The sequence below is a fragment of the Streptomyces sp. NPDC102490 genome, assembly GCF_044765285.1.
Classification (GTDB): domain Bacteria; phylum Actinomycetota; class Actinomycetes; order Streptomycetales; family Streptomycetaceae; genus Streptomyces.
Map to the genome: position 1 here is coordinate 213,357 of NZ_JBIWJU010000007.1, position 114,950 is coordinate 328,306.

95 protein-coding genes, 1 tRNA gene and 1 pseudogene (2 of these 97 cut by a window edge) are annotated in these 114,950 nt (G+C 73.8%); 52 read left to right on the plus strand and 45 right to left on the minus strand.

Going from position 1 to position 114,950, the window contains the following annotated elements; genetic code table 11:
- Positions 1 to 282, plus strand: partial view of a hypothetical protein gene (locus ACIRGB_RS17870; protein WP_403865330.1) — the end only. The gene continues 792 nt to the left of window position 1, outside the view; only the last 282 of its 1,074 coding nucleotides appear in the window; the start codon falls outside the window, past its left edge; it ends in the stop codon at positions 280 to 282.
- A 22-nt stretch (positions 283 to 304) separates the two neighbouring features.
- Here ACIRGB_RS17870 and ACIRGB_RS17875 read toward each other — a convergent pair whose 3' ends face one another.
- A complete protein-coding gene (locus tag ACIRGB_RS17875; protein ID WP_403865333.1) occupies positions 305 to 1,444 on the minus strand; it encodes a serine hydrolase domain-containing protein in 1,140 nt (379 codons plus the stop codon).
- 334 nt (positions 1,445 to 1,778) lie between these two features.
- On the opposite strand from ACIRGB_RS17875, the gene ACIRGB_RS17880 reads away from it, so the two are divergent.
- The gene (locus tag ACIRGB_RS17880; protein ID WP_403865336.1) at positions 1,779 to 5,072 is read left to right on the plus strand and encodes a S8 family serine peptidase; all 3,294 of its coding nucleotides are present in this window, start codon (positions 1,779 to 1,781) and stop codon (positions 5,070 to 5,072) included.
- A 69-nt stretch (positions 5,073 to 5,141) separates the two neighbouring features.
- Here ACIRGB_RS17880 and ACIRGB_RS17885 read toward each other — a convergent pair whose 3' ends face one another.
- Together ACIRGB_RS17885 and ACIRGB_RS17890 are read right to left on the minus strand one after the other, a co-directional pair.
- Positions 5,142 to 5,879 (minus strand): hypothetical protein, encoded by a 738-nt coding sequence (locus ACIRGB_RS17885; protein ID WP_403865339.1) that lies wholly within the window; start codon positions 5,877 to 5,879, stop codon positions 5,142 to 5,144.
- A gap of 1 nt (position 5,880) precedes the next feature.
- Positions 5,881 to 6,411, minus strand: coding sequence for an RNA polymerase sigma factor (locus tag ACIRGB_RS17890; protein WP_403865342.1), 531 nt, complete (start codon positions 6,409 to 6,411; stop codon positions 5,881 to 5,883).
- A gap of 272 nt (positions 6,412 to 6,683) precedes the next feature.
- On the opposite strand from ACIRGB_RS17890, the gene ACIRGB_RS17895 reads away from it, so the two are divergent.
- A complete protein-coding gene (locus ACIRGB_RS17895) occupies positions 6,684 to 7,703 on the plus strand; it encodes an aspartate-semialdehyde dehydrogenase (protein WP_403865345.1) in 1,020 nt (339 codons plus the stop codon).
- A 124-nt stretch (positions 7,704 to 7,827) separates the two neighbouring features.
- On the plus strand, positions 7,828 to 9,075 hold the full coding sequence (locus ACIRGB_RS17900) for a TerD family protein (RefSeq protein ID WP_403865348.1): 1,248 nt from the start codon (positions 7,828 to 7,830) through the stop codon (positions 9,073 to 9,075).
- Between the two features lie 12 nt (positions 9,076 to 9,087).
- On the opposite strand, the gene ACIRGB_RS17905 is transcribed toward ACIRGB_RS17900, so the two are convergent.
- Positions 9,088 to 9,564, minus strand: coding sequence for a DUF1203 domain-containing protein (locus ACIRGB_RS17905; protein WP_403865351.1), 477 nt, complete (start codon positions 9,562 to 9,564; stop codon positions 9,088 to 9,090).
- Positions 9,565 to 9,676: 112 nt separating this feature from the next.
- On the opposite strand from ACIRGB_RS17905, the gene pepN reads away from it, so the two are divergent.
- Positions 9,677 to 12,256, plus strand: a complete 2,580-nt coding sequence (pepN, locus tag ACIRGB_RS17910; RefSeq protein ID WP_403865354.1) for an aminopeptidase N — start codon at positions 9,677 to 9,679, stop codon at positions 12,254 to 12,256.
- Between the two features lie 237 nt (positions 12,257 to 12,493).
- Here the strand turns inward: pepN and ACIRGB_RS17915 are convergent, their stop codons facing one another.
- Genes ACIRGB_RS17915 through ACIRGB_RS17925 form a run of 3 tightly spaced genes read right to left on the minus strand, consistent with a single transcriptional unit; the run spans position 12,494 to position 15,345 of the window.
- A complete protein-coding gene (locus tag ACIRGB_RS17915; RefSeq protein ID WP_403865357.1) occupies positions 12,494 to 13,396 on the minus strand; it encodes a LysR family transcriptional regulator in 903 nt (300 codons plus the stop codon).
- 9 nt (positions 13,397 to 13,405) lie between these two features.
- Positions 13,406 to 14,350, minus strand: coding sequence for a DMT family transporter (locus ACIRGB_RS17920; RefSeq protein ID WP_403865360.1), 945 nt, complete (start codon positions 14,348 to 14,350; stop codon positions 13,406 to 13,408).
- A 32-nt stretch (positions 14,351 to 14,382) separates the two neighbouring features.
- Entirely contained in the window at positions 14,383 to 15,345 is a 963-nt protein-coding gene (locus ACIRGB_RS17925) for an EamA family transporter (protein WP_403865363.1), read from the minus strand.
- Between the two features lie 131 nt (positions 15,346 to 15,476).
- Here ACIRGB_RS17925 and ACIRGB_RS17930 point away from each other — a divergent pair, with 131 nt between their 5' ends.
- Positions 15,477 to 15,998, plus strand: coding sequence for a MarR family winged helix-turn-helix transcriptional regulator (locus tag ACIRGB_RS17930; protein WP_403865366.1), 522 nt, complete (start codon positions 15,477 to 15,479; stop codon positions 15,996 to 15,998).
- An 89-nt stretch (positions 15,999 to 16,087) separates the two neighbouring features.
- Here ACIRGB_RS17930 and ACIRGB_RS17935 read toward each other — a convergent pair whose 3' ends face one another.
- From ACIRGB_RS17935 to ACIRGB_RS17945, 3 genes are all read right to left on the minus strand, one after another.
- Complete coding sequence (locus ACIRGB_RS17935; protein WP_403865369.1) at positions 16,088 to 16,381, minus strand: hypothetical protein; 294 nt, start codon at positions 16,379 to 16,381, stop codon at positions 16,088 to 16,090.
- An 85-nt stretch (positions 16,382 to 16,466) separates the two neighbouring features.
- Positions 16,467 to 18,578 carry a 4-alpha-glucanotransferase gene (gene malQ, locus ACIRGB_RS17940; protein WP_403865372.1) on the minus strand — a complete coding sequence of 704 codons (2,112 nt, stop codon included), beginning with the start codon at positions 18,576 to 18,578 and terminating at the stop codon, positions 16,467 to 16,469.
- A 9-nt stretch (positions 18,579 to 18,587) separates the two neighbouring features.
- Positions 18,588 to 18,899 carry a hypothetical protein gene (locus tag ACIRGB_RS17945; RefSeq protein ID WP_403865375.1) on the minus strand — a complete coding sequence of 104 codons (312 nt, stop codon included), beginning with the start codon at positions 18,897 to 18,899 and terminating at the stop codon, positions 18,588 to 18,590.
- A gap of 399 nt (positions 18,900 to 19,298) precedes the next feature.
- On the opposite strand from ACIRGB_RS17945, the pseudogene ACIRGB_RS17950 reads away from it, so the two are divergent.
- Positions 19,299 to 19,499: pseudogene (locus tag ACIRGB_RS17950) on the plus strand (SAM-dependent methyltransferase); the annotation flags it as partial.
- Positions 19,500 to 19,556: 57 nt separating this feature from the next.
- Positions 19,557 to 20,141, plus strand: a complete 585-nt coding sequence (locus ACIRGB_RS17955; protein WP_403865378.1) for a Uma2 family endonuclease — start codon at positions 19,557 to 19,559, stop codon at positions 20,139 to 20,141.
- 27 nt (positions 20,142 to 20,168) lie between these two features.
- On the opposite strand, the gene ACIRGB_RS17960 is transcribed toward ACIRGB_RS17955, so the two are convergent.
- Positions 20,169 to 20,705: an HNH endonuclease gene (locus ACIRGB_RS17960; protein ID WP_403865382.1), complete on the minus strand. Its 537-nt coding sequence runs from the start codon at positions 20,703 to 20,705 to the stop codon at positions 20,169 to 20,171.
- A 316-nt stretch (positions 20,706 to 21,021) separates the two neighbouring features.
- On the opposite strand from ACIRGB_RS17960, the gene ACIRGB_RS17965 reads away from it, so the two are divergent.
- From ACIRGB_RS17965 to ACIRGB_RS18030, 14 genes are all read left to right on the plus strand, one after another.
- Positions 21,022 to 22,143: a mechanosensitive ion channel family protein gene (locus ACIRGB_RS17965; protein ID WP_403865385.1), complete on the plus strand. Its 1,122-nt coding sequence runs from the start codon at positions 21,022 to 21,024 to the stop codon at positions 22,141 to 22,143.
- Positions 22,144 to 22,366: 223 nt separating this feature from the next.
- Positions 22,367 to 23,584 carry an ROK family protein gene (locus ACIRGB_RS17970; protein ID WP_403865388.1) on the plus strand — a complete coding sequence of 406 codons (1,218 nt, stop codon included), beginning with the start codon at positions 22,367 to 22,369 and terminating at the stop codon, positions 23,582 to 23,584.
- A 70-nt stretch (positions 23,585 to 23,654) separates the two neighbouring features.
- Positions 23,655 to 24,992, plus strand: a complete 1,338-nt coding sequence (locus ACIRGB_RS17975; protein ID WP_403865391.1) for an ABC transporter substrate-binding protein — start codon at positions 23,655 to 23,657, stop codon at positions 24,990 to 24,992.
- A gap of 6 nt (positions 24,993 to 24,998) precedes the next feature.
- Positions 24,999 to 25,943 (plus strand): carbohydrate ABC transporter permease, encoded by a 945-nt coding sequence (locus ACIRGB_RS17980; protein WP_403865394.1) that lies wholly within the window; start codon positions 24,999 to 25,001, stop codon positions 25,941 to 25,943.
- Entirely contained in the window at positions 25,940 to 26,851 is a 912-nt protein-coding gene (locus ACIRGB_RS17985; protein WP_403865397.1) for a carbohydrate ABC transporter permease, read from the plus strand. Before ACIRGB_RS17980 ends, ACIRGB_RS17985 begins: the two co-directional genes overlap by 4 nt.
- 7 nt (positions 26,852 to 26,858) lie before the next feature.
- Entirely contained in the window at positions 26,859 to 28,124 is a 1,266-nt protein-coding gene (locus tag ACIRGB_RS17990) for a 6-phospho-beta-glucosidase (RefSeq protein ID WP_403865400.1), read from the plus strand.
- On the plus strand, positions 28,115 to 29,086 hold the full coding sequence (locus ACIRGB_RS17995) for an N-acetylglucosamine kinase (protein ID WP_403865404.1): 972 nt from the start codon (positions 28,115 to 28,117) through the stop codon (positions 29,084 to 29,086). The genes ACIRGB_RS17990 and ACIRGB_RS17995 overlap by 10 nt, the downstream gene beginning before the upstream one ends.
- Positions 29,087 to 29,240: 154 nt before the next feature.
- On the plus strand, positions 29,241 to 30,605 hold the full coding sequence (locus tag ACIRGB_RS18000) for a hypothetical protein (RefSeq protein WP_403865406.1): 1,365 nt from the start codon (positions 29,241 to 29,243) through the stop codon (positions 30,603 to 30,605).
- An 83-nt stretch (positions 30,606 to 30,688) separates the two neighbouring features.
- Positions 30,689 to 31,738: a glutamate ABC transporter substrate-binding protein gene (locus ACIRGB_RS18005; RefSeq protein ID WP_403865409.1), complete on the plus strand. Its 1,050-nt coding sequence runs from the start codon at positions 30,689 to 30,691 to the stop codon at positions 31,736 to 31,738.
- A gap of 71 nt (positions 31,739 to 31,809) precedes the next feature.
- The gene (locus ACIRGB_RS18010) at positions 31,810 to 33,144 is read left to right on the plus strand and encodes a hypothetical protein (protein WP_403865412.1); all 1,335 of its coding nucleotides are present in this window, start codon (positions 31,810 to 31,812) and stop codon (positions 33,142 to 33,144) included.
- Positions 33,145 to 33,202: 58 nt separating this feature from the next.
- Complete coding sequence (locus ACIRGB_RS18015) at positions 33,203 to 35,896, plus strand: tetratricopeptide repeat protein (RefSeq protein ID WP_403865415.1); 2,694 nt, start codon at positions 33,203 to 33,205, stop codon at positions 35,894 to 35,896.
- 3 nt (positions 35,897 to 35,899) lie between these two features.
- Complete coding sequence (locus tag ACIRGB_RS18020; RefSeq protein WP_403865418.1) at positions 35,900 to 37,306, plus strand: PP2C family serine/threonine-protein phosphatase; 1,407 nt, start codon at positions 35,900 to 35,902, stop codon at positions 37,304 to 37,306.
- 113 nt (positions 37,307 to 37,419) lie between these two features.
- Positions 37,420 to 38,766 carry a VWA domain-containing protein gene (locus ACIRGB_RS18025; RefSeq protein ID WP_403865421.1) on the plus strand — a complete coding sequence of 449 codons (1,347 nt, stop codon included), beginning with the start codon at positions 37,420 to 37,422 and terminating at the stop codon, positions 38,764 to 38,766.
- Between the two features lie 46 nt (positions 38,767 to 38,812).
- The gene (locus ACIRGB_RS18030; RefSeq protein ID WP_403865424.1) at positions 38,813 to 40,447 is read left to right on the plus strand and encodes an FHA domain-containing protein; all 1,635 of its coding nucleotides are present in this window, start codon (positions 38,813 to 38,815) and stop codon (positions 40,445 to 40,447) included.
- Between the two features lie 18 nt (positions 40,448 to 40,465).
- On the opposite strand, the gene ACIRGB_RS18035 is transcribed toward ACIRGB_RS18030, so the two are convergent.
- The gene (locus ACIRGB_RS18035; RefSeq protein WP_403865427.1) at positions 40,466 to 41,440 is read right to left on the minus strand and encodes a methyltransferase domain-containing protein; all 975 of its coding nucleotides are present in this window, start codon (positions 41,438 to 41,440) and stop codon (positions 40,466 to 40,468) included.
- Positions 41,441 to 41,526: 86 nt separating this feature from the next.
- Here ACIRGB_RS18035 and ACIRGB_RS18040 point away from each other — a divergent pair, with 86 nt between their 5' ends.
- From ACIRGB_RS18040 to ACIRGB_RS18055, 4 genes are all read left to right on the plus strand, one after another.
- Positions 41,527 to 41,940 (plus strand): globin, encoded by a 414-nt coding sequence (locus ACIRGB_RS18040; protein ID WP_011028501.1) that lies wholly within the window; start codon positions 41,527 to 41,529, stop codon positions 41,938 to 41,940.
- A 133-nt stretch (positions 41,941 to 42,073) separates the two neighbouring features.
- The gene (locus ACIRGB_RS18045; RefSeq protein ID WP_403865430.1) at positions 42,074 to 45,376 is read left to right on the plus strand and encodes an FtsX-like permease family protein; all 3,303 of its coding nucleotides are present in this window, start codon (positions 42,074 to 42,076) and stop codon (positions 45,374 to 45,376) included.
- 709 nt (positions 45,377 to 46,085) lie between these two features.
- Complete coding sequence (locus ACIRGB_RS18050) at positions 46,086 to 48,821, plus strand: FtsX-like permease family protein (RefSeq protein WP_403865433.1); 2,736 nt, start codon at positions 46,086 to 46,088, stop codon at positions 48,819 to 48,821.
- Positions 48,822 to 48,879: 58 nt separating this feature from the next.
- Positions 48,880 to 49,839 carry an ABC transporter ATP-binding protein gene (locus tag ACIRGB_RS18055; RefSeq protein ID WP_403865436.1) on the plus strand — a complete coding sequence of 320 codons (960 nt, stop codon included), beginning with the start codon at positions 48,880 to 48,882 and terminating at the stop codon, positions 49,837 to 49,839.
- Positions 49,840 to 49,849: 10 nt separating this feature from the next.
- Here ACIRGB_RS18055 and ACIRGB_RS18060 read toward each other — a convergent pair whose 3' ends face one another.
- The 7 genes from ACIRGB_RS18060 to ACIRGB_RS18090 form a co-directional block, all read right to left on the minus strand.
- On the minus strand, positions 49,850 to 50,551 hold the full coding sequence (locus tag ACIRGB_RS18060) for a hypothetical protein (RefSeq protein WP_403865439.1): 702 nt from the start codon (positions 50,549 to 50,551) through the stop codon (positions 49,850 to 49,852).
- A complete protein-coding gene (locus tag ACIRGB_RS18065; protein WP_403865443.1) occupies positions 50,548 to 50,958 on the minus strand; it encodes an acyl-CoA thioesterase in 411 nt (136 codons plus the stop codon). The genes ACIRGB_RS18060 and ACIRGB_RS18065 overlap by 4 nt, the downstream gene beginning before the upstream one ends.
- A gap of 2 nt (positions 50,959 to 50,960) precedes the next feature.
- On the minus strand, positions 50,961 to 52,625 hold the full coding sequence (ettA, locus tag ACIRGB_RS18070) for an energy-dependent translational throttle protein EttA (protein ID WP_403865446.1): 1,665 nt from the start codon (positions 52,623 to 52,625) through the stop codon (positions 50,961 to 50,963).
- Positions 52,626 to 52,767: 142 nt separating this feature from the next.
- Complete coding sequence (locus ACIRGB_RS18075) at positions 52,768 to 54,177, minus strand: Cys-Gln thioester bond-forming surface protein (RefSeq protein ID WP_403865449.1); 1,410 nt, start codon at positions 54,175 to 54,177, stop codon at positions 52,768 to 52,770.
- A 301-nt stretch (positions 54,178 to 54,478) separates the two neighbouring features.
- Positions 54,479 to 54,982 carry a single-stranded DNA-binding protein gene (locus ACIRGB_RS18080; RefSeq protein WP_403865452.1) on the minus strand — a complete coding sequence of 168 codons (504 nt, stop codon included), beginning with the start codon at positions 54,980 to 54,982 and terminating at the stop codon, positions 54,479 to 54,481.
- 181 nt (positions 54,983 to 55,163) lie between these two features.
- On the minus strand, positions 55,164 to 57,422 hold the full coding sequence (locus ACIRGB_RS18085; RefSeq protein ID WP_403865455.1) for a YfjP family GTPase: 2,259 nt from the start codon (positions 57,420 to 57,422) through the stop codon (positions 55,164 to 55,166).
- 3 nt (positions 57,423 to 57,425) lie between these two features.
- Positions 57,426 to 59,033: a dynamin family protein gene (locus ACIRGB_RS18090; RefSeq protein ID WP_403865458.1), complete on the minus strand. Its 1,608-nt coding sequence runs from the start codon at positions 59,031 to 59,033 to the stop codon at positions 57,426 to 57,428.
- 330 nt (positions 59,034 to 59,363) lie between these two features.
- On the opposite strand from ACIRGB_RS18090, the gene ACIRGB_RS18095 reads away from it, so the two are divergent.
- A tRNA-Arg gene (locus ACIRGB_RS18095) sits at positions 59,364 to 59,436 on the plus strand.
- A 76-nt stretch (positions 59,437 to 59,512) separates the two neighbouring features.
- Positions 59,513 to 60,502, plus strand: coding sequence for a D-2-hydroxyacid dehydrogenase family protein (locus ACIRGB_RS18100; protein ID WP_403865461.1), 990 nt, complete (start codon positions 59,513 to 59,515; stop codon positions 60,500 to 60,502).
- Between the two features lie 32 nt (positions 60,503 to 60,534).
- Here the strand turns inward: ACIRGB_RS18100 and ACIRGB_RS18105 are convergent, their stop codons facing one another.
- Positions 60,535 to 61,113 carry a DUF2087 domain-containing protein gene (locus ACIRGB_RS18105; RefSeq protein ID WP_403866034.1) on the minus strand — a complete coding sequence of 193 codons (579 nt, stop codon included), beginning with the start codon at positions 61,111 to 61,113 and terminating at the stop codon, positions 60,535 to 60,537.
- 307 nt (positions 61,114 to 61,420) lie between these two features.
- Here ACIRGB_RS18105 and chpF point away from each other — a divergent pair, with 307 nt between their 5' ends.
- Entirely contained in the window at positions 61,421 to 61,693 is a 273-nt protein-coding gene (gene chpF / locus ACIRGB_RS18110; protein ID WP_104635758.1) for a chaplin ChpF, read from the plus strand.
- Positions 61,694 to 61,766: 73 nt separating this feature from the next.
- Here the strand turns inward: chpF and ACIRGB_RS18115 are convergent, their stop codons facing one another.
- From ACIRGB_RS18115 to chpG, 6 genes are all read right to left on the minus strand, one after another.
- Positions 61,767 to 62,633: a tyrosinase family protein gene (locus ACIRGB_RS18115; protein WP_403865464.1), complete on the minus strand. Its 867-nt coding sequence runs from the start codon at positions 62,631 to 62,633 to the stop codon at positions 61,767 to 61,769.
- Positions 62,617 to 63,216, minus strand: a complete 600-nt coding sequence (locus ACIRGB_RS18120; RefSeq protein ID WP_403865467.1) for a tyrosinase family oxidase copper chaperone — start codon at positions 63,214 to 63,216, stop codon at positions 62,617 to 62,619. Before ACIRGB_RS18120 ends, ACIRGB_RS18115 begins: the two co-directional genes overlap by 17 nt.
- 130 nt (positions 63,217 to 63,346) lie before the next feature.
- The gene (locus tag ACIRGB_RS18125; protein ID WP_403865470.1) at positions 63,347 to 63,862 is read right to left on the minus strand and encodes a hypothetical protein; all 516 of its coding nucleotides are present in this window, start codon (positions 63,860 to 63,862) and stop codon (positions 63,347 to 63,349) included.
- 119 nt (positions 63,863 to 63,981) lie between these two features.
- Positions 63,982 to 64,284 (minus strand): hypothetical protein, encoded by a 303-nt coding sequence (locus tag ACIRGB_RS18130; protein ID WP_403865473.1) that lies wholly within the window; start codon positions 64,282 to 64,284, stop codon positions 63,982 to 63,984.
- Positions 64,285 to 64,489: 205 nt separating this feature from the next.
- Positions 64,490 to 65,224 (minus strand): hypothetical protein, encoded by a 735-nt coding sequence (locus tag ACIRGB_RS18135; protein ID WP_403865476.1) that lies wholly within the window; start codon positions 65,222 to 65,224, stop codon positions 64,490 to 64,492.
- A 275-nt stretch (positions 65,225 to 65,499) separates the two neighbouring features.
- Complete coding sequence (gene chpG, locus ACIRGB_RS18140) at positions 65,500 to 65,739, minus strand: chaplin ChpG (protein WP_030179666.1); 240 nt, start codon at positions 65,737 to 65,739, stop codon at positions 65,500 to 65,502.
- Between the two features lie 276 nt (positions 65,740 to 66,015).
- Between chpG and ACIRGB_RS18145 the strand changes: the two genes are divergently transcribed.
- From ACIRGB_RS18145 to ACIRGB_RS18180, 8 genes are read left to right on the plus strand one after another with little or no spacing between them, the layout of a single operon-like run.
- A complete protein-coding gene (locus ACIRGB_RS18145; RefSeq protein ID WP_403865479.1) occupies positions 66,016 to 67,305 on the plus strand; it encodes a glycosyltransferase in 1,290 nt (429 codons plus the stop codon).
- Positions 67,302 to 68,777, plus strand: coding sequence for an exopolysaccharide biosynthesis polyprenyl glycosylphosphotransferase (locus ACIRGB_RS18150; RefSeq protein WP_403865482.1), 1,476 nt, complete (start codon positions 67,302 to 67,304; stop codon positions 68,775 to 68,777). Before ACIRGB_RS18145 ends, ACIRGB_RS18150 begins: the two co-directional genes overlap by 4 nt.
- Positions 68,778 to 68,782: 5 nt before the next feature.
- Positions 68,783 to 70,099, plus strand: coding sequence for an O-antigen ligase family protein (locus ACIRGB_RS18155; protein WP_403865485.1), 1,317 nt, complete (start codon positions 68,783 to 68,785; stop codon positions 70,097 to 70,099).
- The gene (gene murJ, locus ACIRGB_RS18160; RefSeq protein WP_403865488.1) at positions 70,096 to 72,054 is read left to right on the plus strand and encodes a murein biosynthesis integral membrane protein MurJ; all 1,959 of its coding nucleotides are present in this window, start codon (positions 70,096 to 70,098) and stop codon (positions 72,052 to 72,054) included. Before ACIRGB_RS18155 ends, murJ begins: the two co-directional genes overlap by 4 nt.
- Before the next feature lie 31 nt (positions 72,055 to 72,085).
- Positions 72,086 to 72,775, plus strand: coding sequence for a polysaccharide deacetylase family protein (locus ACIRGB_RS18165; RefSeq protein ID WP_403865491.1), 690 nt, complete (start codon positions 72,086 to 72,088; stop codon positions 72,773 to 72,775).
- Between the two features lie 10 nt (positions 72,776 to 72,785).
- Positions 72,786 to 73,964, plus strand: coding sequence for a glycosyltransferase (locus tag ACIRGB_RS18170; RefSeq protein WP_403866037.1), 1,179 nt, complete (start codon positions 72,786 to 72,788; stop codon positions 73,962 to 73,964).
- Positions 73,961 to 74,677: a lipopolysaccharide biosynthesis protein gene (locus ACIRGB_RS18175; protein ID WP_403865494.1), complete on the plus strand. Its 717-nt coding sequence runs from the start codon at positions 73,961 to 73,963 to the stop codon at positions 74,675 to 74,677. The genes ACIRGB_RS18170 and ACIRGB_RS18175 overlap by 4 nt, the downstream gene beginning before the upstream one ends.
- Positions 74,674 to 75,816: a GNAT family N-acetyltransferase gene (locus ACIRGB_RS18180; RefSeq protein ID WP_403865497.1), complete on the plus strand. Its 1,143-nt coding sequence runs from the start codon at positions 74,674 to 74,676 to the stop codon at positions 75,814 to 75,816. The genes ACIRGB_RS18175 and ACIRGB_RS18180 overlap by 4 nt, the downstream gene beginning before the upstream one ends.
- A gap of 37 nt (positions 75,817 to 75,853) precedes the next feature.
- On the opposite strand, the gene ACIRGB_RS18185 is transcribed toward ACIRGB_RS18180, so the two are convergent.
- A complete protein-coding gene (locus ACIRGB_RS18185; RefSeq protein WP_403865500.1) occupies positions 75,854 to 77,041 on the minus strand; it encodes a glycoside hydrolase family 26 protein in 1,188 nt (395 codons plus the stop codon).
- Positions 77,042 to 77,172: 131 nt separating this feature from the next.
- On the opposite strand from ACIRGB_RS18185, the gene ACIRGB_RS18190 reads away from it, so the two are divergent.
- Positions 77,173 to 78,483, plus strand: coding sequence for an ATP-grasp domain-containing protein (locus ACIRGB_RS18190; RefSeq protein ID WP_403865503.1), 1,311 nt, complete (start codon positions 77,173 to 77,175; stop codon positions 78,481 to 78,483).
- 87 nt (positions 78,484 to 78,570) lie between these two features.
- Here the strand turns inward: ACIRGB_RS18190 and chpA are convergent, their stop codons facing one another.
- The 3 genes from chpA to rdlA form a co-directional block, all read right to left on the minus strand.
- Positions 78,571 to 79,359, minus strand: a complete 789-nt coding sequence (gene chpA / locus ACIRGB_RS18195; RefSeq protein ID WP_403865506.1) for an LAXTG-anchored chaplin ChpA — start codon at positions 79,357 to 79,359, stop codon at positions 78,571 to 78,573.
- Between the two features lie 151 nt (positions 79,360 to 79,510).
- Positions 79,511 to 79,738 carry a chaplin ChpD gene (chpD, locus tag ACIRGB_RS18200; protein WP_059300460.1) on the minus strand — a complete coding sequence of 76 codons (228 nt, stop codon included), beginning with the start codon at positions 79,736 to 79,738 and terminating at the stop codon, positions 79,511 to 79,513.
- Between the two features lie 287 nt (positions 79,739 to 80,025).
- On the minus strand, positions 80,026 to 80,418 hold the full coding sequence (rdlA, locus tag ACIRGB_RS18205) for a rodlin RdlA (RefSeq protein WP_031014367.1): 393 nt from the start codon (positions 80,416 to 80,418) through the stop codon (positions 80,026 to 80,028).
- A gap of 262 nt (positions 80,419 to 80,680) precedes the next feature.
- Between rdlA and rdlB the strand changes: the two genes are divergently transcribed.
- Positions 80,681 to 81,082, plus strand: coding sequence for a rodlin RdlB (gene rdlB / locus ACIRGB_RS18210; RefSeq protein ID WP_352147819.1), 402 nt, complete (start codon positions 80,681 to 80,683; stop codon positions 81,080 to 81,082).
- Positions 81,083 to 81,157: 75 nt separating this feature from the next.
- Here rdlB and ACIRGB_RS18215 read toward each other — a convergent pair whose 3' ends face one another.
- From ACIRGB_RS18215 to mmsA, 6 genes are all read right to left on the minus strand, one after another.
- Positions 81,158 to 83,089, minus strand: a complete 1,932-nt coding sequence (locus tag ACIRGB_RS18215) for an AMP-dependent synthetase/ligase (protein WP_403865510.1) — start codon at positions 83,087 to 83,089, stop codon at positions 81,158 to 81,160.
- A 145-nt stretch (positions 83,090 to 83,234) separates the two neighbouring features.
- On the minus strand, positions 83,235 to 84,824 hold the full coding sequence (locus ACIRGB_RS18220) for a von Willebrand factor type A domain-containing protein (protein WP_403865512.1): 1,590 nt from the start codon (positions 84,822 to 84,824) through the stop codon (positions 83,235 to 83,237).
- A 147-nt stretch (positions 84,825 to 84,971) separates the two neighbouring features.
- Complete coding sequence (locus tag ACIRGB_RS18225) at positions 84,972 to 85,871, minus strand: ABC transporter permease (RefSeq protein WP_403865515.1); 900 nt, start codon at positions 85,869 to 85,871, stop codon at positions 84,972 to 84,974.
- Positions 85,868 to 88,519: an alpha/beta fold hydrolase gene (locus ACIRGB_RS18230; protein WP_403865518.1), complete on the minus strand. Its 2,652-nt coding sequence runs from the start codon at positions 88,517 to 88,519 to the stop codon at positions 85,868 to 85,870. Before ACIRGB_RS18230 ends, ACIRGB_RS18225 begins: the two co-directional genes overlap by 4 nt.
- 147 nt (positions 88,520 to 88,666) lie before the next feature.
- Entirely contained in the window at positions 88,667 to 90,088 is a 1,422-nt protein-coding gene (locus ACIRGB_RS18235) for an APC family permease (RefSeq protein ID WP_403865521.1), read from the minus strand.
- 312 nt (positions 90,089 to 90,400) lie between these two features.
- Complete coding sequence (mmsA, locus tag ACIRGB_RS18240; protein ID WP_403865524.1) at positions 90,401 to 91,903, minus strand: CoA-acylating methylmalonate-semialdehyde dehydrogenase; 1,503 nt, start codon at positions 91,901 to 91,903, stop codon at positions 90,401 to 90,403.
- Between the two features lie 784 nt (positions 91,904 to 92,687).
- Between mmsA and ACIRGB_RS18245 the strand changes: the two genes are divergently transcribed.
- From ACIRGB_RS18245 to ACIRGB_RS18260, 4 genes are all read left to right on the plus strand, one after another.
- Complete coding sequence (locus ACIRGB_RS18245) at positions 92,688 to 92,879, plus strand: helix-turn-helix transcriptional regulator (RefSeq protein ID WP_403865527.1); 192 nt, start codon at positions 92,688 to 92,690, stop codon at positions 92,877 to 92,879.
- Positions 92,880 to 92,937: 58 nt separating this feature from the next.
- Positions 92,938 to 93,522: a GNAT family N-acetyltransferase gene (locus ACIRGB_RS18250; protein ID WP_403865530.1), complete on the plus strand. Its 585-nt coding sequence runs from the start codon at positions 92,938 to 92,940 to the stop codon at positions 93,520 to 93,522.
- 105 nt (positions 93,523 to 93,627) lie between these two features.
- Positions 93,628 to 93,870: a heavy-metal-associated domain-containing protein gene (locus ACIRGB_RS18255; protein WP_403865532.1), complete on the plus strand. Its 243-nt coding sequence runs from the start codon at positions 93,628 to 93,630 to the stop codon at positions 93,868 to 93,870.
- Between the two features lie 34 nt (positions 93,871 to 93,904).
- Positions 93,905 to 96,184, plus strand: coding sequence for a heavy metal translocating P-type ATPase (locus ACIRGB_RS18260; RefSeq protein WP_403865535.1), 2,280 nt, complete (start codon positions 93,905 to 93,907; stop codon positions 96,182 to 96,184).
- 647 nt (positions 96,185 to 96,831) lie between these two features.
- Here ACIRGB_RS18260 and ACIRGB_RS18265 read toward each other — a convergent pair.
- Entirely contained in the window at positions 96,832 to 98,142 is a 1,311-nt protein-coding gene (locus tag ACIRGB_RS18265) for a citrate synthase (RefSeq protein ID WP_403865538.1), read from the minus strand.
- A 225-nt stretch (positions 98,143 to 98,367) separates the two neighbouring features.
- On the minus strand, positions 98,368 to 100,629 hold the full coding sequence (locus ACIRGB_RS18270; RefSeq protein ID WP_403865541.1) for an ATP-dependent RecD-like DNA helicase: 2,262 nt from the start codon (positions 100,627 to 100,629) through the stop codon (positions 98,368 to 98,370).
- Between the two features lie 59 nt (positions 100,630 to 100,688).
- On the opposite strand from ACIRGB_RS18270, the gene ACIRGB_RS18275 reads away from it, so the two are divergent.
- Complete coding sequence (locus ACIRGB_RS18275) at positions 100,689 to 101,252, plus strand: hypothetical protein (RefSeq protein ID WP_403865544.1); 564 nt, start codon at positions 100,689 to 100,691, stop codon at positions 101,250 to 101,252.
- Here the strand turns inward: ACIRGB_RS18275 and ACIRGB_RS18280 are convergent.
- A complete protein-coding gene (locus tag ACIRGB_RS18280; RefSeq protein ID WP_403865547.1) occupies positions 101,197 to 101,394 on the minus strand; it encodes a DUF397 domain-containing protein in 198 nt (65 codons plus the stop codon). The two genes, ACIRGB_RS18275 and ACIRGB_RS18280, sit on opposite strands and share 56 nt — an antisense overlap.
- 6 nt (positions 101,395 to 101,400) lie before the next feature.
- On the minus strand, positions 101,401 to 102,237 hold the full coding sequence (locus tag ACIRGB_RS18285) for a helix-turn-helix domain-containing protein (protein ID WP_403866040.1): 837 nt from the start codon (positions 102,235 to 102,237) through the stop codon (positions 101,401 to 101,403).
- A 208-nt stretch (positions 102,238 to 102,445) separates the two neighbouring features.
- On the opposite strand from ACIRGB_RS18285, the gene ACIRGB_RS18290 reads away from it, so the two are divergent.
- On the plus strand, positions 102,446 to 102,856 hold the full coding sequence (locus tag ACIRGB_RS18290) for an ATP-binding protein (protein WP_403865549.1): 411 nt from the start codon (positions 102,446 to 102,448) through the stop codon (positions 102,854 to 102,856).
- 239 nt (positions 102,857 to 103,095) lie between these two features.
- Here ACIRGB_RS18290 and ACIRGB_RS18295 read toward each other — a convergent pair whose 3' ends face one another.
- Positions 103,096 to 104,043 (minus strand): RNA polymerase sigma-70 factor, encoded by a 948-nt coding sequence (locus ACIRGB_RS18295; RefSeq protein ID WP_403865552.1) that lies wholly within the window; start codon positions 104,041 to 104,043, stop codon positions 103,096 to 103,098.
- Positions 104,044 to 104,173: 130 nt separating this feature from the next.
- Between ACIRGB_RS18295 and ACIRGB_RS18300 the strand changes: the two genes are divergently transcribed.
- Positions 104,174 to 104,659, plus strand: a complete 486-nt coding sequence (locus tag ACIRGB_RS18300; RefSeq protein ID WP_403865555.1) for a carboxymuconolactone decarboxylase family protein — start codon at positions 104,174 to 104,176, stop codon at positions 104,657 to 104,659.
- Positions 104,660 to 104,687: 28 nt separating this feature from the next.
- On the opposite strand, the gene ACIRGB_RS18305 is transcribed toward ACIRGB_RS18300, so the two are convergent.
- Positions 104,688 to 105,038 carry a hypothetical protein gene (locus tag ACIRGB_RS18305; RefSeq protein ID WP_403865559.1) on the minus strand — a complete coding sequence of 117 codons (351 nt, stop codon included), beginning with the start codon at positions 105,036 to 105,038 and terminating at the stop codon, positions 104,688 to 104,690.
- A 336-nt stretch (positions 105,039 to 105,374) separates the two neighbouring features.
- On the opposite strand from ACIRGB_RS18305, the gene ACIRGB_RS18310 reads away from it, so the two are divergent.
- From ACIRGB_RS18310 to rbsD, 5 genes are read left to right on the plus strand one after another with little or no spacing between them, the layout of a single operon-like run.
- Positions 105,375 to 106,418, plus strand: a complete 1,044-nt coding sequence (locus tag ACIRGB_RS18310) for a LacI family DNA-binding transcriptional regulator (protein WP_403865562.1) — start codon at positions 105,375 to 105,377, stop codon at positions 106,416 to 106,418.
- Positions 106,415 to 107,959 (plus strand): sugar ABC transporter ATP-binding protein, encoded by a 1,545-nt coding sequence (locus tag ACIRGB_RS18315; RefSeq protein ID WP_403865565.1) that lies wholly within the window; start codon positions 106,415 to 106,417, stop codon positions 107,957 to 107,959. Before ACIRGB_RS18310 ends, ACIRGB_RS18315 begins: the two co-directional genes overlap by 4 nt.
- A complete protein-coding gene (locus ACIRGB_RS18320) occupies positions 107,949 to 109,904 on the plus strand; it encodes a substrate-binding domain-containing protein (RefSeq protein ID WP_403865568.1) in 1,956 nt (651 codons plus the stop codon). The genes ACIRGB_RS18315 and ACIRGB_RS18320 overlap by 11 nt, the downstream gene beginning before the upstream one ends.
- Before the next feature lie 59 nt (positions 109,905 to 109,963).
- Positions 109,964 to 110,884, plus strand: coding sequence for a ribokinase (locus ACIRGB_RS18325; RefSeq protein WP_403865571.1), 921 nt, complete (start codon positions 109,964 to 109,966; stop codon positions 110,882 to 110,884).
- Positions 110,881 to 111,270, plus strand: a complete 390-nt coding sequence (gene rbsD, locus ACIRGB_RS18330) for a D-ribose pyranase (RefSeq protein WP_403865574.1) — start codon at positions 110,881 to 110,883, stop codon at positions 111,268 to 111,270. The genes ACIRGB_RS18325 and rbsD overlap by 4 nt, the downstream gene beginning before the upstream one ends.
- Positions 111,271 to 111,460: 190 nt before the next feature.
- On the opposite strand, the gene ACIRGB_RS18335 is transcribed toward rbsD, so the two are convergent.
- The 3 genes from ACIRGB_RS18335 to ACIRGB_RS18345 are packed head-to-tail and all read right to left on the minus strand — an operon-like array spanning position 111,461 to position 114,641.
- Positions 111,461 to 112,285 carry a sugar phosphate isomerase/epimerase family protein gene (locus ACIRGB_RS18335; RefSeq protein WP_403866043.1) on the minus strand — a complete coding sequence of 275 codons (825 nt, stop codon included), beginning with the start codon at positions 112,283 to 112,285 and terminating at the stop codon, positions 111,461 to 111,463.
- A gap of 38 nt (positions 112,286 to 112,323) precedes the next feature.
- A complete protein-coding gene (locus ACIRGB_RS18340; protein ID WP_403865577.1) occupies positions 112,324 to 113,493 on the minus strand; it encodes a dihydrodipicolinate synthase family protein in 1,170 nt (389 codons plus the stop codon).
- Positions 113,490 to 114,641 carry a Gfo/Idh/MocA family protein gene (locus ACIRGB_RS18345; RefSeq protein WP_403865580.1) on the minus strand — a complete coding sequence of 384 codons (1,152 nt, stop codon included), beginning with the start codon at positions 114,639 to 114,641 and terminating at the stop codon, positions 113,490 to 113,492. Before ACIRGB_RS18345 ends, ACIRGB_RS18340 begins: the two co-directional genes overlap by 4 nt.
- Before the next feature lie 217 nt (positions 114,642 to 114,858).
- Between ACIRGB_RS18345 and ACIRGB_RS18350 the strand changes: the two genes are divergently transcribed.
- Positions 114,859 to 114,950, plus strand: partial view of a LacI family DNA-binding transcriptional regulator gene (locus ACIRGB_RS18350; RefSeq protein ID WP_403865583.1) — the start only. The gene runs 955 nt beyond the window's last position; 92 of the gene's 1,047 nt are visible here — the first part of the coding sequence; its start codon is at positions 114,859 to 114,861; its stop codon lies off the right edge, out of view.

The window sequence follows — 114,950 nt, forward strand, 5'->3', positions numbered from 1 at the left end:
CCGGGCGGCCCCCACCTGGGCGCTGTGGACGCCTTCTGGCCCGAGCACGCGGTGGCGCTGGAGCTGGACACCCGGGCGCACCGGCAGCGGGAGGACGACGCCGCCTGGGCGGAGCACGCCCGCAAGCGCGAGCACCTGGAGCGGCTCGGGATCACGGTCGTGCACCTCACCCCGCGCAAGCTGCGGGACTGCCCGGAGCACCAGGCGGCCGTCGTGCGTACGGCCCTGATGGCGGCCGGGGACCGGGAGCCCGCGGCGTACGTCGTGGTGCTGCCCCGCTAGGGAGTGCCGGACGGGGCCCGGGTCACCCGGCGCAGAACTCCGCCTCGATCACCGCCTCGCTGTCGCCGGACCAGTCGCCGTTGAAGTTGAAGGCGAGCGCGTGCCGGCCGTCCCGGGTCGTGACCGCCTCCGAGGAGGAGCCGTGGATGCCGCCGGCGTGCCCCCAGACCGTCACCCCGCAGTCGAGTCGCCGCTTGATCAGACCCAGGCCGTAGTCGGCGCCGTCCCGTGCGGGGACCGTGGCCGTCATCTCGGCCAGCTGCTTCGCGGGCAGCAGCCTGCCGCGGAACAGGGCGGTGTAGAAGCGGTTCAGATCGGCCGAGCTGGAGACCGCCTCGCCCGACGCCCCGGCGAGGGACGGGTTGAGCCGGGTGACGTCGTACGTCGGGCCGGTCGCCGTCGGCGCCAGCTTGGAGTAGGCCCGGCTGCTGGGCCGGGGCAGACCGGTGCGGGTGCCCGGGAAGGAGGTGGCGCGCAGCCCGAGCGGCTCGATGATCCGGCGGCGCACCTCCTCGCCGTACGGGCGGCCGGTGGCCTCCTCGATCACCAGGCCGGCCAGGACGTAGTTGGTGTTGGAGTAGTTCCAGGAGGTGCCGGGGGCGAAGTCCGGTTCGTGGGCCATGGCGACGGCGACCAGCTCGCGCGGTGTCACCGTGTCGTAGCGGTGCTCGAAGAAGCCGTCCTTGGTGAAGTAGGCGCGGGCGAATCCCTCGTCGGACGTGTAGTCGTGGACGCCGCTGGTGTGGTTGAGGAGTTGGCGCAGGGTGATCCGGCCGCCGTCGTGGCCGTGGCCCGCGACCAGGCCCGGCAGCCACTGCTCCACCGTGTCGTCGAGCGAGAGCCGGCCCTCGGCCTCCAGTTGGAGCAGCACGGTGGCGACGAAGGTCTTGGTGATGCTGCCGACCCGGTAGCGGTCCCGTTCGGAGCGCGGCTCGCCGGTGCGCAGATCGCCCACTCCGGCGGTCCCCGACCAGGTGCCGTGGCCGTCGCGGGCGGTCGCCGTGACGCCGGGCACTCCGTCCTCGACGGCGGCCTGGAGAGCCCGTTGGGTCGCGTCGTGGCCGCCGGTGGTGGCGGGCGCGGCCACGGCGGGTCCCGCGACGGCCGCCGACAGGGCCAGGGCGGTGGCCGCGAGCAGGGCGGTCCGTGCGCGTACGGTCATGTCTTCCCCCATGTCTCGGTACTGCTCGGTCCCGGGAGAGACCGCACCGACCGCATGAGGGTTGCCATGGTCCGCGAGGGTTGAACATGATTCGGTCCCTTTTCACCCGTGTCGGTGCGGTCCGGGCCGCGGGATTGTCACGGGCCGTCCCCTGTGTCCCCGATGGCGTATGGCGGAATTACGCCATGCCTTCGTCCCGTCCCGGACAACTCTCCCCAATCGGCGATCCCTTGAGTAAAGCTGAGCGGTCGTCCGGGATCGGATTCCGGACTGTCTCGGCCAGGGCCGATCGGCCTTGGTCGTGCCGCTCGTTCCTTCACCTCAAGGGATGCCGATGACCCACAGCCCCCAGCGCGAACCGATACCGGGCGCGAGACGCACGGCCCGCCTGGCCGTCGCCACGGGCCTCGTCGCCGCGCTCGCCGCGGTCGGGCCCGTGCCCGTGGCCCTCGCCGCCGACGGCCCGGCGACGACCGCGCCTCCCGCCGACACCTCCGTCAAGTCCGCCCACGACAAGCTCGGTTCCCACGACGCCGACCTGCTCGCCGAGGCGAAGGCCGACGGCCGGAAGAACGTCACGATGATGGTCGCCACCGCGCCGGGCCGGACCGAGCAGGTGGCGAAGGAGCTGGACGCGGTCGAAGGCGGCACCGTCGGCCGCACCTACGACAAGCTGGGTTACGTACGCGCCACGGTGCCCACCGCCAAGGCGGACTCGGCCATCGCCGCCGCCGCGAAGCTCTCCTCCGTCAACGGCATCGACCTGCGCGACGAGATCCCGCTGGACGACCCGACGCCGAGCGCGGACACGGCCGAGGGCGCCGCGCACCGGGGCCGTTCCTACCCGGCGCCGAACCGCTGGACCCCGGCCGAGAACCCCTACAACCCGTCCTTCGAGACGGGCGCCGTCGACTTCGTGAAGAAGAACCCGACGTCGGACGGCCGCGGCGTCACCATCGGCATCCTCGACTCGGGCGTCGACCTCGGCCACCCGGCGCTGCGGAAGACCACCACCGGCGAGCGCAAGATCGTCGACTGGGTCACCGCGACCGACCCGGTCGTCGACGGCGACCGCACCTGGCGCCCGATGACCACCTCCGTCTCCGGGCCCACCTTCACCTACGGCGGGCAGACCTGGACGGCGCCCGCGGGCTCGTACCGGGTCAGCACCTTCCTGGAGTCGTACACCACCGGCGGTGACGCCGCGGGCGACGCCAACCGGGACGGCGACACCACCGACTCCTGGGGCGTCCTGTACGACGCGCAGGCCGGCACGGTCCGCGTCGACCTGGACAACAACCACGACTTCTCCGACGACACCCCGATGAAGCCCTACAAGGACGGCTTCCAGGTCGGGTACTTCGGCACCGACGACCCGAAGACGGACGTGGCCGAGCGCCAGCCCTTCGTGGTCGAGATCCGCAAGGACGTCGTCGGCTCCGCCGGCACCAGGACCGACTTCGTCAACATCGGCGTCATCGAGTCCGAGCACGGCACGCACGTCGCCGGACTCGCCGCCGCCAACGGGCTGTTCGGCGGCCGGATGGACGGCGCCGCCCCCGGCGCGCAGATCGTCTCCTCCCGGGCCTGCACCTGGAGCGGCGGCTGCACCAACATCGCGCTGACCGAGGGCATGATCGACCTCGTCGTCAACCGCGGCGTCGACATCGTCAACATGTCGATCGGCGGCCTGCCCGCCCTCAACGACGGCAACAACGCCCGCGCCGAGCTGTACACCCGCCTCATCGACACCTACGGCGTGCAGCTGGTCATCTCCGCGGGCAACTCGGGCCCCGGCGCCAACACCATCGGCGACCCCGGCCTGGCCGACAAGGTGATCTCGGTCGGCGCCTCCATCTCCCGCGAGACCTGGGCCGCCAACTACGGCTCCGCGGTGCAGACCAAGTACCAGATGATGCCGTTCTCCTCGCGCGGCCCGCGTGAGGACGGCGGCTTCACGCCGACGCTGACCGCGCCCGGCGCCGCGGTCAACTCCATCCAGACCTGGATGCCCGGCGCCCCGGTCCCGGAGGCGGGCTACGACCTGCCCGCCGGCTACGGCATGCTCCAGGGCACCTCGATGGCGTCCCCGCAGGCCGCCGGCGCCTCGGCGCTGCTCCTGTCGGCGGCGAAGCAGGCCCGCATCGACCTCACCCCGGCGAAGCTGCGCACGGCGCTGACCTCCACGGCCGACCACATCAAGGGCGTGCAGGCGTACGAGGAGGGCGCGGGTCTGATCGACATCCCCGACGCCTGGAAGTCGATCCGGCGCGGCGCCGACGCCCACGAGTACACGGTCAAGGCGCCGGTCGACACCGCGATCGACGAGGCCCTGGCGACCCCGGGACACGGCACCGGCCTCTACGACCGCGAGGGCGGCCTGAAGGCCGGGCAGAAGAAGACGTACGCGATCACGCTCACGCGTACCTCGGGACCGGACCGGGCGATCCGGCACGAGCTGGAGTTCGAGAACAACGCGGGGCACACCTTCCGCGTCGTCGGCCGGGACGAAGTGCGGCTGCCGCTGAACGAGCCGGTCACCGTCCACGTCGAGGCGCGGCCCGGCTCCGCCGGTCTCAAGAGCGCGATCCTGGAGGTGGACGACCCGCGCACCGAAGGGGTCGACCAGCAGGTCCTGACCACGGTCGTGGTCGCCGCACCGCTGAAGTACACCTTCTCCGCGAAGAGCTCGGTACAGCGCAACGCCACCACGTCGTACTTCGTGACCGTCCCCGAGGGCGCGAAGGCACTGGAGGTGGCGATCGGCGGGCTCAAGGAGAAGAGCCAGACCCGGTTCATCTCCCTGCACCCGTACGGCGTCCCCGTGGACAACACCTCCACGCCGTACTGCTACAACAACTACCTCGACGGCAACGGCTGCCGCCCCGACGTGCGCGCGTACGCCGACCCGCAGCCCGGCGTCTGGGAGGTCGAGGTCGAGGCCCGGCGGACCTCGCCGCTCCTCGACAACCCCTACACGCTGGACGTCACCGTGCTCGGCGCGGACTTCGCACCGGAGGTCGTCACGGTGCCCGAGGCCAAGGCCGGCACCCCGGCCGACGCCTCCTGGACGGTGACCAACCGGTACGCCCCGCTCGACGGCAAGCTGGTCGGCGGCCCGCTCGGCTCCTCCGAGACGTCCCGCCCGACGATCAAGCAGGGTGAGACGGCCACCTCCACGGTCGAGGTGCCCGCGGGCGCCGAGTCGCTGGACGTCGCCATCGGGGGCGTCTCCGACGCGGCCGCCGACCTGGACCTGACGGTCTACGACAAGAACGGCGCCGTCGTCGCCCAGTCCGCCGACGGCGACTCGGAGGAGTCGGTCTCCCTCGCCAAGCCGGCCGCCGGTACGTACACCGTCAAGGTCGCGGGCTACTCGGTGCCCTCGGGCAGCACGGAGTACGACTACCGGGACGTGTACTTCGCCGACACCCTCGGCTCGGTCACGGTGGACGGCTCGGCGCCGGTGAAGCTCGGCACGGACGACTCGGCGACCGTCTCCGGCAGCGTCACGGCCCTGGCCGCCGCCCCCGAGGGCCGCGAGTTCTTCGGCCGGGTCCAGTTGGTCAACGCCCACGGCACGGTCGCGGGCCTCGGCAGCGTGCGGATCGGGAAGGTCGTGCCGTAGTCCGGTGCGGTACGGGGAGGGGCGGGCACGCCGGGTCGGGCGCCCGCCCTTCCGTGTGGTCCGGCGTGGTCAGTCGCAGGTGAGGGTGCGGGACTCGGACAGGGAGGCGGTGACCCGGGAGCGGGCGGTGGCGATGTTCCGGTCGCCGGTGATCACCGTGTCCGCGGTGGGCCGGTCCCGGAGGACACCGGCGAGGACCCGGTCGCCGGGGCGGAGGGTGGCCAGGGCGTCGTCCAGGACGAACGCCGTCGGCCCGGTGCTCCCCTCCGGCACGTAGGCGCGGGTCACCCGGAGCGTGACCCGGTGCTGTGGCGCCCCCGTCACGGCTTCGACGCCGGTCACCGTGCCCTCGGCGACCAGCCGGGCGCAGGCGAGGTAGCGGGGGGTGCCGAAGACCGCGTCGGCCTCCTGGCCCGCGGACAGGCTGTCCGGCCGCGCCGCGGACTTGTCGGCCGCGCTGCCGCCCGCCGCGTCCTCGGAGGCACCGCTGCCGCTCTGCACGACCAGCCAGCCCAGGCCCGTGACGACGACCCCCGCGCAGGCCGCCGCGAGGACGCCCAGGGCGAGGCGGAAGGGACGGCGGCGCGGTGCCGGGGCCCGGACCGGTGCCGGAGCCGGGCGCTCTTCCGGAACGGCGTCGGCCAGGGCGTCGCCGAGCAGGTTCAGCTGCTCCCGCAGCAGCGCCACGTCGGCCGTCGCCGACCGGTACGCGCCGTGGGCGTCCGCGCCCGCGTCCGGCGGCAGCGGTTCGCCCGTGATCGCGGCCATCAGCGCGTCGTATCCACCGGGGTGCTGTTCGGCGGCCATCTCACACCACCTCGTCCTCGTGCAGGCGGGCGCGCAGGGCCCGTACCGCCGTGTGCAGCCTGCTCTTGACCGTGCCCTCGGGGATGCCCAGCTCCTCGGCGATGCCGCGCACCGGCAGATCGGCGTAGAAGCGCAGGACGAGGACCTGGCGCTGGGCGTCCGGCAGCTCGTCCAGGCCCTGTGCGACGGCGAGGGACAGGACGCTGCTGTCCTCGTCGCCGGGGTGCTCCGTCGGGCGCAACGCGGCCAGGCGTTCCCCGAGCCGGTCCTGGCGGCGCCGGGCCCGGTGCCAGTCCATGGCCAGGTTGGAGGCGACGACCGCCGCCCAGGCGGACACGTCACGCGGCGCCTCGCGGCCACTGGCCGTCTGCTCGAGCAGCCGCAGCCGGACCTGCTGCACCCCGTCCGGCAGGTCCGTCTGCGGCACCCCGCCCAGGGCGAGCACCGCCCGCACCCGGCGTTCCTGTGCCGCGTCCAGGGGGTCGTCGCGTACCTCGTCCCCCTGGCCGCGGCGGGCCTTCCTGCGCAGCAAAGCCACCCCTCCCCCGGGCCACGTTTCCCCTAGGACGCGCGAGGCGGCCGAAACGTTCGCCCGCGCGGCCGCCTTTCGGCGCGAGGCGTACGTCACATCGTCGTGTGGGGCGCGAAGGGATGGGCAGGGGCGGACCGAGCCTTGGCGTCCCAAGGCGCGGGCACACCGCGCAAAGGATTGGACAGGCGGGCCGGGCTTCGCCCCATGATGGAAAAGTCTCGGCCGAGCACAGCGCGCGTGAGGACACGCGCACGAACGGAGAAGGAGTCACCGTGAGGGTCGGAATCGTCGGAGCCACCGGTCAGGTGGGCACGGTCATGCGCAGGATCCTCACGGAGCGCGACTTTCCGGTCACCGAGCTGCGCCTGTTCGCCTCCGCGCGCAGCGCCGGCAAGGAGCTGGACGGGGTGACGGTGGAGGACGCGGCCACCGCCGACTACTCCGGGCTGGACATCGTGCTGTTCTCCGCGGGCGGTGCCACCTCCAAGGCGCTGGCCGAAAAGGTCGCCTCCCAGGGCGCCGTCGTGATCGACAACTCCTCCGCGTGGCGCCGCGACCCCGAGGTGCCGCTGGTGGTGTCCGAGGTGAACCCGCACGCGATCGCCGACCGCCCCAAGGGCATCATCGCCAACCCGAACTGCACCACGATGGCCGCGATGCCGGTGCTGCGTCCGCTGCACGCGGAGGCGGGGCTCGAAGCCCTCGTCGTCGCCACCTATCAGGCCGTGTCGGGTTCCGGCCTGGCCGGGGTGGACGAGCTGTTCGAGCAGGTCCAGAAGGTGGGCGCGGACGCCCCCAAGCTGACCCACGACGGTTCGGCGGTGGAGTTCCCGAAGCCGGACAAGTACGTGGCGCCGATCGCGTACAACGTGCTGCCGCTGGCCGGGTCCATCGTGGACGACGGCCTGCACGAGACGGACGAGGAGCAGAAGCTCCGCAACGAGTCCCGCAAGATCCTGGAGATCCCGGAGCTGAAGGTGTCCGGCACCTGTGTGCGCGTGCCCGTCTTCAGCGGCCACTCCCTCCAGATCAACGCCCGCTTCGCCCGCCCGATCAGCGTGGAGCGCGCCAAGGAGCTGCTGGCCGGTGCCCCCGGCGTGGCGCTGACCGAGGTGCCGACCCCGCTGGAGGCGGCCGGCCAGGACCCGTCGTACGTGGGCCGTATCCGCCGGGACGAGACCGTGGACAACGGCCTCGCCCTGTTCGTCTCCAACGACAACCTGCGCAAGGGCGCGGCCCTGAACGCGGTGCAGATCGCGGAGCTGGTGGCGGCGGAGCTGTCCGCCAAGTAGTCCACCGCTTCCCAGGGGGCGGTCACCCGGTACGGGGTGGCCGCCCCCTCCCGTGTGACGCCCGCTCGATGCGGAGTGTGGCAATCCGCCCCGCCCGTCGTGCCGATCATGTGAAGATCACGCCATGACGGTGATGACGAAGGGCGGCAATCTGCCCGTTCCCGCGGCCACCCTCCAGGTGGCGGTGACCTGGCGGCAGGGCGCCCAGGTGCCGGACGTGGACGTTTCGGCCCTGCTGCTCGACGCGACGGGCCGGGTCCGCTCGGACGCCGACCTCGTCTTCTACAACCAGCCGGCGCACCCGTCGGGCGCCGTGCGCCACCTGGGCAAGGGCCAGGGGGCCGACGGCACGGGCGCCGACTGGCTGTGGCTGGACCTCGCGGCCGTCGAACTCGGCATGGACCGGGTCGTGGTGGCCGCGTCCACCGACGCGGGAACGTTCGGGCAGGTGCCCTTCCTGGATGTCCGGGTCGCTCTGCCGGACGGGCAGCAGGTCGCGTCCTTCACGATCGGGGACGCCTCGACGGAGACCGCGTTCGTCTTCGGCGAGTTCTACCGCAGGAACGGCGGCTGGAAGTTCCGCGCGGTGGGGCAGGGGTACGCCTCGGGTCTCGCCGGGCTCGCCACGGACTTCGGCATCTCGGTCGCCGAGGACCCGCAGCCGGTGCCCATGGCCCCGGCCCCCGCGCCCCCTCCTCCCCTGCCACCGGCCCCTTTGGCCTCTTACGCCCCTCCGGCGGCGCCCCCGCACGCGGCACCGGTCGCCGCGTCCTTCCCGGCCCCGCCCGCCGACCGCCTGGCCTCCGAGCTGGCGCTCTCCTTCCCGCCGTTCACGCACCACGCCTCGGGCAAGGAGCGCGTCACCTGCCCGCCGAACCTGCCGCCCGGCGCCCGCGTGGTCGTCGAGATCGAGTGCAGGGACAGCATCTCGGTGCACATCGACTCCTGTGACGCGTACGGACGCGCCGACCAGGATCTGCTGTCGACGTACGAGGACGAGGTCCACGCCCGCACGTTCGCCACCGTCCCCGAGGACCGCCCGCTGTCCCTGGTGGTGCGCGCCGACACGCCCTGGACGCTGCGGGTGCTGCCGCTCGCCCATGCCCGGCGCCTGGTGCACAGTCTCAACGGCAGGGGTCCGGACCTGCTGGTGTACGAGGGTGCCGCGGGCGTGCTGTCCTTCGTCCACCAGGGACAGAGCAACTTCGTCGTCTGGCACTACTTCACCTCGGACGACCCCGAGTGGCAGGACGACGAGGAGGACCTCCTCGTCAACGAGGTCGGCCGCCTCGACGTACTGGCTCCCGTCCGGGCCCCCGGTCTCCTGCGCGTCGAGGCCGACGGCCCCTGGCGGATCGGGGTGGGCGGCTGAGGCGGCCGGGACTCAGCCGCGGCGCACCTCGTACAGGAAGCAGCCGTACTCGACGGCCCGGACGTGGACGAACGCCACGGCCGGGTCGTCGAACGCTTCCCGGAGGGCGGGTGCGAAGGCGCCGGGGTCCTCGACCAGCCGCCCGCCCAGGATGTTCCCGTGCGCGGAGTAGCGGCGCAGGACGCGGTGCGAGTGGGTGAAGGGGAGCGCGTCCGTCTCCGGTCCCGCGCAGTCCTCGGCGTGGACGAAGACGGGGCCCTGCTCGTCGTACGGGCCCGGGTCGGCGCCCGTCTCCGCCGCCCAGCGGCGCAGCGGGGCGTAGGAGACGAGCGCGATCCGCTCACCCGCGCGACTGTGGCGCAGGCAGCAGCGCAGGGGCGCGCCGCCCTCGTCGTCGGTGAAGGGTGCGGGGACGCGGCCCGCGTCGTCGGTGGCGCGCAGTTCCTTGAGGACGCCCGGCGGGATGGGGTGTGCGGTGTGGCCGTTCATGGGTCCAGGCTCGCGCGCGCCCGGCCCGTGCACCGGCGGGAAACGGACATCGCGTTGGGCGCGGGTCCCGTGGAAGGATGGCGCAACCCACACATAACGAGGAGATGACCGCGTGCCTGGCACAAACCTGACTCGCGAAGAGGCGCGGCAGCGGGCGACGCTGCTGACCGTTGACTCGTACGAGATCGATCTCGACCTCACCGGCGCGCAGGAGGGCGGGACCTACCGGTCCGTGACCACGGTGCGCTTCGACGTCGCCGAGGGCGGCGGCGAGTCCTTCATCGACCTGGTCGCGCCGACGGTCCACGAGGTGACGCTGAACGGCGACGCCCTCGACCCCGCCGAGGTGTTCCAGGACTCCCGCATCGCCCTGCCGGGCCTGCTGCCGGGGCGCAACATCCTGCGCGTGGCCGCGGACTGCGCGTACACCAACACCGGCGAGGGCCTGCACCGGTTCGTCGACCCGGTGGACGACCAGGCGTACCTGTACACGCAGTTCGAGGTGCCGGACGCGCGCCGCGTCTTCGCGAGCTTCGAGCAGCCGGACCTGAAGGCGACGTTCCAGTTCACCGTGAAGGCCCCGGAGGGCTGGACGGTCATCTCCAACTCGCCCACGCCCGAGCCGAAGGACAACGTCTGGGAGTTCGAGCCGACCCCGCGCATCTCGTCGTACATCACGGCGCTGATCGTCGGCCCGTACCACTCGGTGCACAGCGTGTACGAGAAGGACGGCCAGTCCGTGCCGCTCGGCATCTACTGCCGTCCCTCGCTGGCCGAGCACCTCGACGCGGACGCCATCTTCGAGGTGACCCGGCAGGGGTTCGACTGGTTCCAGGAGAAGTTCGACTACCCGTACCCCTTCAAGAAGTACGACCAGCTCTTCGTGCCGGAGTTCAACGCGGGCGCGATGGAGAACGCGGGCGCGGTCACCATCCGGGACCAGTACGTGTTCCGCTCGAAGGTGACGGACGCCGCGTACGAGGTGCGGGCGGCGACGATCCTGCACGAGCTGGCGCACATGTGGTTCGGCGACCTGGTCACCATGGAGTGGTGGAACGACCTGTGGCTGAACGAGTCGTTCGCCACCTACGCCGAGGCCGCCTGCCAGGCCGCCGCGCCGGGCTCGAAGTGGCCGCACTCGTGGACGACGTTCGCCAACCAGATGAAGACCTGGGCGTACCGGCAGGACCAGCTGCCGTCCACGCACCCGATCATGGCGGACATCAGCGACCTGGACGACGTGCTCGTCAACTTCGACGGCATCACGTACGCCAAGGGCGCGAGCGTGCTCAAGCAGCTCGTGGCGTACGTCGGTGAGGAGGCGTTCTTCCAGGGCGTGCAGGCGTACTTCAAGCGGCACGCGTTCGGCAACACCCGTCTGTCCGACCTGCTGGGCGCGCTGGAGGAGACCTCGGGCCGCGACCTGAAGACCTGGTCGAAGGCGTGGCTGGAGACGGCCGGCATCAATGTGCTGCGCCCGGAGATCGAGACGGACGCGAACGGTGTCATCACCTCCTTCGCCGTCCGCCAGGAGGCCCCGGCGCTCCCCGCCGGCGCCAAGGGCGAGCCCACCCTCCGTCCCCACCGCATCGCGATCGGCGCCTACGACCTCGACGGCGACGGCAAGCTGGTGCGCGGGGACCGCGTCGAGCTGGACGTGGACGGCGAGCTGACGGACGTACCGCAGCTGGTGGGCAAGGCCCGTCCGGCGGTGCTGCTCCTGAACGACGACGACCTGTCGTACGCCAAGGTCCGCCTGGACGAGCAGTCGCTGGCCGTCGTCACCGAGCACCTGGGCGACTTCACGGAGTCCCTCCCCCGCGCCCTGTGCTGGGCGTCGGCGTGGGACATGACCCGGGACGCGGAGCTGGCGACCCGGGACTACCTGTCGCTGGTGCTGTCCGGCATCGGCAAGGAGTCCGACATCGGTGTCGTGCAGTCGCTGCACCGCCAGGTGAAGCTGGCCATCGACCAGTACGCCGCCCCGGCCGCCCGCGAGACGCTGCTCGCCCGCTGGACCGAGGCCACGCTGGCCCACCTGCGCGCCGCCGAGGCGGGCAGCGACCACCAGCTGGCGTGGGCGCGGGCGTTCGCGGCGACGGCCAGGACGCCGGAGCAGCTGGACCTCCTGGACGCGCTGCTCGACGGCACGCAGACCATCGAGGGCCTGGCCGTCGACACGGAGCTGCGCTGGGCGTTCGTGCAGCGGCTCGCGGCCGTGGGCCGGTTCGGCGGCTCCGAGATCGCGGCCGAGTACGAGCGGGACAAGACCGCGGCCGGTGAGCGCCACGCGGCCACCGCGCGGGCGGCCCGTCCGACCGAGGCGGCCAAGGCGGAGGCCTGGGAGTCGGTCGTGGAGTCCGACAAGCTGCCGAACGCCGTCCAGGAGGCGGTCATCGCCGGCTTCGTCCAGACCGACCAGCGCGAGCTGCTGGCGTCGTACACGGAGCGGTACTTCGAGGCGCTGAAGGGCGTCTGGGAGTCCCGCTCGCACGAGATGGCACAGCAGATCGCGGTCGGCCTGTACCCGGCGGTGCAGGTGTCCCAGGAGACCCTGGACCGCACGGACGCCTGGCTGGCCTCCGCCGAGCCGAACGCGGCCCTGCGCCGCCTGGTCTCGGAGTCCCGCTCCGGCATCGAACGCGCCCTGCGCGCCCAGGCGGCGGACGCGGCGGCAGCGGCGGCCGAGTAACCGGTCAGTACGCACGAGGGGGCGCCCGGTGCCCGCACCACGCCGGACGCCCCCTCACGTGCGCTCGGGCGGGCGGCGTTCAGTCGCGGGCGTCCGCCGCCGCACGCAGGGCCGTGAGGGCGGTGGCGACGGCGGGGGCCTCCTCCGCCTCCCCGGCGTACCGCCGTCGGTACGCAGGAGGGGGCGCCCGGTGCGCGTGAAGCGCCGGACGCCCCTCGCGTGCGCTCGGGCGGGCGTTCAGGCGCGGGTGTCCGCCGCCGCACGCAGCGCCGCGAGGAGGGTGGCGACCGCGGGGGCCTCCTCCGCCCCCTTGCGTACGGCGGCGACGACGTGGCGGACGGGGCGGTCCGCGTGCAGTTCGCGCATCGCCACTCCGTCCCGGGGCACGGCCGCCATGCGCGGTACCAGGGCGACGCCCATGCCCGCCTCGACCATGGCGAGGATCGCCGGCCAGCCGGCCGCCGCGTGGCCCTGGTGGGGCCGGAACCCGGCGGCCTCGCAGGCTCCGCGGGTGATGTCGGACCAGGGCCCGCTGCCGCCGAAGATCCACGGTTCGGCGGCGAGGTCGGCCAGCCGCAGCCGCTCCGCGCGGGCCAGCGGGTGGTCGCCGGGCAGGGCGACGTCCAGCGGGTCGGCGAGCAGCGGGACGCGGGTGAAGCGCGGGTCGACGACGCTCGGCGCCTGCGCGGCCAGCGACAGCGCGAGGTCCACCTCCCCGGCGGCCAGCAGCTCGTACGCCTCCTGCGCCTCGGCCTCCCGCACCCGCACCGCGATCCCCGGGCGGGTGGCGCGCAGGGCGGTGACGGCCGGTACGACCAGGGCGGGTACGGCGGTGGAGAAGGCGCCGACCCGGACCTCGCCCGCCTCCCCGCGGATATGGGCCGCCAACTCCGCGTCGGCGCGTTCCAGTTGCTCGAACACCGCCTCGGCGTGCCGCAGCACCAGCCGGGCCGCGTCCGTCAGCCGGACCCTTCTGCCGTGGGCCTGGAGCAGCTCCACCCCGAGCTGTCTGGAGAGGTTCGTCAGCTGCTGGGAGACGGCGGACGGCGTCATGTGCAGCGCCTCGGCCGTCGCGGTCACCGTGCCCCTCTCGCGCAGCGTCCGCAGGATCTTCAGCTTGCGGATGTCCCAGTCGGCCATGGCGGCAACCTACCGGCGGGCCCCCGCGCCGAGGACGACGCCGCCGAGGATCAGCGCCATGCAGCCCGCCTGCGTCCAGCCGGTCGGTTCGGCGAGCAGCGCCCAGGACAGCAGGGCGACGCACACCGGCTGGAGGTAGTAGACGACCCCGGCGCGGGACGGTCCGATCAGGGAGATCGCCTTGTTCCAGGCGAAGAAGGCGACGGCGGAGGAGGCGACGCCGACGTACAGCAGCGGCCAGACGGTGTCCGCCGTCGGCCGGAAGCCGCCCTGGACGGCGAGGCTGACGCCCTGTGCGGGCAGCAGCAGGACCGTGCCGAACAGGAACGTGGTGAACAGGAACCCCGCCCCGTCCAGCCCTTCGGGCCTGCGGCGCAGCAGCGCGCTGTAGGACCCGAAGCAGCAGGCGGCGGCGATCATCCACAGGTCGCCGGCCGAGAAGGACGCCCCGTCCCCGCCGACGAGCAGCAGGACGCCCGCGCAGGCGACGACCAGCCCGGCGATCCGGCGGCCGCCGAGCCGCACGCCGCCCGCCCGTTCGTACAGGGCCATGAGCACCGGGGACGCCGCCATGATCATTCCCATGTTGGCGGCGGGGGTGGTGACGCCGGCCTGGTTGACGAGGGTGTTGTAGACGGTCACGCCGAGCAGGGAGGCGAGGACCACGAAGCCGAGGTGGCGCCGGATCAGGGCGCGCTGCCGCCAGGCCCGCCGGGCGCCGAAGGGGGCGACGACGGCGAGGGCCACCACCCAGCGCCAGAACGCGTGCTGGACGGGCGGCACGCTGTCGCCGAGGGCCCGCGAGGTGACGAAGCTGCCGGACCAGACGAGGGTGGCGAGGACGGCGAGCGCGAGCCCGAGGGCGACGGGCGCCGTCGGGCTCGCCCCGGTGGTCCGCCGGGGAGTGGTCCTGGGGGTGTTCCGGGTGGTGTCGGGGCGGGCGGCTGCGGCCACGAAGGTCCTTTCCTGGTCGGGGGCTGGTGCGGCTACCGTCGCAGGGCCGGACCCGTCAGGTCCATCGAAACTTTCCGACCGTTCTGTGAAGCAGAACTGAAAGGTGGAGCGCTGACGACGGCCACCCGCGTGCGCGCCGCCCGCTGCCCCGCGAGGGCCGCTCCGAACGCCAGCGCCATGCCGGCCAGTTGCACCGGCCCGAGGGCCTCGCCGAGCGCCGCCCAGCCGATCACGGCGGCGGTGAGCGGGGAGAGCGGGCCGAGGAAGGTGACCTGGGTGGCGGAGAGCCGGCCGATGCCGCGGAACCAGAGCCAGTACGCCAGTGCCGTGTTGGCCAGCGCCAGGTAGAGGTAGCCGCCGATCGCCGGGCCGTCCAGGGCGGGCGGGGCGCCCTCGACCAGCAGCGCGAGCGGCGCGATGAGCAGGCCGCCCGCGGTCAGCTGCCAGCCGGTGAGCGCGAGCGGTCCGACGCCGTCGGGGCGGCCCCAGCGCCCCGCGAGCACGGTGCCGGTGGACATGGCGGCGGTGGAGGCGACGGCCGCCAGCACACCGAGCGGGTCCAGCCCCCCGGCCGCCTCCAGCACCACCAGGCTGACGCCGAACGCGGCGACGACACCGGTGAGCACGGACCGGGTGGTGGGGCGCTGCCCGAGCAGCAGGGCCGAGAGCCCGACGACGAGCAGCGGGCCGACCGAGCCGACGACGGCGGCCATCCCGCCCGGCATCCGGTAGGCGGCGAGGAACAGCAGCGGGAAGAAGGCCCCGATGTTCAGCGCGCCGAGCACCGCCGCCTTCACCCACCAGACACCGCGCGGCAGCACCCGGGCGAGGGCGAGCAGCAGCAGACCGGCAGGCAGGGCGCGCATCAGCCCGGTGAACAGGGGCCGGTCGGGCGGCAGGAACTCGGTGGTCACGGCGTAGGTGCTGCCCCAGGAGACGGGGGCGAGGGCGGTGAGCGCGATGACGGCGGTGCGGGCGGTGCGGGCGGCGGCCATGAGGGCACCCTTCGGAGGGCGAGAAAGAAGCTCGGCAGGCAGTAGCTTAGCTCGTAAGTAGCTTACTTCTAAGCTAGTTTCCGTCAAGCCACTTTCTTGCGGCCGAGTGGAATCGCCTCGATACTCGTGCCATGACTGAACGCCCCGAGCCGCGGTCCGAGCCGCGCAAGGACCCCGTGGACGTGATCATCGACCAGTGGGCGGCGGTGCGGCCCGACCTGGACACGGCCGGCATGGAGGTGTTCGGCCGGATCTTCCGGCTGGCGCGCGCGATGGGCGACCGGATGGAGCAGGCGTACGCGCGCTTCGGCATCTCGCGCGGCGAGTTCGACGCCCTGGCCACCCTGCGCCGCTCCGGCGAGCCGTACACGCTCTCCCCGCGGCAGCTCTCGGCCACGCTGATGCTCACCACCGGCGGCATGACCGGCCGGCTGGACAAGCTGGAGCGGGCGGGGCTGCTGCGCCGCTCCCCCGACCCGCACGACCGCCGGGGGCTGCACGTCACGCTCACGGAACGGGGGCTCCGGCTGATCGACGAGGCGGTCGGCGCGGGCCTCGACGCCCAGTCAGAGGCGCTGGCCTCCCTCGACGCGGAACGGGCGGGTCAGCTGGCCGGCCTGCTGCGGGACCTGCTCGCCGCCACGGAGAAGTAGGGCCCGTCCTCGTAGAACGCCGAAGGGCGCCGTCCCCGTCCGCATACGCGCGGTGGGGGCGGCGCCCTCGGTGAAGCGGGAGCGGGAGGTCAGGCCTTCGCGCCGACCTTGGCCTTGGTCTTCGCCTTGGTCTTCGTGCCGGGAGTCGACACCCGGTGGTCCGGGTGGGACCGGTCCAGGACCATGACCAGGCCCGCGATGACCGCGAACAGCGCGAGCGGGGCCAGGACGTAGAGGCCCAGCGTCTCGACGACGCTCAGGCCGGTGCCGGGGTCGTCGCCGTCGTCGCGCGTCAGCGCGAGCGCGGGGGACGACATGAGCAGCATCATCAGCGTCGTACCGGCTGCCAGGGCGCCGGCGCGCAGGGCGTTCTTCTTGTCCACGGTGCAAAGTTAGCGAACGGTCCCGGCGGCCGCGCGCCCGGGGTGCCGTACGGGGCCCGCGGACGCCCCGGCGCGGCCGCCCCGTTCACCCCTCCCGGTCGCCGTCCCCTTCCCGTACGACGTCGATCAGGGCGCGCAGGCGGGGCGAGGCGGCCAGGTCCTCCAGCGTCACCGGCCGGCCCTCGGCGTCGGCGACGGGCAGCCGCCAGTTCGGGTACTGGTCCCAGGTGCCGGGCAGGTTCTGCGGGCGGCGGTCGCCGACGGCGTCCGGGAGCCAGATGCCGACCATGCGGGCGGGGGTGCGCAGCAGGAAGCGGTGCACGGCCTGGATCTCCGCCTCCTCGGCGGGCGTTCCGGTGTCGCCGCCGGTGCCGTGCAGCAGGCCGAGCCGGGCCAGGACGTCGAGCCACTCCGCGGTGTCCGCGGCGGCCTCGGCGCGCTCCTCCTCCAGCGGGCGGGTGAGCAGGCCGAGCCGGGCGCGGAGTTCGACGTGTTCTCCGGTGAGGCGGGCGGCGGTGGACGGCAGGTCGTGGGTGGTGGCGGTGGCCAGGCAGTCGGCGCGCCACCGCTCGGGGGGCAGGGGGCGGCCGTCGCCGGTCCAGTCCCGTTCGAACCACAGCACCGAGGTGCCCAGCACTCCGCGCTCGCGCAGCGCCTCGCGGACACCGGGCTCCACGGTGCCCAGGTCCTCGCCGATGACGACGCCGGCGGCCCGGGCCGCCTCCAGGACGAGGACGGCGAGCATGGCCTCGGCGTCGTAGTGGACGTAGGTGCCCTCGGTGGGCGGCCGGCCCTCGGGCACCCACCAGAGCCGGAACAGGCCCATGACGTGGTCGACGCGCAGGGCTCCGGCGTACCGGAAGAGACCGCGCAGCAGCCCCCGGAAGGGCGCGTACCCGGACGCGGCGAGGCGGTCCGGACGCCAGGGCGGCAGACCCCAGTCCTGGCCGCGGGAGTTGAAGGCGTCCGGCGGCGCGCCCACCGACATCCCGGCGGCGAAGTACTCCTGCTGCGCCCAGGAGTCGGCGCCGCGCGGGTGCACGCCGACGGCGAGGTCGTGGACGATCCCGACCGGCATGCCCGCCTCGCGGGCGGTGCGCTGGGCGGCGGTCAGCTGGGTGTCGGCGAGCCAGGTGAGCCGGGAGTGGAAGTCGACCCGGTCCATCAGCTCGCGGCGGGCGCGGTCGGTCTCGGCCGAGCGGGGGTCGCGCAGCCCCTCGGGCCACCGGTGCCAGTCGGCGCCGTGGACCTCGGCGAGCGCGCACCAGGTGGCGTGGTCCTCCAGGGCGGTGCCCTGTTCGGCGAGGTAGTCGCAGTAGGCGGCGCGGCGGCCGGGGCCGAGGGGGACCTCGTGGAGCAGTGCGAGGGCGTCGCGCTTCAGCTCCCAGACGGCGTCCCGGTCGATGAGGGCGCCCTTGTCCAGGACGCCCTCGCGCAGCCGCGCGGCCCGTTCCCGCAGGGACCGGGCGCGCTCGTGGTCGGTGACGTACGCGAACTCGGGCACGTCCTCGATCCGCAGGTGCACCGGGTCGGGGAAGCGGCGCGAGGACGGCCGGTAGGGGGAGGGGTCGGTGGGGGCACCGGGCACGGCCGCGTGCAGCGGGTTGACCTGGACGAATCCGGCGCCCAGGGAGCGTCCGGCCCAGGCGGCCAGCTCGCCGAGGTCGCCGAGGTCGCCCATGCCCCAGGAGCGGCGGGACAAGAGGGAGTAGAGCTGGACGAGGAGCCCGTGGGAGCGGACGGCGGGGGTGGGCAGCCGCGCGGGCGCGACGATCAGGTGGGCCTCGGCGGTGCGCCCGTCGGGCGCGGTGGCGGTCAGCCGGTGCACCCCGTGCGGAAGCCGCTCGGCGCCGTCGTGGCGCTCGCCCTGCTCGGTGTCGACGCGCAGCCGGGTGCCCGCGGGCAGGGCGGACAGGGCGGCCGGGGTGGCGCCGCCGTCCCAGCGGACGACGGTGGGCGGCAGCAGCCGTTCGCGCAGCTCGCTCTCGCGGGCGGCGAGCGCGGCCCGTACGGCTCCGGGACTGCTCGCGTCCACGCCGAGGGCGGCCAGCGCGAGGGTCACGGCGGTGGCCGAGGCGGGGACGGTGCGGTCCGGGGAGGGGCGGTAGGAGGTGGCGACGCCGTGCAGGGCGGCGAGCCTGGTCAGATCCTCGGGAAGGTCTTCGGCGGGGGGCTCGGCCGACTGGGCTGCGGGCATCTGCTTCCTCTACGACCGCGTGGATTCCGGGACGGGGACGGCGAAGGAGGGGCCGCCCTGCTCCGGCACGTCGGCCGTGAGTTCGGGCGAGGACTCGCTGGTCAGCGGTACGGCGTCGGCGAACGGCGACTCGCTGGTGAGGGGCTCGGCGTCGGGCAGCGGCGGTTCGCTGGTCAGCGGGGCCTCGGCGCAGCTGCCGGTGGCGCCGAAGACGCAGTAGTGCGGGGTCGCGGAGGCGGCGGAGGGCTCCGCCCAGGGGGTGGACGGCTCCGCCACGGGTTTGGAGGGGGCCGGCAGCAGAAGGGGCGCCAGTGCAGCCACGGGGGTCTCCTTTGGATCAGACTCTGGTTCGGACGCGGGATCAAGCTCGGGATCAAGCTCTGGTTCGGACTCTGGGTCGGGCGTGGTGTCGAGCACGCTTGCGGCGAGTTACGCCAGCCCCTACCCAGTCCACGCGAGGACAGACGCCCCAATACCGCCAACGTGGCCCTGGTCACACCCGCCCTCTCCTGAATGCATACGGATCCGGCCAAAAAATCACCTAACCCGCGCACGGTTCGCCCAAACCGGTCAGGATGACCCGCCGCGCACGCGGTCAGGTCTCGACTCCGCTCAGGACGAACGGTCGAAGGAAGCACATGACGTCACTGCCCCATCGACTCGTCCAGGCCCTCAACCGGTTCAACGCCACGCACCCCTGGGACCACAACGCCCACTACCGCGGTCCTCCCCAACGCCGCCATCGGGTGGCTCAGGAACAGGGGCCGGAACGCCGTCCCGCCCACCTCGGTGACCGCCCGGACTCGACCGGCCGACATGGCGTTCTCCGACATCGCCGCAGCGGCACGCGCGGTTCTGCCCGGAGCCCGACCGCACCGCCGCCTCTTCTGGCGTTACTCCCTCACCTGGCGCCGCCCCTGACCGGCGGGATCTCCCCTACGCTGAGTGTGTGGACCCCCGCAGATACGGAGGAGCCTTGTGACCGTGACCGCCGACAGGCCGCAGATGCTCATCACCGAGTTCGAGGAACTCGCCCGCCACGCCGACCGGAGCATAGAAGGCGCGCGGCTCGAGTTCATCAACGGACATCTTGGGGGGAAGGCCGTGCCCGACGGCGACCACGGACGTGTCATCCAGTGGCTGACACGCATCTGCATGCAGCAGCGCCCCGACCTGTGGCTGGATCCGACGCAGGGGCTGGTGGTCGAGGCATACCGAGGCGGCCGCGCCCGGCCGGACGGCTCACTGGCCCCGGCGGAAGCCTTCGTCGGCCAGGGCGAATGGGCCGACCCCGCCCCCGTCCTCATGGTCGTCGAGGTCACCTCGTACGACTCGGACACCGACCGGCGCGGCCGGGTCGACAAGCCCCGGGCCTATGCGGAGACGGGCATCCCGGTGTACCTGCTCATCGACCGGGACACCTGCGAGGTCAAGGTGCACAGCCGCCCGGACGGGGGACGGTACGAGACCGTGCAGACGCTGCCCTTCGGCAAGGAGGTCGCGCTGCCCGAGCCGGCCGGGATCGTCCTGGACACCGAGCCGCTGAAGAACTGGGTGCGCTGACCCGGAGCAAGCGGGAGGCCCGGAGCGTCAGGCGGAGATGCCGTCGATCCGGGCCATGGCGTCGTCCGCGCCGTACGGCTGCAAGTACGGCAGCCAGCGCGGGTCCCGGTGCCCGGTGCCGATGATGCGCCAGGCCAGGCCGGTGGGCGGGGCCGGTTTGTGGCGCAGGCGCCAGCCCAGTTCGACCAGGTGGCGGTCGGCCTTGACGTGGTTGCAGCGGCGGCAGGACGCCACCACGTTGTCCCACGCGTGCAGGCCCCCGCGGCTGCGCGGGACGACGTGGTCGACGCTGGTGGCGACGGCGCCGCAGTACATGCAGCGGCCTCCGTCGCGGGCGAACAGGGCACGGCGGGTGAGCGGGACGGGGCCGCGGTAGGGCACCCGCACGAATCGCTTGAGCCGGACCACGCTGGGTGCGGGCACGGTGACGGTCGCGCTGTGCAGATAGGCGCCGGACTCCTCGAGGCACACGGCCTTGTTCTCCAGGACGAGGACGAGCGCGCGGCGGAGCGGTACGACGCCGAGTGGCTCGTACGACGCGTTGAGGACCAGGACATGCGGCACGGGTGCCTCCTTGGGCGTCGGCGGCGCGTGGCTCGCGCCGGGACGATCTGGTTCAGTCTCCCCTCATGCCTGGTCGTAGCGCCACCATGTCCCGGTAACGGGCTGGGAGTGTTTTCGACCACACGGAACCCGCGGTCCTGGGCGTGACCAGTTCGGGCGCGGGTGAGCAGTGTCTCCCCCGCCCGTTTCGGGCCGAACCGCGCCCGGTGCCCCGTTAGTGTGGTGCATCTGCCCGTCCGGTGACCTTTCCGTGACCTTGGACCGGACCTCGGACCGGACCGCGCAGGACGGGCCGCCGCATCTGGAGGTTTCCGCCGTGTCCCTGTCCGCCGCCGTCCCGCCCCTGCTGGCCGCCGGTTCGTCGTCCTCGCCTTCGTCGTCGCCCTCGCCGTCGCCGTCACCGACGACCCCGACCGTGCCCTCGCTGAAGGAGGCCCACGAGAGCGCGACGAACGCCGCGGGCTGGGTCGAGGAGAACTGGTCGACGTGGCTCGCGATCGGGCTGCGGGTGCTGCTGATCGTGGTGATCGCGGTGGTGCTGCGCGCGATGGTGCGGCGGGCGATCACCAAGCTGATAGACCGGATGAACCGCAGGAGCGGGGCGTCCGGCGGCACCGCGCTGAGCGGCCTGCTGGTCAACGCCGAGCGGCGCCGGCAGCGCTCCGAGGCGATCGGGTCCGTCCTGCGCTCGGTGGCCAGCTTCCTCATCCTCGGCACCGCCGCCCTGATGGTGCTCGGCACCTTCCAGATCAACCTGGCCCCGCTGCTCGCCTCCGCCGGTGTCGCCGGTGTCGCGATCGGCTTCGGCGCCCGCAACCTGGTCACCGACTTCCTGTCCGGCGTGTTCATGATCCTGGAGGACCAGTACGGCGTCGGCGACAGCATCGACGCGGGCGTGGCCTCCGGCGAGGTCATCGAGGTCGGGCTGCGGGTGACCAAGCTGCGCGGCGTCGACGGCGAGATCTGGTACGTCCGCAACGGCGAGGTCAAGCGCATCGGCAACCTCTCCCAGGGCTGGTCCACGGCCGGGGTCGACGTGACCGTCCGCTCCGACCAGGACCTGGACCGGGTGAAGGAGACCCTCACCGCGGTCGGCGAGCGGATGAGCAAGGAGGAGCCCTGGAACGAGATGCTCTGGGGGCCGATCGAGACGCTCGGCCTGGACTCCGTACTGCTCGACTCCATGGTGGTGCGGGTCTCCGCGAAGACCATGCCCGGCAAGGCCCTCACCGTCGAGCGTGAGCTGCGCTGGCGCATCAAGCGGGCCTTCGACGCGGCCGGTATCGCGATCGTCGGCGGCGCCACCGTCCCGCTGGAGGGCGCCCCGGCCGCCGCCGACCCGACGGCGGGCGTCGCGGCCCCCTCGGCGTACGCGAGCACCGCGTCGCCGCAGTCCATGGCGGCGTCCCCCATTCCGCCGCCCAGCACCAGCAAGTAGCCGCGCCCCGCGCGCTTCCCGCCCCCGAGGTGACGACCGCGTCGCCTCGGGGGCGGACTCTTGACGGCTCCCCGCGGCGGGCCTACGTTCTCCAGCCAACAGGAAACTTTCCTAACAGACGCTCGCCAGGCGTACCGCCGGAACGTTTCCGGTGGTCCGCGCGGTGGACTTCCCCCACCGCCCCCTGAAAAGCTGAGCGGTCGAGAGGCAGGTGTGGACACGCATGGCAGGAACCGCCGGTACGCCGGGCACCCCGCGCGTCCTGCGCGCCATGAACGACCGGGCCGCACTCGACCTCCTGCTGGAGCACGGGCCGCTGTCCCGGACCCGGATCGGCAAGCTGACCGGCCTGTCGAAGCCGACCGCCTCGCAGCTGCTGGCCCGCCTGGAGGCGGCGGGGCTGGTCCTGGCGGGGGGCACGACCGAGGGCCGCCCGGGGCCCGGCGCCCAGCTCTACGAGGTCAACCCGGCCGCCGCCTACGCCGCCGGGCTCGACGTCGCCCCGGGCCGCATCCTGGCCGCGGTCGCCGACGTCACCGGGCGTACGGTCGGCCGGTACGAGCTGCCCACCCCGGGCCGCCGCCCCGCCGTCCCCGTCGTCCAGCAGGTCACCGATGCCCTCGACGGCGCGGTGAAGGCCGCCGGACTCGCCCGCGCCGACGTCCACCGCCTCGTCATCGGCACGCCGGGCGCCTTCGACCCCGGCACCGGGCGGCTGCGGTACGCCTCCCACCTGCCCGGCTGGCACTCCCCCACGCTCCTGGAGGAACTCGCCGCCGCCCTGCCGATGCCGGTGGAGTACGAGAACGACGTGAACCTCGCCGCCGTGGCCGAGCAGCGCCTCGGCGCGGCCCGGGGGCACGAGGACTTCGTCCTGCTGTGGAACCAGGAGGGCCTGGGCGCCGCCCTGGTCCTGGGCGGCCGGCTGCACCGCGGCTGGACCGGCGGCGCCGGGGAGGTCGGATTCCTGCCGGTGCCGGGCGCCCCGCTGGTGCGCAAGGTCAGCCGCACCGGCAGCGGCGGCTTCCAGGAGCTGGCCGGTTCCCAGGCCCTGCCGGGACTGGCCCGGGAGCTGGGCGTCGCGGACGTGCCCTCGGGCCCGCACACCGAGGTCGCCGCCGCCCTGGTGGCCCGCGCGGCGCGGGCCGGCTCCGGCGAGGACCCGCACCGCCGCCTGCTCCAGACCTACGCCACCCGCCTGGCCACCGGCCTCGCCTCCCTCGTCTCGGTACTGGACCCCGAGCTGGTGGTCCTCAGCGGCACCTCCCTCACCGCGGGCGGTGAGGCGCTGCGCGACCTGGTCCGGGACGAGCTGGAGGACCTGGCCGCCTCCCGGCCCCGGCTCGCCGTCGGCGCCGTGACCGAGGACCCCGTCCTGCGCGGCGCACTGGAGAGCGCGCTCGCGGCCACCCGCGACGAGGTCTTCGACACCTCGCGCTGACCCCGCCCCACCCCGCCGGCTCCACCCCGCCCCACCCACCTGTCCCCACCCTGCCCCTGGGAGCTTCGCCATGCCCGGAATATCCAGGAAAGCGGCCCTCGCGATCGCCGCCTCCGCCTCCCTCGCCCTGCTCGCCACCGCCTGTACCGGCCAGTCCGAATCCGGCGCCTCCGACGACCCCGACGCCGAGACGACCCTCACCTTCTGGCACGGCTGGAGCGCGCCCGCCGAGGTGAAGGCCGTCCAGGCCAACGTGGACCGCTTCGAGAAGGCGCACCCCCACATCAAGGTGAAGGTCGTCGGCAACATCAACGACGACAAGCTCAACCAGGCCCTGCGCGCGGGCGGTTCGAACGGCCCCGACGTGGTGTCCTCGTTCACCACCTCCAACATCGGCAAGTTCTGCTCCTCGGGCGCCTTCCTCGACCTCAAGCCGTTCATCGAGAAGTCCAAGCTCGATCTCGACGCGCTGATCCCGAAGCCGATGCTGGAGTACACCCAGTTCGAGGGGACGCGCTGCGCCCTGCCGCTGCTCGGCGACGCCTACGGCCTCTACTACAACAAGGACGCCTTCGAGGCGGCCGGGATCAAGGCACCGCCCAGGACCTGGTCGGAGTTCGCCCGGGTGGCGAAGAAGCTGACGAAGACCAAGGGCGACGGGTACCAGCAGCTCGGTTTCATGCCGAACTACCACGGCTACGAGAGCGTCGTCGACCACTACATGTCCCAGTGGGACCACGCGTACTTCGACGAGGACGGCAGGTCGAACGTCGCCGAGGACCCGGCGTTCGCCGAGATGTTCAGGTACCAGAAGAAGCTCGTCGACGACCTCGGCGGCTTCGAGAAGCTGGAGCGGTACCGCAACACCTTCGGCGACGAGTGGGGCGCCAAGCACCCCTTCCAGACCGGCCAGGTCGCCATGCAGCTGGACGGCGAGTGGCGGCTCGGCATGGCGAAGGACGCGGGCGTCGGCTTCGAGATCGGCACCGCGCCGATGCCCGTCGCCGACGACGAAGTGGCCGAGTACGGCAAGGGCTTCCTGTCCGGCACCGTCATGGGCATCGCCCCGCAGAGCAAGAAGCAGAACGCCGCCTGGGAGCTGGTGAAGTACATGACGACCGACACCGGGGCCGTCGTCGCCTTCGCCAACGCCATCCGCAACGTGCCCTCCACCTTCCCGGCCCTCAAGTCGCCGGACCTGAAGACCGACCCGGCGTTCCAGACCTTCCTGGACATCGCCCAGCACCCCGAGTCGAACTCCCCGCCCGCCTCCGTCAACGGCGCCACCTACCAGCTGACCCTCCAGGACTTCGGCTACCGGTACGAGTCGGGCAAGGTGAAGGATCTCGAGGCCGGTCTGGAGAAGACCGCCGCGCAGATCGACCGCGACATCGCGCAGGCGAAGTAGCGATCCATGGCCACCCACACGCTCCGCGCGAAGCGCCGGTCCGCGGCGCTTCGGACGGCGGCCTTCATGTCACCGTGGCTCGTCGGGTTCGGCGTCTTCTTCGCCTATCCCCTGGTGTCCACCGTGTACTTCTCGCTGATGAAGTACGACGGCTTCGGCGTCCCGGAGTTCCGGGGCCTGGAGAACTGGGCGTACGTCTTCCAGGACTACCCGCTGTTCTGGCCCGCGCTGCGCAACACCCTCTGGCTGGTCCTGGTGATGGTGACCTGCCGGGTGGCGTTCGGGCTCGGGGTGGGACTGCTCATCACGAAGATCAAGTCGGGCGCCGGTGTCTTCCGCACCCTCTTCTACCTGCCCTACCTCGCCCCGCCCGTCGCCGCGACCCTCGCCTTCGTCTTCCTCCTCAACCCCGGTACGGGGCCGGTCAACTCGGTCCTGGAGGGCCTCGGCGTGCCGGCGCCCGGCTGGTTCACGGACGCCGCCTGGTCCAAACCGGCGCTGACCGCGCTCGCGGTGTGGGGCGTGGGCGACCTGATGGTGATCTTCATGGCCGCGCTGCTCGACGTGCCGAGGGAGCAGTACGAGGCGGCCGAGCTGGACGGGGCGTCGGCCTGGCAGCGGTTCCGGTTCGTGACGCTGCCGAACATCTCCCCGATCGTGCTGTTCGCCGTGGTCACGGGCGTGATCCAGACCATGCAGTACTACACGCAGCCGCTGGTCGCCGGGAAGGTCGCCTCCGGGATCATCGGCGGCTCCGGCCAGTCCTTCGAGCCCGGCTATCCCGACCAGTCGACCCTCACCCTCCCCCAGCTCGTCTACAACCTCGGCTTCCAGCGCTTCGACTACGGCGCCGCCTGTGTGGTCGCGCTGGTGCTGTTCGCGCTGGCGATGGCGTTCACGGCGCTGCTGATGCGCCGCCGGGGCGGTCTGATCCAGGCAGGTGACCGATGACCACCCAAGTACCGACGGCCCAGGTGCCGACCCGGCCCGCCGCGGCCGGCAGCCCGCCGCCCTCCGAGGAGCGCACCGCCCGCCGGCGCGTGCTGCTGCACTGGATCGCCGTCCACTCCCTGGGCGTGGCCGCCGCCCTCTTCTTCACGCTGCCGTTCGTCTTCGTGGTGCTCACCTCGCTGATGAGCGACCAGCAGGCGCTCACCCGCGACCTGTGGCCGCACACCTGGCAGTGGGGCAACTACCGCACGGTCCTGGACACGCCCGGCTTCCTCACCTGGTGGAAGAACACGCTGCTGTACGCGGGGCTCGGCACCGTGCTGACCGTGGCGTCGTCGATCCCGGTGGCGTACGCGCTGGCCAAGTTCCGCTTCCGGGGCCGGCACCTGTCCCTGATGCTGGTGATCTCGATGATGATGCTGCCCCCGCAGGTGATCGTCATCCCGATGTACCTGTTCTGGGCCAAGCAGCTGGACCTGTCCGGCACGCTGTGGCCACTGATCGTCCCGATGGCCTTCGGCGACGCCTTCTCGATCTTCCTGCTGCGCCAGTTCCTGCTGACCGTCCCGGACGAATACCTGGACGCGGCGAAGGTCGACGGCTGCGGGGAGCTGCGCACCCTGCTGAAGGTCGTCCTGCCGATGGCGAAACCGGGCATCGCGGCGGTGGCCCTCTTCCAGTTCTTCTACGCCTGGAACGACTACTTCGGCCCCCAGATCTACGCCTCCGAGAACCCCGGCGCCTGGACGCTCTCCTACGGCCTGGAGTCCTTCAAGGGCGCCCACCACACCGACTGGAACCTCACCATGGCCGCGACCGTGCTGGTCATGGCCCCCGTGATCCTCGTGTTCTTCTTCGCGCAGAAGGCGTTCGTCGAGGGTGTCACGCTCACTGGAGTAAAGGGTTGATGTCTGTATGAAACTCACCGTGGTCGGCGGCGGTTCGACCTACACGCCCGAACTGATCGACGGCTTCGCCCGGTTGCGGGACACGCTGCCCGTCGAGGAGCTGGTCCTCGTCGACCCGGCGGCGGACCGCCTTGAGCTGGTCGGCGGCCTCGCCCGGCGCATCCTCGCCAAACAGGGGCACCCCGGCCGCGTGGTCACCACCTCGGACCTGGACGCGGCCGTCGACGGCGCCGACGCGGTCCTGCTCCAGCTACGGGTCGGCGGCCAGGCGGCCAGGCAGCGGGACGAGACCTGGCCGCTGGAGTGCGGCTGCGTCGGCCAGGAGACGACCGGCGCCGGCGGCCTCGCCAAGGCGCTGCGCACCGTGCCGGTGGTGCTGGACATCGCCGAGCGGGTGCGCCGGGCCAACCCGGACGCCTGGATCATCGACTTCACCAACCCGGTCGGCATCGTCACCCGTGCCCTGCTGCGGGCCGGGCACCGCGCGGTCGGGCTGTGCAACGTGGCGATCGGGCTGCAACGCAAGTTCGCCGCGCTGCTCGGGGTGGCGCCCGCCGACGTCCACCTGGACCACGTGGGCCTCAACCACCTCACCTGGGAGACCGGCGTACGCCTCGGCGGCCCCGAGGGCGAGGACGTGCTGCCCCGGCTGCTCGCCGAGCACGGGGACACGGTCGCCGCCGACCTGCGTCTGCCCCGGCCGCTCCTGGACCGGCTCGGCGTCGTCCCGTCGTACTACCTGCGCTACTACTACGCCCACGACGAGGTCGTCGACGAGCTGCGCACCAAGCCGTCCCGGGCCGCCGAGGTGGCGGAGATGGAACGGCAACTGCTGGCGATGTACGGCGACCCGGCCCTGGACGAGAAGCCCGCGCTGCTCGCCAAGCGCGGCGGCGCCTACTACTCCGAGGCCGCCGTCGACCTCGCCGCCGCCCTGCTCGGCGGCGCCGGCTCCCCGTACCAGGTGGTGAACACCTCAAACCGGGGCACGCTGCCCTTCCTCCCCGACGACGCGGTGATCGAGGTCCCGGCGGCGGTGGGCGGCAAGGGTGCCTCCCCGCTGCCGGTGGCGGACGTGGACCCGCTGTACGCGGGGCTCATGGCGAGCGTGACCGCGTACGAGGACCTGGCCCTGGACGCGGCCCTGCGCGGCGGCCGGGACCGGGTCTTCCGGGCACTGCTCGCCCACCCGCTGGTGGGCCAGTACGCGTACGCCGAGCGGCTCACCGACCGGCTGATCGCGCACAACCGGGAGCACCTCGCGTGGGCCTGAGCGCGAGCGTCCTCGCCGTCGACGCGGGCAACAGCAAGACCGACGTGGCCGTGGTGGCGGCCGACGGCGAGGTCCTCGGCACGGCGCGCGGCGGGGCCTTCCGGCCGCCCGCCGTGGGGGTCGAACGGGCGGTGGACGCCCTGGCGGACGCGGTGGCCCGGGCCTTCGCGGCGGCCGGGGTCACCTCCGTCGACCACGTGTCGGCGTGTCTGGCCAACGCCGACCTGCCGGTGGAGGAGGAGCGGCTGGCCGCCGCGCTGCACGCGCGCGCGTGGGGCACGAGCGTCGCGGTCCGCAACGACACGTTCGCGATCCTGCGGGCGGGCGTCGCCGAGCCGCTGGGGGTCGCCGTCGTGTGCGGGGCCGGTGTCAACTGCGTCGGCATGCGCCCCGACGGCCGCACCGCCCGCTTCCCGGCCATCGGCCGCATCTCCGGCGACTGGGGCGGCGGCTGGGGGCTGGCCGAGGAGGCGCTGTGGCACGCCGCGCGCGCGGAGGACGGCCGGGGCGGGCGCACGGAACTGGCCCGCGCCCTGCCGGCCCACTTCGGCCTCGGCTCGATGTACGCCCTCATCGAGGCCCTGCACCTGCGGCGGATCGAGCCGGCACGGCGGCACGAACTGACCCCCGTGCTGTTCGCCACGGCGGCCGACGGCGACCCGCTCGCCCGGTCGATCGTGGACCGGCAGGCCGACGAGGTGGTCGCCATGGCCACGGTCGCGCTGACCCGCCTCGACCTGCTGGCCGAACCCGCGCCGGTCCTGCTCGGCGGCAGCGTGCTGGCGGCCCGGCATCCGCAGCTGGACGAGCGGATACGGGAACGGCTGGCGGCCCGTGCCCCCAAGGCCGTGCCCCGGGTGGTGACGGCCCGGCCCGTGCTGGGCGCGGTGCTGCTGGGCCTCGACCACGTGGGTGCGGCGCCCGGGGCCCGGGAGCGGGCCCGGGAGTACTTCGCCGCCTGAGCCGCCACGGGAACCGAACCGGTTCCCGTGGCGTATTCATGGGCAGGGGTGGTGCGTTGCACCGGGATCACATCAAGATCGGGCCAAGGCCGGTGCGCATGTCGGTGCGGGCAGCGATACTTGCGGCGACGGATGACCATGGGGGAGGTCAGCAGTGACACAACCGCCGAAGAGCGGCGCGGCACCGCCGCCGGACACGGCGCCGCGGCGTACCGCCTTCGCCGAGGGCGTGGACCGGCTGCGCGCCGCGGCGGTCACCGAGCCGGGGCGGCTGCGCATCATCGGCGCGGTGCTCGCCGTGCTCGTCGTCGCCTTCGGCACCGTCACCGCCTGGCAGATGAACGAGCGGGCCGCGGCGGCCGACGACGTGCTCACCCGCAGCCAGCCGCTCAGCTCCGCCGCGGCCGACATCTACCGCTCCCTGGCCGAGGCCAACACGGCGGCCTCCAGCGGCTTCCTGGCCGGCGGCCAGGAGACCGAGGACTCCCGCACGCGCTACGACAACGGCATCCGTACGGCCGCCGACGGGCTCGTGACGGCCGCCGCCAACTCCGAGCCGAAGTCCCCGGCGGCGACGACCATCGCCGAGCTGAACCGCCTGCTGCCCGAGTACAAGGGCCTGGTCGAGCGCGCCCGCACCTACAACCGGCAGGGCTTCCCGGTCGGCGGCGCCTATCTGCGCTACGCCAACGAGAAGATGCAGAAGGAGATGCTCCCGGCGGCGGAGGACCTCTACAAGAAGGAGAACCAGCGGCTGGGCGCCGACTACGGCGACGCCAAGCCCTACCCCTGGGCGGCGATCGCCCTCGGCGTCGTCCTGCTCGCCGCGCTGGCCTGGGCCCAGCACCGGAACTACCGGCGCACCAACCGCGTCCTGAACCACGGCCTGGTCGCGGCGACCGCCGCCTCCGCGGTGGTGCTGCTCTGGCTGGTCGTCGGCCACAGCGTCGCCCGGTCGAACCTGACCGACTCCTACGAGCACGGCGTGCGCTCCCTCAACGCGCTGAACGAGGCCCGTATCGCCTCCCTCAAGGCGCGGGGCAACGAAAACCTGACCCTGGTCTCCCGCGGCGCGGAGACGACCAAGGTGGGCGACACGACGTACGACTCCTACGACCTGGCCTTCGGCAAGAATTTGGACAGCCTCGGCGCGGCACTGGCCGAGGCGGGGCGGCTCGCCGACGACAAGGCGGGCGAACAGCCGGTCGACACGGCGAACGGCACCATGGCGGAGTGGAAGAAGCGCCACGCCTCGGCCCGTACCCAGGACGAGAACGGCAACTACCAGCGGGCGCTGAACCTGGTGATCGGCGGCGACGGCGCCACGGTGGAGTGCTTCGACGGCGTCGACACCGCGCTCGCCACCGCGCTGAAGCACGAGAAGGCGGAGTTCGAGCAGGCGGCGGGCGACGGCCTGGACGCGATGGGCTATCTGCCGCAGGGCGCGGGCGTGCTCGCCGCGCTGGGGGCGGCCGGAGCGCTGATCGGCATCGGCCGCAGGCTGTCGGAGTACCGGTGAGCCGGGGTGCGGGCCCGGCGGGCCGGTGGGAAGGGGTGCCCGTGAAGGCCGTGGAGGCAGGACCCGGGAAAGGGGGCGTGAGGATGCGTGCCGGACGGTGGCGGGCCGGCCTGAGGGGCTGGGGCGGCGTGGGGGCGATGGCCTTCGCCTGCGGCCTCGCGGTGCTGGCGGCCCTGCTCCTGCCGCTGGGCCCCTGGCACGGCACGGGCGGCGGTGGCGGTGCGGACGACGACGGTCACGGCGCCGCCCGCGGCAGCCAGGCGCGGGCCGCGCAGGAGTGCGCGGACCCGGAGAAGCAGACCCTCGCCCCGTCCGGGGACGGCGGCCCCACCATCGACGAGATCCGCGCCCGCGAGGGCGAGAAGCGCAAGCTGGTCGTCGGCGTCGACCAGAACAGCTACCGCTGGGGCTACCGCGACCCGAACAGCGGCGGCGACGCCGAACTGGAGGGCTTCGACATCGACCTGGCGCACCGGATCGCGAAGGACGTCCTCGGCGACGAGAACGCCGTGCAGTTCAAGGCGATCCCCACCGACCAGCGCATCCCCGCGATCCAGGACGGCCGGGTCGACATGGTGGTCCGCACGATGACCATCAACTGCGACCGGCTGGAGGACGTCGCGTTCTCCGCCCCCTACTTCAGGACCGGTCAGCAGGTGCTGGCCCCCAAGTCCTCGAAGATCACCGGGTACGACGGCACGCTGGCCGGCAAGGAGATCTGCACGGCGGCGGGTTCGACGGCGCTGAGCACGCTGGAGCAGGACCGGAAGGACGGCAGGCTCGCCGAGGGCGTCGACCTGCGCACCACCGTGCCCAACCAACTCGACTGCCTGGTGCGGCTCCAGCTCGGCGAGGTGGACGCGGTCGTCACCGACGGCGCCCTCGCCGCGAGCCAGGCCGCGCAGGACCCGACGGTCGAGCTGAAGGGCGACGCCTTCACCACCGAGTACTACGGCGTGGCGATGAAGAAGGACGCCGACGATCTGGTACGCCGGGTCAACCGGGTCCTCGAGGAGTGGCGCGCGGACCGGACGGGCGGGTGGCAGCACTCGTACGAGAAGTGGCTGTCGCAGACCATGGACGGCGCGGCCAAGTCGCTGCCGCCGACCCCGCAGTACGTGCGCAGGAGCTGACCGGCGGCGGCGCAGGCGAGGACAGAGCACACGCACGGCACACGCAAGTCCGCTACGGCGAGAGGTGATCGATGGGCGACACGGGACCCACCGGGCCGGTGATGGACCGGGACGAGGTGGACCGTGCGCTGGCGCGGCTCGGCGCGGAGCACGAGGCGATCGAGACCTCGCTCCTGGCCCTCCAGGACCACGCGGGCCGCAGACTCCTCGAGGGCGCCGAGCTGACCGGTGTCACCGCCGAGCGCTGGAGTGCCGCGGAGGCGTCGATCACGCTGCTGTGGGCCTACTTCGACGCGTACACGGGCGCGTTGCGCACCGCCCGGGAGATCCGCTCCCGGCGCCGCTGGTCCAGCCGCGAGGACCTGGCGGAGCTGACGGAGCTGCTGCGCGGCGAGGCCGTCACGGTGTCCGGCGCGGCCGCCGCCACCGCGAACGCGCCCGCCCCGCACGGCGGTCCGGGCCGGCTCAGCGAGCGGTACTCGCTGGTGACGCTGGTGGAACGGATGAACCAGCTCTACGCGACCTCCCTGGACATGGTGGTCGCCGCCGACGCGGTGTGGTCGGCGCTGCCCGCCCGGATCGATCTGCTCGCCGCCGAGCTGCGCCGCACCCGCGAGCTGGCCCACTCCGTGGGGGTGCGCCCCGGCGAGCACCCGGCCGGCGACGACCTGGAGCGGATCACCCGCACCCTGACCCGGCTGCGGGAACAGGTGATCTCCGACCCGCTGGCCTTCTGGGCGCCCGCCCAGGGCAGTTCGGCACCGGGCGGCGGCCGTCCGGACACCACGGTGTACGACCGGGAGGCGCGCGCCCTGGAGGAGGTGCGCCGCGAGATCGACGCGGTGCTGGCCGTGCGCCAGGACGCCGAGCAGCGGATCGTGCGGCTGCGGGACGTGCTCTCGCGCGCCGACCGCACGCTGGCCGAGGCCCGTACCGCGCGCGGCGAGGTGCTGGCGAAGATCGCCGCGACGGAGGTGCCGGTGGTCGGCGGGCCGCCGATCGTGCTCCAGGAGCAGCTCGCGGCGGCCGCCGAGTACCGCAGGCACGCCCAGTGGCACCGGCTGTCGCCGCTCCTGGAGTCCCTGGAGGAGAAGGCGGAGGACGAACTGCTGCGGGCCCGGGAGTCGTTGACGGCGGTCACCGCGCCGCTCGCGGTCCGCGCCGAGCTGCGCGGCCGGCTCGACGCGTACAAGGCGAAGATGGCCCGGCTGGGCCACGCCGAGGACCCCGAGCTGGCCGAGAAGTACGAGAAGGCCCGCCGCATGCTGTGGAGCGCGCCCTGCGACCTGCGCGTCGCCGAGCAGGCCGTGCTGCGCTACCAGCACGCGGCGGCCGAACTGCTCGGCACCGCACGGCGCGTGCCCGGCCAGGGCGGCCCGGTGGACCGGACGGGACCCGGCGCATGAGGGGCGACCGGCGCACGAAGGGCGGCCCGCGCACGCGCGAGCAGGGGGAGGCAGCGTCATGAGTGAGGCAGGGCGGACGTGTCAGCGTCCCGGTTGCGGCGGGACCTACGAGGACATGGGCGGCGGCGAGCTGTACTGCGACACGTGCGGTCTCGCGCCGGTCGTCGCCGCGGGCGGCACGCTGGGCTCGGCACCGACCGGCGTCACCGGGGGCCGGGGCTCGCGCGGATCGCGCGGTTCGTCGGGCGGTGGCGGTTCCCGCTCCAGCGCCCGCAGTTCCCGTACGTCCTCGCAGTCGTCGAAGTCCCGGCGCTCCGTGTCGGGGCGGCTCTCACGAGCCGTGTCGGGCCGCTCCACGGGGCGTTCGGTGTCGGTGCGCAGCTCCGGTTCGGGCGTGGGTTCCACCGCGCGCGGGCGCCTCGGCGCCGGGCTCGTCGAGGTGCCGGCGGTGCCGCGGCCCGACCCGCGCGAGATGGTGATGGACCGCCCGGAGGTGCCGGAGCGCAAGCGGTTCTGCTCGCGCTCGGACTGCGGGGCGCCGGTCGGGCGGGCGCGCGGCGAGCGGCCGGGCCGCACGGAGGGCTTCTGCACCAAGTGCGGCCACCCGTACTCGTTCGTGCCCAAGCTGAAGGCCGGGGACGTGGTGCACGGCCAGTACGAGGTGGTGGGCTGCCTCGCGCACGGCGGCCTCGGCTGGATCTACCTCGCCGTCGACAAGGCGGTCTCCGACCGCTGGGTGGTCCTCAAGGGCCTGCTGGACACCGGCGACCAGGACGCGATGGCGGCGGCGATCTCCGAGCGGCGCTTCCTCGCCGAGATCGAGCACGCCAACATCGTGCGGATCTACAACTTCGTCGAGCACCTCGACCAGCGCACCGGCTCCCTCGACGGCTACATCGTCATGGAGTACGTCGGCGGCAAGTCACTCAAGGAGATCGCCAACGCCCGGCGCTCCCCCGAGGGCCGCCGTGATCCGCTGCCGGTCGAGCAGGCCTGCGCGTACGGCATCGAGGCGCTGGAGGCGCTCGGCCACCTGCACAGCCGCAAGCTGCTGTACTGCGACTTCAAGGTCGACAACGCGATCCAGACCGAGGACCAGCTCAAGCTCATAGACATGGGCGCGGTGCGCCGCATGGACGACGACGAGTCGGCCATCTACGGCACGGTGGGCTACCAGGCCCCGGAGGTCGCCGACGTCGGCCCGTCGGTGGCGTCCGACCTGTACACGGTCGGGCGGACCCTCGCCGTGCTGTCGTTCGACTTCCAGGGCTACACCACCGTGTACGCGGACTCGCTGCCCGACCCGGACAGCATCGAGGTCTTCCGGCAGTACGAGTCGTTCTACCGGCTGCTGGTGCGGGCCACCGACCCCGATCCGGCCCGCAGGTTCGCCTCCGCGCAGGAGATGGCGGAGCAGCTGACGGGCGTGCTGCGCGAGGTGGTCTCGCTCCAGACGGGCCGCGCCAGGCCCGCCGTCTCCACGCTGTTCGGGCCCGAGATCCGGGTCACGGACACGGAGTTGTTCCCGCGCCTGGACGGCGAGGTGTCGCGGCTGGGGGCCAGGGTGCCGGGTCCGAGACGGCGCCGGGGCGGCTCCGGTGCGGCCCTGCCGGGCGGGGCGGGCCCCGCGCTGCCGGGCGGGTCCGGTCCCGCCGTGGGCGCGCCGGGCGGGACCGTCGCGCACGCCCCGCCGGTCGGCGCGGCCGCGGGGCCGGCCGGAGCGCCGGTGGCCGCGCCCGGGGGCGCGAGCGCCTCGCTGCCGGGCGCGGTCAGCACGGTCGGCGGTCTCGGCACCCCCGCCGCCGGCCTGGTCAAGGGGGCCGACGCGCCCACCGCCTCGCTCGCGCTGCCGGTCCCCCGGGTGGACGCCGGTGACCCCAACGCGGGTTTCCTGGCGGGCCTCATGGCGTCCGCGCCGGCCGAGCTGCTGACCGCGCTGGCCGCGGCCCCGGCGCCGTCGACCGAGACCCGGCTGCGGCAGATCAGGGCCCTGCTGGAGAACGGCGACGCGTCCGGCGCGCTGGCGGCGCTGGGCACCCTGGAGAGCGAGCACCCCGACGACTGGCGGGTGGTCTGGTACCGCGGTCTGTCCGCACTGGTGACCGGCGCCCACGAGGACGCCGCGCTGGCCTTCGACGCGGTCTACGACGCCTTCCCCGGCGAGATCGCGCCCAAGCTGGCGCTCGGCCTGTGCGCGGAGGTGCTGGGGCAGCTCGACAACGCCGCCGAGTACTACCGGCTGGTGTGGTCCTCCGACCCGAGCCATGTCAGCGCGGCGTTCGGGCTCGCCCGGGTGCAACTGGCCGCCGGTGACCGGGCCGCTGCCGTACGGACGTTGGAATCCGTGCCGGAGACGTCCGTCCACTGCACCGCGGCGCGCGTGGCGGCCGTACGGGCGCGGCTGCGGCAGCGCACCGCGGCGGCGGGCGACCTGGGGTTCCTGGACGATCTGGTCGCCGCCGCGCGGCAGGTCGAGGCGCTGGACGTGTACGGTCTGGACCCGGCGCGGCGCGAGCAGCTGTCGGCCGAGGTCCTCGGTTGCGCGCTGGACTGGGTACTCTCCGGAGGTCGGGGTTCCGTCCCGCCCGCCGCCGGGGGACGGACGCTGCTCGGCAGCGGCCTGGACGAACGCGGGCTGCGCTTCGGTCTGGAGCGTTCGTACCGCACGCTGGCCCGGCTGGCGCGGGGCGGCGAGGAGAGGATCGACCTGGTGGAACGTGCCAATCGTTACCGCCCCCGGACGTGGGTGTAGTTGATGTCGCAGATGCCCCAGCAGGCCGCTGTGCCGAAGTGCCCGAGCTGCGAGGAACCCCTCGAGTCGGGTGACCGTTTCTGCGGTGCGTGCGGATACGACCTGTCCGTCGTGCCCGCGCGGCCCACGGACAGCCCGACCCCGGCCGTCGACGGCGCGGTGCCCGCGCCGGACGGCGTGGACTGGCCCACGGTGCGGGACTCGGACGGCCACGGCCGGCCCGCCCCGGTGCACGCGGCGGCCGAACTGCCGGGCACCGACTCGGGTGGCTCCCCGCTGCCGCCGCCCCCGCCCGCCGCGCCGCCCTCGGCACCGGTGGTTCCGACACCGGCGGTTCCGGCACCGGCGGCCGGGTCGCCCGCGGCCGGTGTGCGGTTCGACCGGCCGGGCGAGCCCGAGGAGTACCCCTTGCAGGCGCCCGACCCGCGGCTGACCGCCGAACCGGCCACCACCGCCGAACCGGCGCCAGGCGGCGCACCGGCACCGGCCGCGGCCGAGAAGGTGTGCGTGGCCTGCCGCGCGGGCCGGGTCGACGACGACGGCTACTGCGAGAACTGCGGGCACGCCCAGCCCCGCGAACGCGACCACATGGAGCAGGAGTCGGGACCGATCGCCGCCGTCAGCGACCGCGGGCTGCGCCACCACCGCAACGAGGACGCGTTCTCGGTGGGCTGCACCGCGCTGCCCGACGGCGCCCCCGCCTCCGTGGCGATCGTCTGCGACGGCGTGTCCTCCGCGACCCGCCCCGACGACGCCTCGCTCGCCGCGTCCCGGGCGGCCGGCGCGTCGCTGCTCGGCGCCCTGCCGCGCGGCACCCACCCGCAGCAGGCCATGCACGACGCCATCCTCGCCGCCTCGCACGCCGTCAACGCGCTGGCCGACGAGCCCGCCACCGCCCGCGAGCAGGCCCCGCACCAGAACGCGCCCGCCTGCACCCTGGTCGGCGCCGTGGTCACCGCGGGTCTGCTGGTCGTCGGCTGGGTCGGCGACAGCCGGGTCTACTGGGTCCCGGCCGACCGCACCGCACCGCCCGCCCGGCTCACCGAGGACGACTCGTGGGCCGCGCAGATGGTCGCCGCCGGTCTGATGAGCGAGGCGGAGGCCTACGCCGACGAGCGCGCCCACGCGATCACCGGCTGGCTGGGCGCCGACGCCTACGAACTGGAGCCGCACACCGCGTCCTTCAAGCCGGACCGCCCCGGTGTGGTCGTGGTCTGCACGGACGGCCTGTGGAACTACGCGGAGTCCGCCGAGGAGATGGCCGAGGCCATGCCCCTGGACGCCGCCGTCCGCCCGCTGCACGGCGCCCGCGTTCTGGTCGGTCACGCCCTGGACGGCGGGGGCCACGACAACGTAACAGTGGCCCTCCTGCCGTTCCCGGCCCCTCCGCAGGGGGCAGGATCGGCCTGAGGCCCCCGCACGGACACGGGTGGAGCGGCGGCCTCGCGGACCGCAGGGGGCGGTCCGCACCAGTGAGCCAAGGCCCCACCGCTGTGGGGACGTAGAGGGGGATGCGATCCGGCATGGCCAATTTCTCGAAGTCGAACGTGCCGCAGTTCGCGGTGGACGTCTACCAGAACGAGTACCTGCCCGAGGGCGGCCGTGAGGTCAACGCCATCGTCACGGTCACCGCGACCGGCGGCGGCACGGTCGGGAGCGCGGTCGCCGCGCCCCACCTGTACTCGCCCGGGCAGGGGCCGTCCGCCGCCGTGGCACTGATGGTCGACTGCTCGGGCTCGATGGACTACCCGCCGACCAAGATGCGCAACGCCCGCGACGCCACGTCCGCGGCGATCGACACCCTGCGCGACGGCGTGCACTTCGCCGTGATCGGCGGCACGCACGTGGCCAAGGAGGTCTACCCGGGCGGAGGCCGGCTCGCGGTCGCCGACGCCACCACCCGGGCGCAGGCCAAGCAGGCGCTGCGCAGCCTCGGCGCGGGCGGCGGCACCGCGATCGGCACCTGGCTGCGGCTGGCCGACCGGCTGCTGTCCACCGCGGACGTCGCCATCCGGCACGGCATCCTGCTCACCGACGGCCGCAACGAGCACGAGTCGCCGGAGGACCTCAGGGCCGCGCTCGACGCCTGCGCCGGGCGTTTCACGTGTGACGCCCGTGGCGTGGGCACCGACTGGGAAGTGAAAGAGGTCACAGGGATCGCCTCCGCCCTGCTCGGCACCGCCGACATCGTCGCCGATCCGGCCGGTCTGGCCGCCGACTTCACGCGGATGATGGAGACGGCCATGGGCAAGGAGGTCGCGGACGTCGCGCTGCGCCTGTGGACCCCGGTCGGCACCACGGTGAAGTTCGTCAAGCAGGTCGCCCCGACGGTCGAGGAGCTGACCGGCCGCCGCACCGAGGCGGGACCGCGGGCCGGTGACTACCCCCTCGGTTCCTGGGGCGACGAGTCCCGGGACTACCACGTCTGCGTGGAGGTACCGGCCGCGGGCCTCGGCCAGGAGATGCTGGCCGCCCGCGTCTCCCTGGTCATCCCGGAGCCCGACGGCAGCGTGCAGAACCTCGGCGCGCAGGGTCTCGTACGGGCCGTGTGGACCGACGACATGACCGCTTCCACGTCGATCAACCCCCAAGTCGCCCACTACACCGGGCAGGCCGAACTGGCACAAGCCATCCAGCAAGGGCTCGATCTACGCAAAGCGGGAGACATCGACGGGGCAACGGCCAAACTGGGCCGCGCGGTTCAGCTCGCCGGTGCCTCCGGAAACGCCGATACGGCGAAACTGCTCGCGAAGGTGGTGGACGTGGTGGACGCGGCGGCAGGTACTGTGCGACTGAAAGCGAAGGTCGAGGAGGCCGACGAGATGACTCTCGAGACCCGGTCGACCAAGACGGTTCGTGTAAAGAAGTGACGCACAACAACCGCGCGACACGCCCGCAAGAGAGGGAAGCTCCGACATGCCGACCTGCCCGAACGGACACCAGTCGGGTTCCGACGACTGGTGCGAGGTCTGCGGTCACCGCATGGCCGGTGCCGTGCCGCCCCCTCCGCCGCCACCGCCGCCCGGCGGCGGCTACGGCTTCCCGCCGCCCGCCGGTCAGGGCGGTCCCGGCGGTCCCGGCGGCGAGCCGCAGTTGTGCCCGCAGTGCCGTACGCCGCGTGAGGGCGGTGCGCCGTTCTGCGAGGAGTGCCGGTGGAACTTCCTGACCAACACCGCCACCTCGTACACCCCGGCCGCCCCGCGCCCGCCGGCGTCCGGCGGCCCGGCGCCGGCCCCGCACTTCGGGCAGCCGCCCGCGCGTCCGTCGTACGGCGGCGGTGACGCGTACGACTACCAGGGCTCCCGCCCGTCCCAGATGAACCGTCCCGCAGAACCGATCCCCCCGGGCCCGCCGCCCTTCGGCGCCGACCCGTCGGGGCGCGGCGGTCCTGGTGGTCCCGGTGGCCCTGGTGGTCCCGGTGGCCCTGGAGGTCCCGCGGGCGGTCCCGGCGGCCCGAACGGTCCCTACAGCCCCGGCGGGCCCGGGGGCCCCGGCGGTCCTGGTAGCGGCCCCGGCGGCCCCGCGGGTGGCTTCGGCGGCCCGGGTGGGTCCGGTGGACCCAATGGGCCTGGTGGGCCTGGTGGGCCCGGACGACCTGGTGGCGGCTTCGGTGGCCCCGGCGGTCCCGGTGGCCCCGGTGGGCCCAACAGCGCCCATGCTCCCGGTGGTCCGAACGGTCCCGGTGGCCCTGGTGGTCCCGGGGGCCAGGGCGGTCCCTCCGGTCCCCCGGCGCCTCCCGGCTTCGGTGGCGATCCGTCGCGTCCGGTTCCGCCGCCGCCCGGCCCCGTTCCGCCCCCGCCCGGTGGCGCCGGTGGCCCTGGCGGCCCCGGTGGCGCCCCGCAGGGGTTCCAGTCCGGTCCGCCGGCCCCGCCCGCCTTCCCGCAGGAGACCAACCGCCCGCAGCAGGGCGGCCCGTCCTTCGGCGGCGGTGACGACGACTGGGTGCTCTCCCCGCCGTCGTCCACCGGTCCGGGCGGACCTGGCGGGCCTGGTGGACCCGGTGGACCGGCAGGCCCCGGCGGGCCGAACGGCCGTGGCCCGGGCCCGGCCCAGGGCAGCGGCTACGGCTACCCGCAGCCCGGCGCCACCCAGGCACCCCCGCCCGGCCAGGGCTTCCCGCAGCAGCCGCAGCGGCCCCAGCAGCCGACGACCTGGTCGGCGACGATCGGTCCCGACCGCGAGTACTTCATGGCGATGATGCAGCGCTCCGGCCCCGAGGCCGCGGGCCTGAACCTGCCCGCGTACTCGCCCGAGCAGCAGCGCACGCTCACCGGCAACCAGATCACCATCGGCCGCCGCAGGCACTCCACCGGCGACACCCCGGACATCGATCTGGCCGTGCCGCCGGAGGACCCGGGCGTCTCGCACCAGCACGCGGTGCTGGTGCAGCAGCCGGACGGCAGCTGGGCGGTCGTCGACCAGAACTCGACGAACGGCACGACGGTCAACGGCGGCGAGGAGCCGATCCAGCCCTTCGTGCCGGTGCCGCTCCAGGACGGCGACCGGGTGCACGTGGGCGCCTGGACGACGATCACGATCCGCCGGGGATAGCGCGACCGGCGCGCACCGTCAGGCGAACGGCCAGGCGTAGGGGCCCTCGGGGTCGTCCAGCCACGCCCAGGCCCGTTCGCCGCTGACGGTGATGCCGTAGCGCTCCCGGCGCGGGGCGTCCTCGCGGTCCCACAGCGCGTACGCCTCCTGCGGATCGAGCCCGCCCCGGCTCAGCGCCAGCAGGAAGCGGAACAGGTCGTCCTCCCGGGCCCGGCGCGGTACGCCGCCCAGGCCCGGCGTCTCGGGCTCGGCACGGTCCGCGCCGCGCAGCGGTACGAAGTACGCGGGCGTGTGCAGGAAGCGCCCCTCGGCGTGCCCGGCGTCGTGGACGGTGAGGACGACGAGGCCGGTGGCCAGCGGGGTCAGGATCCGGCCGCCGGGGCGGCACTGGGCCAGCCAGGCGCGCGGCACCCTGGGCAGCGTGCAGGTGGCGAGGATCCGGTCGTAGGGGGCGCGCTCGGGGACGCCCCGAGCGCCGTCGCCCGTGACGACGGCCGGGTGGTACCCGGCGGTGTCCAGGTGCCGGCGGGCCGACTCGGTGATCTCCGGCTCCAGATCGACGGTGGTGATCAGGTCGTCGTCGCCGAGGCGGTGCGCGAGCAGGGCCGCGTTGTAGCCGGTGCCGGCGCCGATCTCCAGGACCCGGTGACCGTCCCGCACGTCCAGCTCGACCAGCATCATCGCCATCAGCGAGGGCTGGCTGCTGGAGGAGAGCAGTTCGCCGTCGCGCAGCCGGGTCGCCAGCGGGGCGTCGGCGTACGCGCCGCGCACCCAGCGCTCGCGGGCGCCGGGATCGGGGTCCTCGCCCCACCGGCGTTCGTAGCCGCCCCGGACGCCGACGTAGTAGTACGGCACGAACAGGTGGCGCGGGACCTCCCGGAACGCCTCCCGCCACACCGGGTCAGCCGCCCAGGCGCCGCTCAGCTCGATCTCCCGCACCAGCTCCGCCCGCGCGGAGGCGGCGAGGCCGTCCAGATCCTCGTACCCGCCCATGTCTCCACAGTACGGGCCGGGCGCACGGCGGGCAGGGTCCCGGGGCGGTCCTAGGTCCTCGGTCCTATGTCCCCGTGTCTGAGACCATGGACGGCGTGAACGAGATTCGGCGCGGCACGCTTCAGGAGCAGACCTTCTACGAGCAGGTCGGCGGGGAGGAGACCTTCCGCCGCCTCGTCCACCGTTTCTACGAGGGGGTCGCCGAGGACCCGATCCTGCGGCCGATGTACCCGGAGGAGGACCTGGGCCCGGCCGAGGACCGGTTCGCGCTGTTCCTCATGCAGTACTGGGGCGGCCCGACGACGTACAGCGACAACCGCGGCCACCCGCGGCTGCGGATGCGGCACGCGCCCTTCGCCGTCGACCGGGCCGCGCACGACGCCTGGCTGAAGCACATGCGGGTGGCGCTCGACGAGCTGGGCCTGTCCGAGGAGCACGAGCAGACGCTGTGGAAGTACCTGACGTACGCGGCGGCCTCGATGATCAACACCCCGGGCTGACGGGCGCATTCCGGTCAGCTGACGCCGGATTCCGGTCACAATCCGGTCAAGTCCACGTCCCAGGCGCTTACTTCCGTACCTCCCCCTCTGCCACCATCCCGGAGAGGTCTGGACAACAGCGGCGGGGGGCCGGGTGGCGGGGTACGGGGGGCTCGCGGGGTTCGTGCTGCTGCGGGCGCGGGCGCACCGCCTGCTGCTGGCCGCGGCCCTGCTCACCGTCCTACTGACCACCACGGTGCTGGCCACCCTGACCGCCTACTCGGGCGCCATCGGCGACGCGGCCCTGCGGCACGCCCTCGCCGACCCGCGCACCGGGGCCGACGCCGCGCTGATCGTGAAGGCGGAGGTACCGGCCGAGCAGCGACAGGCCGCCGACGCCACCGTGCGGGAGGGCGCCGCGAAGACCTTCGAGGGGCTGCCGCGTACGGTACGGACCCTGGTGCGCTCGGGCCCGTACGCGCTGCCCGGCTCCCTGCGGCCGCCCACCGAGCGGTCCGGCGACCCCGACCTGACGTTCTTCGCGGCGCTCGACCCGGCGCAGGTCCGCGTCGACGAGGGCCGGATGCCCGCGCACGGGGGCCCGGACGCCGACGGAGCCGTCGAGGTGGCGGTGCCGGTGGCCGCCGCCGAGCGCATCGGTGTCCGTACGGGCGACCGCCTCACCCTCACCGACCGGCTCGACGGCCCCGCCGTCCGCATCGTGGTGAGCGGCCTGTACCGGCCGGTCGACGCCGGGTCACCGTACTGGCGCCTCGACGACCTGTCCGGGCGCGGCCTCCAGCAGGGTGGCTTCACGACGTACGGGCCGCTGCTCGCCCCGCCCGGTGCGCTCAGCGGTGGCCGGGTCAGCGCGGGTTCCTCCGGGTGGCTGGTGACGGCGGACTACGCGTCGCTGACGACCGGGCGGACGCAGGACCTCGGGGACGCGGCCCGGGGCGGTCTGGCGTGGCTGCGCGAGCAGCAGGTGCTCAGCGGCACCACCGCGGCGACCACCGACCTGCCCGCGATCCTGGAGCGTCTCGACCGTTCGCTGGAGGTCTCCCGTTCCACCCTCCTGGTCATCGCGGCGCAGCTGGTGCTGCTGGCGGGCGGCGCGCTGCTGCTGGTGGCGCGGCTGCTGAGCGTGGAGCGGGCGGGCGAGCTGCGGCTGCTGCGGGCACGCGGCGCCTCCCGGTCCCGGCTGGCGGCGGGGTCCGCGCTGGAGGCGCTGCTGCTGGCGGTGCCCGCGCTGGTCTGCGCGCCGCTGCTGGCCGGACCGCTGATCCGGCTGCTGGCCGGTCAGGGGGCGCCGGCCAGGATCGGGCTCGGCTGGGAGCCTGCGGCCGGCGGCAGCGGCACGGTGTGGCTGGTGGCGGCGGTCGCGGCCCTCGGGTGCACGCTGGCCGTGACGCTGCCCGCGCTGACCCTCGCGCCGGAGGCCGGCGGCGGCCGGTCGCGGGCGCTGCCGGGCTGGCTGCGGGCCGGGGCGGACGTGGGCCTGCTGGTGATCGCCGGTATCGCCTACTGGCAGCTGGACCAGCAGACCTCCGCCGCCGCCGGGACGGGCGAGGCCGAGGAGGCGGGCGGCCTGGGGGTCGATCCGCTGTTCGTGGCGACGCCCACGCTGGCGCTGCTGGCCGGGACGGTGCTGGCGCTGCGGCTGCTGCCGCTGGTGGCGCGGCTCGCGGAGCGCCGGGCGGCGAGCGGGCGCGGGCTCGCGGCGGCGCTGGCGGGCTGGCAGCTGAGCCGCCGTCCGATGCGCGGGGCGGGTCCCGTGCTGCTGCTGGTGCTGGCCGTGGCGCTGGGCACGATGGCGATCGGGCAGGGCGCCTCGTGGTCCCGTTCGCAGGACGACCAGGCCGACTTCCGCACGGGGGCGCCGCTCCGGGTGCAGGCCGCGGGCACGCCGGGCCCGGGCCGCACCGACCTGGTCGCGGGCGTCGCGGGTGTGGCGGAGGTCGCCCCCGCGGCGCGGTCCGAGGTCTCGCTGTCCGGCGACCGGACGGCGACGGTGCTCGCGCTGGACACCTCGCACGCGGCGGGCCTGATGCTGATGCGGCCGGACCTGGCCGACGAGTCGCCGCGGGCGCTGCTGTCCGGGATGGCGCCAGGCCGGCCGTCGAAGGACGCGAAGATCCCGGCGGGCACGGCCCGGCTCGCGCTGGCGGCGACGCTGGCCGTCCGGGGCGCCGACCCGGGCGCGGCCGACTCCGGGTCGGCGGACGTGACGGTCACCGTCGAGGACCGCTGGGGCACCCCGTACCGGCTGGCGGCCGGTCCGCTGGCCGCCGACGGCCGGGAGCACACCCTCCGCCTGGACGTCTCCGCCGGTCCGCTCACCCTGACCGGCGTCGAGTCCACGGTGGTCCAGCCCGGCGGCCGCAGCGAGCAACACCGCCTGACCGTACGGCAGGTGACGGCCACGGCCGCCGACGGGACGGTACGCCGGGTGCCGCTGCCCGACGCCTGGACGGCCGGGTCGGAACTGGCGCCCCCGCCCGCCGTACCGAACGCGGCCGGCGCCCCGTCCAAGCCCCGCCTGCCCGGCTCGGAACCGCTCGCCGTCGAGTACTCCACCGGCCGCTCGGACGGCGGCTGGAAGATCACCACGCTGACCGTGCGGCTGCGGGTCGCGCAGCCGAAGCCCGCCGAGGTGACCGCGGTGGCCACCGACCGCTTCCTCGACTCCTCCGGCGCCCGCACCGGGCAGCGCGTCACGGTGCTGATCGGCGGCCACGACGTCCCGGTGCGGATCGTCCGCTCCGTGCGCGAGCTGCCGGGCACCGGGCCCGAGACCCCCTCGGCGCGGTTCGGCGGCGCCCTGCTGGTCGACCTGCCGACGGTCAACCGGCGGTTGCAGGGCAGGTACGGCGCCGCCGTCGCGCCCACCGAGTGGTGGCTGCGGGCCGGGCCGGGGCGGACCGAGGAGGCGGCAGTGGGCCTGCGGGCGTTCCCGGACACCGCACCGGCCCAGGTCCTGGTGCGCGACGAGGTCGCCGAGCGGCTGCGCGACGACCCGTTCGGCGCCGGTCCCGGGGCGGCGTTCGCCGCGGCGACCCTGGTGGCGGCGGCGCTCGCCGCGGTCGGCTTCGCGGTCAGCGCGGCCGGGTCGCTGCGCGAGCGCGGCACCGAGTTCTCCGTACTGCGCGCCCTGGGCGCCTCCCGCCGCGGGCTGGCCCGCATGGTCGCCGCCGAGCAGGGCGTGCTGACCGGCCTGGCCCTGCTGACCGGCGCCGCCCTGGGCGCGGTCCTGACCCGGGCGGTGATCCCGCTGACCGTCCTGACCCCGCAGGCCACCCGCCCCGTACCGGACGTCCACGTGACCCTGCCGGGCGACCGCATCGCCCTGCTGCTGGCCGGCATGGCCGTCGTCCCGCTCCTGGTCACCGCGGCCCTGTCCCTGCGCCGCACCGACCCGACGGCGACCCTCAAGTCCCCCGGAGGCACCGGCCGGTGAACCCCACGACGACACCCCGGACCGTCACCCGCGCCCTGCCGATCCACCCCACCGGCACCCTTGACGACACCCGCCCCACCACTGCCCACGACCACACCGCCCCCACGCCCCACCTACCCGACGGTGACCCTCAAGCCCCTCGAAGGCACCGGCCGCTGACCCCCGCGACCACACCCCGGCCCCACTCCCGCGCCTTGCCGGACCACCCCACCGGCGCCCTTGACGACGCCCACCCCACCACTGCCCACGACCGCACCGCCCCCACGCCCCACCGACCCGACGGCGACCCTCAAGCCCCCCGAAGGCACCAGCCGCTGACCCCCACGACCACACCCCGGACCCCCACCCCGCCCCACTCCCGCACCCTGCCGGACGACCCCACCGGCGCCCTTGACGACGCCCGCCCCGCCCCTGCCCACGACCGCACCGGCCCCACGCCCCACCGACCCGACAGTGACCCTCAAGGCCCCCGGAGCCACCGGCCGCTGACACCCGCGACCACGCCCGTGTCCTCCACCCGGCCCCACTCCCCCGCCCTGCCGGACGACCCGCGCGCGCGTGCCCTGCCGGAGCCGGACGACCCGTGCGCCCGTGGCCTGGCGGGCCACCGGCCCGTACCGCTGACGACCACCGCGGCCGTCGCTCCGCCCCTGCCACCACCGCGCCGCGCGGAGGTCGCGGTGTCCCTCAAGGACGGAGGTACCGGACGGTGAACCCTGTGACCGCGCCCTGGGTGCGTACCCGGCTGCGGGCCGCGCCCGGCGCCGCCGTCGCGCTGGCGGTGCTGGTGGCGGTGACCGCGTGCCTGGCCGCCGCGTTCCCCCGGGCGCTGGACCGGTACACGGACGCCGGGCTGCGCCAGGCCGTCGAGCACGCCCCGGTCGACGAGAGCGGCATCCTGATCACCGCCCAGCCGGACCTCGACGGAGAGGTGGCCCACACGGAGGAGAGCGTCCGGCCCGAACGCCTCACCGGCCTCTACGAGTCCACCCTCGGCACCGTCGAACCTCCGCTCGTCATCGACGAGAAGCGCTCCTCCTACGGCGTCCGCGCCACCGAGACCCTGCCGTCGCCGGACACGTGGCTGCCCCGGCCCGACGGCCTCCCCGCGGAGATGCTCCTCGCCGCCCCGCACGGTCTCGCCGACCACACCCGGCTGCGCTCCGGCCGGCTGCCCGAGGTCCCCGGCGAGGAGGCGACCGCCTCGACCGCCGAGGTGCAGGCCGCGGTGACCGAGGAGACGGCCCGCACGCTGCACATCAAGGTCGGCTCGGTCGTCCACGTCTCCGGCCAGCAGGATCTCACCGTCCGCGTCACCGGCATCGTCACGCCCGAGGAACCCGACAGCCCCTACTGGTCCGTCGACTCCCTGCTGCGCACCCCCTCCCTGCGGCGCACCCCGGGACCGATGGGGGCCTCCAACCCCTCCTACTGGGTCGGCGGCCTGCTGCTCGCCCCCGAGGCGGCCCCCGCGCTGCTGACCGTGACCCCCACGGTCCGCTACTGGCACCTGACCCCCGACCCGGACGCCCTGCACAGCCGCGACCTCGACGGCCTCTCCTCCGCCGTGGCCTCTCTGGAGTCCGGTCCCGGCCTGGAGACGCTGCACGCGACGATCAGCCCCTTCACCGACGTCACGACCGGACTCGACAGCGCCTTCACCACGTACGGGGAACTCCGCGGCGACATCGGCCCGCTGATCGTCGTCGCCGCCTCGGGCGCGGGCACGGTCGCCGCCGTCGTCCTGCTGATGGCGGGCGGCCTGGCCTGCGACCGGCGGCGTGCCGAGCTGGCCCTGCTGCGGGCCCGCGGCGCGTCCGTACGGGGTATGGCGGGACGGCTGCTGGCCGAGACGGCGGTGGTGGCCGTGCCCGCGGGCGCCCTCGGCTTCGGCGTGGCCCTGCTCGCACTGCCCGGCGGCGGCCGGCCGCTCCCCGCGCTGTGGGCCGCCGTCGCGGTCACCGCCGTGGCCTGCCTGGCGCTGCCGCTGCGGGCCGCCGCCGCACACCGTGCCGTACGGGTCCACGACGGCCGTCGCGACGCGGTGTCCCCGCGTGCGTCCCGGCGCCGTACGGTCGCCGAACTGACCGTCGTGGTCCTCGCGCTCGGCGCGGTCGAGCTGCTGCGCCGGCGCGGGGCGTCGGACGGCGCCGGTGACCTGGTGGCGCTGGCCCCGGTCCTGGTCGGGGTGATCGCCGCGCTGGTGCTGGTGCGCCTGTATCCCCTGCCGCTGCGCGGGCTGGCCCGCCCGGCCCGGCGGCTGCGGGGTGCCGTCGGGCCGCTCGCGCTGGCCCGGGCCGGCCGCGGCTCCGCCTCCGCCGTGCTGCCGCTGCTCGCGCTGCTGACCGCGTTCACCGTGGCGGCGTTCGGCGGCTCGGTCCTCAGCGGCGTCGCCGACGCCCGCGACCGGGCGGCACTGCTCTCCGTCGGCGCCGACGGCCGGGTGGAGGCGGAGGCCGCGCTGCCCGCCGGGCTGCCCGGCCGGCTCGGGAAGGTGCCCGGGGTGCGGGAGGTCACCGAGGTCGGCCTCGACCACCAAGCCAGGACGAACGACGGCCGCCAGTCGCTGCCGCTCGCGACGGTCGACCCGGGCGACTACGCGGCGCTGGCCGGGCGGACGGACCTCGGCGCGTTCCCCGCGGGCGAGCTGAGACGGCCGGACGGCGCCGAGGGCGGCTCCGAGGACGCCGTGCTGCCCGCGCTCGCCTCGCCGACGGTCGCCGAACGGTTCGGCGACGACACCTTCCAGGTGCGCCTGGCCGACGGCAGCGCCGCCACCCTGCGGATCGTGCTGGTCCGCGACCGCACCCCGGCCGTGTACGGCGACGAGTTCCTCGTCGTGGACCGGGCCGGGCTGCCGGCCGGGGCGGTCCGGCCGAACGTGCTGCTGCTGACCGGCGACGACCTGGACGCGGGCGCGGTGCGCCGGGCGGCGGACGGCGCGGGCACCGTCCAGTTGCGGTCCCAGGAGCGCGGCACGTACGTGGACTCGCCGTTGCAGTCGGGTGCGGAGCACATCTACACGGCCGCCGTGGCCGCCGGCGCCGGTTACGCGGTCCTGGCCCTGCTGCTGTCCCTCGCGAGCGCCGCGCCCGAACGCGCCGCCCTCCTCGCCCGGCTGCGCACCATGGGCCTCACCCGCGCCCAGGGCCGCCGCCTGCTCGTCCTGGAGTCGCTCCCGCAGGCGCTGCCCGCGGCACTGGGCGGCGTCCTGACCGGCTGGGCGGCCGTCCGGCTGCTCTCCCCCGGCATCGACCTGACGACCATCGCGGTGTCGGCGCCGACGTCCCCGGCGGGGCGCGCGGAACTGAGCGCCGACCCGTGGTCGCTGGCCGTCCCGGCGGTCGCGGTGCTGGTCCTGGCGGTGGGGGTGGCGGCATTCCAGGCGTGGTGGACGGGCCGGCGCGGCGCGGTGGCGGAACTCCGGGCGGGTGACGCGCGGTGAGGGCGCGAGCGAAGACACGGACCCGGCGGGCCGCGGACGGAGACACGGAGGAGACCCGATGACGACCGACCCCACCCTCGCGGACCTGGCCGACCGCGCCACCGCGGCCCGGCACCGGCCCGCGTACGGCCACGACGCCCTGATCACCTGCGACCGCCTGGTGCGGATCTTCAGCGCGGACGGCGTGGAGGTGCAGGCCCTGCAAGGGCTCGACCTGCTGGTCCGGGAGGGCGAGCTGATGGCGCTGGTCGGCGCCTCGGGCAGCGGCAAGTCCACGCTGATGAACATCCTGGCGGGGCTGGACACGCCGACCGCCGGGGCGGCCCGGGTCGCGGGGCGCGACCTGCTCGCGATGACGGCGAAGGACCGCCTGGCCTACCGCCGCACGGTGGTCGGCTTCGTGTGGCAGCAGACGGCCCGCAACCTGATGCCGTACCTGACGGCCGCGCAGAACGTGGCCCTGCCCATGCAGCTGGCCGGCACCGGCGGACGCCGGGCGGCGCGCGCCGAGCGCGCCCTGGAGCTCCTGGACCTGATGGGCGTCGCGGACTGCCGCGACCGGCGCCCGCAGCAGCTGTCCGGCGGGCAGCAGCAGCGGGTCGCCATCGCCGTGGCCCTCGCGGGCAATCCGTCCGTGCTGCTGGCGGACGAGCCGACGGGCGAGCTGGACTCCCACACCGCGGAACAGATCTTCGCCGCGTTCCGCACGGCGAACGAGCACCTGGGGACCACGGTCGTCATCGTCACCCACGACCAGGCGGTGGCCGGTGAGGTCCGCCGCACCGTCGCCATCCGCGACGGCCGCACCTCCACGGAGGTGCTGCGCCGCAGCGAGGTGGACGCCGAGACCGGCCACGAGACGGTGGTGGCCCGCGAGTACGCCATGCTCGACCGCGCCGGCCGGCTCCAGCTGCCCGCCGACTACACCGCGGCCCTCGGCATGCGCGACCGCGTCGCCCTGGAACTGGAGTCGGACCACATCGCCGTACGCCCGGACGACAGCGAGCCCCAGCGCTGAACGAGCGGCCTCAGCGCACGCTGATGCCCAGGGCTCCGGTCCCCGCCCGCCGCAGCGCGACGGACCCGAAGGGCGTGCGCAGCCGCAGCCACGCACCGGAGGACAGCAGCTTCGGCGCGTCCCCTCCGGTTCCGGGGCCAGAGGCCGATGTTCCGCGCGGCCGCAGGAACCCGAGCGACTGGGCGGCGTGCACGGCCCGCACCGGCAGCCCGGTGTCCCCGACGCTCCGGGACCAGATGTCCCGCCCGACCCGGTCCAGTTCGGCCCGCGTACGGTCCTCGGGGGCCAGCTCCGCCGTACGCGCCCGGAACTCCGCCACCGCGGCGGCGACCAGCGCGCGCAGGGCGTCCGGGGCGGGCAGTCCCGCCTCGGTCCGCCAGCCCCCGCGCGGGGGCAGCACCCCGGCCCAGGGCGGCCCGGTCACCGCGTCCGGCACGCCGGAGGTGGCCGCCTGCTCGTCCACGGTCTCCAGCAGCTCACCGGCGGAGACGGTCACGTCGAGCGTGACGTCGAGCCCGTTCTCGTACGGCTTGGCCAGCCGTACCGCGCGTACGGCCAGCACCTCGAAGGAGGGCGGGCGCCCGAAGACGGCCAGGGCGGTGCCGGCCGCCTGGAGGCGTACCGCGGCCGAACGGTCGTAGTGGAGCAGCCGGGAGAGGAAGGCCGCGAGATCCGCGGCCTCCCCCTCGTCGGCCAGGTGGAGGACCGTCATGCGGCGACGGCCTCCTCCTTGGTGTCCGTGTACTCCTCCAGGAACTCCCGTTCCTCGGCGGTGAGCCGGCGGGGCCGCTGCGCCTCGAAGTCGAACGGCACGATCACCGTGGAGGCGCGGACGTAGATCTCGTCCCCGTCCTTGACCTCGTAGGTGAGGGTGAACGACGCCGCCCTGATCTGCGTGACCCACAGCTCGATGTCGACCGGGCGGTGCCGGTGGACGAGCTGCCGCTTGTAGTCGATCTCATGGCGTGCCACCACCGACCCCTGCTTGAAGTCCTTCTCCGGGCGGAACAGGAAGTCGATACGGGCCTCCTCCAGGTAGCGGAGGAAGACCACGTTGTTGACGTGGCCGTACGCGTCCATGTCCGCCCAGCGCAGTGGGCAGCGGTAGATGTGCCGCAAGATCAGCCCCGGGTCAGCTTCTTGTAGGTGGCGCGGTGCGGGCGGGCGGCGTCGGCGCCGAGCCGCTCGACCTTGTTCTTCTCGTACGACTCGAAGTTGCCCTCGAACCAGAACCACTTGGACTCGCCCTCGTAGGCGAGGATGTGGGTGGCGACGCGGTCCAGGAACCACCGGTCGTGGGAGACGACCACGGCGCAGCCGGGGAACTCGAGCAGCGCGTTCTCCAGGCTGCTGAGGGTCTCGACGTCGAGGTCGTTGGTCGGCTCGTCGAGGAGCAGCAGGTTGCCGCCCTGCTTGAGGGTGAGCGCGAGGTTCAGCCGGTTGCGCTCGCCGCCGGAGAGGACCCCGGCCGCCTTCTGCTGGTCCGGCCCCTTGAACCCGAAGGCGGAGACGTACGCGCGCGACGGCATCTCCACCTGGCCGACGTTGATGTAGTCCAGCTCGTCGGAGACGACGGCCCACAGCGTCTTCTTCGGGTCGATGTGCTCGCGGCTCTGGTCGACGTAGGAGATCTTGACGGTGTCGCCGACCTTGATCTCGCCGGAGTCCGGCTCCTCAAGCCCCTGGATCATCTTGAACAGGGTCGTCTTACCGGCGCCGTTGGGGCCGATGACCCCGACGATCCCGTTCCGCGGCAGCGTGAAGGACAGGTCGTCGATCAGCACCTTCTCCCCGAAGGCCTTGCTGAGGTTGTTCACCTCGACGACCACGTTGCCGAGCCGCGGGCCCGGCGGGATCTGGATCTCCTCGAAGTCCAGCTTCCGCATCTTGTCGGCCTCGGCGGCCATCTCCTCGTACCGGGCGAGGCGGGCCTTGGACTTGGCCTGGCGGCCCTTGGCGTTGGAGCGCACCCACTCCAGCTCGTCCTTGAGGCGCTTCTGCCGCTTGGCGTCCTTCTGGCCCTCGACCTTGAGGCGGGTGGCCTTGGTCTCCAGGTACTTGGAGTAGTTGCCCTCGTAGCCGTGCAGGCGGCCGCGGTCGACCTCGCAGATCCAGCCGGCGACGTTGTCCAGGAAGTACCGGTCGTGGGTGACGGCCACGACGGTGCCCTCGTACTTGGCGAGGTGCTGCTCCAGCCAGTTCACCGACTCGGCGTCGAGGTGGTTGGTGGGCTCGTCGAGCAGCAGCAGGTCGGGGGCCTCCAGCAGCAGCTTGCACAGCGCGACGCGCCGCTTCTCACCACCGGAGAGGTTCACGACGGGCCAGTCGCCGGGCGGGCAGCCCAGCGCGTCCATGGCCTGCTCCAGCTGGGCGTCGAGGTCCCAGGCGTTGGCGTGGTCCAGCTCCTCCTGGAGCTTGCCCATCTCCTCGAGCAGCGCGTCCGAGTAGTCGGTCGCCATCTGCTCGGCGATCTCGTTGAACCGGTCGAGCTTGCCCTTGACCTCGGCGACACCCTCCTGGACGTTCTCCAGGACGGTCTTCGCCTCGTTGAGCGGGGGCTCCTGGAGCAGGATGCCGACGGTGTACCCCGGGGACAGGAAGGCGTCCCCGTTCGAGGGCTGCTCGAGCCCCGCCATGATCTTCAGAACGGTCGACTTACCGGCGCCGTTCGGTCCGACCACACCGATCTTCGCGCCGGGCAGGAAGCTCAGGGTGACGTCATCAAGGATCACCTTGTCGCCGTGCGCCTTGCGCGCCTTGCGCATGGTGTAAATGTACTCAGCCAAGAGAAACCGTCCGGCAGCTTGATCAGGCAGTGGTCAGATACACCCCATCTTGCCGCACCGCCACCGCTGGGAGGAAACCCGTTTGGCTCGACCTCTGTGACCTGGGGGTTTCGTGCACTGCGCTATCGCGCCGTGCTCGTCGTCACGCTTCGTTCCTCCGGCGGACGAGCAGCAGGACCGCGCCGCCGATGAGCACGAGGCCGATGGCCGCGCCGCCGATCAGGGGGGTCGCGTCGGAGCTGCCGGTTTCGGCGAGGTTGGGGTTGGCGTCGGGGGAAGGGGTGACGACCGTGGCGGGGGCCGGTTCGCTGAGGGTGTGGGTGGTGTCGGCCAGGGTGGCGCTCTGGGTGCGGCAGTCGAGGACGCCGCTGAAGCGCTGCTCGAAGCCGGCCGGGCCGCGGATCGTGAAGTCGTAGGCGCGGTCCTCCGGCAGCGGGACCGGCACCGTCCGGGTTGCGCCCGCCGCGACGGTGTACTCGGTGTCAAGCAGTTCGAAGGTGAAGGGCGCGTCGCCCTGGTTGAGCGCGGTGATGTCGAGGGTGCCCTCGGCGCAGTTCTTCTCGGCGGACAGGGCGGGTATCGGGCCCTCGGCGGCCCAGGTGGCGGTCGCCGTCGCGGCGACCGTCGACTCGCTGGAACCGGCCAGGATCTGCGTCTGGCTGCGGCTCTCGGAGGCGAAGGCGCGGCCGACCGGCACGGTCGTCGACGCCTGGACGGACAGCCGGGCGGTGCCGGCCTCAGCGTCCTCGGGCACGTCGAAGAAGATCTGGGTGCCGTCGGTGACCTCGGTGACGGGCTCGCCCTTCTTGTCGACGATCCGTACGGCGTCCTCGGCGGTGGCGTCCACCGGGGGCGTCACCGTCGCGTTGCCCGCGTCGGTGTGGACCGTGACCGGGCCGAGCCGCTCGCCGGGGCGGCCCGAGACGGCCGGCGGGTCGAGGGTGAGGGAGGCCGCGGGCTCGGCCAGGGCGCGGGCGTTCTTCTCCAGGTAGTCGGCGAGCCGCTCGGCCTGCGGGTCGACGGCCTCGACGTCCGTGTCGTCCGAGTACCGCCAGATGGCGACCTGGGTACCGGCCGCCGCGTCCTCTTCGGTGAGCCCGCCCCGGACGCCCGCCTTCTTCGCGAGCGCGGCCAGGTCGTTGACCTGCGGGTAGGAGTTCCCCAGGATCCAGCGGACGCGGCCGGCGTCCTTGTTGGTGCCCAGCGACGTCCCGCTCCAGGGAGTCTCCTGGTACTTCGCGTCCTTCTGCGTCGGGTTCTGGATGTCGACGCAGTACGTCTGGAGCATGCCGCCGCCGTCGACGGACATCTCGAACAGGCCGGCCGGCACCTGCTGGTCGCCGTCCTCCCCGTGGATGACCGCGGTGCCGTGCGTCTTCAGGCCGCCTATCGTGGCCGTCGCCCCGCCCTGTCCCCGTACGCCGTCCCGGGCGGCGGCCGGTGCCGCACCGGTCACCACACCGGCGACGGCGAGCACGGACGCCAGCGCCCCGGCGGCGAGACGCGCCGCCCCTCGACCGGGCAGAGACGGCGCAGCGAGCGAAGAAAACACCACATTCCCCTTCGAGCAGGACCCGTTGACGTGGGGGGAACGGTCCCACCAGCAGAATCAGCAGCCACACAAGGCTCGTTCGGCATCCTAAGGACCTGACGGACCGGGCTTGCCGGTGATCGTCGCCCGCACGGTGATCCGAATCGGAATCGTTATCGCCGAGAGCGTCGTTGAGCAGGGCTTATCGACAAATCCACCCGGGTCGCCGCAGGTGTATGCGCGGACAAGCCGTACTTCGGGCGGTTTCGGCGACGCCGGCCGGCCTCGGTGTCATCCCCCCTCGATGTCATCCCCCTCTCTGTCATCCCACCGGGACGGGCTCCGGTCGCTGTTCGGGGGTCGCACCGGCCGACTGCTCCGCCGACTCCCCCGCCGGTTCCCCGGCCGATCCCCCGGCCGCCACCTCCCAGTTGGGTTCCGGCTGGGGTGGCGAGGTCGATGCCTCCGCCCTGCCGGTGCGCCGGAAGGCCGCCGTGCCGCGGGCGAGATCGTGGCCGATCGCCACCGCGTCGATGTCGGCCGAGGTCCTGCTCTGCCCCTCGCGCACATCGGTGCGCACCTTCAGCCTGCCCTGCACGACGACGGGGTCGCCCACCGCCAGTGACCCCGAGGCGTTGGCGGCGAGCTGCCGATTGGCCCACACCGTGAAGAAGTTGGTGTGTCCGTCCGTCCAGGCGCTCTTCTCGCGGTCCCAGTAGCGCGCGGTGACCGCGAGCCGGAAGCGCAACGACGGTCCGTTCGCCAGCTCTCGGAAGACCGGCTGGGTAGCCACGTTGCCCACCGCGCAGATCATCGTCTCGTTCATCGCGAGTCCTCCCTCCCGCACGGGCCCGTCCCGTACGGCGGCCGGGGCGACCGCGTCCGTCGCGATCGCCGTGGAGGCCAGATTGCCCGCGGTCGAGCCGGTCCGCCGAGGGCTGTGGACCGGCCCGGCGTCTGTGGAGAACTCCGCCACCCGCACGGGTGGCGGCCGTGGCCGAGCGCCGCTACCTCGTCGCGGCCCCGAGCCCGGTCCCCACCCCGACCCCGGTCCCCGCGCCCGTGACCCGCGCGTACTGTTCCCGCACCTCGCGGTACCGCAGCAGTTCCGCCGCCAGCGGGTCCAGCACCCTGGCCCGGCCGCACCCCGCGGCCGCCTCCCGCAACAGGCGTTCCGCCTCGTGGCCGTAGCGCCTGGCGGGGCCGCGGGCCGCCAGGCGGCAGCTCCATTCGATGAGGGGGCCGCCGACGATGCCGGCCAGCATCAGCAGCACGGGCACCCCCAGGTTCGGCGGCACGACGCCGACGATCTGGCCCAGCAGCCACAGGCCGCCCACCACCTGGAGCAGGGTCATGGTCGCCTGGGCGAGGACGGCCACCGGCCACCATCCGGGCCGCGGCGGACGTCCCGGGGGCAGCCCAGCGCGCACCACCAGCTCGTCGAGGGCCTCGGGCAGCCCCTGCGCCCCGCGGACGGCCGCCTCGCGCATCGCCAAGGCCCACGGCGCCGGCAGTCCGGCCGACGCCCGGTCCGAGACCGTACGCACCGCGTGCTCGACGCGCTGGCGGGCCGTGGCCTCCTCGTCCGCCTGGGCGCGGGTGGACAGCCGTCCCGTGACGGGATCGCGCCGGTCGTGGTACCAGCGCCACAGCCGCAGCCAGGGAGTCCCGCACGCGCGGTTGGCATTGCGCAGCCAGGCGCGTTCGGCGGCCTCGCCCGCCGCGGTGGCGCCCACCGCGTCGGCCAGCCGGTCCGCGAACTCCTCCCGCGCCTCCTCACTGAGCCCGGTGCGCTGCCCCGTGACGTACACGGGACGCAGGCGCCGGGCGGCGGCGTCCACATCGGCCGCGATGCGGCGGGCCGGAGCCTGCCGTTCGGCGACGAACTGGCCGAGTGTCTCGCGCAGTTCGCCGACCCCCTCCCCGGTGAGCGCGGACAGGGCCAGCACGGTCGCGCCCGGTTCGCCGTGCTCGCCCAGTGCGATGCCGTCCTCGTCGAGCAGGCGCCGCAGGTCGTCGAGGACCTGCTCGGCGGCCTCCCCGGGCAGCCGGTCGACCTGGTTGAGGACGACGAAGGTGATCTCCGCGTGGCCCGCCATCGGCCGCAGATAGCGCTCGTGGATCAGGGCGTCGGCGTACTTCTCCGGGTCGACGACCCAGATGACGGCATCGACCAGGGCCAGGATGCGGTCCACCTGCTCGCGGTGCTGCACGGCCGCCGAATCGTGGTCGGGCAGGTCGATCAGGACCAGCCCGCGCAGCGGCGAGTCGGAGTCCGGGTGCTGGAGCGGACGGCGGCGCAGCCGGCCCGGGATGCCGAGCCGGTCGAGGAGGCTGGCGGCGCCGTCGCTCCAACTGCACGCGATGGGCGCGGCGGTGGTCGGCCGACGGACGCCGGTCTCGGAGATGGTCACCCCGGCGAGGGTGTTGAACAGCTGCGACTTTCCGCTGCCGGTCGCGCCGGCGATGGCGACGACGGTGTGCTGTCCGGAGAGCCTGCGCCGCGCGGCGGCCTCGTCCAGGACCCGGCCCGCCTCGGCCAGGGTCCCGCTGTCGAGCCGGGTGCGGGAGAGCCCCACCAGTTCGCGCAGCGCGTCCAGGCGCGACCTGAGGTTCCCGTCGTAGGCGAGCGGCATCAGGGCGGCCGAGGTCGCGGCGGGTCTGCTCGGCAGGGCGGCGAACTGCTCGGCCCCGGCGTTCTCGTCCACCCGCCGCGCGATCAGCCCGTCGCCCCAGGCGGCCTCCCCGTCCCCGGAACCACCCGCACCACCGCCAGAACCACCGGCACCGCCGACACCGCCAGAACCGCCCGCACCACCGGTCGTGCCCTCGGTACGGTCCGCGCGGGGGTGCGCCCCGGGGGCCTCGTCGCGCACGCGCGCGGGGGAGTCGCCCGAGCGTTGGCTCCCGCGTTCCCGCGGACGCCTCCCGCCTCCCGCGTCCTCGGCCCCGCCCGCCTCCCCCGCCGCGTCCTCACGCGGAGCGCGCCCACGAACGGCACGCTCGCGGACGGCCGCCTGCTCCGCAGAGTCGCCCTTCCGGCCCCGGCGCTCCTGCCCGTCGCGGCGGTCCTGTCCGTCCCGGCTGTCTCGCTGCTGCCGGTCGTCTCGCCTCTCCCGGCCCCGGTCGTCCCGGTCGTCTCGCCTGTCCCGGTCGGCCCGGGAGCCCGGCGTGTCGGCGGTCCGGTCCGCGCGTTCCGGCTCCTTCGGCTCAGGGTCGGTGTGCTCGGTGTGCTCGGTGGGGTCCTGGTCAGTGACGGCGGTCACCGGTCACCTCTCCTTCTGCAGTACGGACAGCGCGGCGATGAGCTCTGCCTGTGGCTCGGGGTGCACCTCGAGACCGTCGAGCGGCGCCAGCCTGCGCTCCCGCTCGACGTGCATGACCCGGTCGACGTATTCCTCGAGCAGCCGCCCGCCCCGGTCGCGCAGCCGCAGCGCGCCGTGGGCGCCGATCCGCTCGGCGAGCCGTTCCCCGGCGACGCGCGCGCGCCGCCCGCCGAGCAGCACGGTGGCGACCAGGCCGGCCACCACCCCGGGGTCCGGTGCCAGGTTCCGGTCCAGCTCGCGCACCTCCTCCTCGGCGTACTCCTCCAGTTCGCGCCGCCAGCGCCGTACGGCCATCCCGATGCGGTGCTCGGCGCTCTCCGGTGCGGGGGCGCGGTGCGCGAGTTCGGGGGCGTCCGCCGCCGGTTCGTGCCGCCATGCCTCGTCGACGCGTTCGTCGGCGGCCGTCACGGCGCACAGCAGCAGGGCGCTCAGGCTCTCCACCAGCGAGTCGAGGAGTTCCTCCGGGGTGCAGTCGAGGGGGAAGGCCCGCCAGCGCTTCAGCGCGTCCCCGGCGAGCACGGCGCCCGCCTGCAACCGCCCCCGTACGCGCGCGTGCTCCCTGTCGTAGGCGCCGTCGACGGCGGCGGTGAGCCGCAGCGCGGCGGCGTACTGCGCGGCGGTGGCCCCGGCCAGTTCGGGCATCCGGGACTTGAGCGAGTCCAGGATGCCGTGCGCCGTACGGGCCATGGCGTGGTGCCGGGCGTCGAGTTCCTGCGCCCGGTGGACGAGCCAGGACCGCAGCGGTGCCACGGCGCTGGCCGGCAGCAGTCCGCCGCCCCAGGCCGACTCGGGCAGCTCGGGGACCGTGAAGCGGGGGACGTCGCCGAGCCCGGCCTTGGTGAGCAGCGCCCCGTACTGCCGCGACACCTCGGACACCACCTGGTGGGGCACCCGGTCGAGCACGGTGACCAGCGTGGCGTCGTACTCCTTGGCGGTGCGCAGCAGGTGCCAGGGCACCGCGTCGGCGTAGCGCGCGGCCGTGGTGACCATCACCCAGATGTCGGCGGCGCAGATCAGCTCGGCCGCCAGGACGCGGTTGTCGGCGACGAGGGAGTCGACATCGGGCGCGTCCAGGAGGGCGATGCCGGGCGGCAGGCTGTCGGCGGTCTCGACCCGCAGCACGCGCGCGGGGTTCTCGCCGGGCAGCAGCAGGTCGTCGTCCGGCTCCCGGTGGGGCACCCACACGCGCGTGAGGTCGGGCAGCACCCGCATGCCGCTGAACCAGTGGTGGTCCTCCGGGTGGCACACGAGGACCGGCGTGCGGGTCGTGGGCCGCAGCACACCCGCCTCGCTGACCCGGCGTCCCACCAGGGAGTTCACCAGGGTCGACTTCCCGGCGCCGGTGGACCCGCCCACCACGGCCAGCAGGGGCGCTTCCGGCTCCTTCAGGCGGGGCACCAGGTAGTCGTCGAGCTGGGCGAGCAGTTCGTCGCGGTTGGCACGCGCGCGTGGGGCCCCCGGCAGGGGCAGCGGGAAGCGTGCGGCCGCGACACGGTCGCGCAGGGCGGAGAGTGCGTCGAGCAGCTGAGGCCGTACGTCCAAGGTCACCACATGTGAAGAATGCCCAATTTTGAGGGAATTCTGAAGCATATGAGCATGATGAGCATGTCTGCGCCCTGACCGGACACTCCGGACGGAAGGGACTACTGGGACACGAGGACAGTCCAGGCATAACGAGTGGACAACACCCGATGCGCGAGACGCCAAAAGCGATGCACGATTCGTAACTGCCTGCGATTATCGGGATCGCTTCACCGAACCTCCACATCGAGCCACGGAGGGGAAGCAGCCGGGGCAGGGAGTCGGGAGCCCTATCCTTGTCCCCGGCGAGGTCAGGGACCGGCCCACACCCGGGCACCACGACCGAGGCCACCACACCAGGCCCCCGTAGCTCAGTGGATAGAGCAGGCGCCTTCTAAGCGCTTGGCCGCAGGTTCGAGTCCTGCCGGGGGCGCCGGGCTCCCTCCTTCCGGGAGGGCACCTCCGCCGGTGCCGGCGCCATTTCCCGTTCGGCGAGAGGGACCATCACCGTGCGACTGCGTTGCGCCGTGCTCGACGACTACCAGCGGGTGGCGACCGAGGTGGCCGACTGGTCGCCGGTCGCCGACCGTGTGGACGTCGTGTCCTACGACACCCACTTCCCGGACGAGGACTCCCTCGCCGCGGCGCTCGCGGACGCCGACATCGTGGTCACCCTGCGCGAACGCGTGCCGTTCCCCGGCTCGTTGCTCGCCCGGCTGCCCCGGCTGCGCCTGATCGTCGCCTCCGGCATGCGCAACAGCGTGATCGACTACGCCGCCGCCGAGGCGCACGGCGTCACCGTCTGCGGTACGGCCTCCTCCTCCACCCCGCCGGTCGAGCTGACCTGGGCCCTGCTGCTGGGCCTGGCCCGCGGCATCGTCCAGGAGGGCAACGGGCTGCGCGCGGGCGGGCCCTGGCAGCAGACGGTGGGCGCCGACCTGCACGGCCGCCGGCTCGGACTGCTGGGCCTGGGCAGGATCGGCGGGCGGGTGGCGCAGGTCGGCCTGGCCTTCGGCATGCGGGTGAGCGCCTGGAGCCAGCACCTCACCCGGGAGCGCACCGACGAGGTCGGCGTCGAACTGGCCCCCTCCAAGGAAGAGCTGCTGAGCAGCGCCGACTTCGTCTCCGTCCACCTGGCCCTCGGCGAGCGCACCCGCGGCCTGCTCGGCCCCGCCGAACTGGCCCTGCTCAAACCGACCGCCTACCTGGTCAACACCTCGCGCGCGGCGATCGTCGACCAGGAGGCGCTGCTCGCCGCGCTGCACGAGGGCCGCATCGCCGGCGCGGGTGTGGACGTCTTCGACACCGAGCCGCTGCCCGCCGATCACCCGATGCGCTCCGCCCCGCGCCTGCTCGCCACACCCCACCTGGGCTATGTCTCGCGCGCCAACTACGCCACCTACTACGGCCAGGCCGTCGAGGCGATCGCGGCCTACCTCGCGGGCTCACCCGTACGGCGGCTGCCGGTGCCCCCGCCTCCGGCACCGGGCCGGGCATGACGCCTCCGGCACCGGGCCGGGCGTAGGGACGCTCAGGCGGTGCCCGTCCGGGCGGCGTCCGCCGGGCGCGCGTAGATGCCGTCGCTCCGGCACAGGTGGCCGAAGTCCACCAGATGGCGCCGGAGCGTCACATGGTCGACCTCGCCGTCCTCGCACCAGGCGCGCAGCTTCTCGTCGACGGTGCGTTCCGGGTACTCCACGCCGGGTGCGAAGGTCTGCTCGGCGATGTGCCGCAGCACCACCTTCTTGCGCGTCCAGCGTGCGGGGAGACGGACCAGCCGGCCGTTCCTGACGAAGGTCCGCACGATCATGCCGGACCGGCCGTCGTCGCCCGCCTCGGCGAGGTCGTCGGGGGCCCGCGACGCCGTACGGCCCGCGTCGGTCAGCTCCCGGAAGCGGTCGTGTACTACGACGAGTTCGCCGTCCTCCCCGGACGCCACCACGCCCAGCGCCCGCAGTCGGCGCAACGCACCGGACGTCTCCTTCGCGGAGAGACCGGCCGCCCGAGCCACCCGCGCGGCGTCGCCCGCGCCCAGCGCCACGGCCGCGAAGGCCCGCACCCGGCTCTCCTCGGCGAAGAGGGCGGGCAGCGCGGCGAGCGCGGCCGGCAGCGACGACGCGTCCGCCGATCGCTCGGACCGCCGAGGCCACTGGGGCGACGGGGGCGACGGGAAGGACTGGGGCGACTCGGAATCCTCGACGGACGAGTCGGATCGGTCATTCGGCATGCCGGGAGGCTAGTGGACACACCGGCGCGCACGGGAACGGTTTTCCGCGAGCCGCCGTCCGCCGCACCCCGTGCGCTCAAAAAGGGTGATCCGCACATTCCCCCCGTGACCCGCCGCGACCGGGTGCGTTGAACCGGCAGTGCGGCGGCGCGTCCTGCCGCCGTGCTCCCCGAGTCAGAAGGAGAACGTGATGTCTCGCATCGCGAAGGCCACCGGCATCGCCCTCGGCGCCGGTGCCGTGGTGCTCAGCGGCACCGGCATGGCCATGGCGGACGCGGGCGCGGCGGGCGCGGCCGTCGGCTCGCCCGGTGTCCTGTCCGGCAACGTCGTCCAGATCCCCGTGCATGTGCCGGTCAACGTCTGCGGCAACACCATCGACGTGATCGGCCTGCTGAACCCGGCCTTCGGCAACGCCTGCGAAAACGGCGACGACGAGGACAAGAGCGGCGGCTACGGCAGCTGAGCCCCCAGGCACGGAGGAGCCCCGGCCTTCCCGGCCGGGGCTCCTCCGCGTCGGTGGCCGGGGACGGCTCCGCTCAGGCGTACCGGTAGATCCGGCCGACGTCCTCCAGCTCGTCCGGCGTCACGTCCCACGGCGGCAGCTTCTCGTGCCGTGCCACGATCCGCCCGCGCTGCGCGCTGCCCCGGCCGGGCGGCTCGGCGGGCAGGTAGCGGGCGCCGCGGTGACGGGCCTGCCAGCGCGACCACTGGAGGTCGACGAAGGCGTGGTGCAGCCAGAACACCGGGTCGTTGACGGAGGCGCCGCCGACCATGGCGCCGCCGACCCAGCGGTGCACGCGGTTGTGGTTGCGCCAGGAGACGCTGCCCCGCCCGGCCCCCCAGCCCTCCAGTTTGTTGCGGAACCCCTTGCGGACCGTGGAGTCGTACGGCGAGGTGTCGTACTTCGGGTCGGACAGCGCCCACTCCAGGTCGCTCTTCGTGGGCAGGTCGAGGGGGTCGCCCGCGCGCCCGAGGTCCCGGGTGAGGTACTCCGTGTCGGTGACGTTCACCTTGATGGTCCAGTTGCCCTCGGCGTGGGCGAAGGGACCGGTGGTGACCCGGTGGTCGGAACGCCGTCCGGTGCCGCCCAGGAGGTCCGCGGTCCAGGGCGTCGACTTGGCGCCGCGGTTCTTCGTCCAGTCCCAGTAGGGCACGGTGACCGAATCGTCCACCCGGCGCAGCGCCTCCTCCAGGTCCAGCAGGAACCGGCGATGCCAGGGCAGGAAGGACGGCGCCATGTGCGCCGTACGCAGTCCGTCCTCGCCGTCGGAGACGTAGTACTCGATGTGGGTGCGCACGAACTGGTCGTACTCGCCGCGTCGTTTGACCTCCAGCAGCGCGTTGACGAACCGCCGCTTCTCACTGCGGGTCAGCGTGCTGACGTCCTTACGCGTGTACGCCATGCCGCTCCCCGGAGTGCTGGTCGTGGCCCGTGGACGGGGTGTCGCGCAGGTGCTCGCCGGGGCCGAGTTCGTCGACGGCGCCGCGGGCCGCTTCGAGCGGCGTGGGGTAGGACCGGTAGTGGTCGACCATGCTCAGCCAGGTGCCGTCGGCCCGGCGCATCAGGTGCAGCGGACGGCCGTCCACGGTGACCTGCCAGGTGCCGGCGCCCACGGCCCGGCCCCCGGCGGAGCGGATGCCCCGGATGCGCCGACCGCGGTAGGTCTCGTCGAAGGCGGCGGCACCCTCGGCGCCCCCGGTGCTCCCGGCGGACTCGGCGCCCCCGGCGGGCTCGGCGGCGTGCGGCCCGGGGTGGGCGGGGGCGGGCCCCGGTCCGTCGGTGGCGGCCTCGGTGGCCCGGGAGGGGCGCGAGGCGGCGATCAGGGGCGCCAGGCCGACGGCGAGGGCCGGGGCGAGCAGCCCCCGCATCACCTGCCGCCGAGTGCCCGCGACCGGCCCGCCTCTCGCCGATTCCTCCGCCGCCCGCTCCCGCTCCGCGCCGCTCCCTGACGCGCCGTTCGCTGTCGCGCCCGCGTTGCCGACCATGGCTCACTCCTCGTCCGGTTCCGTTGGTCCGCACCGCTAACCGAACGACGGGCCCCGCGGTCACCGCGCGCAGGGCCAGTCGGAGCACGGCCGCTCGGCCGGGCGAGGTCGCCGGAGGTCGCCAGGGGGGTTACAGCCCCGGTCCGACGCCCAGGTCGGCCACCGGGACCGTCTGGACCACCGGGGCGAGCACACCGGCCTCGGGGAGCTTGGGCGCCGGCAGGCCGAGGGCCCCGGGGTTCGGCGCGGTGAGCGGGGCGTCCAGGGACAGTCCCGGCGCCAGGGTGCGCAGCTCGGCGGCGGGGGCGTCGACACCGGCGTGGTCGAAGTCGTCGCCGAGGACGTGCGGCAGCGGCTGGCGCAGGTCGACGCCGGGCAGCCCGCCGCGCACCGGCAGCTGCGGCAGCGTCCGCTCCGGCAGCAGCCGGCCCTCGACGTACCGCGGGCCCTCCGGCGCGCCCGCCGTGGGCACCGGCAGCTCGCCGGCCACCTCGGGCAGTTCCATGCCGAGGGCCGTCTCCGCGCCGCCCAGCGGCACCGGCACGGGAACCGCGCGGGCCGCGGCGGCGGGGGTCGCGGCCACGCCCACGGCGGCGGCCACACCGGTGACCACGGCGGCCAGGGTTCGTCTGGTGGTCGGCTTCATGACAGGCACGGTCCCTTTCGAGAAGGCGGGAGGTACGGCTTCGGGAAGGCGGGAGACACGGCTCCGTACCGCGGAGGTACGGCGGAGGCAAGCAGAGGTAGGGCGGGGAGCGGGGTGGCTCAGCCGCCCAGCGGGAGCCCGCCCAGCAGACCGCTCGCGGAGTTCAGCTTCGTGGTCGCGCCCTTCACGGTGTGCAGCACGGAGTCCTTGTTCTCGGTGTCCAGCGCGTCGGACCGCGCTTCCGACTGGTGCTTGATCGGCATGACGTCGATGCGCTCCGCGGTCAGCGCGTTCACGGCGCCGTTGAGGCTGGTGGGCGTGAGCGCGGCGGCGTCGGAGGCGTCGTAGGCGAACGCGGGCACGGCGGAGCCGGCGGCGACCAGGGAACCGGCGACGACGGCGGCGGCCTTGAGGGACTTCATCGTGTTCCTTTCTTCGGCGACCTGTGTCACCGGAGGTATTGCTGACGCCCTCCCTAACGACCTGCGCCGGGGCCGGAAACTCCGCCGTCCGGAAGACATATGAGATCTCCGGGCTCGACGTCTCCGGACACGCGAAGGGCCGCCGCGCCTCCGGAAGGGAGGCACGGCGGCCCGGTACGCCCGGTACGCCCGGGACGGCTCGGCGTCAGGAGGGGTTCGCGGGTGCCGCGGCCTCCGGCGTGGCGGCCTCCGGCGCGGTCGGTACGCCGGGCAGGCCGGCCAGGTCCGCGGCCGGCAGACCGTTGCCGACCATCGTGGCGGCGACGACGTTGACGATGCCGGTCATCAGGTCCTTGACGGCCGGGCTCACCTGTTCGGCGGTACCGGAGGTGCTGGCCTTCACCAGGGCGTCGAGCCGCTTCTGGAGCTCGGCCTCCGCGGCCGCGGACAGGTCGGAGGCCGCCGCGGTGCCGTCGTCGCTCTGGGCCGTGACGGGCGCCGGCAGCGTGACCGGGGTGTCGGTGCCGGTCTCCGGCGCGGTGACGGCCGGCGGCTGGGCCGGGGTGCTGGTGCCGGGGGTGGTCGCCGCGTCGTCGGCGTCGGTGTCCGCGGCGTCCGTGTCCGCGGCGTCCGCCTTGGCGAGGGCGTCCTTGACGGCGGCGGAGAGCTTGTCCGCGTCCGTGGCGGAGAGCCGGCCGTCGTCGGCCTTGAGGACGGCGCTGAGCAGGTCGGTGACCGGCGTGAGCACTCCGCCCAGACCGGCCAGGCTGCCGACCTGGCTCTCCAGTTCCGCCGCGTCGGGCAGGGGGGCGTGGGACGCCGCGTGGGTGCGTTCCCGGACCGAGTCGCCGTCGGCCGCCATCACCGCCGGGCCGGAGAGGCCGATCAGCAGGCCGGCGGTGAGGGCGGAGGTGGCGATTCGCCGTGCGGGCAGACGCATGGGGTTTCCTTTCGGTGGTGCGTCGGATGTTGTGCCCACCGTGGAATCGCCCTCGGCGCTCTGCAACGCAGGCACCGGCCCCGCGCGCCCGCCCGCCCCGCTCGCGGGCCGCGTCTTACCTGGTGAGACGCCCCGTCAAGGTCCGTGCGCCGTGTCGTCGACCGGACCCCCCATTCGGGGCAGCACACCGCCGTCCGCGCGGCAACGCGAACCGGCCGCCCGTTCGCGGAGGAACCGCGGTACGGACGGCCGGTGCGGCATGGGGTGAGCCGACGTCAGTCGTTCTCGCACTCGTTGCCGAACGCCGGGTTCAGCAGGCCGATGATGTCGATGGTGTTGCCACAGACGTTGACCGGGATGTGGACCGGGACCTGCACCACGTTGCCGGACAGGACGCCCGGGGAGTGGGCGGCGGCGGCCTGCGCGCCGCTGTCGGCGGCGGCGACACCGGCGGTGCCCGCCACCGCGGCGGCGGCGACGGAGGTCAGGGCCAGGCCCTTCGCGATACGCGACATGGAGAAGTGCTCCTTGGGGTTGTACACACACCCGGGCGGCTGCCCGGCGCAGTGTCAACGCGTGGCACGGGCGCGAGTTGTGCCGCCAAAGGGGTGATCTCGCGAAAGACCGGGATTCACGAATCCAACACACTTACCCGGTTTCGCCGTATTAGTACGGATAGCGGCTAGAGTCCCACACCATTCGACGCACCCGTATGCCGCGTAGCGGCCGGCACCCGCGGCCGGGCGCGTTCCCGCCCGTCCCGAGCCATCTCCGTGAGCGAGGAAACGCGCATGCACCTGCCACCGACCGGCTCCCGGCCACGGGTTCTGCATCTCACCCAACCGGTGGACGGCGGGGTCGCCCGGGTGGTGACGGACCTGACGCGGGCTCAGCTCGCCGCCGGACTGCGCGTCGCGGTCGCCTGTCCCGGCGGGGACCTCGCCGACCGGCTGCGTTCGCTGGGCGCCGACGTGCGGCACTGGCCGGCGACCCGCTCGCCCGGCCCGGCGCTGGTGTCCGAGGTACGGCGACTCGTCCGCGTGGTCGAGGACGTGCGGCCCGATCTGGTGCACGCGCACAGCGCCAAGGCCGGTCTGGCCGGGCGACTCGCCGTACGGGGCCGGGTACCGACCGTGTTCCAGCCGCACGCCTGGTCGTTCGAGGCGGTCGGCGGGGCCGCCGCGCGTCTCGCGCTGGGCTGGGAGCGGTGGTCGGCGCGGTGGACGGCGCGGACGGTGTGCGTGAGCGAGGCGGAACGGCTGCGGGGAGTGCGGGCCGGGCTGCGCGGGCCCTGGGCGGTGATCCCGAACGGCATCGACCTCGCCCGCTACCACCCCGACACGCCCGCGTACCACCCCGACGCGCCGGAGTACGCCGGCCTCGACCCGGCCGGTCCGCGACCGCGGCACGGTGCCGCCCCGCACGCCCCGCTGGTGGTCTGCGTGGGGCGGCTGTGCCGGCAGAAGGGGCAGGACGTCCTGCTGAGCGCCTGGGAGTCGGTCCTCGCGCGGGTGCCCGGCGCCCGGCTGGTCCTAGTCGGCGACGGTCCGGACCGCGCCCGGCTGGCCGCGCGGGCCCCGGCGTCCGTGCTGTTCACGGGGGCGGTCGCCGACGCCGCCGCCTGGTACCGGGCCGCCGACCTCGTCGTGCTGCCGTCGCGCTGGGAGGGCATGGCGCTGGCCCCGCTGGAGGCGATGGCCTGCGGGCGGCCCGTGGTGGTGACCGACGTGGACGGGGCCCGCGAGGGCCTGCCGCCCGCGCTCGTACCGCACTGCCTGGTGCCGCCCGGGGACCCCGCGGCGCTGGCCGACACCGCCGCCGCGCTGCTGCTCGACGCGCCGCTGCGCGCCTCGCTCGGCCGCCGGGGGCGTGCGCACGTCCAGTCCGCGCACGACGTACGGCGCACGGCCGCGGCGGTCGCGGCCCTGTACGGCGACCTCCTGGACGGCGTACGGACCGCGACTGCGGCACCCACCGGCGACGGGGCCGGCGACCGCGCCGGCGTCATCGGCGACAGGCCCGCAGCCGTGGGGCGGTCGGCCGTCGTGCCCATCGAGTGCAGGGAGTCCACCCACCCGTGACCGCGGAAAGCACCGTCCCCTCCCCCGCCGGCCAGTCGCGCGACCTCGGCTCCTCCCCCGTCTCGGTGCTGCCGCGGCGCGACGGCGCCCCGGGCCCGCGACTGCCCGCCCGGCGCTCCGCGCCACGGCCGGACTCCCCGCTGCCGCTGCTCGTCGCGGACGGCGCGGCGGCCCTGCCGGGCTCGCTGGTCCTCACCGGCACCCCGCACCAACCGCTGCTCGCGGCCCTGCTGGTGGCCGCCTCGCTGCTGCTGCGCCCCCGGCCGCGCCCCGCCCGGCCGACACCCGGCGCGCTGGACGACCTGCCCGCCCTGTGCGGCCGGATCGCCGTCGGGTGGCTGGCGCTCGCGGCGCTCGTCGCGGCGTACGCCCCGTCGCACGCGCTCTCCGCGCGCACCCTGTGCGCCGGTTTCCTGCTGCACGCGGTGACGGGCTGCGCGGGCCGGGCCGCCGTGCACCGCAGACGCCGTACGGCGCTGCTGAACCATCCCCGCGCCGCCCTCGTCGTCGGCCCCGCCGCGACCGCGCAGCGCGTGGCCTCGGCGCTGCTGCGCCACCCGCGCTGCGGGGTGCGCCCCGTCGGGATCGTCACCGACGACCCGGGCGGCACCGCGGGCCTGCCGGTGCTGTCCACGGACGAGGAGGTGCGGCGGGCGGTCGTGCAGAACGGCGTACGGGACGTGCTGGCCGTGGGCCCCTTCGTGGACGCCCTTTCCGCGGACCCCTCCGTACGGTCCCGGCAGGCGGCGCTGCTGCGGCCGCTGGCCGAGTCGGGCTGCGCGGTGTGGGAGCTGGACGCCGATGCGCCCGCGTACGCCGGCGCTCCCGCCCGCCCGGACGGGGACCGGATCGCCGGATTCCGCTGCCGGCGGCTGGAACCGGCGGCGCGGCGGCCGGGCGGCGCGGGCAAGCGGGTCCTCGACGTGGCGGTGTCCGGGGCGCTGTTGCTGCTGCTGAGCCCGCTGCTGCTGGCCTGTGCGACGGTGCTGCGGGTGGTGAGCGGTCCGGGCGTGCTGTTCCGGCAGGAGCGCGTCGGCGAGGGCGGCAGGCCGTTCACGCTGCTGAAGTTCCGCACCCACCGGCCGGCGGACGAGCACGAGTCGGCGACCCGGTGGAGCGTGGCGGACGAACGCCGGATGCCGTGGTTCTGCCGCTTCCTGCGGCGCACCTCGCTGGACGAGCTGCTCCAGCTGTGGAACGTCTTCCGGGGCGACATGAGCCTGGTCGGCCCGCGGCCCGAACGCCCGTACTTCGTGGCCCGGTTCAGCCAGACCTACCCCGGCTACGCGGCCCGCCACCGGATGCCCGCCGGGATCACCGGCCTGGCCCAGATCAACGGGCTGCGCGGGGACACGTCCATCGAGGACCGGGCCCGCTTCGACAACGCCTACATCGACGACTGGTCGCTGTGGCAGGACGTCTGCATCCTGCTGCGCACGGCCGCCGCGCTCGTGCGCCCCACGGGGAGCTGACCCAGGTGGCCCACGCCCTGCCCCTGCGGCCGACGGCGCGCGTACGGCGGCTGCCGCCCGCGCTGGCCGTGGTCGCCGTCGTCGCGCTGCTCGCGCTGCCGCTCGCCCCGGGCGACGAGGGCGGCGCGCACCCGGCCGACGCGGCCTCCGCGCTGGCGGTGCTGTACTGCGCGCTGCGGCTGGTGCGGGACCGGCGGCGCCCCCTGTCCCGTACGGCGGCCGTGGTGCTCAGCCTGCCCGTGCTCGGCCTGGCCGTCGCCGCCGCGGGCGCCGGGTCGCCGGGGGCCGGACTGGCGGGCCTCGGCCGCTACCTCCAGGTCTTCGTCCTGGTCCCGGCCGCCGTCCTGCTGCTCGTCCGCGACCGGGGCGACGTACGGCTGCTGGCCCGGTCGATGGTGGGGCTGGCCCTGTGGCAGGGGGCGGTCGGCGTGCACCAGTACGTGACCGCCACCGGCGCCTCCTACCAGGGTGAACGGGTGCGGGCGGTGGGCACCTTCGGGCCGCAGGACGTGATGGGGATGGCGACCGTGGTCTCGCTGGGGCTGGTCTGCGCGGTGGGGCTGGCGCTGGGCCGGACGCCGGTGCGGCAGCGGCTGCTCGCCGCCGGGTGCGCGCTCGCGCTGCTGCTGCCGCTCGCCGTGTCGTTCAGCCGCGGGGCGTGGATCGCGACGGCGGTGACGTGCGCGGCGCAGCTGCTGCTGGCGGGGGTGCGCAGGGCGCTGGCGGTGGGGGCGGCCGTGGTCGCGGCGGCGGTGGTGCTGGTGGGCGGCTTCGGGGTCGGTACGGCGATGCTCCAGGAGCGGGTCGGCAGCATCACCCGGGTCGCCGACGCCCCCGACCAGTCGGTGACCGACCGCTACACGATGTGGGCGGCGGCGACCGGGATGTGGCGGGAGCGGCCGCTGACCGGCGTGGGGCTGAAGGGCTTTCCCGAACACCGTGACGCGCACGCCTCGCTGGCGCTGTCCTCGGGCAGCGAGACCGACGGCGCGGGTGCCGGGTACCACAGGCAGCCGCTGCTGTCCCCGCACAACATGTACCTGCTGGTGCTGGCCGAACAGGGGCTGATCGGGCTGCTGGCGCTGGCCGGGAGCTGGCTGGCGCTGCTCGTGCTGGGCCTGCGCGGGCTGCGCCGCGCACGGCGGGAACGGGGCTCGGTGCCGGACTGCGCGTTCGTCGCCTGCGGGCTGCTGGTGTGGCAGCTGACCGACTTCGCGTACGCCGACATCGGCGGGCCGTCGACCGTGCTCACGGCGGTGTGCTTCGGGCTGGCGGCCTGGTGGGCGCTGGGTTCCGCCGCGCGGGAGGTGCCGGAGCGGTGACGACGACCTCGCCGCACCCGGCGGGCGAAGCGGGTGCGTCCCACGACGCGGGCCCCCCGGCCGAGACCCCGTACGCGGAGACCGCGCCGGTCGCCGAGAGCGGCTCCTCGGGGCGTTTCCTGGCCCGCGCCGCCCTCGTCACGGCCGTGCTGTCGGTGGCCGGGTCGGTGCTCGGGCTGGCCCGGGACCAGGCGCTGGCCCGGCTGTTCGGCGCCGGGAGCGAGACGGACGCCTTCCTGGTGGCGTGGACGGTGCCCGAGTTCGCGGCGACGCTGCTGATCGAGGACGGGCTGGCCTTCGCGCTGGTCCCGATGTTCAGTCTGGCCCTGGCCCGCCGCGCGCGGGGTGCCCCGGGCGACCCGGTCCGCGCGCTGGTCGCCTCGACGCTGCCCCGGCTGGCCCTGGCCTTCGCCGCGGCCGGTGCGCTGGTCGCCGCCGCCGCGCCGGTGCTGGTCCGGGCCCTGGCTCCGGGACTGGCCGACCACGCCCTCGCCGTGGACTGCACCCGGCTCACCGCCACCTGCGTCGTCAGCTTCGGGCTCGCCGGGTACGGCAGCGCCGTGCTGCGGGCGCACCGCCGGTTCCCGGCACCGGCGGCGATCTACGTCGCCTACAACACCGGCATCATCACGGCGATGTTCGTGCTCGGCGGGCGCTGGGGGGTGCGCTCGGCGGCGGTCGGGGTCGCGGTGGGCGGCGCCCTGATGGTGGCGACGCAACTCCCGTCGCTGCTCGGCCAGTTGCGGTGCCGGGACAGCGCCGGGGGCGCACCGGGCAGCGCGGCCGGAGAACGCCTGCCGGCCCCCACGCACGGCACCCGCCCGCCGGTCACCACCCACGGCACGTCCCCGTCAGGCACCGTGGACGGCCCGCGCCCGTCAGCCATCACGGACACGGAGAACATCGCGGACGGCGCAGGCCCGCCGGGTACCCCACACAGCACCCGTCCGCCGTACCCCACGCATGACACGCCTCCCTCAGGCACCACGCACAACCCGCGCCCGTCAGGCATCGCGGAGGACGCAGGCCCGCTCGCCCTCGGGCTGTTCGGCACCGTGCTGCTGTTCGCGCTGTGTCGCCAGTCCCAGGTCCTCATCGAGCGTTTCCTGGCCTCCGGGCTCCCCTCCGGGGCCATCTCGCACCTGAACTACGCGCAGAAGGTCGCCCAGATCCCGATGACGCTGTCGCTGATGCTGTGCACGGTCACCTTCCCGGTGGTGGCCCGTGCGCTGGCCGACGGCGACACGGAGCGGGCCCGCGACCGGGTCGAGCGGGACGTGGCGCTGGCGGCCTGCCTGGTGCTGCTCGGCGCGGCCACCGTCGTCGCCTGCGCGCCGCAGATCATCCACCTGCTCTTCCAGCGCGGCGCGTTCACCGCGGCCGACACGGCGGCGACCGCGGGCGTCATGCGGGTGTACGCGCTCGGGCTGCTCGGTCAGACCGTGGTGGGCGCGCTGGCCCGCTCCTACTTCTCGGCGGGCCGCGCCTCCTGGTACCCGTTCGGCGCGATGGCCGTCGGCGTCGTGACGACCGCCGTCGCGGGCGCCCGCGCGGTCGGCCCGTGGGGCGTGACCGGCATCGCCGCCGCCAACGCCGCCGGCATCACCGTCACCGCCGCCCTGCTGCTCGCCGGGATGGGTCCGCGCAGCGTGCCGGTGCGCGTCCGGCGGGTCCTGGGCGACCTGGGCAGGCCGCTGCTGGCGGCGGCCGTGGCGACCGGCGCGGGCGCGTCGGCCGCGGACCTGGTCACCGACGCCGGTGCCGCCGTGTCGCGGACCGCCCTCTCGCTGGCCGTCGGCGCCGCCACCGTCGGCGGTGTCTTCGTCGTCCTCTGCCTGGCCCTGGGCGTCCGGGGCCCGAGCCCCGTCCGTTTCCTCCACCCCGTCACACGAAGGCTCCCTCATGGCCGTTTCCGCTTCCGGTTCCCCTTCCGCGACCACGACCACGACCACTGACGCCCGCCCCGGCAGCGTCCCCTGGGTCGCCATGTACCACTCCGTCGGTGACTGCTCGGACGACCCGTACCGCATCACGGTCACGCCCGACCGGCTGGACGCGCAGCTGGGCTGGCTGCGGCGGCGCGGGCTGCGCGGCGTGCCGGTCGCCGAACTGCTGGCCGCCCGCGCCCGGGGCGGCGGCCGGGACCTGGTGGGGCTGACCTTCGACGACGGGTACGCCGACTTCGTCGAGCACGCGCTGCCGTGCCTGCGCCGCTGGGGCTGCGGGGCGACCCTCTTCGTGCTGCCGGGCCGGCTCGGCGGCGAGAACGCCTGGGACCCGCTGGGCCCGCGCAAGCCGCTGCTGACCGCCGACGGCATCCGCCGCGCCGCCGCCGAGGGCGTCGAGATCGGCTCGCACGGTCTCACCCACCTCGACCTGACCACGGCGGACGACGCCACGCTGACCGCCGAGACCGCTCAGAGCCGGGCGCTGCTCACGGAGTTGACCGGCGCTCCGGTGACCGGCTTCTGCTACCCGTACGGCACGGTCGACGCCCGCGCCGCCGACGCCGTGCGCGCCGCCGGGTACGCCTACGCCTGCGCCATCGACCCCGGCCCGCTGACCGGCCCGTACGCCCTGCCCCGCGTGCACGTGGGCCAGCGGGACACACCCGTACGGCTGCTGCTGAAGACCCGGCTGCACCGCCTGCGCCGCCGGGCCCCGGCGGGAGTGTGAGGTGACCGACGTGAAGGCCCTGCACATCATCACCGGTCTCGGCGTCGGCGGCGCCGAGCAGCAACTGCGGCTGCTCCTGCGGCATCTCCCCGTCGACTGCGACGTCGTGACGCTCACCAACCCCGGCCCGGTCGCCGACGGTCTGCTGGCCGACGGCGTGCACGTCGTCCACCTCGGCATGACCGGCAACCGCGACCTGGCCGCGCTGCCCCGCCTGGCCCGGCTGATCCGCACCGGCGGCTACGACCTCGTGCACACCCACCTCTACCGGGCCTGCCTCTACGGCCGTCTCGCCGCCCGCCTGGCCGGGGTGCGCGCGGTCGTCGCCACCGAACACTCCCTGGGCGACTCCCAGATGGAGGGCCGCCCGCTCACCCCGGGCGTCCGCGCCCTGTACCTGGCCGGGGAGCGCCTGGGCAGCGCCACGGTCGCCGTCTCCCCGACCGTCGCCGACCGGCTGCGGCGCTGGGGCGTGCCCGCGCCCCGCATCGAGGTCGTCCCCAACGGCATCGACCTGGCCCGCTTCCGCTTCGACCCGGTCCGGCGGCTGCGCACCCGGCGCCGCCTCGGCCTGCCCGAGGGCGCGTACGTCGTGGGCGGCGTCGGCCGGCTGACGGCGGCCAAGCGCTTCGACGTCCTGGTCCGCGCGCTGGCCCTGCTCCCGGCGGACTGCTGGCTGCTGCTGGTCGGCGGCGGCCCCCAGGAGCACCTGCTGCGCCGCACCGCCCACGAGGCCGGGGTCGCCGACCGCGTCCTGCTCACCGGCGAACGCCCCTACCTCCCCGACGGTTCCCCCGGCCCCGACCTGCCCGCGCTGGCCGCCGCGATGGACGTGCTCGCCTCGCCGTCGCCGGAGGAGGCGTTCGGCCTGGCCGCCGTGGAGGGGCTCGCGTCCGGGCTGCCGGTGCTGTACGCCTCCTGCCCGGCGATCGAGGACCTGCCCCCCGAGTCCGCGCCCGCGGCACGGCGGATCGTCGGCGGCGCGGCGGAGTTCGCGCGCGCCCTCGCCGAGACCCGCGCGTCCCACGGTCCGGTCCCCGGCACGCGCACCGCGCCCGAGGCGGCCCGCCACTACTGCGTCACCCGCAGCGCCGCCCGGCTGATGGACGTCTACGCGACCACCCTCACGCAACCGCTGCCCCCGGCCCCGTCACCGTCCCCGGCATCCCAGGGAGTCACCTCCGCATGACCGAGCCCCTCACCCAGTCCCCGGCCGCGCGCGCGACGGACGACGAGCCCGCGCCCCCCGCACGGCGGCAGCGCGTCCGGGCCGCCCTGCGCCGCGTCCCGCACCGCCTGCGCTCCCTGCCGCCCTGGTCCCCGCTCGCGGCAGGCGTCCTCGCCGGCGGGCTGCTCGGCGCCGGGTACGGCCTGGTCACCACCCCGCAGTACACGGCGACCGGCTACGTCGTCGCCGTCCCCGCCGACGCGTCCGACCCGGCGGCCGCGCTGGGCTTCGCGCAGGCCTACGGCCGGGTCGCCACGCAGCTCGCGGTGCTCGGGGACGCGCAGATGTGGGCCCACGTGCCGGTGGCGACCCTGGAGCGGAGTGTCCGCACCGCGACCTCGCCGGACGCGCCGATGGTCTCGGTGACGGCCACCTCCGCCGACCCGGAGGAGGCCGCCGACATGGCCAACGCCGTCACCCGCGCTCTGACCCGGCACGCGGCGGCCTCCGCCGACGACACCCACGTGGAGCTGCGGCAGTTCGCGCGGGCCACCGAACCCACCGAGCCGTCCTCGGCGTCCACCGCGGTGACGGCCCTGGTGGGCGCGAGCGCGGGCGGACTCCTGGGCGGGCTGGCGCTGCTGGTCCGGCCGCGCCGCGGCGCACGGGAGCCCGGGCGCGCGGCGGCGGTGCCCGGACCGGCGTCGGCGGCCGACGTGCGCGGACAGCTGTGACGTACCCGAGGCCGCCGCACCCGCTCCCGCCCGGCCACACGGTCGAACTGGTCACCGACGAGGCCGCCTTCGCCGAGCTGGCCCCGCAGTGGCGGCGGCTGTACGACCGCTGCGCCGCCGCGACCCCGTTCCAGAGCCACGCCTGGCTGCTCTCCTGGTGGCGCTCCTACGGCTCGGCGGGACGGCTGCGGCTGGTGCTGGCCCGCGAGGGCGGCGAACTGGTCGCCGCCGCGCCGCTGACGCTCGTACGGCGTCCGGTGCCGGCGCTGGTGCCGCTGGGCGGGGCGATCTCGGACTACGGGGACGTCCTGCTGGACGACGAGCGGGGCCCGGACGCGGCGACCGCGCTCGCCGCGGGCCTGGCCGCGGCGGCCCGCACCGCACTGGTCGACCTGCGCGAGGTCCGGCCGGGCGCCGCCGCCGAACGGGTCTACGCACGCTGGCGCGGCCCCCGGCACCGGCTCGCGGACTCGCTCTGCCTGGAACTGCCCGCCCTCCCCCTGGACGAGCTGGTCGCCCGGCTGCCCTCGGCCAAGGCCAGGCAGCGGGTCCGCGCCCAGCTGCGCCGGCTGGACGCGCTCGGCGTCAAGGCCCGGCCCGTCCTGCCCGACGAGGCGGACGCGGCGCTGCGCCGCCTCCTCGACCTGCACCGGTTGCAGTGGCGGGGGCGGAAGGTGACCGGCGAGCACCTGCGGCCCCGCTTCCGCGAGCACCTGGTGCGGGCGGTGGGTCCGATGGTGCGGAGCGGGGACGCGCAGGTCACCGAGTTCCGGATGGCCGACGAGGTGGTGGCCGTGGACGTGACGCTGCTGTCGCACCGGCTGGCCGGGGGCTATCTGTACGGCGCGCATCCCGGGCTGCGGGAGCGGAAGGCGGACGTGGCGGTGATGCTGCTGGCCGCGTGCGCCGAGTACGCCCGCGCCCCGGGGCGCTCCACGCTGAGCCTGCTGCGCGGCGACGAGCCGTACAAGCACCACTGGCGTCCGGAGCCGGTGCCGAACCAGCGGCTGCTGCTGGCCCGCCGCCGCACGGCCCCGCTGCTGGCGGCGGCCCTGGCCGACGCCGCCGCACGACGGCGGGGCAAGGAGCTGCTGCGGCGGCGGGCGGAGCGGAAGGGGCACGCCGGTGGCGGCACCTGACCGGGCCCGCCGCCCCCGTGGCGCCCTCCGCGCGCCGCTACTTGGCGCGCGTGTACCAGTCGAGACGCAGGCACAGCTTCCCGCCGAGCCAGTGCTCGACCCAGTCGCCCAGCTCCAGCGGCGAGCAGTCGGCCGGGGCCTCGGGTGTCGTGGGCGGCACCGTGGGCACGGGCGGCGCGGTCGGGGTGGTGGGCTCCGGGGGTGTCGGGGCCGTCGGCTCGGGCTCGTCGGTGCGGCCGAAGAGCACGGACCGGTAGACGGCCGTGGACCGGGGATTGTCGTCGCACTGCCACACGCCGTGCGGGCAGTAGTCGGTGACCGTGTTGTACACGGGCTTGTGCTCGTCCATCCAGGCCAGCATGCGCCGCATGTACGCGGCGTTGTCGCCGTTGCGGAACAGCCCCCACTCCGGGTAGGAGACGGGCTTGCCGTGCGCCTTCGCGAAGTCCACGTGCGCCTGGAGCCCGTACGGCTCCTTCACCTGCTCGTCGAACGACATCCCGCGCGGCTGGTCGTAGGAGTCCATGCCGACGATGTCGACGGTGGCGTCGCCGGGATAGCACTGCGTCCAGGGCACGGCGTCCCGGCCGCGGCTCGGCGCGAAGTCGAACCGGAACTTCTGCCCGGGCACCGCGCGCATGGTGGTGACGATCCGGTTCCAGTACGTCTTCCAGGCCTCGGGGTCCGGTCCGCAGCGGTGCGTGTACGTGGTGCCGTTCATCTCCCAGCCCAGCACCAGGACCGTGTCCGGGACCTTGAGGGTGACCAGGCGTTCGGCGAGGGCGCGGAAGTGGTGGTCGAAGCGTCCGGCGGCGCCCTGGCGCAGCAGGGCGCGCACCTCGTCGTCGTCGACGTGCTCCTCGTTGCGCTCCATCATGGGCACGTTGAGGACGAGCATCCGGTCGGCCTCGCGGGTGCGCCAGTCGGCCCACACGTCGAGGAAGCCGGGGGCGCCCTCGATGTTGCTCCAGCGGTCGCCGGGCAGGTAGGTGTGGCCCACGCGCAGCTCGGCGCCGCCCAGCCAGTGGCTCAGCGCGGCCATCCGGGCCACGCCGCGGGGGCCGTAGTCGAGGTACGCGCCGAAGGCGGGGGTGGGTTCGGGCGCGGCCAGTTCGCCCGCGGCGACACCGGGTCCCGCGGCGAGGAACGCCGCCGCCGCGATCGCCGCGGCCGCGGCGCGTGCCGGACGCCGCCTGGACCGGGTCCGTGACTGCCGTACGGCCATGCCGCCTCCTTTGGGATGTCGTTACTGACACTCAGTCATATGAAATGCCATCACGCCACCGCCGTTACGGCTTTCGAGTGCGTTGATCGCCCGCACCGGTGAATCCCGTCCCGATCCGAAGGAAGTCTCCTGTGTCGCTGTTCGACACCCGTGTCCCCGCCGTTGTGCTGCGGACCGACCGGAATCCCTTTCACCACGGAACGCTGGGCGCCGTGCGTTCGCTCGGCCGGGCGGGGGTGGAGGTGCACGTGGTCGCCGACTGCGCGCAGAGCCCGGTCCGCGCCTCCCGTTACCTGAGCGGGCTGCACACCCCGCCGCCGCCCGGCGCGTCGCCCGCCGAGATCGCGGCGGTCCTGCGCCGCGTCGCCGCGCGGCTCGCCCGGCCCGCGGTGCTGATTCCGATGGACGACGCGTGTGCCGTGGCGGTGGGCCGGGCGCGGGCGGAACTGGCGCCCGCGTTTCTGCTGCCCGACCAGCCGGGTGAGCTGTCCGCGCGCGTGGCCGACAAGGCGGAACTGGCCGGTGTGTGCGCCGCCCTGGACGTCCCGCACCCCGAGACCCTGGTCCCGCAGAGCGCGGCGGAGGCGGCGCGGGCGGCGTGGCGGCTGGGCCTGCCGGTGGTGGCGAAGTGGAGCCGGCCCTGGCTGGTGCCGCCGGGCGGCGGGCTGCGCAGCACGGTGCTGGTGCGCTCGGCGCGGGAGGCCGGGGAGCTGTACCGGCGGGCCGAGGAGGCGGGCAGCCGGCTGCTGCTCCAGGCGTTCCTGCCGCCGGGTGCCGACCGGGACTGGTTCTTCCACGGGTACGCCGACCGCTCCGGCGCGGTCCGGGCGGGCGGTCCCGGCCGCAAGACCCGGGCCAGGCCGCGCGGCGCCGGTCTGACGGCGGTGGGCCGCTGGACGCCGAACCCGCGGGTGCAGGCGCTCGCCGAGCGGGTCACCGCGGAGCTGGGCTACCGGGGCGTCTTCGACCTCGACTTCCGGCGCTGCGGCACGACGGGCCGCTATCACCTGCTCGACTTCAACCCGCGCCCCGGCGCCCAGTTCCGGCTGTTCACCGACACCGCCGGACTGGACGTCGTACGGGCCCTGCACCTGGACCTGACCCACCGCCCGCTGCCGGAGGGGGCGCCGCGGCCGGGGCGGGTGTTCGTGGTGGAGAACTACGCGCCGCTGAGCGCCCTGCGTCCGCCCCGCGAGGGCCACGGGGGGCGCGAGCTGGCCTGGCACGCCCGGGACGACCGGGCGCCGGGCCGGGCGCTGTGGGTGCTGTGGGGCCGCCATGTGGCCGCCCGGCTGCGGGACCGCGTGCGGCGGGGCCGCGCCGCCCGCCCGGACGACACGCCCCCGGCCCGGGCCCGCGTCGTGCGCCAGGCCTCCGCCCCCGCCACGGACCGCGCCGGCGCCCCCGACCGCCCGGACGAGGACCGGGCGGGCAGCCACTGAGCCTCCCGCGCGCCCGCCGGCGCGGACGACGACGCCCCCGGTGGCCCGTGAGGGGCCGCCGGGGGCGTCGTGGTGGGCGGGAGGGGGTCAGCGGCCGGTGAGGGCGCGGCCCCGGCGGTACAGGATCGCTCCGCCCGCGATCAGCACGGCGCCGGCGGCCGCGGCGCCGAGCGTGCCCTCGCTGCCGGTCTCGGCCAGGACGGGCGGCTGCTCCGTCTGGGGAGCCGGCGGGGTGTGCTCCTCCTCGGACGGGGGCGGGGGCTCCTCCTCGCCGGAGGGCGGCGGGGGCTCCTCGTGGGTGGGCGGCGGGGGCTCCTCCTCGCCGTAACCGGGCGGCGTGGTCGGGGGCGGCGGCTCCTCCTCGCCGTAGCCGGGGGGCTCCTCGGCGGCGTTCTCGCACTCGTTGCCGAAGACCGGGTTCAGCGCGGCGATCACGTCGACGGTGTTGCCGCAGAGGTTGACCGGCACGTCGACCGGGACCTGCGCGTTGTTGCCGGACCCGACGCCGGGCGAGCCCTCGGTCGCGCCGTCCGCGTGGGAGCCGGACGACGAGGTCGAGGGCGTGGACGTGTTCGAGGACGAGGTGTCCTCGCCGTACCCGCCGCCGTTGCCGTGGCCGTCGGTCTGCTCGTCCGAGGAGTTCTCGCACTCGTTGCCGAAGGCCGGGTTCAGGGCGGCGATCACGTCGACGGTGTTGCCGCAGGCGTTCACGGGCACGTCGACCGGGACCTGGAGGGCGTTGCCGGACACGGCGCCCGGGGAGTTCGTGGCGGCCCCGTCCGCATGCGAGTCGGCAAGGGCGGGGCTGCCGCACAGGGAAAGGATGCCCGTCGCGGCGGCTGCCGCGACCATCCCCCTGCTCAGGGTCTGTCGCACTCTGGTTGTCTTCCTGCTTGGAGAGATGAGAGATGAGATCGGCTGGAGAACGATCCGGGAGGACGGGCTGCAGAAAGGGGAAAAGGCCGGCCCCGAACCAAACGAGTTGGCCAGGGCCGGCCCTGACACAGCCGGTCGGTGCGGAACGACGTCAGTCGTTCTCGCACTTGTTGCCGAACGCCGGGTTCAGCAGACCAACGACGTTGATGCTGTTGCCGCACACGTTGACGGGAACGTGCACGGGCACCTGGACGACGTTGCCGGACAGGACGCCCGGGGAGCCTACGGCGGCACCCTCGGCGCCGGCGTCGGCGAAGGCCGGGGCGGCCATGCCGAGGGCCATGATCGCGCCCGCGACGACAGCAGCGCTCTTCTTCATGAACTTTCCCTTCTCTGCGGTCATGCCTGAATGACGGCCGAAACCGCGCGAGCACAGCATTGACGGCTCGCACCATGACCTGCAGCCTGCAAAAGAGGAATTGACGGCCGACGAAACTACCGAACGTGGGACACCCCGAAATTCACTCGGATGCCTCACGAAACGTCCCGGCCGTTCCCCCAAGAGAGCGACGGAGTCGATCCGCTCCCCGGCGAAATCCCGTCCCGTGCACGGCCGGGCGGCCCGCGGAGAAGTCAGCGGGCCGCCCGGTCCGGGCGGGGTACGGCTCAGCCCTCGCCGTTCGCGGACAGGACCGACAGGTCCTCCAGGACGTGCGAGACGGCACCGTCACGCTTGGCCTGCGTGGAGTTGTCCGCGCACTGCTGGTTCAGGTCGTCCGCCAGGACGTTGATGTCCTGGATCGGGACGAGGTTGATGACGGCGACGTTGACGTCCTCGACACCGAGGCACGGCTTGTTCAGCGTGCCCTCGACCAGCGACAGCTGCGGGCTCATGTCGCCGTCGGTCGCCGAGTTGCCGAACGACGACGAGGCGCCGTTGCCGTTGGCCACGGCCGGCCCGTTGTCGTCCCCGATGGCCAGGGCCTGGGGCGCGGCAGCAGCGGACATGCCGATCACAGAAGCGGCAGCCGCCGCGGCGACCATTGCCTTCTTGAGCACTTCGCGTTCCTTTCGTCGTAGCGACGCACTGTCCTACGGCCTCATCAACCCGGTGCGCGATGATTGGTTGCGGGCGTTCACCCGGTTGGCCCCCACCGGATCTCGAAAACGGCGCGGAAGCCGCCCAAATCCCGGGGGGAAACGCGGACCCGTACACATTTCCCGTTGTCCGCCGACGGAGTGAACGGGAGAAACCCGACCGGACTCACGGAGTTGACCAGAGCGCTCCGGTGGACGGGGTTTCCTCAGAAAGGACTTGCCAGTGATCAAGAAGGTAGTTGCCTACGCGGCGATCGCCGCCTCCGTCATGGGCGCCTCCGCTGCCGCGGCACCGCAGGCGATGGCGATCGGTGACGACAGCGGGCCCGTCTCTGCCAACGGCAACGGCGCCTCGCAGTACTTCGGCAACTCGATGACCACGGGCAACATGAGCCCGCAGATGGCGCTCATCCAGGGTTCGTTCAACAAGCCGTGCATCGCGGTCAGCGACATCCCGGTCAGCGTCATCGGTCTCGTGCCGATCCAGGACCTCAACGTCCTGGGCGACGACATGAACCAGCAGTGTGCCGAGAACTCCACCCAGGCCAAGCGCGACGGTGCGCTGGCCCACCTGCTGGAGGACGTCTCGATCCTGTCCGCCAACGGTGAGGGCGGCGGGCACTGACACCGCGTCGGGGGCGGGCCGCCGAGCAGATCGGCGGCCCGCCCCTTTCGCATGCCCCGGGCGCCCGGGCGCGGATCACCGTCCCGGCGGCCTCGCGTACAGCGCCTCAATCTCGTCCGCGTACGCCGCGACGGCCGCGTGCCGCTTCACCTTCAGGGACGGGGTCAGCAGCCCGTTCTCCTCGGTGAACTCGCCCTCGACCAGCCGGAAGGCGCGGATCGACTCGGCCCGGGAGACGGCCGCGTTGGCGTGGTCCACGGCCTTCTGGACGTCGGCGCGCATCCTCTCGTCCCGTACGACCTCGGACATCGGGGTGCCGGCGGGCAGCCCGCGCACCGCCAGCCAGTGCGCGACGGCGTCCGGGTCGAGGGTGACCAGGGCGGCGACGTAGGGGCGGTTGTCGCCGACGACCAGGCACTGGGCGACGGGCGGGCGGCTGCGCAGGCGGTCCTCCAGGACGGCCGGGGAGACGTTCTTGCCGCCGGAGGTGACCAGGAGGTCCTTCTTGCGGCCGGTGATGGTGAGGTAGCCGTCGGCGTCGAGGGAGCCGAGGTCGCCGGTGGCGAACCAGCCGTCGGTGAGGGCCGCGTCGGTGGCCTCCGGGTTGCCGCGGTAGGAGCCGAACACGATGCCGCCCTTGACCAGTACCTCGCCGTCGTCCGCGATGCGCACGGCGGTGCCGGGGACCGGCGGGCCGACCGTGCCGGGGCGGGGGCCGAGCGGCGGGACGATGGTGGCGGCGGCGGTGGTCTCGGTCAGGCCGTAGCCCTCGTAGACCATGATTCCGGCGGCGTAGAAGAACAGGTTGAGGTCGCTCTCCAGCGGGGAGCCGCCGCTGATCGCGTAGCGCATCCGGCCGCCCAGTTCCTTGCGGACCCGGCGGTAGACCAGCAGGTCGTACAGAGCCCAGCCCGCCCACAGGGCCGGGGTGGGGCCCTTGCCGCGGCCCAGGAAGCGGTCCAGGTGCGCGGCGCCGAAGCGGACGGCGAGGCGGTGGGCGCGTTCGAAGGAGGCGCCGCGGCCGATCTTCTCGGCGGTCGCCCGGCCGGTGTCGTGGATCTTCTCGAAGAGGTACGGGACGCCGACCAGGAAGGTCGGGCGGAAGGACCTGAGCGCGGGGCGCAGTTCGTCGGGCTTGATGCTCGGGAAGTGGCCGATCTCGATGCGGGCCAGCAGGCAGGAGATCTGGATGGTGCGGCCCAGGATGTGGGCGAGCGGCAGGAAGAGGAGGGTCGAGGCCCGCTGGCCGGTGACCTCCTTGAAGATCGGGTGCAGCAGCTCGACCGTGTTGGCGGCCTCGGCGTGCAGGTTGGCGTGGGTGAGGACGCAGCCCTTGGGGCGGCCGGTGGTGCCGGAGGTGTAGCAGACGGTGGCGGCCGTGTCCGGGGTGAGGGCGGTGCGGCGCTTGGTGACCTCGTCGTCGCGCACGCCCCGGCCCAGGGCGGTGAGGTCGGCGAGGGCGCCGGCGTCCAGCTCCCAGACCTGCGGGCGCTCGGCGTGTCCGGCGGTGCCGGTCAGGACGGTGGCGGTGTTTGCGGCGGTCTCGGTGACGGCGTACCGGGCGCCGGAGTCGCGGACGATCCACTCGACCTGGTCGGCCGAGGAGGTGGCGTACACGGGGACGGTCTGCCCGCCGGCCGCCCAGATCGCGAAGTCCAGGACCGTCCACTCGTAGCGGGTGCGGGACATGACGGCGACCCGGCCGCCGGGCTCCAGACCGGCGGCGATCAGGCCCTTGGCCACGGCGGTGACCTCGCGGGCGAACTCCGCGGCGGTGACGGGCCGCCAGGTTCCCGCCACCTCGCGGCGCAGGACCACCGCGTCGGGTGCCTCGGCGGCGTTGGTGAACGGGATGTCGGCGGTGCTGCCCTCGGTGGGGCGGGGCGCGAGGGCGGCGGTGCGGGCCTCGCGGACGGTGCCGTGCGCGTCCCTGACGGTCTCGGTCCTTGTGCGGGACACCAGGTCACCGCGGCTTCTCGCCCGTTTCAGGTCCCTGCGTACGCCCATGACGGCTCCCGGTCGCGGCTCGGACTGATGCGCTGTCGCGTGTACTCGGCCAGTAACTTACTTCAGAGTAAACTTACTCACGCGTAAGGAAACGTCAATGGGCCACACCGCCCGGCGGGGTCACGGCCGCCGGGCGGCGCCGGGCTCAGGCCAGCCGGTCCGCCTCCTCGATCGCCTCGGCCAGTTCGCGCACGTCCTCGTCCTCCGTGCGGTCCGCCAGGCCCTCGGCCCGCTCGGCCAGTCCGGCGAGACCGGGCGCCCCGGGCAAGGCGCCGCCGTCGCCGTCCGGGGACCGGAGCGCGTCGGCGAAGTAGGCCGCGGTCGCCGCGACCCGCAGCCCGCGGCCGGCTTCCCAGACGGAGTCGTCGAGGGCGTCGCTCGCCACGTCGCCGGACTCCTCGTGCGGGGTGCGGCTGTCGGGGTCGAGCCAGCGGACGGTGGCCGTGGCGAGGTGGCCGTCGGCGCCGGGCCTGGTGCGGACGGCGTACAGGGCGGTGACCGTGTGGCCGGGGCCGACCTCGCCGCCGTCGACGCGGTCGTCGCGGAAGTCCTCGTCGGCGACCCGGCGGTCGTCGTAGCCGACGAGGCGGAACTCGGCGACGGTCTCCGGGTCGAAGGCGACCTGGGCCTTGGCGTCGCGCGCGGTCAGCTCGACGTGGCGCGGGAGCTGCTCGCTGAACACCTCGCGGGCGTCCTCGGGGGTGGACACGTACGTGGTGTGGCCGTCGCCCCGGTCGGCGAGGCGTTCCATCAGGGCGTCGCCGTAGTCGCTGCCCACGCCGACGCCGAAGAGGGTGACGCCGTGCTCGCGGCGCTCGGTGGCGACGCGTTCGAGGATGGTGTCCGCGTCGGTGTCGCCGGTGTTGGCGAGGGCGTCGGAGACGAGCACGACACGGTTGGTGGCGCCCTCGCGGCGGCCGTCGACGGCGGTCTCGTAGCCGGTCTCCACGCCCGCGCCGAGGTTGGTGGACTCCGTCGGCTCCAGCTCGTCGATCGCGTCGTGGACGCGGTCGCGGTGGTCGCCGAGCCGGGTCATGGGCAGCACGGTCTCGGCCTCGTCGCTGAAGGTGACGAGGGCCACCGAGTCGTCGTCCCGGAGCCGGTCGGTCATGGTGCCGAGGGCCTCCTGGGCGAGGTCGAGGCGGCCGGGTTCGCCCATGGAGCCGGAGACGTCGATGACGAACGTCAGGGCGGCGGGCGGGCGTTCGCTCTGCCGCTCGGCGGGGCGGGTGGCCAGGCCGACGCGGACCAGCGACCAGTCCTCGTCGTCGGTGCGGGCACCGTCCACGGTCACCGAGAAGCCGTCGCCGTCGGGACGGTCGTAGTCCTGGCGGAAGCTGTTGACGAACTCCTCGGGGCGGACCGTGGCCGGGTCGGGCAGCCGGCCCTCGGCGAGGGTGCGGCGGGCGTAGCCGTAGGAGGCGGTGTCGACGTCGAGGGCGAAGGTGGAGAGGTGGTCGGGGTCGGGCGCGACCTGCTGGGAGTCGCCGTTCTTCTCGCCCTCGCCGGTGCTCGTGTCGCCCTCGTAGCGCTGCCCGCCCTCGCCGCGCGGGCGGTCGGGTGCGGGCAGCGGGGCCGAGCCGCCCCGGGAGTCGGCCGCGGTGTCCTTCGCCCCGCTCGACGCGTCGTCCCCTGCCCCGCAGCCGGTGAGCAGCAGCCCGCCCGCCAGGGTCAGCGCGAGCAGCGCGGTCGTGCCGCGCCGCCCCCGCCGCCCGTCGGTCCCGTACCGGTTCATCGTCCGTCCCCCTGTGCTTCGTCGGCGCCGCTGTACGTGACTGTGACGGGGCGGCGGGGCGAAACGTGCGGCACGGGGTGTTACGGCTGCGTCTCGAAGCGGGCACGGGGGCGTGCCGCCGAGACCGGTGGGTGATCCTCCGGGGACCTACGACACGATGTCCTTGCGGGCGAACCCCCGGAAGGCCAGGGCGAACAGCACCAGCGCGTACGTGACCGAGACCGCCGTGCCCTGGATCATGCCCGACCACTGAAGGTTCGGCTGGACGGCGTCCGCCCAGGCGAACTGCCAGTGCGCGGGCAGGAAGTCGCGCCAGTGGCCCAGCGCCGTCACGGCGTCCAGGACGTTGCCGACGATGGTGAGGCCGACGGCGCCGCCGACCGCGCCGAGCGGGGCGTCGGTCCTGGTCGACAGCCAGAACGCGAGCGCGGCGGTGACCAGTTGGGACACGAAGATGTACGCCACGACCACCACCAGGCGCTGCGCGGCCGTGCCCGGCGCGAGCGAGCCGCCGGTGGGGATGGCCAGCGGGCCCCAGCCGTAGGCGACCGTGCCCACGGCCAGTGCCACCAGGGGCAGCAGCACCATCGCCGCCAGGCTCAGCCCGAGCCCGACGGCCAGCTTGGACGCGAGCAGCCGGGCGCGCGGCACCGGCGCGGCGAGCAGATAACGCAGGGAGGACCAGCTCGCCTCGGAGGCCACGGTGTCCCCGCAGAACAGGGCGACCGGGACGACCAGCAGGAAGCCCGCCGAGACGAAGAGGTTGACCGCCGCGAAGTTGGCGCCGGAGGCGGTGGCGGTGTCCATCAGGGTGATGCGGTCGTCGGGGCCCTCCGGCTCGCCGCCGATCGCGAAGGCGACGACGAGGACGAACGGCAGGGCGGCGAGGATCGCGCCCATGACCAGGGTGCGGCGCCGCTTGAGCTGGCGCACCAGCTCCACCCGCAGGGGCAGGGTGCGGCCCGCCCGGTAGCCGTGGGCGGAGTCGGACGCCGGCGCCGCTCCGGTCGCGGGCGCGGTCGCCACCGGCTGGGTGGGCGTGCTCATGCGGAACCTCCGATCAGGGTGAGGAAGGCGTCCTCCAGGCGGCGGTGCGGGCCGACCGACGCCACGGGCACGTCGAGCCGGACCAGTTCGGCGACCAGGCCGGGCGCGGTGCCGCCGGGGTCGAGGCGGATCAGGAGCCCGTCGTCGGTGTGCACGACCGAGGCCACGCCGGGCAGGGCGGCGACCTTGTCCACGAGCGGTTCGTCCACGGGCAGGCCGGTGCCGACCAGGAGGGTGTCGCCGGAGCCGATGATCTCGGCGACCGGGCCCGCCTGGACCAGCCGGCCCCGGTCCATGACCACGAGGTGGGTGCAGGTCTGCTCGACCTCGGCCAGCAGGTGGCTGGAGACGATCACGGTGCGTCCGGCCGCCGCGTAGCGGATCATCACCTCGCGCATCTCGCGGATCTGCGGCGGGTCCAGGCCGTTGGTCGGTTCGTCGAGGATGAGGAGGTCGGGCAGGCCGAGCATGGCCTGGGCGATGGCGAGGCGCTGGCGCATGCCCTGGGAGTAGGTGCGCACCGCGCGGGCGAGCGCGTCGCCGAGTCCGGCGATCTGAAGGGCCTCGTCCAGGTGGGCGTCCTCGGGCGGGCGGCCCGTGGCCCGCCAGTACAGCTCCAGGTTCTCCCGGCCGGACAGGTGCGGCAGGAAACCCGCGCCCTCGACGAAGGCGCCGACCCGGGACAGCACCGGGGCGCCGGGCCGGATGGCGTGGCCGAAGACCCTGACCTCGCCGTCGTCCGGTGTGATCAGGCCCATCAGCATCCGCAGGGTGGTGGTCTTGCCCGCGCCGTTGGGCCCGAGCAGGCCGAGCACCTGCCCCTTCTCCACCCGGAACGACAGCTCCTTTACCGCGTACCGGTCGGCGGACCCGGCGTACCGCTTGCTCAGGCCGGCGATCCGCAGGGGTACGTCGGCCAGCGCGGGGTCGGGGGCGGGCGCGGCGGTGCGGCGGCGGGCCGTCCACAGCAGGGCGAGGGCGACGGCGGCACCGGCCAGGGGCAGCCACCACACCCAGGCGGGCAGCGGGGCGGCGGCGGTCGTCACGCCGGGGGCGGTCGGCACCTTCAGGTCGCCCCTGAGGGAGACGGTGTACGTCGCCGGGGCGGCCGGGGAGGCGTACCCGAGGTCGGTGGAGGCGAGGACCAGGCGCAGGCGGTGGCCCTGCTCCACCTCGTGGTCGATCGCCGGGAGGGTGACCGTCACGTCCCGGCCGGCCTTGGCGTCCTCGACGCGGACGGGGGCGACCAGCTGGGAGGGGAGCACGGGCGAGGCTCCGCCGGGGCCGACGTCGTACACCTTGGCGAACAGGACGGCGTCCTCGGCGGTGGAGCGGACGTGGACGGTGGCCGTCGGCGAGCCGGTGATCCGCAGGTCGTCACCGACCGGGGCGGACTCGAACGCGGCGTACTGGCCGGGGAAGTCCAGGGAGACGCCGACGCCGAGCGAGGAGAGCTGGGAGAGCCCGCCGGAGCCGCCGATGCCGGGAAGGGCGGAGACGGCGGGCGGGTTGGCCCCGGCGGGGTTGTCGACGTGCTGCTCGCGGCCGCGCAGGGGTACGGAGCGCTGTCCGTTCGCCAGGCCCGGGTAGCGGTCGGCGCTCGCGCCGCGCAACTGCGCCTGACCGTCGGTGGAGTCGACGCCTCCGGTGCGGGTGACGCGGAAGGCGGGGCCGGTGTCGGCGCCCGCGTCGTCCTTCAGGTAGCGGTCGAACCAGTCGGCCACGCGCTGTTGGACGCGGTCGGTCTCCAGGTCGCCGCCGTCGTGGCCGCCCGCGATCCAGTCGACGTCGACGGGCGCGCCGTTCGCCCGGATCGCCCGCGCCGCGGCGTCGGCCTGGCCGAGCGGGAACAGGGAGTCGGTCTGGCCCTGCGTCAGCAGGGTGGGCACCTTGATCCGCCCGCCCACCGCCTGCGGGCTGCGCTCCTTGAGAAGCTTCACGGCCGCGGCGTCGGGTGTGCCGGACTCGGCGACCCGCTGGTACATGCGGCACAGGTCGGCCTCGAACCGGTCGCAGCCGCCGCCGGAGTTGACGAAGATGCCGGCCCACAGCTTCTTGAAGACGCCGTTCGGGAACAGCGCGTCCGCCAGGTTCCAGTACGTGATCGCCGGGGCGACGGCGTCCACCCGGGTGTCGTGTCCGGCCGCCAGCAGCGCGACCGCGCCGCCGTAGGAACCGCCCGCGACGCCCACCCGGGGGTCGCCGTCCCGGTCCAGCTCGACCTGGGGCTGCTCCGCGAGCCAGTCGATCAGGCGGGACACGTCGGCGACCTCGCCGTCCGGCGCGTTCAGCCCGATCTTCCCGGTGGACCTGCCGAAGCCGCGCGCCGACCAGGTCAGGACCGCGTACCCGTCCCTCGCCAGGTCCTCGGCCTGCTCCCGTACGTCGTCCTTGCTGCCGCCGAAACCGTGCGCGAGCAGGACGGCCGGGCGGCGGCCTTCGGGGCCCGCCGTGAAGTACGAGGTGTCCAGGCGCACGCCGTCGCCCACCGCCGTGACCCGGTCGGCGCGCCGCACCGGGGCCGGGTCGTCACCGGCGACGGCCGTCCACGTCCCGGCGCCGGCGAGCACGACGACGGCGGCCGCGGCGGAGAGCGTCCGCCGCGGCCCGCGTAGCAGCCCTCGCACGCGGGGCAGTCGAAGATCCATGGGTCAACGGTACGGGCCGCCGCCGGCACCGGAGGCCGCCCCGGGGCTGAACCGGCGGCCCTCCCACGGACGTACGGGGCCGTTCGCGCGTACCACGGGCGTGGTAGGGCGGTCACGCCCGGCGGACTGCCCCGCGCCCGCGGGCCGTCACGGTCCGGCGGGCTCGCGGACGTCCTGCGGGACCGTCACCAGCCAGCGGGTGGCGCGGCGCGGGCGCAGGTACAGGGCCCAGTACAGGGTGGCGACGGCCGCGATGCCGCCGGTCAGCAGCAGGTGGCCGGTCTCCTGCTGGGTCAGGATGTAGGCGAGGACCACGATCAGCAGCACCGGCACCACCGGCCACAGCGGCATCCGCCACGCGTGCGCGTGCCCGTGGGCGCCGCGCCGGGACAGCAGGGCGGCGACCGCGACCAGCAGGTACATCGCGGTCACGGAGACGCCGGTGACGCCGTACAGGGTGTCGAGGTTGACGTAGCACAGCGCGGCGCCCGGCACGCCGACGGCGAGGGTGGCGACCCACGGGGAGCCGAACCGGCCGAGCCGGGCGAAGAGCCCGTTGACCGGGGCGGGCCAGGCCTTGTCGCGAGCGGAGGCGAACAGCACGCGCGAGTTCTGGATGACCATGACGATGCCCGCGTTGATGATGGCGAGGGCCACGCAGAGGCTGACGAAGGTGCCGACGGCGGAGCTGGACCAGGCGGTGACCATGGCGCCGATGTCGCCGCCGGTCAGCTCCGTCAGGTCGGAGGCGCCGAAGGTGATGGCGACGACCGGGACCAGGATGATCACCGTGGAGATGGCGAGGGTGGCCAGCACCGTGCGGGCGACGTTGCGGCGCGGGTTCTCCAGTTCCTCGGAGAGGTAGACGGCGGTGGAGAAGCCCTGCGTGATGAAGAGGGCGATGGCGAGCCCGGAGACGACCAGCATGGCGGTCACGGGGTCCGCTCCGCCGTGGGCGCCGCCCACCTCCATCGACACGAGGCTGCCGGGGCCGCGCTCGGCGTGGGCGAAGCCCAGCACCGCGACGACGGCCGCGGCGATGACCTCCAGGACCAGGAAGACGCCGGTGATCCAGGCGTTGGCGCGCAGGTCGAGCAGCCCGGCGAGGGTGGCCAGCAGCATGACGCCGGCGCCCGCCAGGGAGGGGTCGAGGTGCAGGATCGGTTCGAGGTAGTCGGCCGTGCCCATGGCGATCACCGGGGGCACGATCATGACGACCAGCAGGGACAGCACGAAGACCAGCCAGCCCGCCAGGCGCCCGGCCATCGTCGACACCATGGCGTACTCGCCGCCCGCGCTGGGGACCAGGGTGCCCAGCTCCGAGTAGCAGAACGCCACGGCGACGCAGAGCACGGAGCCGATGGCGATGGTCAGCGCGGTGGCGGTGCCGAGCGAGCCGAAGAGGTCGGGGACGACCACGAACAGGGTGGAGGCGGGGGTCACGCACGACAGCGTCAGCAGGGTGCCGCCGACGACCCCGATGGAACGCTTGAGCGTCCTGGACTCCGGAGGTGCCGGAACGTCCGGGGGCGCGGCGGCGGTCTCGGCGGGGCGAAGCGTGTCGGTCATGGAGCGGTTCCGATCGACTCGTGCGGCGTGGTTCGCGAGGGAGCGCTATCGCCTCCGGAGGCTGGGTCGTACTCGTTCTGTTTCGCTCCCGACGCCAGATGGAATCGCGACGAAAACCGCTGCGTCAATGGGTGTTTACCTACGGAAACCGTTGATCGCTACCGTCCATACCTCTGTAAACAGCAGCATGCCCCTTGACGCGACGGGAGTTTGAGCCGTGCGGGAACCGTAGGGGGCGGGGCAAAAAAAACCGCCACGCACAAGGGTGCCGTGGTCCCGGCGGGACCACGGCACCCTGGAGCCGCAGCTGTCTCAGTGGTTGCGCGGGAAGCCCAGGTCCACGCCCGCCGGGGCGTCGGCCGGGTCCGGCCAGCGGGTGGTGACGACCTTGCCGCGGGTGTAGAAGTGCGTGCCGTCGTTGCCGTAGATGTGGTGGTCGCCGAAGAGCGAGTCCTTCCAGCCGCCGAAGGAGTGGTAGCCGACGGGGACCGGGATCGGGACGTTGACGCCGACCATGCCGGCCTCGATCTCCAGCTGGAAGCGGCGGGCCGCGCCGCCGTCCCGGGTGAAGATCGCGGTGCCGTTGCCGAACGGCGAGGCGTTGATGAGGGCCACGCCCTCGTCGTACGTCTCGGCACGCAGCACGCACAGGACGGGGCCGAAGATCTCGTCCTGGTACGCCTTCGCGGTGGTCGGCACCCGGTCGAGCAGGGAGATGCCGATCCAGTGGCCGTCCTCGTGGCCGTCCACCGTGTACCCGGTGCCGTCCAGGACGACCTCGCAGCCCTCGGCCGCCGCGCCCGCGACGTAGGAGGCGACCTTGTCGCGGTGCGCCTTGGTGATCAGCGGGCCCATCTCGGAGGACGGGTCGGTGCCGGGGCCGATCTTGATCTTCTCGGCGCGTTCGCGGATCTTCTCCACCAGCTCGTCGCCGACGGCACCGACCGCGACGACCGCGGAGATCGCCATGCAGCGCTCGCCGGCCGAGCCGTAGGCGGCGCTCACGGCTGCGTCGGCCGCCGCGTCGAGGTCGGCGTCCGGCAGCACCAGCATGTGGTTCTTGGCGCCGCCGAGGGCCTGCACGCGCTTGCCGTTGGCGGAGGCGGTGGTGTGGATGTAGCGGGCGATCGGGGTCGAGCCGACGAAGGAGACCGCCTTGACGTCCGGGTGCTCCAGGAGGCGGTCGACGGCCACCTTGTCACCGTGCACCACATTGAAGACGCCGTCCGGCAGACCGGCCTCGGAGAGCAGTTCGGCGAGCTTCACGGCGGCCGACGGGTCCTTCTCGCTCGGCTTGAGCACGAAGGTGTTGCCGCAGGCGATGGCGATCGGGAACATCCACAGCGGCACCATCGCCGGGAAGTTGAACGGCGTGATGCCCGCGACCACGCCGAGCGGCTGCCGGATCGAGGACACGTCGACGCGGGTGGCGACCTGCGTCGACAGCTCGCCCTTGAGCTGGACGGTGATGCCGCAGGCCAGGTCGACGATCTCCAGGCCGCGCGCGACCTCGCCGAGCGCGTCGGAGTGCACCTTGCCGTGCTCGGCGGTGATCAGCTCGGCGATCTCGTCGCGGTGCGCGTCCAGCAGCGCCCGGAACTTGAAGAGGATCGAGGTCCGCTGCGCCAGGGACGACTGACCCCAGGTCAGGTACGCCTCCTTGGCGGCGGCGACCGCGGCGTCCACCTCGTCGACGGAGGCGAAGGCGACCTCGGTGGTGACCTCGCCGGTCGCCGGGTCCGTCACCGGCCCGTACGTGCCCGAGGCGCCTTCGGCGGTCTTGCCGCCGATCCAGTGGTTGACGATGTTCGTCATGACCGAGAACTCCTTCACAGATGGCGGCGACGGGTCCAGACGTGCCGTGGGTGCAGCTCACGCTGCTCGTGCTGCGCGCGGGCCGGGACCGGCGACGGTCGGGTCGCGGTCTCGGCCCTGACTCCATCCCAGCAGCCGGGCGCCGCGGACGCGCCCGACACTGTGTCTGCGGTTTGGGCGTCCGCGTAGACACGTGGGGCAGTGGGGGCGGCCCGCGCCGGGACGCGACGCGGGGACCTCCGGCGCGGAGCCGGTGCGAGCGGGGAGTCGGCGCTCGTGCCTCGCTCCTGCCAGGGCGAGGCCGCCTTCCCGCGCCGGAGGCGTTCGGTGGGGGAACCGGCGACCGGGCCGTGTGCCATCGGGTCGTGCGCCATCGCGTTCCCTTCTTGCCCGCGCCCGTGCGTCACCCCGGTTTCTAGCCCTGCGCGTGCGGCCTGTCAATGTTTTGTCCGGACATTCGGACGACTTGCTCCGAGTGGCGGTCCTGGGGCCGCCCGCGGGCGTACGACCGGACGTACGGCGGAGCACGGCCGGCCGCCACAGTCAACGCGCCGCGCCTGAACGACGGCGTACGCCTGTGTGGCACTCGTGTCACAAAAGCGCCCTGCGGGTCACACATGTCACGCGCACGCGGGGTTTCCGTCACACCCGGGAACGGCCCCCGACCGCCCCGCACTCCGCGTCGTTCACCCGGAACAGGCTTGGTGATCGCCAGCGCAGCGCCCGGCCACCCCCGGCGACCGTCCCCGGTCGCCGCCGCGGCGCGCGCGGGGAGGTGCAACGAGTGACCGACCGAAGGCTCTGGTCCTACAAGGACATCGCGGCCCACATCCGCGTCCAGCCGGACACCGTGCGGTCGTACCGCAAGCACGGGCTGCTGCCCCCGCCGGACCACGTGGAGGGCGGTAAGCCGTACTGGTACGCGGACACGGTCCGGTCCTGGGTGGCGTCCCGCCCCCGCAACCGGAACAAGTAGCCCGGCCCGCCGGAAAACCGTTCTGTGCCCCACCGTCGCGTGGGGCACAGTGCCGGGCATGGACTTCTCCGTGAAACCCGTCCTCACCGGCGAAAAGACCGTCCTGCGGCCGTTCACCGCTGAGGACGCCGACGTGATGTGGGAGATCGTCAACGATCCCGAGGTCGTCCGCTTCACCTTCGAGCCGGCCACCGAACTCACCCTCGACAAACTGCGCTCCTGGTACGGCGTGCGCACCGCCGATCCCGACCGGCTCGACCTGGCCGTCACCGACCGGGAGACCGGCGAACTCGTCGGCGAGGTCGTCCTGTACGAGTGGGACCCGGCGGCCCGCGGCTGCACCTTCCGCACCCTCGTGGGGCCCCGGGGCCGGGGCCGCGGGCTGGGCAGCGAGGCGACGCGGCTCATCGTCGGGCACGCCTTCGAGCAGGTCGGCCTGCACCGCGTCCAGTTGGAGGTGTACGCCGACAACCCACGGGCCCGGCGGGTGTACGAGAAGGCCGGTTTCGTGGTGGAGGGCGTGCGGCGGGAGGCCGCCCGGCGGGGCGGCGCCTGGGTGGACGAGGTGCTGATGGCGGTCCTCGACCACGAGTGGGCCGCGCAGGTGCGTGACGGGGGCGCGACGCGGGTGGGACGCGGGTGACGGGTGAATCTCGGCTTTATACCCCCTAGGGGTAAGGTGGAGTGAGTGGTCCCGGCCGGACCACGGGTACCCGCCCACGCACGTCCCCCGACGAGGAGTAACGACATGAGCGCCCAGACCGACACCACCCAGGGCTCCGTCACCACCGTCTACAAGGTGAGCGGCATGAGCTGCGGCCACTGCGAGGGCGCCGTCTCCGGCGAGATCTCCGAGATCGCGGGCGTCGGCTCCGTGCAGGCCGTCGCCGCCACCGGTGAGGTCACCGTCGTCTCCGAGGCCCCCCTCGACGACGCGGCGGTGCGCGCCGCGGTGGACGAGGCGGGCTTCGAGCTCGTCGGCCGGGCCTGAGCCCGGCGCCCCCACCGTCCCTGGAGTCCGGACCATGACCAGCAGCACCGCGGACACCCGTACCACCGCGGACCCCCGCACCGCCGCGACGGCCGCCGAGCCCGGCCGCGCCGAGGTCGAGCTGCTCATCGGCGGGATGACCTGCGCCTCCTGCGCGGCCCGCGTCGAGAAGAAGCTCAACCGCATGGACGGTGTGACCGCCACGGTGAACTACGCGACGGAGAAGGCCCGGGTCAGCTACCCGGCGACCACCGGGGTCGCCGACCTGATCGCCACCGTCGTGAAGACCGGGTACACCGGCGAGGAGCCCGCGCCGCCCCCGGAGCCCTCGGACGGGGCCGGTCCCGGGGAGAGCGGCGACGACCCGGAGCTGTCGGCCCTTGGGCAGCGCCTGGTCGTCTCGGTGCTGCTGGCCGCCCCCGTGGTCCTGCTCGCGATGGTCCCGGCGCTCCAGTTCGACAACTGGCAGTGGCTCTCGCTCACCCTGGCCGCGCCCGTCGTGGTGTGGGGCGGGCTGCCCTTCCACCGCGCCGCCTGGACGGGCCTGCGGCACGGCGCGGCCACCATGGACACGCTGGTCTCGCTCGGCACGCTGGCGGCGTTCGGCTGGTCCCTGTGGGCGCTGTTCTTCGGCGACGCGGGCATGCCGGGCATGCGGCACGGCTTCGACCTCACCGTCTCCCGCGCGGACGGCGCCTCCGCGATCTACCTGGAGGCCGCCGCCGGGGTCACCGCCTTCCTGCTCCTCGGCCGCTGGCTGGAGGCCCGCTCCAAGCGCCGCGCCGGGGCCGCGCTGCGGGCGCTGATGGAGCTGGGCGCCAAAGACGTCGCGGTCCTGAGGGACGGGCGCGAGGTGCGGATACCGGTGGCCCACCTGGCCGTGGGCGACCGGTTCGTCGTACGGCCCGGCGAGAAGATCGCCACCGACGGCACGGTGACCGAGGGTGCCTCCGCTGTGGACGCCTCGCTGCTGACCGGCGAGTCCGTGCCGGTCGACGTCACCGTCGGCGACGCCGTCACCGGTGCCACGGTGAACGCCGGGGGCCGGCTGGTGGTCGAGGCGACCCGGGTCGGCGCGGACACCCGGCTGGCGCGGATGGCGAAGCTGGTGGAGGACGCGCAGAGCGGCAAGGCCGAGGTGCAGCGGCTCGCCGACCGGATCTCCGGCGTCTTCGTGCCGGTGGTCCTGCTGATCGCGGTCGCCACCTTCGGCGGCTGGCTGGGCGCGACCGGTGACACGGTCGCCGCGTTCACCGCGGCCGTCGCCGTCCTGATCATCGCCTGCCCGTGCGCGCTGGGCCTCGCCACGCCGACCGCGCTGCTGGTCGGCACCGGGCGCGGCGCCCAGCTCGGCATCCTCATCAAGGGCCCCGAGGTGCTGGAGTCCACGCGGCGCGTCGACACGGTCGTCCTGGACAAGACCGGCACCGTCACCACCGGCCGCATGACCCTGCACGAGGTGTACGCCGCCGAGGGCACCGACGAGGTCGAGTTGCTGCGGCTCGCGGGCGCGGTCGAGCACGCCTCCGAGCATCCGGTGGCCCGCGCGGTCGCGGCCGGCGCCGAGGAGCGGCTCGGCGCGCTGCCGGGCGTCGAGGACTTCGAGAACGTCCCCGGGCGCGGCGTACGCGCCCGCGTGGCGGGCCGCCAGGTGGCCGTGGGGCGCCTCTACGACACCCTGCCGCCCGAGGTCGCCCGGGCCGCGGACGAGGCCGAGAGGAACGGCCGTACGGCCGTCGTGGTCGGCTGGGACGGCGCGGCGCGCGGGGTCGTCGCCGTGGCGGACGCGGTCAGGGAGACCAGCGCCGAGGCGGTGGCCGGGCTGCGCCGGCTGGGCCTGACCCCGGTCCTGCTGACCGGCGACAACCGCCGGGTGGCCGAGTCGGTCGCGGCGGCCGTCGGCATCGACGAGGTGATCGCCGAGGTGCTGCCCGAGGACAAGGTCGCGGTGGTGGAGCGGCTGCGGGCCGAGGGCCGTACGGTCGCCATGGTCGGGGACGGCGTCAACGACGCGGCCGCGCTCGCCACCGCCGACCTGGGCCTGGCGATGGGCACGGGGACGGACGCGGCGATCGAGGCAGGCGACCTGACGCTGGTGCGCGGCGACCTGCGGGTGGCGGCGGACGCGATCCGGCTGTCCCGGCGCACCCTGGCCACGATCAAGGGCAACCTCGTGTGGGCCTTCGGCTACAACGTGGCGGCGCTGCCGCTGGCCGCCGCCGGGCTGCTGAACCCGATGATCGCGGGAGCGGCGATGGCCTTCTCCTCGGTCTTCGTGGTCACCAACAGCCTCCGGCTGCGCACCTTTCACTAGTTCGCATTTCACGCAGGTCGTGGGGCTGTGCCTCTGGAGTCCGGCACGCACCTCACATAAGCTCTTCACAAGCCTCGCGCATCTTCCTTACGCTGGGGGCCCGCGCGACGTACGGGCCTCTTGCGCACCTAACGGACATATGCAAGAGACGCAGATCACAGTGATGCGAACGTAACCATCGAAGGGGTTCGAAGGTCTAAGTTGGCGATGTCAGGCAGCGTCTTGGGGGGCGCCACCTGGCATCTGGGGATGTCTTGGGGGACTTTCCCAGAGCTGCGTTGCCGGGACACGTACACCGGGAAGCTTTGAGCGGCCCTCCCGGGCGTGCGCTGTCCCGGCAGACCGCACGGCGAGCACCACCAGTGCGAGACCGAGCACCACCAGCACGACACAGCGAATTCAGGCGCTGTCCTCACAGACGCCCGGCCGGATCCCGTGGGGGGAATCCGCACCGGGACATGGGAAGGCGCCCTGGATCGTCGGCCCGTGGGGGGACCGGCGCCAGGGCGCCTTCTTTCTTTCTTACGGTGGTGCGACGCGCCCGAAGGGGCGCGGGGAACCGCGCGACCAGCCCGGAGACTGCCCGCAGCCGCCCCGCGCCCCTCAGCGACGAACTCCTAGGCGCACGGCACCGACACCGGCAGGTGTCAGCGCTCCTCGACGGGGACGAAGTCGCGCTCGACGACGCCCGTGTAGATCTGGCGCGGGCGCCCGATGCGGGAACCCGGCTCCTTGATCATCTCGTGCCACTGGGCGATCCAGCCCGGCAGCCGGCCGAGGGCGAACAGGACCGTGAACATCTCGGTCGGGAAGCCCATGGCCCGGTAGATCAGACCGGTGTAGAAGTCGACGTTCGGGTAGAGGCTGCGCGAGACGAAGTAGTCGTCGGAGAGCGCGTGCTCCTCCAGCTTCAGGGCGATGTCCAGCAGCTCGTCGGACTTGCCGAGGGCGGAGAGCACATCGTGCGCGGCGGCCTTGATGATCTTGGCGCGCGGGTCGAAGTTCTTGTAGACCCGGTGGCCGAAGCCCATCAGGCGGACGCCGTCCTCCTTGTTCTTCACCTTGCGGATGAAGGAGTCGACGTCGCCGCCCGCGTCGCGGATGCCTTCCAGCATCTCCAGCACCGACTGGTTGGCGCCGCCGTGCAGCGGGCCCCACAGCGCGTTGATGCCGGCGGAGATCGAGGCGAACATGTTGGCCTGCGAGGAGCCCACCAGGCGGACCGTGGAGGTCGAGCAGTTCTGCTCGTGGTCCGCGTGCAGGATCAGCAGCTTGTCGAGCGCCGCGACGACCGTCGGGTCCAGGTCGTACTCCTGCGCCGGCACCGAGAACGTCATGCGCAGGAAGTTCTCGACGTAGCCGAGGTCGTTGCGCGGGTAGACGAACGGGTGGCCGATCGACTTCTTGTACGCGTAGGCCGCGATCGTCGGGAGCTTCGCGAGCAGCCGGATCGTGGAGAGGTTGCGCTGGCGCTCGTCGAACGGGTTGTGGCTGTCCTGGTAGAAGGTGGACAGCGCCGAGACCACCGAGGAGAGCATGGCCATCGGGTGGGCGTCGCGCGGGAAGCCCTTGTAGAAGTTCTTGACGTCCTCGTGCAGCAGGGTGTGCTGCGTGATCTCGTCCTTGAACGCGGACAGCTCGTCGACGGTCGGCAGCTCACCGTTGATCAGCAGGTAGGCCACCTCCACGAAGGAGGAGCGCTCGGCCAGCTGCTCGATCGGGTAGCCGCGGTACCGGAGGATGCCGGCTTCGCCGTCCAGATAGGTAATGGCGGATTTGTAGGCGGCGGTGTTGCCGTAACCGCTGTCCAGCGTCACCAGACCGGTCTGGGCGCGGAGCTTCCCGATGTCGAAGCCCTTGTCACCGACGGTGCTGTCGATCACCGGGTAGGTGTACTCGCCGTCGCCGTACCGCAGTACTACCGAGTTGTTGGTGTGCTCGCTCACGTCTTCCCTCACCGACGTAGTGCCTCATCTTCGAGGTGCCCTGACTGTCTCTACCATCCCCCACTTGGCTCAGGAGAGTGCACTCGGGGTCGACCATCGGGCCTATCGGCGGCACTCAGTGCCGTCAACTTGCTCATCCTGCCCCCTCCGGGGCCCATCCGGAAGTGCTGTGTGACCTTTCCGACTCGTTTGATCGATCATTTTTTTCACACGGGTGGACAGGTCTGCCGCAAGGTTTCACGGCCGGGGCCCGGCGAGCCGGAAGTCGAGCGCCGTGCACCGCCGTCCGGCCGACACCGTGCGCACCGCCTGCCCGATCGCCTTGCGCGAACCGACCAGGACGACCAGCTTCTTCGCCCGGGTGACGGCGGTGTACAGCAGGTTCCGCTGGAGCATCATCCAGGCGCCGGTCGTCACCGGGATCACGACGGCCGGGTACTCGCTGCCCTGGGACCGGTGGATGGTGACCGCGTAGGCGTGGGCCAGTTCGTCCAGTTCGTCGAAGTCGTACGGCACCTCCTCGTCCTCGTCGGTCAGCACCGTGAGGCGCTGGTCCACCGGGTCGAGCGAGGTGACGACGCCAACGGTGCCGTTGAAGACGCCGTTCTCGCCCTTCTCGTAATTGTTGCGGATCTGGGTGACCTTGTCGCCGACCCGGAAGACGCGTCCGCCGAACCGCTTCTCGGGCAGGTCCGGGCGGCCCGGGGTGACGGCCTGCTGGAGCAGCCCGTTCAGCGTGCCGGCGCCGGCCGGTCCCCGGTGCATGGGGGCCAGCACCTGCACGTCCCGGCGCGGGTCGAGCCCGAACTTCGCGGGGATGCGCCGCGCGGCGACGTCGACGGTGAGCCGGCCGGCCTCCTCGGTGTCGTCCTCGACGAAGAGGAAGAAGTCCTTCATGCCGTCGGTGACGGGGTGCTGCCCGGCGTTGATCCGGTGCGCGTTGGTGACCACGCCGGACTGCTGGGCCTGCCGGAAGACGCGGGTGAGCCGGACGGCGGGCACGGGGCTGCCGGGCGCCAGCAGGTCCCGGAGCACTTCCCCGGCCCCCACGCTGGGCAACTGGTCGACGTCTCCGACGAGCAGCAGGTGGGCGCCGGGCGGCACGGCTTTCGCAAGCTTGTTGGCGAGGAGGAGGTCCAGCATCGACGCCTCGTCCACCACCACCAGGTCGGCGTCGAGCGGCCGTTCCCGGTCGTAGGCCGCGTCGCCGCCGGGCTTCAGCTCCAGCAGCCGGTGCACGGTGGACGCCTCGGCGCCGGTCAGCTCGGCGAGCCGCTTGGCGGCCCGTCCGGTGGGCGCGGCGAGCACGACCTTGGCCTTCTTGGCCCGCGCCAGCTCCACGATCGACCGGACGGTGAAGGACTTGCCGCAGCCGGGGCCGCCGGTGAGCACGGCGACCTTCTCGCTGAGCGCGAGCCTGACGGCGGCCTCCTGCTCGGGCGCGAGGTCGGCGCCGGTGCGCCCCTTCAGCCACCCGAGCGCCTTGTCCCAGGCCACGTCCTGGAAGCCGGGCATCCGGTCCTCGTCGGTGTGCAGGAGGCGGCGCAGCTGCCCGGCGAGGGCCAGCTCGGCGCGGTGGAAGGGCACGAGGTAGACGGCGGTGATGGGCTCACCCCCCTCGGGGTGGGGGACCTTCTCCCGCACCACACCGGGGTCCTCCCCGTCCTCCTCCGGCTCGGCGGCCAGCTCGCCCAGGCACTCGATGACCAGCCCGGTGTCCACCTGGAGCAGCTTCACCGCGTCGGCGATCAGCTTCTCCTCGGGGAGGTAGCAGTGACCCTGGTCGGTGGCCTGCGAGAGCGCGTACTGGAGCCCCGCCTTCACCCGCTCCGGGCTGTCGTGCGGAATCCCGACGGACTGGGCGATCTTGTCGGCGGTGAGGAAGCCGATGCCCCAGACGTCGGCGGCGAGCCGGTAGGGCTGGTTCTTGACGACGGAGATCGAGGCGTCCCCGTACTTCTTGTAAATCCGCACGGCGATGGAGGTGGACACCTCGACGGTCTGGAGGAAGAGCATGACCTCCTTGATCGCCTTCTGCTCCTCCCAGGCGTCGGCGATCTTCTTGGTCCGCTTGGGCCCGAGGCCGGGCACCTCGATGAGCCGCTTGGGCTCCTCCTCGATGATGGTGAGGGTGTCCAGCCCGAAGTGCTGCGTGATCCGGTCCGCGAAGACCGGCCCGATCCCCTTGACCAGCCCGGACCCCAGATAACGCCGGATGCCCTGGACGGTGGCGGGCAGCAGCGTCGTGTAGTTCTCCACGTGGAACTGCTTGCCGTACTGGGGATGCGACCCCCAGCGCCCCTCCATCCGCAGCGACTCCCCCACCTGCGCACCGAGCAGCGCGCCGACGACGGTCAGCAGATCGCCGGCGCCTCTGCCGGTGTCGACCCGGGCGACGGTGTAGCCGTTCTCCTCATTGGCGTACGTGATCCTCTCCAGCACGCCTTCGAGGGTGGCGAGCCGCCTTTCACCGGGGGCCGCGGGGGGCTGGTTGGGCATGATCCGACGGTACCGGTGGGGTGTGACAGGGGTGCACGCCGCGGCAGGATCAGGGAGACATGGGGCTCACTTACGGCTACGACATCCACCTGCCTCCTCGGAGCGTCGCGGGGGCGCTGGCCGCCGTGGCCGCGTTGGCGCCCCCGTCCCGTGACGTGCCGCCGCTCGACGTCACGCTGCCCGGGGGCGAGCGGATCGTCCTCCCCTTCACGTCCGGGTTCGGCAGCGAGCCGGTGGACTGCGCCGGCCGCGAGACGCTCGACCTGGACACGTCCCTCATGTTCCCGGTCGACGACGCGGTGCGGGCGTACGGGGAGTCGTACGGACTGCCGCCCGAGGAGGACGGGCGGGTCCGGATCGGGTACGTCTACCTGACGGTCCGGTTCGCGTCCTTCCTGGACTCCCGGTACACGGCCCTGGAGTTCTGGGCGTCGACGTCGGGCCTGAGCCGCCTGTTCGCCCGCTCGGCGAGCATCCGGAGGACGTTCACCGACCTCGCCGCCACGGTCGGCGCCGCGTGCTGCCTGTTCGACGTGGGTGACGGCAGCCCCGGGGAGGTGTGCTGGGTCAGCGGGGAGGCGGGTTTCCCTCCGGCTCCGTCGTCACCGCGAGGAAGCGGGTGAAGGCGGCGCGGGGGAAGGTGAGGGTGGCCCGGGCGGGGGCCTTGCTGTCGCGGACGGCGACGTGAGTGTCCGAGGTGGCTATCTCCACGCATTCGTTGCCGTCGCCCGGGCCTGAGTGGGACGACTTGCGCCAGTTGTCCATGGGGTCTTAGAACTCCTTCGCCAGACGGTGGATGAAATCCCGCGACTGTCCGGGATCGAGTGACGCGGCTTCCACCTTAAGAAGAGTTGTTCGATAGGTGTTGAGCTGAGCCTCGGAATCGATGAAGGCCGAGCCGTGAAGGGCGTCGCGGACCACGGTGTCGAGTTTCGGCAGCGGGCCGCCCACATACGTCATCGTGCTGGAGGCGTCGGCGAAGCCGTCCAGGTCGAAGGGGATGACACGCACGGTGATGTGTTCCGCCTCGGAGAGCTCCAGAAGCCGTGTGAGTTGGGCCCTGGACGTGTCACGGTCACCGACTCTGATGCGAAGCGCCGCTTCGTGGATCACCGCTTCGTAGGGGATGACGAACCGCTGGCGCCCCTTACGGTGCTGGATGCGCAACTCCAGTTCTTCGGCTGTCAGTTCCGGCAGCCTGGCGGAGAAGACTGCACGCGAGTAGTCCTCCGTCTGTAGCAGCCCCGGTACGTACAGGATCGCCACGTGGCGGAGGAAGCGGGCGTGGTGTTCCAGCTCGGACAGGTCGAGGAACGACGTGGGAAGCAGACCTCGGTACTCCTCCCACCAACCGGTTGACCGCTCGGTGGCCATGGCGACGAGCGCGTCGACGAACTCCTCGTCCGTACAGGCGTAGTGGGAGGCCAGTCGGCGAACCCGCTGCTCACTCACGCCCGCGAGGGCGGACTCGATGTGAGTGATCTGGGCGGGCGCCACACCGAGCAGCTCCGCCGCCTGGCGGGAGTTGAACCCCGCTGCCTCACGGAGCCTGCGCAGTTCGGTTGCCAGTCGCACCTGACGTGCCGTCGGTTCGCGCCTCTTCACCATCGACTGGCCCTCTTCACACATCTGTTGATGCAACTCCTTCGGCGTCAGATTACGCGATCGACTTGCCGCGTCCCTAAATTTAGATCTACCGTCAGTGACGCGACGCACACCGTGCGAAACCGGAAGCGCACCGTTCCGTCCTGCCATGACGGCTCCGGCAATGCCACCGGCCCGCTCTCAACTCCCCACACATGCAAGGGAATCCCGCATGCCCGAAAAAGAACCCTGGGAGTACTCCCTCTACATCCCCAACGACCTGCGCGCCGTCACCGTCAGCCGCCGCACCCTCCGCCTCGTCCTCACCCTGCACGGGCTGATCCGCCTCGTCGACGTGGCCGAACTGCTCGCCACCGAACTGGTCTCCAACGCCGTACGGCACACCAAGGGCCCCGCCGCCCTCCGCATCCGCTGGTCGCCGCCGGGCACGCTGCGAATCGGGGCGTGGGACGCGGACCCGGAGCCGCCGGAACCGCCCGCGCGGTTCGAGAGGGTGACGGAACTGGAGGAGGGGCGAGGGCTCGCGCTGGTGCGGGCCTGCGCGGACGTGTGGGGGTGGCATCCGCTGGCCAGACACGGCAACCGGGGCAAGTACGTGTGGTGCGAGCTGTCGGCGGCCTGACATCGGCGCAGAGCATGTCGACTTGGGCGACGTCCTGCTCCACCCGGCGTCACGGCATGCCCGCACCGTGACGCCCCGGCTGCACACCGCGGAGGGGTCACGTCATCAACTCGATGTGGGACCAGCTGTTCCCGGCGTTGTCCCCTTTCTCGTGGAGTCCCCAGCGGGCCGGCCGCCGATCTTCCAGCCGGGTGCGTTGGACAGCACGCAGTTCCCGGAACCTCACTGAGCCGCCCGGCTCAGCGGCTCAGGGCCGTCTCCTCGCCCATGCGCGACAGCTTCTCCGGGTTGCGCACCGCGTAGAGCCCCGTGATGCGGCCGGCCTCGAAGCGGACCGCCACCACGGTGTCCAGCTCGCCGTCGAGCCGGATGACCAGGGCCGGGTGGCCGTTGACCTGGGCCGGGTCCATCGTCATCGCGACGGGGAGCTTGACCAGGCCGCCCAGCATGAGGCGGGCCACCTTGTCGGCGCCGACGATGGGCCGCAGCACCGCCTGCTTGATGCCGCCGCCGTCGCCGAGCAGGACGACGTCCGGCGCGAGGATGTCGAGCAGGCCCTGGAGGTCACCGGTCTGGACGGCCCGCTGGAACGCGGCGAGCGCGTCCCGGGTCTCGGCGCGCGAGACGGCTCCGCGCGGCCTGCGTGCCGCGACGTGCGCGCGGGCCCGGTGCGCGGTCTGGCGGACGGCGGCGGGGCTCTTCTCCACCGCCTCGGCGATCTCGTCGTAGCCGAGGTCGAACACCTCGCGCAGGACGAACACCGCCCGCTCCACCGGCCCCAGCGTCTCCAGGACCAGCATCATCGCCATCGACACGCTGTCGGCCAGCTCGACGTCCTCGGCCACGTCGGGCGTGGTGAGCAGCGGCTCGGGCAGCCAGGAGCCGACGTAGGACTCCTTGCGGCGGCCGAGCGTACGCAGCCGGTTCAGGGCCTGGCGGGTGGTGATGCGGACCAGGTACGCGCGCCGGTCGCGCACCGTGTCGAGGTCGACCCCCGCCCACTTCAGCCAGGTCTCCTGGAGCACGTCCTCGGCGTCGGCGGCCGAGCCGAGCATCTCGTAGGCCACGGTGAAGAGCAGGTTGCGGTGGGCGACGAACGCCTCCGTGGCCCCGTCCTCTTCCCGGCCGCTGTTCTCGCTGGTCACCAGCTTCTCCCGTTCGTTCGGTTCCGGCGGTGTCTCGCGCACGGGACACCGCTCGCCCCGGTTCCGTGACACCCGTCGGTGGTGGCCTGGGTCACGTCCGCGTCCTGTCACAGGGTGCGGGACGGCGGCGTCTTGTGTGCGTCAGTGAGGCACCGAGAGCGAGGACGAGACCATGGACCCCCGATTCAACCTGTTCGAGAACGAGGTCGGCAGCCGGTTCGCCAAGCGGTTCGCGGGCACCGCGACGATCCTCCAGCAGTCGACCGTGCCGCACTCCACGCAGGAGCTGCTGGCGTTGCGGGCCAGCCAGATCAACGGCTGCGGGCACTGCATCGACATGCACACCAAGGAGGCCGCCGCCGCGGGCGAGAGCGCGGTACGGCTCCACCTGGTCGCCGCCTGGCGCGAGTCGACCGTGTTCACGGAGGCCGAGCGGGCCGCCCTGGCCCTCGCCGAGGAGGGCACCCGGCTCGCCGACGCCCACCAGGGCGTGTCCGACGAGACGTGGGCCCAGGTGCGCAAGCACTACGACGACAACGAGGTCGCCGCGCTGGTCTGCATGGTCGCCATGATCAACGCGGCCAACCGGCTCGCCGTGATCACCCACCAGCAGGGCGGCTCGTACGAGGCGGGTTCGTTCGCGGCCGCCCTGGACTGAGCGGCACCAGCCGCACGAGCGGCCCGGCTCAGGACCGCGGGAGGGCGCCGACGACGAGTTCCACGTCGGCGCCCTCCCGCACGACCAGGTCCCGCACCCGCCACGCCCGCGCGTCGATCCGGGTCCCGGCGGCCGTGGTGTGGGCGGGGACGGCCAGCACCAGGGGCGGCCCCTCCCCCGGCTCGGTGCGCAGCCGCGCCGCCACCATCACGCCGTCGGAGAACCGCAGGTCCACGTCGAGCGGCCGGGGCGCGGCCACGAACGCGTGCGGGTCCGGGAGCCCTTGGACGCGGCAGCGCGCCCCCGGGAAGAGGTGCGTGTGCCCGCACAGCGCCGGGAACGTGTCCGTCCCGGCCGGTCCGCCGGAGGGGTGGGCCATGCGTCTGCTCCCGGGGGGTGTGGAGGGGCGGAGGTACCCGCCCCCGCACCCGGCGGGGGCGGAGGCACGCGTCCCCGCACCCGGCGGGGGCGGAGATACGCGTCCCCGCACCCGGCGGGGCGGCCACCGCCGTCGTCCCGTTCCTACCGTCTGACCGGCCCGGACGGTACTCGGGCGGCCCGTTCGTGGCGGTGGGACGGTGCCGGGCACCGGTCCACCGGCCCGGACGGGTCCCGGTCACGATTGCGTCTCGGCCCGATCCGACCCCTTGATTCCCGCCCGTGTAATCGTTTCCAATCCTCCGTGTAATCGATTCCACGAGGAGGTGGAACGACGATGGCGAGCATCAAGGACGTCGCCGCCGAGGCGGGTGTGTCCGTCGCGACGGTCTCGCGGGCGCTCAACGGCCACCCGTCGGTCAGCGCCGCCGCACGCGCCCGCGTGCTGGCCGCCGTCGAGACGCTGGGCTACCGGCCGAACGCCGTCGCCCGGTCGCTGCGCACCGACCAGACCCGCACCCTCGGCCTGGTCATCAGCGACGTCATGAACCCGTACTTCACCGAGCTGGCCCGGTCCGTCGAGGAGGAGGCCCGCGCGCTCGGCTACAGCGTCATCATCGGCAACGCCGACGAGCGGCCCGACCTCCAGGACCACCACGTCACCACGCTGCTGGACCGGCGGATCGACGGGCTGCTCGTCTCCCCCACCGACGGGGGCTCCCCGCGCATGCTGGACGCCGCGCGGGCCGGGACGCCGATGGTCTTCGTCGACCGCTGGATTCCCGGCGTGGACGTGCCCGTCGTCAGGTCGGACGGGCGGGCGGCCGTGCGGGATCTCGTCGCGCATCTGCACGGGCTCGGGCACCGGCGGCTCGCGATCATCGCCGGGCCCGCCGCCACGACCACCGGACGCGAGCGCGTCGACGCCTTCCGCGAGGCGCTCGCCGCGTACGGGCTTCCCCTCCCGGACGCCTACATCGGCCAGGGCGACTTCCAGGCCGGCAGCGGACGCCGGGTCACCGAGGGCTTCCTCGACCTGCCCGAGCCGCCCGAGGTCGTCTTCGCCGCCGACAACCTGATGGCGCTCGGCGCGCTGGACGCCGTACGCGCGCGCGGGCTGCGGGTCCCCGAGGACATCGGGCTCGCCGCGTTCGACGACATCCCGTGGTTCGTGCACACCGGCCCGCCGGTCACCGCGATCGCCCAGCCCACCCGCGAGCTGGGGCGGGCCGCCGTACGCGCGCTGGTCGAGCGGATCGCGGGGCGGGCCGGTGAGTCCGTGACCCTTCCGGCGCGGCTCGTCGTGCGCCGCTCGTGCGGTGAGCCGCCCCCCGCACCACACCCCCCGTCCCCGTCCCCCGTACGAAGGAGTACGCCGTGAGCAGCCGCAGTCCGGACGAGTTGCTGCGCATCGAGGGCATCCGCAAGACCTTCCCCGGCGTGGTCGCGCTCGACAGCGTCGACTTCGACCTGCGCCGGGGCGAGGTGCACGTGCTCCTCGGTGAGAACGGCGCGGGCAAGAGCACGCTCATCAAGATGCTCTCCGGCGCCTACACGCCCGACGCCGGGCGCATCCTGGCCGGTGGCGAGGAGGTGCGCATCCACGGTGCGCAGGACTCCGAGCGCCTCGGAATCGCCACCATCTACCAGGAGTTCAACCTCGTCCCCGATCTGACGGTGGCCGAGAACATCTTCCTGGGCCGCCAGCCGCGCCGGTTCGGCGTGATCGACCGGAAGAAGATGGAGGCCGACGCCGAGGTGCTGCTGGAGCGGGTGGGGGTCCACGTGTCTCCCCGCGCGCGGGTGCGTGAACTCGGTATCGCCCGGCTCCAGATGGTCGAGATCGCCAAGGCGCTCAGCCTGGACGCGCGGGTGCTCATCATGGACGAGCCGACCGCCGTGCTCACCTCCGACGAGGTGGAGAAGCTGTTCGCCATCGTGCGGCGGCTGCGCGCGGACGGCGTCGGCATCGTCTTCATCACCCACCACCTGGAGGAGATCGCCGCCCTGGGCGACCGCGTCACCGTCATCCGGGACGGCCGCAGTGTCGGCCAGGTGCCCGCCTCCACCCCGGAGGACGAGCTGGTCCGGCTCATGGTCGGGCGGTCGATCGAGCAGCAGTACCCGCGCGAGCGCACCGACGCCGGTGAGGCGCTGCTCAAGGTGGAGGGGCTCACCCGGGACGGCGTCTTCCACGACGTCGGCTTCGAGGTGCGGGCCGGTGAGGTCGTCGGCATCGCGGGTCTCGTCGGCGCCGGGCGGACGGAGGTGGTGCGGGCGGTGTTCGGCGCCGACCCCTACGACGCCGGAACCGTGCGAGTCGCGGGGACGCCGTTGCGGCGGCACGACGTGAACGCCGCCATGGCCGCCGGGATCGGACTCGTCCCCGAGGACCGCAAGGGGCAGGGCCTCGTGCTCGACGCCTCCGTGGCGGAGAACCTCGGGCTCGTCACGCTGCGGTCCAGCGCCCGCGCCGGGCTCGTCGACCTCAAGGGGCAGCACGCGGCGGCCGAGCGCATCGCCGGGCAGCTCGGGGTGCGGATGGCCGGGCTCGGGCAGCACGTGCGGACGCTGTCCGGCGGCAACCAGCAGAAGGTCGTCATCGGCAAGTGGCTGCTGGCGCACACCAAGGTGCTGATCCTCGACGAGCCGACGCGCGGCATCGACGTCGGCGCCAAGGTCGAGATCTACCAGCTCATCAACGAACTGACGGCCGCCGGTGCCGCCGTGCTCATGATCTCCAGCGATCTGCCGGAGGTGCTCGGCATGAGCGACCGTGTGGTCGTCATGGCGCAGGGGCGCGTCGCGGGTGAACTCACCGCCGAACAGGCCACCCAGGACGCCGTGATGGCGCTCGCCGTCAGCACCCACACCAGCAACACCCCCCACAGCGACGGAACGGAGGCCACCGGTGGCCACTGACACGCTCAAGAGCAAGCCGGGCGCGCAGGGCGCCACGGGCGGTCTGCGCCGCCTGCTGCTCGACAACGGCGCGCTGACCGCGCTGATCGTCCTCGTCATCGCCATGTCGGCGCTGTCCGGGGACTTCCTGACCGCCGACAACCTGCTGAACGTCGGTGTCCAGGCCGCCGTCACCGCGATCCTCGCGTTCGGCGTCACCTTCGTCATCGTCTCGGCGGGCATCGACCTGTCGGTCGGCTCGGTCGCCGCGCTGTCGGCCACCGTGCTGGCCTGGAGCGCCACCGAGGCCGGCATCCCGGTGGCTCTCGCGGTGCTGCTGTCCGTCCTGACGGGCATCGCGTGCGGCCTGGTGAACGGTTTCCTCATCTCGTACGGGAAGCTGCCGCCGTTCATCGCGACGCTCGCCATGCTGTCGGTGGGCCGCGGTCTGTCGCTGGTCATCTCGCAGGGCTCGCCGATCGCCTTCCCGGACTCGGTCTCGCACCTCGGTGACACCCTCGGCGGGTGGCTGCCGGTGCCGGTGCTCGTGATGATCGTGATGGGCCTGATCACCGCGTTCGTCCTCGGCCGGACCTACATCGGCCGCTCCATGTACGCCATCGGCGGCAACGAGGAGGCCGCGCGGCTGTCCGGCCTGCGGGTGAAGCGGCAGAAGCTCGCCATCTACGCCTTCTCCGGCCTGTTCGCCGCCGCCGCGGGCATCGTGCTCGCCTCCCGGCTCTCCTCCGCGCAGCCGCAGGCCGCGCAGGGCTACGAGCTGGACGCCATCGCCGCCGTCGTCATCGGCGGTGCCTCGCTGGCGGGCGGTACCGGCAAGGCGTCGGGGACGCTGATCGGCGCGCTGATCCTCGCGGTGCTGCGCAACGGCCTCAACCTGCTGTCCGTCTCCGCCTTCTGGCAGCAGGTCGTCATCGGCGTCGTCATCGCGCTCGCGGTGCTCTTCGACACGCTGCGCCGCAAGGCGGGCGCGGTCACGCCGGCGGCCGGGGCGTCCGGCGGCGGCAACCGGGGCAAGCAGGCGCTCACGTACGTGATCGCGGCCGTCGTCGCGGTGGCCGTCGTCGGCGCCACCTCGCTGCTGCACAACGGTTCCTCCGGCGGCAAGGACCAGAAGATGGGGCTGTCGCTGTCCACGCTCAACAACCCGTTCTTCGTGCAGATCAGGGACGGCGCCGAGGAGGAGGCGAAGAAGCTGGGCGTGGACCTGACGGTCACGGACGCCCAGAACGACGCCTCCCAGCAGGCCAACCAGTTGCAGAACTTCGTCAGCGGCAGCCTGTCCGCGGTCATCGTCAACCCGGTGGACTCCGACGCGGCCGGTCCCTCGGTGCGCTCGGCGAACAAGGACGACATCCCCGTCATCGCCGTGGACCGCGGCGTCAACAAGGCGGACACCTCCGCGCTGGTCGCCTCCGACAACGTCGAGGGCGGCAAACTGGGCGCCCGGGCGCTCGCCGAGAAGCTCGGCGGCAAGGGCACCATCGTCATCCTCCAGGGCCAGGCCGGCACCTCCGCCAGCCGGGAGCGCGGGGCGGGCTTCGCGGCCGGGCTCAAGGAGTACCCGGGCATCAAGGTGGTCGCCAAGCAGCCCGCGGACTTCGACCGCACCAAGGGCCTGGACGTGATGACCAACCTGCTCCAGGCGCACCCGGACGTCGACGGCGTCTTCGCGGAGAACGACGAGATGGCGCTGGGCGCGATCAAGGCGCTGGGTTCCAAGGCCGGCAAGTCGGTCCAGGTGGTCGGCTTCGACGGCACCCCGGACGGGCTGAAGGCGGTCCAGGACGGCACGCTGTACGCCTCCGTGGCGCAGCAGCCGAAGGAACTGGGCAGGATCGCCGTACAGAACGCGCTGCGGGCTGCCGAGGACAAGAAGGTGGAGCAGACGGTGAAGGTGCCCGTGAAGGTCGTCACGAAGGAGAACGTGGCCGGCTTCGGGGGCTGAGACCGGCCCCCGGGACCCGGCGGAAACCAGCGGGAATCACTCGAATCGGAGAACGACTGATGTACGACTACGACCTGCTGGTCGTCGGATCGGCCAACGCCGACCTGGTGATCGGTGTCGAGCGGCGGCCGGCGGCGGGCGAGACGGTGCTCGGCTCCGACCTGGCCGTCCACCCGGGCGGCAAGGGCGGCAACCAGGCCGTCGCCGCCGCCCGGCTCGGTGCCCGTACGGCCCTGCTGGCCCGGGTCGGCGACGACGGCTACGGCCGGCTGCTGCTGGACTCGCAGCGGGCGGCCGGCGTCGACACGGTCGGTGTGCTGGTGGGCGGCGCCCCGACCGGCGTCGCGCTGATCACCGTCGACCCGTCCGGGGACAACAGCATCGTGGTCTCGCCGGGCGCCAACGCCCGGCTGGCCCCGGGCGACGTCCGGGCCGCCGGGAGCCTCTTCCACGCCTCCCGGGTGGTCTCCACGCAGTTGGAGATCCCGCTGGAGACGGTCGTGGAGGTGGTCCGCTCGCTCGCGCCGGACAGCCGCTTCGTGCTGAACCCGTCGCCGCCGCGTCCCCTCCCGCGGGAGGTGCTGGCCGCCTGCGACCCGCTGATCGTCAACGAGCACGAGGCGAAGGTGCTCCTCGGGGACTCGCCGGTCGGGGAGCGCCCCGAGGACTGGGCCCGCGTCCTGCTGGCCAAGGGCCCGCGCTCGGTGGTCGTGACCCTGGGCGCCGAGGGCGCGCTGGTCGCCTCCGCCGCCCAGGGCGTGGTCCGGGTGCCGTCCGTGAAGGTGGCGGCCGTGGACACCACGGGCGCGGGCGACGCGTTCACCGCGGCGCTGGCCTGGCGGCTGGGCACCGGCGAGTCGCTCGCCGAGGCGGCGGCGTACGCGGCCCGGGTGGGCGCGGCGGCCGTGACGAAGGCGGGCGCGCAGGAGTCGTACCCGACGGCGGCGGAGGCCGAGGCGCTGGAGGCCGGGGCGCTGTGAAGAAGGCCGGGATACTCAACCGCCACCTCTCCGGCGCCCTCGCCGAACTCGGCCACGGGGACGGCGTCCTGGTGTGCGACGCGGGCATGCCCGTGCCGGACGGGCCGCGCGTCGTCGACCTGGCCTTCCGGGCCGGGGTGCCGTCCTTCGCGGAGGTGCTTGACGGCCTGCTGGCCGAGCTGGTCGTCGAGGGCGCGACGGCGGCGACGGAGGTCCGGGAGGCGAACGCCGAGTGCGCCGCGCTGCTCGACGGGCTCTTCCCCGCGCTCGGACTCGTCCCGCACGAGCGGCTCAAGAAGTTGTCGGCGGGCGCGCGGCTGATCGTGCGCACCGGGGAGGCGCGGCCGTACGCCAACGTGCTGCTGCGGTGCGGGGTCTTCTTCTGAGGCGCTGAGGGCCGCCCAGGGCGGAACACGTTTGAGGGGGCCCGGTCGACGACCGGGCCCCCTCGGGTCCCCACCCCTTCAGAACTCCGTGGATTTTCCCCCCCGGGTACCCCCACGGGTGTTCCGATGCCAGGTACGACCCGCCGGAGGGCGGAAGGGTTGCACGGGTCGCGGGAATTGTTTGCGGGATTTATTTTCCGGGCGCCGGGTCCGCCCGGTCTCCCGTGTGCTCGGCGAACCGGGCCGCCGTCTCGGCGAGCACCTCGCGCCCGTCGCGTGCCCACAGCCCCTCGTTGAACAGCTCGACCTCGATGGCGCCGGTGTACCCGGCCGCCTCGACGTACCCCTTCCACTCCCGCATGTCGATCGCGCCGTCCCCGATCTGACCGCGGCCGTTGAGGACGCCCTCGGGCAGCGGGGTCGTCCAGTCGGCGAGCTGGAAGGTGTGGATGCGGCCGCCCGCGCCCGCCCGGGCGATCTGCTCGGGCGCCCGGTCGTCCCACCAGATGTGGTACGTGTCGACGGTGACGCCGACCTGCCGGGCCGGGAAGCGTTCGGCGAGGTCCAGGGCCTGGGCGAGGGTGGAGACCACGCAGCGGTCCGATGCGTACATCGGGTGCAGGGGCTCGATCGCCAGGCGTACGCCGTGCTGCTCGGCGTACGGGCCCAGCTCGGCCAGCGCGTCGGCGATGCGTTCGCGGGCGCCGTGCAGGTCCTTGGACCCGGCGGGCAGGCCGCCGGAGACCAGGACCAGGGTGTCCGTGCCGAGGGTCGCCGCCTCGTCGATCGCCCTGCGGTTGTCGTCCAGCGCCCTGGAACGCTCCTGCGGATCGATCGCCGTGAAGAAGCCGCCCCGGCACAGGGTCGTGACCGTCAGGCCCGCGTCGCGGACCAGTTTGGCGGTCGCCCCGACACCGTACGACTGGACCGGCTCCCGCCACAGGCCCACGTTCGTGACGCCCAACTCGGCGCAGGCGTCCGCCAGTTCCGGCAGGGACAGCTGCTTGACCGTCATCTGGTTGACGGAGAAGCGGGAAAGGTCTCCGGTCGCCGTCACTGGTTCACCCCGTACAGGCTCAGCAGGTTCCTCATGCGCTCCTCCGCCAGCTTCGGGTCCGGGAACAGGCCCAGACCGTCCGCCAGTTCGTAGGCGCGCGCGAAGTGCGGGAGGGAGCGGGCCGACTGGAGGCCGCCGACCATCGTGAAGTGGCTCTGGTGGCCCGCCAGCCACGCCAGGAACACCACGCCCGTCTTGTAGAAGCGGGTGGGGGCCTGGAAGAGGTGACGGGACAACTCGACCGTGGGGTCGAGGAGTTCCCGGAAGCCGTCGACGTTCCCGGTGTCCAGGACACGGACCGCTTCCGCCGCCAGCGGGCCCAGCGGGTCGAAGATGCCGAGCAGGGCGTGGCTGAAGCCCTGCTCGTCGCCCGCGATCAGCTCGGGGTAGTGGAAGTCGTCGCCGGTGTAGCAGCGGACGCCCTGCGGGAGGCGGCGGCGGATGTCGATCTCGCGCCGGGCCTCCAGGAGGGAGACCTTGATGCCGTCGACCTTGTCGGGGTGCGCCGCGATGACCTCCAGGAAGGTGTCCGTCGCCGCGTCCAGGTCGGACGAACCCCAGTAGCCCTCCAGCGCCGGGTCGAACATCGGGCCCAGCCAGTGCAGGATCACCGGTTGGGCGGACTGGCGCAGGAGGTGGCCGTAGACCTCCAGGTAGTCGTCCGGGCCTTGCGCGGTGGCGGCGAGGGCGCGGGAGGCCATCAGGATGGCCTGGGCGCCCGACTCCTCCACGACGGCGAGCTGTTCCTCGTACGCCGCCCGGACCTCGGCGAGGGTGGTGCCGCGGGTCGCGGTCAGCTGGTCGGTGCCGACGCCGCAGGCGATGAGGCCGCCGACCGCCTTCGCCTCGGCGGCGCTGCGGCGGATCAGCTCGGCCGCGCCCGCCCAGTCCAGGCCCATGCCGCGCTGGGCGGTGTCCATCGCCTCGGCGACGCCGAGGCCGTGGGACCACAGGTGGCGGCGGAAGGCGAGGGTGGCGTCCCAGTCGACGGCGGCGGGCCCGTCGGGGGTGGTGTCGGCGTACGGGTCGGCGACGACGTGCGCGGCCGAGAAGACCGTACGGGAGGTGAAAGCGCTTCCCGGAGTCCCCCGGAGCGCGGGCAGGGGCTCGGTGCGCGGTTCGTAGGCGCGCAGGGCGCCGTGTGCGTCGGGGAGGTGGAGGGTCACAGCGCGATCTCCGGTACGTCGAGGCGGCGGCCCTCGGCCGAGGACCTCAGGCCCAGCTCGGCGAGCTGCACGCCGCGGGCGCCGGCCAGCAGGTCCCAGTGGTAGGGGGCGTCGGCGTAGACGTGCTTGAGGAACAGCTCCCACTGGGCCTTGAAGCCGTTGTCGAACTCCCCGTTGTCCGGGACCTCCTGCCACTGGTCGCGGAAGACCTCGGTGGCGGGGATGTCCGGGTTCCACACCGGCTTGGGGGTGGCCGAGCGGTGCTGGACCCGGCAGCCCCGCAGCCCCGCGACGGCGGAGCCCTCGGTGCCGTCGACCTGGAACTCGACCAGTTCGTCGCGGTGGACGCGGACCGCCCAGGAGGAGTTGATCTGGGCGATCGCGCCGCCCTCCAGCTCGAAGACGCCGTAGGCGGCGTCGTCGGCGGTGGCGTCGTAGGGCTTGCCCTTCTCGTCCCAGCGCTCGGGGATGTGGGTGGCGGTGAGGGCCTGGACGGTCTTCACACGGCCGAACAGCTCGTGCAGCACGTACTCCCAGTGCGGGAACATGTCGACGACGATGCCGCCGCCGTCCTCGCTGCGGTAGTTCCAGGACGGGCGCTGCGCCTCCTGCCAGTCGCCCTCGAAGACCCAGTAGCCGAACTCGCCGCGCACCGACAGGATCCGGCCGAAGAAGCCGCCGTCGATGAGGCGCTTCAGCTTGAGCAGGCCGGGGAGGAAGAGCTTGTCCTGCACGACACCGTGCTTGATGCCCTTGGCTTGGGCGAGGCGGGCCAGTTCCAGGGCGCCGTCGAGGCCGGTGGCCGTCGGCTTCTCGGTGTAGACGTGCTTGCCCGCGGCGATCGCCTTCTTCAGCGCCTCCTCGCGGGCCGAGGTCACCTGGGCGTCGAAGTAGAGGTCGATGGTGTCGTCGGCCAGGACCGCGTCCAGGTCCGTGGAGACGTGGTCGAGTCCGTGGCGCTCGGCCAGCGCCCTGAGCGCGTGCTCGCGGCGGCCCACCAGGACCGGCTCCGGCCACAGCACGGTGCCGTCGCCGAGGTCCAGGCCGCCCTGTTCGCGCAGGGCCAGGATGGAGCGGACGAGGTGCTGGCGGTAGCCCATGCGCCCGGTCACACCGTTCATGGCGATACGCACCGTCTTGCGTGTCACGTCATTCCCTTCGTACGAGCCGTACCGAGCCGTACAGCACGTCGTACGAGCCGCACAGCAAGCGCTTTCTATGTAGAACGAAGCTAGCCTGTGACCGGTGGTCTGGACAAGACCGCGGCCGGGGGCGAGTTGTTCGAGGGGACGAACAACGGAGGGCGGTGGCCGTAAGGTCACCCGGGACGGCGTTCGGCACAGGCGCGAGGCGGAGGACGAGGACATGACGGTGACACTGGCGGACGTGGCGGCCCGCGCCCAGGTCTCCCCCGCGACGGTGTCGCGCGTACTGAACGGCAACTATCCGGTGGCCGC

Excerpts from the sequence above, each read along its gene's own strand:
- ACIRGB_RS17875 (WP_403865333.1), bottom strand. The coding sequence starts at position 1,444 with ATGACCGTACGCGCACGGACCGCCCTGCTCGCGGCCACCGCCCTGGCC.
- ACIRGB_RS17880 (WP_403865336.1), top strand. The coding sequence starts at position 1,779 with ATGACCCACAGCCCCCAGCGCGAACCGATACCGGGCGCGAGACGCACG.
- ACIRGB_RS17885 (WP_403865339.1), bottom strand. The coding sequence starts at position 5,879 with ATGGCCGCCGAACAGCACCCCGGTGGATACGACGCGCTGATGGCCGCG.
- ACIRGB_RS17900 (WP_403865348.1), top strand. The coding sequence starts at position 7,828 with ATGACGGTGATGACGAAGGGCGGCAATCTGCCCGTTCCCGCGGCCACC.
- ACIRGB_RS17905 (WP_403865351.1), bottom strand. The coding sequence starts at position 9,564 with ATGAACGGCCACACCGCACACCCCATCCCGCCGGGCGTCCTCAAGGAA.
- ACIRGB_RS17915 (WP_403865357.1), bottom strand. The coding sequence starts at position 13,396 with ATGGCCGACTGGGACATCCGCAAGCTGAAGATCCTGCGGACGCTGCGC.
- ACIRGB_RS17925 (WP_403865363.1), bottom strand. The coding sequence starts at position 15,345 with ATGGCCGCCGCCCGCACCGCCCGCACCGCCGTCATCGCGCTCACCGCC.
- ACIRGB_RS17930 (WP_403865366.1), top strand. The coding sequence starts at position 15,477 with ATGACTGAACGCCCCGAGCCGCGGTCCGAGCCGCGCAAGGACCCCGTG.
- malQ (WP_403865372.1), bottom strand. The coding sequence starts at position 18,578 with ATGCCCGCAGCCCAGTCGGCCGAGCCCCCCGCCGAAGACCTTCCCGAG.
- ACIRGB_RS17970 (WP_403865388.1), top strand. The coding sequence starts at position 22,367 with ATGGCAGGAACCGCCGGTACGCCGGGCACCCCGCGCGTCCTGCGCGCC.
- ACIRGB_RS17975 (WP_403865391.1), top strand. The coding sequence starts at position 23,655 with ATGCCCGGAATATCCAGGAAAGCGGCCCTCGCGATCGCCGCCTCCGCC.
- ACIRGB_RS17980 (WP_403865394.1), top strand. The coding sequence starts at position 24,999 with ATGGCCACCCACACGCTCCGCGCGAAGCGCCGGTCCGCGGCGCTTCGG.
- ACIRGB_RS17985 (WP_403865397.1), top strand. The coding sequence starts at position 25,940 with ATGACCACCCAAGTACCGACGGCCCAGGTGCCGACCCGGCCCGCCGCG.
- ACIRGB_RS17990 (WP_403865400.1), top strand. The coding sequence starts at position 26,859 with ATGAAACTCACCGTGGTCGGCGGCGGTTCGACCTACACGCCCGAACTG.
- ACIRGB_RS18005 (WP_403865409.1), top strand. The coding sequence starts at position 30,689 with ATGCGTGCCGGACGGTGGCGGGCCGGCCTGAGGGGCTGGGGCGGCGTG.
- ACIRGB_RS18010 (WP_403865412.1), top strand. The coding sequence starts at position 31,810 with ATGGGCGACACGGGACCCACCGGGCCGGTGATGGACCGGGACGAGGTG.
- ACIRGB_RS18015 (WP_403865415.1), top strand. The coding sequence starts at position 33,203 with ATGAGTGAGGCAGGGCGGACGTGTCAGCGTCCCGGTTGCGGCGGGACC.
- ACIRGB_RS18020 (WP_403865418.1), top strand. The coding sequence starts at position 35,900 with ATGTCGCAGATGCCCCAGCAGGCCGCTGTGCCGAAGTGCCCGAGCTGC.
- ACIRGB_RS18025 (WP_403865421.1), top strand. The coding sequence starts at position 37,420 with ATGGCCAATTTCTCGAAGTCGAACGTGCCGCAGTTCGCGGTGGACGTC.
- ACIRGB_RS18030 (WP_403865424.1), top strand. The coding sequence starts at position 38,813 with ATGCCGACCTGCCCGAACGGACACCAGTCGGGTTCCGACGACTGGTGC.
- ACIRGB_RS18035 (WP_403865427.1), bottom strand. The coding sequence starts at position 41,440 with ATGGGCGGGTACGAGGATCTGGACGGCCTCGCCGCCTCCGCGCGGGCG.
- ACIRGB_RS18040 (WP_011028501.1), top strand. The coding sequence starts at position 41,527 with ATGGACGGCGTGAACGAGATTCGGCGCGGCACGCTTCAGGAGCAGACC.
- ACIRGB_RS18055 (WP_403865436.1), top strand. The coding sequence starts at position 48,880 with ATGACGACCGACCCCACCCTCGCGGACCTGGCCGACCGCGCCACCGCG.
- ACIRGB_RS18060 (WP_403865439.1), bottom strand. The coding sequence starts at position 50,551 with ATGACGGTCCTCCACCTGGCCGACGAGGGGGAGGCCGCGGATCTCGCG.
- ACIRGB_RS18080 (WP_403865452.1), bottom strand. The coding sequence starts at position 54,982 with ATGAACGAGACGATGATCTGCGCGGTGGGCAACGTGGCTACCCAGCCG.
- chpF (WP_104635758.1), top strand. The coding sequence starts at position 61,421 with ATGTCTCGCATCGCGAAGGCCACCGGCATCGCCCTCGGCGCCGGTGCC.
- ACIRGB_RS18115 (WP_403865464.1), bottom strand. The coding sequence starts at position 62,633 with ATGGCGTACACGCGTAAGGACGTCAGCACGCTGACCCGCAGTGAGAAG.
- ACIRGB_RS18120 (WP_403865467.1), bottom strand. The coding sequence starts at position 63,216 with ATGGTCGGCAACGCGGGCGCGACAGCGAACGGCGCGTCAGGGAGCGGC.
- ACIRGB_RS18125 (WP_403865470.1), bottom strand. The coding sequence starts at position 63,862 with ATGAAGCCGACCACCAGACGAACCCTGGCCGCCGTGGTCACCGGTGTG.
- ACIRGB_RS18130 (WP_403865473.1), bottom strand. The coding sequence starts at position 64,284 with ATGAAGTCCCTCAAGGCCGCCGCCGTCGTCGCCGGTTCCCTGGTCGCC.
- ACIRGB_RS18135 (WP_403865476.1), bottom strand. The coding sequence starts at position 65,224 with ATGCGTCTGCCCGCACGGCGAATCGCCACCTCCGCCCTCACCGCCGGC.
- chpG (WP_030179666.1), bottom strand. The coding sequence starts at position 65,739 with ATGTCGCGTATCGCGAAGGGCCTGGCCCTGACCTCCGTCGCCGCCGCC.
- ACIRGB_RS18145 (WP_403865479.1), top strand. The coding sequence starts at position 66,016 with ATGCACCTGCCACCGACCGGCTCCCGGCCACGGGTTCTGCATCTCACC.
- ACIRGB_RS18165 (WP_403865491.1), top strand. The coding sequence starts at position 72,086 with ATGTACCACTCCGTCGGTGACTGCTCGGACGACCCGTACCGCATCACG.
- ACIRGB_RS18175 (WP_403865494.1), top strand. The coding sequence starts at position 73,961 with ATGACCGAGCCCCTCACCCAGTCCCCGGCCGCGCGCGCGACGGACGAC.
- ACIRGB_RS18185 (WP_403865500.1), bottom strand. The coding sequence starts at position 77,041 with ATGGCCGTACGGCAGTCACGGACCCGGTCCAGGCGGCGTCCGGCACGC.
- chpD (WP_059300460.1), bottom strand. The coding sequence starts at position 79,738 with ATGAAGAAGAGCGCTGCTGTCGTCGCGGGCGCGATCATGGCCCTCGGC.
- ACIRGB_RS18215 (WP_403865510.1), bottom strand. The coding sequence starts at position 83,089 with ATGGGCGTACGCAGGGACCTGAAACGGGCGAGAAGCCGCGGTGACCTG.
- ACIRGB_RS18220 (WP_403865512.1), bottom strand. The coding sequence starts at position 84,824 with ATGAACCGGTACGGGACCGACGGGCGGCGGGGGCGGCGCGGCACGACC.
- ACIRGB_RS18225 (WP_403865515.1), bottom strand. The coding sequence starts at position 85,871 with ATGAGCACGCCCACCCAGCCGGTGGCGACCGCGCCCGCGACCGGAGCG.
- ACIRGB_RS18230 (WP_403865518.1), bottom strand. The coding sequence starts at position 88,519 with ATGGATCTTCGACTGCCCCGCGTGCGAGGGCTGCTACGCGGGCCGCGG.
- ACIRGB_RS18235 (WP_403865521.1), bottom strand. The coding sequence starts at position 90,088 with ATGACCGACACGCTTCGCCCCGCCGAGACCGCCGCCGCGCCCCCGGAC.
- mmsA (WP_403865524.1), bottom strand. The coding sequence starts at position 91,903 with ATGACGAACATCGTCAACCACTGGATCGGCGGCAAGACCGCCGAAGGC.
- ACIRGB_RS18250 (WP_403865530.1), top strand. The coding sequence starts at position 92,938 with ATGGACTTCTCCGTGAAACCCGTCCTCACCGGCGAAAAGACCGTCCTG.
- ACIRGB_RS18255 (WP_403865532.1), top strand. The coding sequence starts at position 93,628 with ATGAGCGCCCAGACCGACACCACCCAGGGCTCCGTCACCACCGTCTAC.
- ACIRGB_RS18260 (WP_403865535.1), top strand. The coding sequence starts at position 93,905 with ATGACCAGCAGCACCGCGGACACCCGTACCACCGCGGACCCCCGCACC.
- ACIRGB_RS18270 (WP_403865541.1), bottom strand. The coding sequence starts at position 100,629 with ATGCCCAACCAGCCCCCCGCGGCCCCCGGTGAAAGGCGGCTCGCCACC.
- ACIRGB_RS18275 (WP_403865544.1), top strand. The coding sequence starts at position 100,689 with ATGGGGCTCACTTACGGCTACGACATCCACCTGCCTCCTCGGAGCGTC.
- ACIRGB_RS18280 (WP_403865547.1), bottom strand. The coding sequence starts at position 101,394 with ATGGACAACTGGCGCAAGTCGTCCCACTCAGGCCCGGGCGACGGCAAC.
- ACIRGB_RS18285 (WP_403866040.1), bottom strand. The coding sequence starts at position 102,237 with ATGGTGAAGAGGCGCGAACCGACGGCACGTCAGGTGCGACTGGCAACC.
- ACIRGB_RS18290 (WP_403865549.1), top strand. The coding sequence starts at position 102,446 with ATGCCCGAAAAAGAACCCTGGGAGTACTCCCTCTACATCCCCAACGAC.
- ACIRGB_RS18300 (WP_403865555.1), top strand. The coding sequence starts at position 104,174 with ATGGACCCCCGATTCAACCTGTTCGAGAACGAGGTCGGCAGCCGGTTC.
- ACIRGB_RS18305 (WP_403865559.1), bottom strand. The coding sequence starts at position 105,038 with ATGGCCCACCCCTCCGGCGGACCGGCCGGGACGGACACGTTCCCGGCG.
- ACIRGB_RS18310 (WP_403865562.1), top strand. The coding sequence starts at position 105,375 with ATGGCGAGCATCAAGGACGTCGCCGCCGAGGCGGGTGTGTCCGTCGCG.
- ACIRGB_RS18325 (WP_403865571.1), top strand. The coding sequence starts at position 109,964 with ATGTACGACTACGACCTGCTGGTCGTCGGATCGGCCAACGCCGACCTG.
- ACIRGB_RS18335 (WP_403866043.1), bottom strand. The coding sequence starts at position 112,285 with ATGACGGTCAAGCAGCTGTCCCTGCCGGAACTGGCGGACGCCTGCGCC.